We start from the raw sequence: 114,208 nt of genomic DNA on the forward strand, positions 1-114,208 counted from the left end.
GCGATCTCGCGGTAGGGCCGGTGGCTGCAGACGCGCCAGCGCCGGGTTTCCGCGTCACCATGCGGTTTCCGGTGTCGGCAGCGGCGGCGTGATCGCCCCAGAGCCTGACTGACATACGGGCAGGCGATTGCGTAAGCTATCCTAGGCGGTGCAAGCATGCTTGTTGCGTGCGCTCGCCAGAACTCCCGGGAGGAAAACGCATGAATCGCGCTGTCTGTCTCGTCAAGGACGCTGGCCAAGCCCGCAGGGCCGCCACCGTTGCCGCGTTTGCGCTGACGATGGGCTTGGCGGCTTGCTCGTCGCCGATGCCTCCGTGGCAGCCGCCGCGTACGATCATTCAGCCCGCACCCGCACCCGCACCCGCACCCGCACCCGCACCCGTTACCACGCTTCCACCTGCACCGGCCATGCAACCGATGCCGGCGCAGTCGCCGGCATACGCGCCGCCGCAGGCCGCCGGCAACGAACCCCCGCGTGCGACGCCGGGCATGGCAAATCCCGCATCGACTTACTGCCTGCAGCGTGGCGGTCAGCTTGAGTTTTCCACTCGCGCAAACGGCAGTGACGTGGGAACTTGCGTGAGCCCAGGCGGAGATGAATGTGAAGAATGGGCGTTTCTGCGCGGCAGTTGCACGTGGTAAATGCCGGCAGTTGTTACAGGTAGAAAAAAAGGGCCGCAGAATATTGCGGCCCTTTCGTTGGGGGATGCGATCAGCGCGCGATGCTTATCGGCGCGCGACCACCACCTTGTCGGCGGATTCGGCCACCAGCCGCATCGGCACGCCGGCTGTCTGCAGCTTCTGCCACGTCGTACGGCGCATGAACGCGTAGGCGGGCGGGCCGTCAGTCCAGCGTTTGATCCATTCTTCGGTGGTCGCCACCACTTTGCCGGGCTCCAGCCCTGCGCCCATTTCCAGTTCGTCAAAACCCGAGACCAACGTCATCGGGCGACCGAGGTAGTAGATGGCGGTCTGGTCCAGCCACTCAACGGAATAGAACGGCGTCTCGGCGGAAATCGGGCCGGTGGCACTCAGCGTCTTTTCGATGACACTGCGGGCGGAGAGTGCATCGCGGAAGATCTCGCTGGCATTGAGCACGCGGTCCCAGCAGAACAGGGCGGAGATCGACAGCACGATGACGGCCACTGTACGTTGGTGCCAGCGCAGGGCCACAAGCGCGGCCAGCGCGCCCGCGGCCAGCATGGCCATTACCCCGCGCAGTGCCGGCATGGCCAGGGCAACTTGTTCCGCGGGCATCTTCGCGCCGGCCTTGGCGCCGATCATCGGTACGGCAAACCATAGCCCGATCGCAATCAGCAGGTTGACGCCCAGCGACCACGCAACGGCACGCGTCGGCATCTTTTCCAGCGCCAGTGCCAGCACAATCGCCAGTGCAGGGAAGGCCGGCACGATATAGCCCGGCAACTTCGAGTTGGACACTGAAAAGAACAGGAAGATCATCCCCGCCCACGCAATCGACCAGCGCATCAGGTCAAATTGCCGCGAGCCGATGAAGAGATCGGCCACGCGACTCATGCGTCGGCCGATGGCCGCAAACAGCAGCGGCGTCCACGGCAGCAGCCCCGCCACGCCCACCGCAATGAAGTACCACCACTTGCCACTGCGATGGTGCTCGTTGGTCAGGAAGCGCTGGAAATGCTCGTGGATGAAGAAAAAGTTGAAAAATTCCGGGTTGCGCTGTTGCACGATCACGAACCACGGCACGGTGGCGATCAGGTACAGCGCCAGACCCGGCAGCCAGTGCATGCGGCGGATCAGTGCCCAGTCGCGCGTCATCAGCAGGTAGGCAACGCCGATGAGGCCCGGCACCACCAATCCGATCAGCCCCTTGGTGAGGGTGGCACCGGCCAGCGCCAGCCAGACCACGAGCATCCACGCGAGCCGCCCACCGCGCGATGCGCCTGGTCGCTGTGCCAGTGCAAAGCCGCACGCGCCTACCGTCAAAAAGAATCCCACGCCCATGTCGAGCGTGATGACCTGCCCGAACAGCAGATACAGCAGCGACGAAGCGAGAATCGCGGCACCCGTAGCCGCCGCGCGCCCACCGCGATAGACCGCCAGCGTCCACGCCGTCATCAGGATGCCGCCCAGCCCGAACAGGACGGGCCACAGACGTGCGCCCCAGGCGTTCACACCGAATGCCTGGAAGGTGGCAGCCGTTGTCCAGTACTGCAGGGGTGGCTTTTCGAAATACTTGAGATCGTTCAGGCGTGGGGTCACCCAATCGCCGGAGACCACCATCTCGCGCGGGATCTCCGCGTAGCGGCCTTCATCGGGGCGGAACAGGGTGGAGCGTTGAAACAGGTCGTCCGTCCACAGCGCAAGAAACACGGCGATGAGCGCAACGACAAGCAGCACCATCCACGGCGAGCGGTGGCGGGGGGAAACAATGCGGGATTCCATGCGGAGGGTAAACGTCGCGGCCATGGTCGGAAAGGCTAGGATTCTAGTCCATGCCGGATTAGCAGAGGGTTAGCCTGGCTGAATCGCTTCAAGCCTCGCTTATGCACCCGCAAGAGCAAGGCCAAGCTCGATACCTGCCTCAACGACCGCCTCGACCGGAACCTGCTGCGCACCTTTCTCGCCATTGCGCGTGAACGCAGCATCAGCCGCGCCGCCACGCGCCTGCACCTGCACCTGCACCTGACGCAGCCCGCCGCGAGCCAGGCGCTCAAGCGGCTTGAGGACCAACTCGCCGCCGCCTTGGTTTTTACAGTGAACCTGCGCCACCCCGAAGACACCCGCATTGCCGAGATGGAGGCGGCCCTGCGCGAATGCGTTGCCCAGATCGCCGCGCGTCGCGGCCTGACCATGCTGATCGGCCACCGCAGGCTTTGCCCGACCCGTCAGTAGGGTCGATACGTTGCAACTTGTTGCGGTAGCATGGCGGCTGCCGGCAATCCTGCCGGTTCAGTACGTCTTCAGGGCGGGGTGGAATTCCCCACCGGCGGTATGCGGGCAAGGTGTTTGCGCCCGTGAGCCCGCGAGCGCCTCGCATGCGCTGAGGGCCTGTTCACAGGCCCTGTGCGAGGGTCAGCAGATCCGGTGAGATGCCGGGGCCGACGGTCAGAGTCCGGATGGAAGAAGATGTGCGGAACAACACGCTCCCGCTGCCAGGGCGCGCCCGGGTTTTTGCCGGGCTGCGCCGCTGCATGGCCTGGGCGTGTTTGTCTGCTTGCCCTGGAACGTCTTGTCGCCAATCTTGCGAGGAGCGTTTCCATGTTGTCCACTCAGCAATCCCCTGCAATTCACCCGCCCGTATTGCCCACCGGCAATGCGATCCTTGACGCCATCGAAGCCCGCTTCGCTCCGGCCGACATGCCTGCGCGCATGGCTGCCGCGCTTGATGCGGTGCGGCTTGGCGTGCCTGTTGTCGTGCTTGACGACGCCGACCGTGAGAACGAGGCTGACCTCATCGTCGCCGCCGACAAGCTCACGCAGGCCAGCATGGCGATGATGATTCGAGAATGCAGCGGCATCGTCTGCCTGTGCCTGACGGCGCAGAAGAGCGCATCGCTCGGCCTGCGCCCGATGGTGGAAAACAACCGTAGCCAGTACGGCACGGCGTTCACCGTGTCGATCGAGGCGCGCACGGGCGTGAGCACCGGCGTGTCAGCAGCCGACCGCATCACGACGATCCGCGCGGCGATTGCGGCGGATGCCGATACGCAATCGGTCGTCAGCCCTGGGCACGTGTTTCCGTTGGTTGCGAAGGAGGGTGGGGTGCTTGCGCGGCGCGGCCACACCGAAGGCTCGGTCGACCTCGCACGCTTGGCGGGCCTGCCGCCGGCTGCGGTGCTATGCGAACTGATGCTGCCCGACGGCACCATGGCGCGCCGTGACGACGCAGTGCGCTTTGCCGATCAGCACAACCTGCCGGTGCTGACCATTGAGGACATCGTCCGGTATCGGGAGCAAATGGAGCGCGCGGTCAGCTTTAGCTGACACAAAGCCGGCCGCGCGCGAGAGGAGAAGTTGCTTTACCGCTTGAGCGCGGCAGCTTCCTTGGCAAGCGCCGTGATGCCCGCCCAGTCGCCAGCGGCGACCTTGTCCTTGGGCACCATCCACGAGCCGCCCACGCACACCACGTTAGGCAGTGCGAGGTAGTCGGGCGCGCTCTGGGGCGTGATGCCGCCCGTGGGGCAGAAGCGTACATCGCCGAACGGGCCATGGATCGACTTGAGCATCGGGATGCCGCCCGCCGCTTCGGCCGGGAAGAACTTCAGCGTGGTCAGGCCAAACTCAAGCGCCATGATCAATTCTGACGGCGTGATAATGCCCGGCAGCCAGTCGAGCCCGGCATCGGCCTGCGCCAGTGCCAGTGCGGGTGTGATGCCCGGCGACACGGCAAACACGGCGCCAGCATCTTTCGCCTGCATGAAGTGCTCCGGCAGCGTGAGCGTGCCGGCACCGACGATGGCATCTTTGCCCAGGTCTTTCACCACCGCGCGGATCACATCCAGCGCCACGGGCGTGCGCATCGTGATCTCGAACGTGCGGATACCGCCCTCGTACAGCGCGCGGCATACCTTGACGCCTTCATCGACAGATTGGAACTGCAGCACCGGGATGACCGGGCCGGCCTTGACGACGGAATCGATACCCACAACGTTCTCCTAAGTCAACTTCAACAGGACAAACTTAAACGACGGTCGACAGCGCCAGCGTGAGCAGCAGCGCCACGATCGAGATAATGGTCTCCAGCACCGTCCATGTCTTGAAGGTCTGCGGCACGGTCAGGTTGAAGTACTCCTTCACCAGCCAGAAGCCGCCGTCATTCACGTGCGACAGGATCAGCGAACCGGCGCCGGTGGCCAGCACCATCAGCTCCGGCTTGACAGCCGCGCCCGAGGCGGCAGCGATGGGAGCGACGATGCCGCAGGCGGTGGTCATGGCCACGGTGGCCGAACCCGTAGCGATACGGATCAGCACGGCAACCACCCAGCCCAGCAGCAGCGGCGACAGATGCGCATCGGTGGCGACAGCCACGATGGCCTTCGACACGCCCGAGTCACGCAGGATCTGGCCGAAGCCGCCGCCCGCGCCCACCACCAGCGTGATCGTGGCGATCGGCGCCAGGCACTCGTTGGTGAACTTGAGGATGGTTTCGCGGTTAAAGCCGCGGGCCTTGCCGAAGGTGTAGAAGCTGACGATGGCGGCAATCAGCAGCGCCATGACCGAGTTGCCGGCCAGCTTGAGGATGTCATTCGCCAGCGTCTTGGGTGCGGCGATCAGGTCAGCCCAACTGCCGATCAGCATCAGCACCACCGGCAGCAGGATCGTGAACAGCGTCACGCCAAAACCCGGCAGCTCGCGCTTCTGGTCGGCTTCAACAAATTGCGCGGCCAGCGGGTTGTTCTCGTCCGGCTTGACGTAGCGCGAAACCAGCATCGCCCACAGCGGACCGGCCAGGATGGCGGTCGGCAGGCCAACGATCAGCGCATACATGATGGTCTTGCCGATGTCCGCCTGGTAAGCCGTCACGGCCAGCAGTGCAGCCGGGTGCGGCGGGATCAGCCCGTGCACCACCGACAGCCCTGCCACCATCGGCAGGCCGACCATCAGGATCGGCGTGCCCGTGCGCTTGGCTACGTTGAAGGCAATCGGGATCAGCAGCACGAAACCGACTTCAAAGAACACCGGCAAGCCAATGATGAACGCCACCACCATCATGGCCCAGTGCGCGTTTTTCTCGCCAAAGGCACTGATGAGCGTTTTGGCGATGCGCTCGGCACCGCCGGATTCCGCCATCATCTTGCCGAGCATCGTCCCTAAGCCCACCACCAGCGCAATGTGGCCGAGCGTGCCGCCCACACCGGTTTCAAACGCCTTGACGATGTTGCCCATCGGCATGCCGACCACCACGCCCAGGGCGAGCGAGACGACGATCAGCGTGACGAACGGGTTCAGTTTCTGAACAGCAATCAGGTAAATCAGCGCGACTACCGCTAGCGCGGCGGTCAGCAATAGCGAGTTGCCTTGCATCGGGACCATCGGGTTTCCTCCTCAGGGATATTCACGGCTCTTGTTGTCGTAGGCGCCCCGTTGTGCAGGGCGCCCGTTTTGAACTGCGCTGTTGTATTGCGAGTTACGGCTTCTTGTACGCTACGCAATCGACTTCAACCTTGCAGTCGATCACCATGCTCGACACCACGCAGGCACGCGCCGGCGGGTTGGCACCGAAGTACTCCTTGAACACCTTGTTGAACGACTGGAAGTCGCGCGGATCATCCAGCCACACGCCGCAGCGCACGACGTGCTCAGGGCCGTAGCCGGCCTCGGCCAGAATGGCGAGCACGTTCTTGATGGTCTGGTGCGATTGCTCGACGATGCCGTTGCCGACCACCTCGCCGTTCACCATGGGCGTCTGGCCAGAAACAAACAGCCAGCCGTCTGCGCCGGCGGCGCGGGCAAAGGGCAGGTGCTGGCCCCCGGTGCCGGTGCCGCCTTCAACGCCAATTCGGGTAATCGTCATCGCTACGTTCCTTCTTTCAAACTTTCAAACCAAACTCAGATTCAGTGAACTTCAGCCGCGCCAAGTGTCTGGGCGCGCGGCCCGCGCTTAAGAAAGCGCCCCGCGCCGGATGTCTGTACAGCGGGCTGCACGGCGCCGCCCCGATACGACAGTTGGCCGTTGACCCACACCGCCGCAATGCCCGCCGCTGGTTGCTGTGGGTCGGTAAAGGTGGCGACATCGCGCACCGTTTCGGGGTCGAAGAGCACAAGGTCGGCCCAGTAGCCCTCGCGCACCAGGCCGCGTTCGGTCAGGCCGAAGCGTTCGGCGGACTGACCGGTCATCTTGCGAATGGCCGCCGACAGCGACAGCAGCTTGCGCTCGCGGCTGTAGTACCCGAGCACGCGCGGGAAAGCGCCCCACAGGCGCGGATGCGGTTTCGGGTCGTTCGGCAGGCCGTCAGAGCCGATGACGGTGGCGGGGTGCGTGATGATGCGATCCAGATCCTGCGCGGACATGTTGTGGTACACGGCGCCCGCCGGTTGCAGGCGGCGGGCGGCTTCCATCAGATCCGTGCCCCACGCGGCGGCAATCTCCTTGAGCGTCTGCCCCGCCATGCCCGGCTCGGGTTCCGACCACGTAATGAAGATGTCGAACTCGTCCGTCACTTGCTTCAAGTCCAGCGTGGATGAACTGGCGGTGTACGGATAGCAGTCGCAGCCAACCGGCTGATAGCGTTGTGCGTCCTCGATGGATTCCAGCACTTCGCCTGCGCGGCCCCAGTTGGCGGCGCCTGCGCACTTCAAATGCGAGATCACGATGGGCACGCGCGCATGTTTGCCGACGCGGTAGGCCTCATCCATCGCATCGAGGATCGCCGCAAACTCGGTGCGCAGGTGCGTGGTGTAGATGGCGCCGGCCTCGGCCAGCGGCTCGGCCAGGCCCATCACCTCTTCGGTGGTCGAGGCAAATGCGTTGGCATAAGCCAGCCCCGTGGACAGCCCCAGCGCGCCGTGGTCGAGCGCCTCGCGCAGTTGCGTGCGCATGCCCTCAACCTCATCGGCGGTGGCAGGGCGGTCGAGGCGGTCCAGATGGTTGTTGCGCAGCGCAGTGTGGCCGATCAGCGCGGCCACATTGACGACCGGCCGCGCACGTTCCACGGCTTGCACATACGAGGCGAAGGTCGGGTACGCAAACGCGCTGGCGGGGCCAAGCAGATTCATCGGGTCTGGCGGTTCACCCTTGAGCGTGACCGGCGATGCGCTGATCCCGCAATTGCCGACGATGACCGTGGTGATGCCCTGCGATACCTTGCACAGCATGTCGGGCGTGCGGATCACGTTGGTGTCGTCGTGCGTGTGCACGTCGATGAAGCCGGGGGCGAGCACGCGGCCAGCGCCTGCGATTTCCTCGTCGCCGAGCCACGCGGTGGAGTCCGACGTGGCGATGGCAGCGATGCGGCCGCCGGTGATGGCCACGTCGAACAGCGTGGCCTCCGGTTCGTGGCCGCTGCCGTCCACAATGCGGACCTGACGGATGACGGTGTCGTACTGCTGCATGTTCAGTCCCCAAGCGGCTGGCGATTGCCGCCGCCGCGATGCGCATCGAGCACGTACTTGATGCGACGTAAGAGCTCCTTGCTGCGATCGGCCTGCTGCAGCGCGACCTCGGTGGCCAGCAGGTCAATCATCATCATCATGGCGTAGCGCGATGACGATGGCTTGAAGATGAAATCGGTTTCCATGGCCTGGATCGGCAGCAAGACATCGGCCAGCGCTGCCAGCGGCGAGCCGATGGCTGTGATGGCGACGATCCTGGCGCCGTATTCGCGCGCGATGGTCACGCTGTCGATCACCTCCGGCACGTGGCCGGTCACGGAGAACACGACCACGACATCGTCGGGGCTGAGCGTGGCCGCAACCATCCGCTGCAGCATCGAATCATGATAGGTGGTGACCGGCCGTCCGAGACGCGCAAGGCGGTAGCGCATTTCGTCGGCCATGGTGGTCGAGCCGCCGCCCATGCCAAACACGGTGACCATGCGCGCTGCGGCCAGGGCGATTGCCGCATTGCGGAACGCCTCGGGCCGCACCAGCGCGCGGTTGGCCTCCAGCACGTTGCTGATGTCGGCCAGGATGCCGTCGGCGCTGGAGGGCGGGCGGTCGGCACCGCCATCTAGAAAGCGCTGGCCGACTGCGGCTGCCTGCGCTAGTTTGAGTTTGAGTTCACGTACATCACGGCAGCCCATCGCTTTGGCGAATCGGGTAACGCTGGCTTCGCTTACGCCTGCACGTTCGGCCAGCGTCTGGATGCTGCCTGCGGCGGCCTCGGCAATGTCGCTCAAGACGGTCTGCGCGACCTTCTGCTCGGCGGGGCGCAGCTCGGCGGCACGCTGAGAGATACGGGTCACGATGTCTATCGGTTCACGCATGGGGGCAGACGTAAATTCGCGCATTCTGGGCTCCCGGTAGTTGTCCGGATAGCAGTTTGCTGAGGGTTTTGGTACTTTGTAACAGGCAGGTCGGGAGCATAATTTCGCCGCTATCATTGTGTCAACCCGATGTTTACCCCCACAGGAACGCGAGTCGATTTCCATGAGTGATACAAAGTACCAAGGAGATGCCAACGCCGTCGTCAACCCATTCGACAAGGGTCTGGGTGCGTTGGAAACCGCTTGCCGGCCGGAGCAGATTGCTGCCCAGCGCTGGAACGTATTGAACGAAGATCTGAACCTGCCGGCGGCAGTGCTTTCGCAGTCGCGCATTGAGCACAACCTCGCCTGGATGCAGCGCTTTGTGGGCGAATATGGCGCCAAGCTCGCGCCGCACGGCAAGACGACGATGGCGCCGCGCCTGTTCCAGCGCCAACTGGCCGGCGGTGCATGGGGCATCACGTTGGCGACCGCGCATCAGACGCGCATTGCTTATGCGCACGGCGTACGCCGGGTGCTGATGGCGAACCAGTTGGTCGGCAAGCGCAACATGGCCATCTTGGCCGAACTGCTGGCCGATCCATCGTTCGAATTTTTCTGCCTGGTGGATGCGGCGGATCAGGTGGATCAGCTCGCTGCCTTTTTCGGCAAGGCTGGCCACCCGATCCAGGTGCTCATTGAGCTGGGCGTGCAGGGCGGCCGCACCGGCGTGCGCGATGACGCGCAACTGCAGTCGGTGCTCGATGCGCTCATGCGTGCCAATGGTGCTGTCAAGCTGGCCGGCGTGGAAGTTTACGAAGGCGTGATCAAGGAAGAGGCCGACATCCGCACGTTCCTGCAGCGCGCAGTGAAGACCATCGGCGATCTGGCCCGCGCCGGCCGCCTGCAACGCACGCCGGCCGTGCTGACCGGCGCAGGCTCCGCCTGGTACGACGTGGTGGCGGAAGAGTTCGCCAAGGCCGATATCGGCCAGCCGCTGGATGTGGTGCTGCGCCCGGGCTGCTACCTGACGCACGACGTGGGCATCTACCGTGCCGCGCAGGCCCGTATCGACGCCAACAACCCGATCGCGCACAAGATGCGCTCCAGCCTGCTGCCAGCGCTGCAGCTGTGGGCCTACGTGCAGTCGGTGCCAGAAGCCGAGCGCGCCATCATTGCGCTGGGCAAGCGCGACGCCGCATTCGATGCAGGCTTGCCGCTGCCGGTGCTGCATTTCCGCCCCGGCAGCAGTGACGCACGTGACGCACCACGAACGCCGTCCGCCACGCCAGCGCACTGGGAGGTGACCGGCATGATGGATCAGCACGCCTACCTGAAGATCGCCCCCGGCGACGACATCAAGGTCGGTGACATGATCGCCTTCGACATTTCGCACCCGTGCCTGACGTTCGACAAGTGGCGCCAGATCTCCGTGGTTGACGATGCGTACAACGTCGTCGACGTGGTACAGACGTATTTCTGAGCGAGGGCCCCATGGCAGACATCCTCGCTTACGGCGAAGCGCTGATCGAGTTCAACCAGGCGGATTCCGGCAGCACGTCGTGGAATTTCGGCTTCGGCGGCGATACGTCCAATTTCTGCATTGCCGCGGCACGGCAGGGCGCGCGCACCGGTTACATCAGTGCCGTGGGCGCAGACCGCTTTGGTCAGGCGCTGCGTGCACTGTGGCAGGACGAAGGTGTCGATCACACCTACGTGCATACCGATACGCAGGCGCCCACGGGCCTGTACTTCGTGTCGCACGATGCGCGCGGCCATCATTTCGATTACCTGCGCGCGGGCTCGGCGGCCAGCCGTTTTCAGACGATGCAATTGCCGTTGCAGGCGATTGCGGCCGCCAAGGCATTCCACCTGTCGGGTATCAGTCTGGCGATCAGCGAGGCAGCATGCGACGCGGGTTTGGCGGCGATGGCGCATGCACGGGCTGCGGGCGTGCTGGTGTCGTTCGATACCAACTTGCGTTTGCGCCTGTGGCCGCTGGCGCGTGCCCGTGCTGTCATGAAGGAAGCAATGCGTACGTGCGATCTCTGCCTGCCGAGTTGGGATGATGTGACTGCACTGCTTGATTGCCATGACCGGGATGGCATTGTCGATACGCTGCTTGGTTGGGGTGTAAAGCTTGTGGCGCTGAAAATGGGCGCGGAAGGCTGCTACGTGGCTACGCCGGAGGCACGCACGCTGGTGCCGCGCCATACCGTGAATGCGATTGATGCGACCGGGGCGGGGGATTGCTTTGGCGGGTCGTTTGTTGCGCGCATTGTGGCGGGGGATTCTCCGGTGGCCGCGGCGCGTTATGCCAACGTGGCTGCGGCCATCTCGACCACCGGCTACAGCGCCGTTGCGCCGATTCCGCGTGCTGGTGCTGTGCTTGCTGCGTTGGCTTCTGTGCGTGCTGCTTGAGTGGACGCTGTTGGTTGGCTGGGGTTTCCTCCCCTGCCGGGGCCGACGCACTTCGAAAAGAAAACGCCACCGCGTTGTATAGCGGTGGCGTTTTCTCGTTGGCGCGTTACTTGGCGGGCACCAAATGCACACGTGATTCCGTGGCGGCCTCCACTGCCTTGCGCGAGTACAGCAGCGGGAAGTATTTGCCCTTGAGCCACAGTGGCGCGAGGTCGCGGTAGTGCGGGCTTTCCGGGTCGCCCGACTGGCCGGGCAGATTGACGGCGCGCGAGTTGTCCCAGTTGCCGACATCGACGACCGTGCGGAACGACGGGCCGTTGGTCTGCAGGAAATCGCTGGCTCGATACGTCGACTGGTTGGGGGTGTACGGGCTGCCGCCTTCGGGTGTGGGGCCGACGTTGAGCTTGGCGCGCGTGGCCTCGTCGACGATGGCTGCGAACGGATGGGCGTTCAGGTTGTGGTGCAGCGCGCCCCAGTTCCAGGCCTGCGGGTTCTGGCCCTGGCGCTTGACCATGTCGGCCCAGGCGTCTTTCAGGCTGGCAAGCAGCACGGCGTCGCGCTTGGTGGCGGCCTGTAGCGGGTCTTCGCCAAACTTGCGCTCGCTGCCTTGTGGATGTTCCAACGTGTCGAGCATCACGGCGGTGTCCGGTGCGCCCATTGCATCGGCGGCGGCCTTGGGCAGCACGGCGTTCTTGAACGCACGGCCCAGGTGGTGCGTGAACCAGACCTCATGCAGTGCCGCCTGCGGAGAATCCGCCAGCATGGTCGCGTTCCATCCCTTGAACAGCGTGAGCGCGGCTTGTGTGTCCGCATCGTTGGACGACAGCGGCGCCAGCAGTGTCATCAGCCGCCGCGCCGGGATCGACACCATGTCGTTCTGCAAGCGCATCGAATCTTCAAGCGATACCTTGTCGAGTTTGGCCAGCACTTCGTCAATGCGTGCGTGGCGTGAGCCGTTGGTCCACTCGAAGCCGAGCTTGCGCTCGCGGTAAGGATAATCGGCCGGCAGGTTCATCTCGTTGGATGAGGTGAAGTAGCCCGACTTCGGGTTGTAGGTGCTGGGCAACTGATCGCCGTGCCAGAAGCCGGCCCATTCGTAGCGGCCATCACCGGGCACGGGCAGCAGGCCGTCCCAGTTGGGGCGGATGGGCGCGAGACCGCCCGGCACCCAGCCAATGTTGCCCTTCGTATCCGCATAGACCTGGTTTTCGGTGGGTGCGCCCCAGTTCATCATCGCTTGCTTGAACTGCGCGAAGGTGTGCGCTCGCATGTAGCCGACCGAACCGAAATACGGCGACATGCCCGGCGACAGCCATGCCGATCGCACGGCATACGCGCGGTGCTTTTCGGCATCGATATAGATGACGGGGCCATGGCGTGTGAAGGTCAGGTCCACCGGGCGGGATTCACCGCCGCGCACCTTCACGGTTTCGTGCAGCACCTTGAAAGGCTCCCAGCCGTCCTGGTAGCGGTACTCGCTGTTGTTGGCAGGGTTCAGCGCGTAGACGTAGAGGTCTTCCTGGTCGATGTTGAAGATGGTCAGGCCGAATGCCACATGCCCGTTGTGGCCGATCGACACGGCCGGCAGCGATGGTTCGCCCGCACCGATGATGTCGAGCGTGGGCGTGCTTACGTGGGCGATGTAGCGCAGGCTCGGGGCGGAGTAGGCGCGGTGCGGGTCGTTGGCCATGACGGCGCGGCCGGTGGTGGACTTGCCCGGCGCGATCACCCAGTTGTTGCTGCCCTCCATGGTTTCTTCGAGGTTGGCGAGGTGGCTTGCCGCAGCCACGTGCGTGCTGTCGATGTCGACGCCCTTGAGCGATTCAGGCGTGACACGCACGCCTTGCGTCGCCAGCGTAAAGACCTTCAGCAGATCCTTCGGCAGGCATGGGTCGAGGCCCTCGGGCAACTGGGTTTGCCAGGCGGGCTGCAGGCCAAAGCGGATGGTGTCGTCGGCCAGGCTCGCCTTGCAGGCCACGTTGGCGCGCGCCACTTCCGACTGCAGATTGCGTGTCAGGCCGTGGCTGCGGATGCGCACCACGTCTTCCGGCGCCCAGTGCGCGGGCGTGTAGTTGAGCTTGCGGAACTCGAGCGGCATGTGTTCCGGGTGCGTGGCCAGCCAATCGACGTACGCATTGATGCCGGCAACAAAGCGCGTGGCAATGCGCTGGGCATCGGTGCTGTAGTGGTTCCACTCAACCTGCATGTCACCGCGGTAGAGGAACAACCGCGTGGCGCGATCCTGTTCCACATAGGCGGGGCCGAACACTTCTGAAAGTTGCCCCAGGCCGCGGCGGCGCCACAGGTCAATCTGAAACAGGCGGTCGCGCGCGGCGTTGAAGCCTTGCGCAAAAAAGCCGTCGTCTTCGCTCTTGGCGTAGATGTGCGGGACGCCCCAGCGGTCGATCAGGATGTCGGCGGGTTTCGACAGGCCGGGTACGGCAATGGTCTGCGTGGCAGCGGCGTTGACCGGTTTGGGCGCGTCTTTGGCAACGGCCTGGGCGGACATGCTGAGCGCAATGGCGGACAACACGGCGCGAAGCGAACGGATGGGCATGGCGATGCAGTCTCCTCTCTGAGCCCGGAATGCCGGCGCCGCCCAAGGCGGGCGGCTGGATTCAGGCGTTCTTATGGATACAGCAGACAACCGCGAGCGCGGCTGATGGGACGGGCAAGCTGGCCGATCGGGTGAGCGGGTGCTGGCTACTGCAAGGGGAGAGATGCCCACCGATCGGCACAGACCAACGAGTATGCGGATGCGCAACCACCCGCGCCAATGACTTTTGTTCGGTCAACCATTCCGTCAAGGCATGGCTGACCGGTGTGTCACGCCGGCGTTTCAGGCCCCGTCTTGCGGTGCACATTGGCGGCCAGCACGTGGCCCAGCTCACCGGGGAAGATCGGTTTGGTGATGACGGATTGGTAGCCCGCGTCCTTGGCCGCCTTCAGGCGGATCGGGTCGGCAAATGCGGTGACGGCGATGGCCGGCAGGTCGGTCAAGCCACGTTCGCGTACGGCCCGCACTAGCTGCATGCCGTCCATACCGGGCATGGCCAGGTCACTGACCAGCGCGTCAAACGGATGCGCATTGGTGGCTGCGTGTTCCAGCGCATCGAGCGCGGCCGCGCCGCTGGATACGGTAATAACCTCAGCGCCGTAGCGCTCCAGCATCAGCGCAATCACGCCGAGCGACTCGGGGTTGTCATCCACTGCCAGCACGCGGAGGCCGTCCAGTGCCGGCATGCCCGTCCCGCCGACCAGGCCCGGCGTGCGGTTGGCCTGTTCGCCCGGTTGCGCGGCATGCAGCGGCAACGACACGGCCATGGTGGTGCCACGGTCCGCGCCGCTGCTGGCCGCGGTGATGCGGCCGTGGTGCAGCTCCACCAATTGCTTGGCAATCGCCAGCCCCAGCCCAAGCCCGCCGTGGCGGCGCGTGCTCGACAAATCCGCCTGCTGGAAGCGGTCAAAAATATGCGGCAGGAAGGCCGGCTCGATGCCGATGCCGGTGTCACGCACGGTGGCCACCACGCCTTCAGGCGCGGCATGCACGGAGAGCCGGATGTGCCCACCCTCGGGTGTGAACTTGACGGCGTTGGCCAGGAGGTTCCAGAACACCTGTTTCAGGCGCCCCGCATCGCCTTGCAGTATCGGCACCTGCAGGAATTCGGTATCGACGGTGATGTTCTTCAGGCGCGCCATCGGCTCGATCGTCTCGCGCGCGCGTTCCAGTACATCGGCCAGATCCACGGGGCCGATTTCCAGCGGCACCTTGCCCGAGAGGATGGCCGACATGTCGAGCAAGTCGTCGATCAGGTGGACCTGCGTGCGGGCACTGCGCTCGATGGCTTCAATGCCGCGCTTGAACAGCGCTTCGTCGTAAGCGCGCATGTTCAGCAATTGCGCCCAGCCCAGCACCGCGTTGAGCGGCGTGCGCAGTTCGTGGCTGACGGTCGCCAGGAAGTCGTCTTTCAGGCGGCTGGCCCGCTCGGCTTCTTCGCGCGCGCGGGATTCGGCTTCAAGCAACTGCGTGCGGCGTGCCTCGGCCTGGCGGCGTTCGCTGATGTCGATGACGGCGTTGGTCAGGCCGATGATCTGGCCGCCGTTTTCACTGCTGTCGCGCAGCGGCATGACCACCACGTCGTAGACCACGCGCTGCGTATGGCGCCGGCGGAAGGCGAACTCCACTCGCGTGGGCGTGCCGGAAGCAATGACGCGCTGGCCCGCTTCGGTCAGGCGCGATGCGGCGCGGCGGCCGAACACTTCACGCACCGTTCGTCCCAGCAGTTCATCGGGCTGCAGCCCGAACACGGGGTTGTGGACCCACGTGAAATGCATCGTGTTATCGACGTCGTAGAGCGAAATGGGCGAAGCCTGCAGCGCTGCCAGCAGACGTTGCTGAGACAGGCGTTGCTGGGCTTCCGCCAGCGCGCGGCGTTCGGCCCCGGCGCGGGCGCGGCGCAATTGCTCGCACAAGCCGCAGATGAGCAGCGCACCCACCCCAAACACCGTCATCTGGACGGGCGTGAGCGGCACTGCGGCCGGCCAGCTTTGCAGCGCGGCCAGCGCCATGAAAAGCCCTGCATAGGAAGCGATGGCCAGCATGCCCGGCCAGAAGCCGCCGTACCAGGCGGCAATCGTCACCACCGGAAAGGCCAGATAGAACGGCAGATGGATGCCCATCGCCGATTCGAGTAGCGTCCGCCCGATGGTGCCAACGGCGGCCGCGCCGATCGCCACCAGCCATGCCGATGGGCGGATGGCCGGCGCAACGTTGAACCCGCTGGCGCTGAATGGCCCAGGGTCCGCCAGCCGGGCAGGGCCGGCAGCGCGTGTGCCCCGTGGGCGGGGCGAAGAGGGCGGAATGGACGTCACAGTCGGGCGCAGCAATACCGGGCGTAAAACAAAGCGGGCGAGGGTGAGTCAGGATACGAAGTGACCGTCGCCGATGCCATCGGGGTTTCGCTGACACGCCTGCAAGACAGCGCCAGATTGTTGCTCAGGCCAGCAGCGGCGCGGGTTCGGGGGCTTATCCCCCTGACGGGGGGTGTCCGGCGTGCTCCGGATGCGGATCGCGCATGCGGTCGCGGTGCGTCAGGGCAGGGAACAGCCGCATCCAGATTGCCACCACCAACAGCGTGCCGATGCCACCAATCACCACCGAAGCCACCGGCCCCAGCAGCCCGGCCACCATCCCCGATTCGAATTCGCCTAACTGGTTGGACGCGCCGATGAACACCGAATTGACCGCGCTCACCCGCCCGCGCATGGCATCGGGCGTATCGAGCTGCACCAGCGAAGTCCGGATCACCACGCTGATCATGTCCGACGCACCCAGCAGCACCAGGGCCAGCATCGACAGCGGCAGCCAGCGTGAGACCCCGAACACCAGCGTGGCCAGCCCGAACACGGCTACGGCGCCAAACATCACACGGCCAACATGCCGATCCAGCGGACGGTGCGCCAGGAAGAGCGCCATGCCCAGCGCCCCCACCGCCGGCGCCGAGCGCAGCAGCCCCAACCCCCATGCGCCTGTGCCAAGGATGTCGCGCGCGTAGATCGGCAGCAGCGCCGTCGCGCCGCCCAGCAGCACGGCAAACAGGTCCAGCGAAATGGCGCCTAGCACCACCGGCCGCCCCTTGATGAACACGATGCCCGCGAACAGCGATTCGAGGCTCACTGGTGTGCTGCGCGGCACTGCGCGCTCCATGCGCACCAGCGCCAGCAATACATGCGCAAACAAAAACAGCCCGGCGGCTGTGGCATACACCACCGGCGCGCCGGCCACATACAGAAAGCCGCCCAGCGCCGGCCCCAGGATGACGCCGGTCTGCCCTGCTGAGCTGGACAGCGCCACCGCGCGCGGCAATGCCTGTGGAGGCACCAGCGATGGCAGCAGTGCCTGCAGCGTTGGTGTCTCGAACGCGCGCATCGCGCCGAGTATCACCACGCACAGGAAGATCGGCTGCACACCAGTGTGCCCATTGGCAGCCATCACGGCCAGCGCGACCGCCACCAGCGCTTCGATCGCCTGGCAGGCGCGCACTACGTACCGGCGGTCGTAGCGGTCGGCAACATGGCCGGAGGCCAGCACCAGCACGACTGACGGCAGGAACTGCGCCAGCCCGACCAGCCCGAGCACATAGGCGCTGCGCGTCAGCTCGTAGATCTGCCAGCCGACGGCCACCCCGAACATCTGATACGCGAAGGTGGTTGAGAGCCTTGCAAACCAGAACAGCCGGAAAGCGGGGTAGGAGAACGGCGCATGCGACAGCGTTTGCGTGGATGCGCAAGAAGCGGAGGAAAGACCAGCGTCGCCAGACACGTTGAATGCATGCCGGAGGCCGGCGGTAAATGAAGGGGGCGGAAAAGCGGGGTGAAGCGCTCGTCATCGTAACGGAAGTCCGCCCGCTGTAACCGCCCGCGCGGGTACGCGGCTTGCGAAATTGCTGATACCTCATTACAGGAGATTTCATCATGGCAACGTCCCATGCCAAGTCGAAACCGGGCCCGGCCAAGTCGAAGGGCCGTCGCTGGTCGCACCATGTGATGGAGACAAGCGACGCGCTGGATATCGAACCCGACATCTTCAAGTCGCGCAGCGCTGCGCGTATTGCGGCCTCGCTCAAGGCATCGGCCGAACACAGCCGGCGGCGCAAGGGGGCGGCATTCCAGTCGGCCATGTCAATGCTGACGTTCTATATCAATCGGGCGGGGCGCAACCTCAGCGCTGGCCGGCGCCAGATCCTGGAGCGAGCCAAGGACGCCTTGCGTGCCGAGTTTGGCCGCCCCGCGCACAGCACGGCAAAAGCCCGGCATTGACGGAGAAAGGGAGCAGCCGGTCAGATGGTCAGCATGACGGTGAGTAGTTGGCGCGCGACCGCCTTGTAGTCGGCCATGTCGCCCTGCGGCGAATACGTCGACAGCGTTTTGCCCCGGTATTTGACCGTCACGATGCCGTTGCGGGCCGAGTAGGTGGCCTCGATATTCAGGCCACCACGCTCAAGATTGAAGGGGATGGTTTCAGCCACCAGGCGTGCGGTTTCCGGCGTGGCAGGTGGCGCCGGCGGCACCGCTGACAGCGGCGAATATGAGGCGGGTGCTTGTTGTTCGGGGTGGCGCATGGCGCCTCCTCTTGGGGGAAACGGGTGCGCACCCCAATGCAGGTTTCGTACCAGCCCGGTTTGGCGGGCTGCGCTGAGCATCCGCCCGAAAAGTGGCACATCAACTGCGGCCCGGTCATGAATGCATGCGTGGGTTTGACGTCGCGCGTCGATGGGCTGACGAGATTTGTCAGATTTGTAAACGCAATTAACCGCCAAGCGCTTCTGCCGCATGCAAATTCGGGCTATCAGGGCGCGCGGACAGGTGCCATTCTGGTAAGTGCCATGGTGCGCGCACCGCATGCTCACCCCATGCTCAGCGCGTGCAGGCAGACACCCTGCCAACGTTCCAACCATGCCAACAAGGAGGCGATATGGGTTCCCATACTTACAAGATGATCGAGCTGGTCGGTTCTTCTCCCGACTCCAGTGACGCGGCTATCCGCAACGCCGTCGGGCGAGCGGGCGAGACGCTCAAACACCTCGACTGGTTTGAAGTGCTGGAAACGCGCGGGCACCTGGTCGACGGCAAGATCGCGCACTGGCAGGTGACGATCAAGGTGGGGATGCGGCTAGAGACGCTGGAGAGCGAAAAGCCCACCGGTAAGAAGAAGGGCAAATAGCGGGCAAAGAAAAAGACGGCCAGGATTGCTCCGGGCCGCCTTTTTTGTGAGGACTGCGCTGCTGCGTTATTGCATCTGCGAGAAGTCCAGCGCGTTGGTCAGGTCACCCATCGGCTTGTTGCCGTTGTTGACCAGGGCACGGTCGCGCTCCTTCAGGCCCGCCAGTTGCGGCAGGGCAAAGCGGTGCGTGATCAGGCGCAGGATCGAGGCCGTGTCGTACTGCGTATGGTCGACGAAGCCCTTCTTGGCGAACGGCGAGACGATGATCGCCGGGATACGCGTGCCCGGGCCCCAGCGGTCGGCCTTCGGCACTGCGGCGTGGTCGTAGAAGCCGCCGTTTTCGTCATACGTCACCACGATCACCATGTTCTTCCACTGCGGGCTCTTCTGCAGTTGGGCGATCACGTTGGCGATATGGGCGTCACCGTCAGCCACGCTGGCGTAACCCGGGTGCTGGTTCAGGTTGCCCTGCGGCTTGTAGAAGGCCACGGGCGGCAGCTTGCCGGCAGCAGCGTCCTGCAGGAACGAGGCGTCGTAGTCCTTCAGGTGAGCGGCACGCTCGGCTGCGCCGGTGGTGGTGGTCGGATCGAAGCGGGTGAAGTAGTTGAACGCCTGGTGATGCGGCTGGAACTGCGTCGTACCGCCGTAGATGACGGTGCGGTCCGTCTGGGCGGTACTCCAGGCGCCAGCGTACCAGGCCCAATCGATATGACGGGCGCTCAGCAGGTCACCGACGGTGGTCTGCGACTGCGCCGGCATGGTCGAGGGCTTGGACGCATCGGCAAGGGTGGCGTTGCCGCCGGTGGCAGCCGTGTTGCCGCTCGGCTGGTACGGCGGCTGCATCGTGTTGACGGCGTAGAACATGCCCGATGCATCCTTCGGCGTGATGGCGCCGTCGTTCAGGTACGTGGCGGGGCCGTTCAGCGCCGAGCTCGGGCTGGTGGCGGCCGGCGTCAGACGGACGAAGTTGCCGTTGGCATCGGTATCGATGGCCGCGATCTTGCCCTTGGCGACCGAAGTGTCAGCATTCGGGTACTTCGGAACGCAGGCGCAGACCAGGTACTGGTGGTTCAGGAACGAACCCCCGAACGCGCCCATGTAGAAGTTGTCAGCCAGCACGTATTGCTTGGCGATGTTCCACATGGACATCTTGCTGCCGTCGTAGTAGCCCATCGACAGGCCGCCGGCATCCGAGTAGGCGGGGAACTTGTCGTTCTTGCCGCCGTTGATCTGCATCTGGTTGTTGTAGAAGCGGTGCACCAGGTCGGTGGTGATCACGCTTTGCGGCACGACCACGCCGGTGCCGTTGACGCCCTTCGGATCGTCAATCTGGAACGGCTTGTTGGGCCAGTTGGCCGTCTGTGCCTGCGTGACGGTCACGCTCTGGCCGGGGGCGGTCAGGCCGCCCCAGGTCTGCGGCAGCACCGGCAGCACGGAGCCATCGAAGTCCTTCTGCGCAACGGCGGTGCCCGTGGAGGTCGGGTTCACGCCCGGCACGCCGTTAGCGCCCGGGAACAGGCCGTACAGGTTGTCGAAGCCGCGGTTTTCCGCGTAGATCACAACAATGTTCTTGACGTTCTTGGCCAGCAGTTGGTGGTTCCTGACGCGCTCGCGGAGCCCCTTGTTGAAATCGGCGTCATTGGCCTTCGCATCGGCGATCAGCTCGATGACATGGTCGATTTCCGACTTCAGTACATCCTTGACGGCCGGGTCGGTTTCCTTGTTGTGGTCGGCCAGCAGCTTGTCTTCAGCCACGTCCAGGCGCTGAGCGAGCGCGGTCTTGGCGGCCTTGAGGTCGCCGCCGTTATCGTCCATCAGGGTGGCCAGCTCGGTCGAGATGGCGCTGACGACGGCGTTGGCGCTGGCCGGTGCGCGGAACACCAGCGGCTGCGTGATGGCGTCGTGCGCGCCCGTGTCCGGATCGTTGCGGAAGGCATCGGTGCCGACTTCCACCACGACGTTACCCTGGCCGGTCAGCGAATAATTGCCCTTAGCATCGGTGTACGTGGCGGCTTCATTGGCGTCGCACTTGCCGTTGCTGTTGGCATCGATACAGACTTTGGCATGCTCGAAGTAGCTGCCGGTCACGACACCCGAGGTGGACCCGGTCGAGGCACTGTTGGAATCGCTGCCACCGCAGGCAGACACACTGGCCGCGACCAGCGCGGTCAGGGGCAAAAGACGGAAAACTCGGCTCATGATTTCCCTGGGTTGTTGTGTTGGGGACGAAAGCGAACCGGAGTCTGGACGTTTTGTATGACAAATCGGTGATGAAGCGTCACATGGGGCACCAATGCCGGCGTAAACCGCATCGATGGCCGCGGTCAGGGCAAGGGGCGGTGTGACCGAGCGTCTGAAGCCATGGGACAACATCGGGCACGCGCATGACAGCGGCTTGACGACATGAAAATGTCATGGTCGACGTGCTAGGTTCTGCAACCCTCATGGTTCCGTCCGTCTTCAATGCGTCATCGTCTCCTGCCCGTCGCCGCTGTCCGCGTAGTTGCCGTTTCGGTGCTCGCCCTTGCCGGGCTGGCCGCGTGCGGGCGAGGCGAACCGTTGGAGGCGCAGGCCGCGGCACCAGAGCCCGCAGCAGCGGCTGCGGCCAAGTCGCAGGCAGCCGCTGCGCCGGCCTACGAGAAGGCTTTCTACGCAATGCTGATGACGCGCCGGCCCGCAGTACCGGCCATGGCGGCGCTCGGCAAGGCACTGTTTCTGGATCCCGCGCTGTCAGCCTCCGGCAAGCTGGCTTGCGCGAGCTGCCACAGCCCGACGCACGCGTATGGCCCGTCCAACGACCTGGCTGTGCAGGTCGGTGGCCCCGGGATGGACAAGACTGGCGTACGCGCGGCACCGTCGCTGCGCTATCTCCAGAAGATGCCCCCGTTCACCGAGCACTTCTACGACAACGACGGCAACGACTCCGAAGACCAGGGCCCCACCGGCGGCTACACCTGGGACGGCCGCGTGTCCTCCACCCACGATCAGGCGCGCATTCCGTTGCTGTCTGGGCATGAGATGGCCAACGGCACGCCAGCCAGTGTGGTGGCCAAGCTGCGGACCGTACATGGGGGCCGCCACGCGCAGGCCTTCCGCCAGGTGTTCGGCGCCGACATTCTCGACAACGAAGACACGGCGTTCCGCGCTGCGCTCATGGCGTTGGAAGTCTTCCAGCAAACGCCGTCGGAGTTCTATCCGTACGACAGCAAGTACGACGCGTTTTTGCGCAAGCAGGTCAAGCTGTCGGCGCAGGAGATGCGCGGTCTTCAGGCGTTTGCCGATCCGGCCAAGGGCAACTGCGCTTCGTGCCATGTCAGCGCCATCAAGCAGGACGGCGCCTTCCCGGCCTTTACCGATTTCGGCCACATTGCAGTGGGCATTCCTCGTAATCGCGCGCTGGCCGGCAATGCAGACCCGAAGTTCTTCGATCTGGGCCTGTGCGGCCCCGACCGGACCGACCTGAAGGATCGTGCCGAGTATTGCGGCCGGTTCCGTACGCCATCACTGCGCAATGTGGCGCTGCGCAAGACCTTCTTCCACAACGGCGCCATCCACTCGCTGGAAGACGCGGTGCGCTTCTACGCCCAGCGCGATACGCAACCGCAAAAGTGGTATCCGCGCAAGGCGGACGGCACGGTCGACAAGTTTGACGACCTGCCGCCCCAGTACCGCGCCAACGTCAATATGGAGCCCCCGTTTGGCGGCAAGCCCGGTGACAAGCCCGTGCTGTCCGAGGCTGACGTGCGCGACATCGTTGCCTTCCTCAACACATTGACTGACGGCTACCGCCCTGCGCGGGCAGCATCGTCCGGCGCCAAAAACGGCAATCGGGTTGCGCAGCGCTGAACAGGCAGCCGAACCCGGCGGCCCGTTTGTTGCAACGCCTTACGCGGGATTCGCGTAAGGCCGTGGGTGTGCTGCGGTTATCATCGGCGGATTGCGTTTCTGCTGTCTTCTACTTCCCGCTATGACCTGGCTTGCTGACCCGTCCATCTGGATCGGCCTGTTCACCCTGGTGGTGCTCGAGATTGTTCTCGGCATCGACAACCTCGTTTTCATCGCCATCCTGGTCAACAAGCTGCCGCCGGCGCTGCGCGATCGCGCCCGGATGATCGGGCTGGGCCTGGCCTTGCTGATGCGCATGGTGCTGCTGGCGGCCATGTCGTGGCTGATCGGGCTTACCAAGCCGCTGCTCACACTGGGGCCGGTCGATCTGTCAGGCCGCTCCATCATCCTGCTGCTGGGTGGTTTCTTCCTGCTGTTCAAGGCCACGTCCGAACTGCATGAGCGCCTGGATGGTGAACCGCAGGACGAAAGCCATGGCACCGGCCACGGCAAGTTCTGGAATGTGATCGTGCAGGTGGTCATTCTGGATGCGGTGTTCTCCCTCGACTCTGTGATCACCGCGGTTGGCATGGTCAACGATCTGCCGGTGATGATGACGGCCGTGGTGATTGCCATGGGCGCCATGCTGTTTGCCTCGCGTCCGTTGACGGACTTTGTCAATGCGCATCGCACGGTGGTGGTGCTGTGCCTGAGCTTCCTGTTGATGATCGGCTTCTCGCTCGTTGCAGAGGGGCTGGGCTTTCATATTCCGAAGGGCTATTTGTATGCAGCCATCGGTTTCTCGATTCTGATCGAGTTCTTCAACCAGGTTGCGCAGCGCAATACCGTGCGCTACGAGCGCCGCCGCCCGCTGCGCGAGCGCACCGCCGATGCCGTGCTGAGCCTGCTGGGCGAGCGCCGTGGCGCGCCGGCAGATGCCGAATCGCATGAGGCGGCGTCGCACGAGGCTGGCCAGCCCGTGTCCGAAACCGTGTTCCGCCCCGAAGAGCGCAGCATGGTCAGCGGCGTGCTGGACCTGGCCGAGCGCTCTGTGCGCTCGATCATGACCCCGCGCCACGATATCTCGTGGGTGGATCTGGACGCTGATGTGGCCGTCACGCGCCAACTTCTGCTGGCCGTGCCGCACAACCAGTTTCCGGTGTGCCGAGGCGGGCTGGACGACCTGGTGGGCGTGGCGCGCGCCAAGGACTTGATGGGCGATCTCGACACGCGTGGCGCCATCGATGTGGAGCGCAGCGTGAAGCCCGCGCTCAAGGTGTCTGACAGCATCGGCATCCTGCGCCTGATGGATCAGCTCAAGCGTGCGCGGGGGCGCATGCTGGTGGTGACGGATCCGCTGGACGTGGTGCAGGGCGTGGTGACGCCCATCGACGTGCTCGAAGCCATTGCGGGTGAATTTCCCGATGAAGACGAGCGTCTGGGCGTGGTCGAAGTCAGCGATGGCTGTTGGGAAGTGGCCGGCGAGGCCGACCTGCGCCAGCTCGAAGACGTGCTGCACGTGGACTGGCTGCTGGACGAAGGCGGAGGCGCCACGAGCCTGGGCGGCTATCTCTTCAACCAATGGGATCGCCTCCCTGAAGTGGGCGACACGCTGGTGCGCCACGACCTGCGTTTTTTGATCCTCGAAGCCGCCAGCCGCCGCATCGTGCGGGTGCGCATCGAGCGCATGGAAGAGGTAACGGCGCCCGAGGCGGAAGCCTAAGACGCCGTTGACGCGGGTGTCGGCGTGCGCGCCAAGCCGAGGCTCAACACGGCGGCCAGCACGCACGCAATGCCGCCCACCTGGCGCGTGGTGATGGCCTCGCCGAGCAGCGCTGCCGCAAACACCACCGCTGCCACCGGCGCCAGCGCGGTGAAGAGCGATGCCTCTGCGCCGCTCACGCGCGCGGCCCCGGCATACCAGAGCACAAAACCACCGACTGTCGGCACGATGGCGTAGTACGCCACTGCGGCCAGCGCGTGCGTTGTCTGCGCAGAGGCATGCAACTGCCATGGCGCTTCCCACAGCGCGGGCAGCAGCGCCGTCATCAAGCCGAATGCGCTCATCAATGCCGACAGCGCCAGCGGCGGCACCGGCGTGCGTAGCCGCTTGTTGAGCAGGATGAACAGGCCCTCGCACAGCACCGCACCCATCACCAGCAGATTGCCCAACAACGCATGCGCTGCGTTGCCGCCCGGCTGGAACGCAATCGCCAGCACGCCCGCCGTGGCCAGCGCAATCGCGCCCAGCACCGCGCGCCCAGGCCGCTCACCCAGCAGCACGATGGCAATGAGCGCCGACACCACCGGCAGCGTCCCGATGATCACGCCCGCATTGGCCGCCGAGGTATGCCGCAACCCCGAAATCAGTAGCGTCGTGTAGCCCACGCTGCCGGCCGCCGCTTGCAGGAACAGCAACCCCCATGCGCCGGGTGAGAGCACCGGCCAGCGCGCGCCCGTTATGCGCATCGCGATGAGGAACAGGGGCAGCGCCAGTGCAAAGCGCAGCGCCGTCGCTGTGAATGGCGGCAAGCCTGCCGCGATGATCTTGCTGGCCGCTACTGTGCTGCCCACCAGCACCATCGCCAGGGCAAGGTAGAGACAACCTTCGCGTCGTTTGGACATATCGCATCCTGCATGTGTGGAAACCGCAGGATGGGCGCACACGGTGCGCGCGTCTTGAACGAAATTGCAGCGAGTGCGGTTTAGCTAGCGCGCCGCCGCCACCATGCCCGGCGATACGCCGTACTTGCGTACGAACTGGCGCGTCATGTGGCTCTGGTCGGCAAAGCCGCACGCGGCCGCCACTTCCGCCAACGGCTGGCCCTGCACGATCAGCCTGCGTGCAAGGGCCACGCGCCGTTGCACCTGATAAGCGTGCGGGGTGAGGCCGGTTGCGCGGGCAAAACCGCGCAACACCTGGAAGCGGCTCAAGCCGGTTTCGTGCGCGAGGTCGAGCAGGGAGATGGTGGCAGCCGGGTCGTCGTCGATGCGGGTGCGGGCGTGCCGGATGGCATCGGGGGCCTCGTCTGCGCGGTGGTTGGCGGCGTGCAGCGCGTCTGCCAGCACGCAGAGCAGCAGTTGCTCGCGCAGCAGCGCATCGCTTTGGGCGGCGGGCGCCGTCATCTGCGCAAACAGCAGGCGGACGCTGCGAGCGAGGTTCGCGTGGTGGATGACGGGATGGTCAAATTCGGCGTTGCCGTGGTGGCGCGGGCGCAAGTCCCTCGCCAAGCCGGCGACCACGCCGGGGTCGAGGTAAAGCATGCGCCACGCGCGGCCGGCATCGCCGATTGGTGTGCCATCGTGCACTTCAAGCGGGTTGACCGTGATGACGTCGCCCGCGCTGGCTTGCACCATGCCCCGTCCGCTGAATGACTTCTGCGCGCCGCGATCCACGATGCCAATGCCGAATTGCCCGTGTGTATGGCGGGGGAACGTGCGGCCGGAATCTGCGGCAACGGCCTGCACGCCGCCCATGGCACAGCGATGCATTGAGAACGCGGGCCGGCGGGGCAAGGGCGGCTCCTTGTGAGGGCGGAATGCGAGATGAGCGGGTGTGCGGCGTGGCAGCAGCATACGCCTTCTTCGCATTTCGCTCATTTTTCGCGCGCAAGCGGTTGGTATGCTGGCGTTTTTTCGGCAGCACGCCCGGTAAGATGAGGCCGCGCCTGCCTCGGGCAGTGCGAGCATCGCTCCCGCCGGCGGCGCCAGGCCGTCCTGACTGATCCATGCGCCCGTCTTTCGGTATCACCTCCAAGCTGTTCGTTGCGTTGTTCATGCTGAGCATCGTCGTTGCGCTCGCTATGGGCGCGGCGGTGCGCTGGCGCTTTGACGCCAACTTTCTCGACTACGTGAACGCGCGCGAAGCCGAGCGCATGGCTGCGCTCGCGCAGGGGGTCGAGGCGGCCTACGCGCAGCACGGCAACTGGGATTTCCTGCGCAACGATCGCGGGGCGTGGTTCCGCCTGTTGCGCCGCGAGAGCGCGCATGCCCGCGCCAACGGCATGGGGGGCGACCGCCCCGAGCCGCAAGCGGGCCGCCGCTTTGGCCCGTTCCCGCCCGGCATGGACCATGACATGCCAGCGCCATCCGGTCCGCCATCCGGTCCGCCACCGGGTCCGCCACCCGCTGGCACCCTGCCGCCGCATCCGCCCGGCGAGCCGCCGATGCCGCATTCGCCGATCTGGCTGCTCGATGCCGGGCGCAACGTCATCATCGGAGAGGGCCCGCCGCTCGGGCCCAACGCGCAGTGGCACGAACTGCACCATAACGGCCAGACCGTCGGCTGGCTGGCCATGCCGCCGCGCATGCGCGTGCCCGAAGGCGCAGACCAGGCCTTCCAGGCGCAGCAATTGCGCGCCACGTGGATCATTGCCGGGCTGTCGGTCCTGCTGGCGGCGTTGGTGGCCGTGCTGCTCGCGCGCGGTCTGCTGGCCCCGATGCGCCGGTTGACCGAGGCCGCGCGCCGCATGGCCGACGGCGACTACGCCACCCGCGTCGACGTGCATTCGCGCGACGAACTCGGTGGCCTCGCGGCCGACTTCAACCACCTCGCCACCTCGCTGGAAGCCAACCAGAAGATGCGCCGTCAGCTCACGGCGGACATCTCGCACGAGCTGCGCACGCCCCTGGCCGTGCTGCGTGGCGAGCTGGAGGCGCTGGAAGATGGCGTGCGGCCGCTGAGCGCCACCTCGCTTGCCTCCTTGCAGGCGGAGGTGGCGACGCTCAGCAAGCTCATCGATGATTTATACGAACTCTCGCTGGCTGACGTGGGCGCGCTCGCCTTTCACATGGAGCCGCTGGATCTGGCCGATACCGTATGCAGCGCTGTGCAGGGCTTTACACCGCGCCTGATGGAAAAGCGCATCGCGCTGCAACTGGATGTGCCGGCAGCGCCATCGCACGCAACGCTGATCAGTGGGGATCCGCAGCGCCTGCGCCAGGTCATGCAGAACCTGCTGGAGAACACGCTGCGCTATACCGACGCCGGCGGCACGCTGCGTGTGCACATCCACCAGGACGGTGACTGGCAGCAGATCGACGTGCAGGACAGCGCGCCGGGCGTGCCCGAGGCGATGCTCCCGCGCATCTTCGACCGCCTGTTCCGTGTCGATGCCTCGCGCAGCCGTGCGCAGGGCGGGGCTGGCCTGGGCCTGAGCCTGTGCCAGACCATCGTCGCCGCGCACGGCGGCACCATTGAAGCCAAACCTTCGCCGCTGGGCGGGCTTTGGATTGCTATCCGCCTGCCCATTCTTGATGTGCTTGACCCGCTAGCCGACCATGATTCTGATCATTGAAGACGAACCCAAGCTGGCCGCGTTGATGACTGACTATCTGCGCGCCGCTCACTACGAGACCGAGTGCCTGGCCGATGGCACGCACGCCGCGCAGCGCATTCGAGAGACCATGCCCGAACTCGTGCTGCTCGACCTGATGCTGCCCGGCAAGGACGGCCTGGAAATCTGCCGCGAGGTGCGCGCATTCAGCGAGGTGCCCATCGTCATGGTGACGGCGCGCGTGGAAGAGATCGACCGCCTGCTCGGCCTTGAGCTTGGCGCCGACGACTACGTCTGCAAGCCCTTCAGCCCGCGCGAACTGGTGGCGCGCATCAAGACCATCCTGCGCCGTGTGCAGCGCGCCGGCGGTTTGCCGGAAAGCGCCTTGCAGATTGACGGCGCTGCCTATGCCGCCACGCTGCGCGGCCAGCGCCTCGACCTCACGCCAGTGGAGTTTCGCCTGCTGGCCGCGCTGGCGGGGGCGCCGGGGCGGATTCTGTCGCGCTCGAACCTGCTTGAGCAGATCTACGACGACCACCGCATCGTGACCGATCGCACGATCGATACGCACATCAAGAACCTGCGCCGCAAGATGGAGCAGGTGAGCGCGGGCACCGACATGATCCACTCCGTCTACGGCGTGGGTTATCGACTCGACGCCTGAGGTTCAAGAAAACTCCTCTGTTTGCCCACCGTTGGTGCAGCGTCGATGGCTACAGTGGGCGTATGGCTGGTACGTCCGGTCGACGATCTCATCAGGAGCCTCATCATGATTGCTGTGACTTCTCGCCGCCTGGCTGGCGTTGCTGCCGGGCTTTTGCTTTCGTGCGCCGCACTGGCGCAGACTGCCGCGCCCGGTGCGGTGCCGCTATCACCCATGCCGCCCACGTCACCACACGGTCCGGGCATGATGGGCTGTGGCCCCGGCCCCGGTTTTGGCCCCGCTGGCCCCGGCGGCCCAAATGGACCCGCTGGCCCCGGTGGCCCGCGTGGCATGGGGCCGCATCATGGCGGCGCGTTCTTCCTGCACGGTCTGAAGCTGAGCGAAGCGCAACGCGACAAAGTGTTCGCCATTGAATATGCGCAGATGCCCGAAGCGCGCGAGCAGCACAAGGCCATCGAGCATGCCCGTCGCGATCTGCATCTGATGGTGGTGTCTGGCCAGTATGACGAGGCGCGTGCGCGCGCCTTGACTGAATCACTGGGCCGCGCCGTGGCCCGCGAAGCGCAATTGCGTGCGCAGGCCAGCGCCAGGATCATGCAGGTGCTCACGCCGGAACAGCGCAAGCAGGTCGGCGAGCGAGAAGCCCAGCGCGTGGCCGAACTTGAGCCCGGCGAAAGCGGGCTCGAACCGGTGCCGACGATGTAAGCAGCGGTCTGCCGCACCTAGCGGTAGACCACCACCGGCACGTGCGCGTAGGTCAGCACCTTGCGCGTCTCGTTGCCGATCAGCAGTCGCCCCATCAGGCTGCGGTGCCCGTGCGATGCCATGAAAATGACATCGCATGCGTGCCGCTTCGCCGCATCCAGGATGCCCAGATAGGGCTCGGGAAATTGCGATACATCGCTGTCGAACTGCACGCCTTCTTCCTGGGCACGCTCCGCGATGTGCTCGATACAGTCCTTCGCGTAGCCCTGCACCGTTTCCATGTAGTGCGCATGCGGACACTCGCCCACACCGGCCGAATAGGCCAGGTTGGGGAATTCTTCGATGCAGGTGTAGGCGGTCAGGCGGCAACCGGTGGCACGCGCCAGCTTGAGTGCGCCTTCGATGGACTTGCGGCACTGTTCGGAGCCATCGGTCGGCAAGAGGATATGGGTAAACATGGCAGTCTCCATGGGGAACCCAACTCCACGTTACTGCGCGCGCCAATGCACCTCTATCGTGGAAAACGCTAGTCCGGCGCAGCTTGCCGGCCGATTGGGGGTGATCGCGCGATGTACGGTCGTTCGGTTATTGACGTGGCAGATTGCGGCTTACGCGCGTTGCCAAGCCTGCCGGTAACGAGATGGCGACGCGCCCAGTTGCATGCCGAAGCGCCGGCTGAAATGGCTCGCGCTGGCAAAGCCGCAGCGCTCGGCAATCGTCGCCAGCGGCAGGGTGGTTGTGCGCAGCAGCGTTTGCGCACGCGCCATGCGCTGCTGCATTACCCACTCATGCGGCGCCACGCCGAACGACGCACGAAACATCCGCGCGAAATGGAATTCCGACAGGTTCGCTTCGGCCGCCAACTGTCCGAGCGATAGCGATAGCGGCAGATGCAGCTCGGCATCGATGCGGGCGGCAATGCGTCGGCACACATGCGGCGCGAGCCCGCCGCGCACGGCCAGCGCACGCGTGCGGCCCTGTGTCTGCACGAGATACGACAGCGTGTCGTTTGCCAGCGCGTTGGCGCGCATGCGGTCGTCCGGGTCGCTCCATTCGAGCTGGGCGATGTTCGCGCAGGCCTGTGCGAGATGTACGTCTTCGATGAAGGTGCGGTCGTGCAGCGTGAACAGGCGGGGCTCTGCATCGAGCAGGCGCACGGCGTGCCCGGCCAGCGCGTCGGGCGCGAAATACAGATGAACGAAGCGCATCGGCTGCTCGATGACCCAGCTCGATTGATGCTCGGCCGGCAGCATGCACACGCGCCCTGGCGCGCCGAACAGGTTGGGCAGATCCTGCCGGTGCGTGGTGTAACCGCCCTGCAGATAGACCGACAGCGTGTGGTGCCCAGGCTGGGTATAGCGCGCCTCGTCGTGTTCGTTGCGCCAGATGGCGGCCGTGACGCCGTCGCCCAGATTCGCAACGCGCTCGAGCGACGCGCGCGAGCCGCGTGCGAGCGTGCCGAAGACGCTTGCGTCTGCGGTGACGCGAGGGTCAGCAGCTTGAGACGAGGGAGAAGTGGGGGCGCGGCGCACGCGTCGATGTTACCAACGATGGCAGCGTGATGCGCGCGCAAAGGGTGGGGCAGAAACGCTATCCGCCGCAGAGCTGACGTGCAACTTCATTCGCTAGGCCGACGCTGTCCACGCGTTGCCAGCCGGCATCGTTGGCGTGCTGCTTTTCGCTGACGGTCAGCGCACCCTGATACAGCTTGGCTCGCGAGACCGAGAACTGCCGGGTGCGGCAGTCGACGGTATACAGAAAGTCGGCCATGTCGCCGCGAAATGCGCCGAACATGCGCTGCAATGAACGCATGCCCGCGCGGTTGGACGCTTCCACGCGCACCCAGGCGCTCACCGGGCCGCTGGGCATGCGCTGGATGCTGCCCACATCGAGCGAGGTATAGCTGTCTGGTTGGTCGGGGAGTGTGATCCAGCGTTCCGCGCCCGTGGCCTGAATGGACAACACAGGCAGTATCGCCGCCGCTGCCAGCATGCCGGCCATGACACGGCGGGCGAAGACGAAAAGCGTCATCGGGGCTTGCCACCCGGTACGGGGATGGCAATCGAGTCGGAATGGCTGCACGCCATCATTACGCCCGCTTTGTCGACGTCGATCATCACGGTGCCGGGCTTGTCGGCGGTGCTGGGCGTACCGGCCAGGCTGCCAGACAGACGCCGCATGATTGCCTGACAGGTCGGGGCGTTGGAGGCAACAGTCGTGGCCTTGGTGTTTTTGGGGGACGGAACCGGGGCGGGCGCGGCAACAGGCGCTCGGCCAGGAGCAGGCGCGGCGGCGGGCGGCGTGGAAGCCCTCGCACGCGGTAACGCAACCAGCGCAACCAGCGCGGCCAGCGCGCTCACGGCAATCAGCAACCGGGTGGTGCCCCGCCAGAGCGATCGATCGGGGGAAGACAGAGACGGCATGACAGTCCAGATACGGGCATCCAAATTGCGCCTGCAACGTCACGGGGCAGGCGCGCTCTTTCGAGCAATAACGGCACGCCACGCCCGAACTTGACGCGGCAATCTGCCTCATCAGTCACCCCGCGCGTGATTTTGTCTGCGCTAAATGTTTCATGTGATCGACATAATCGGGCGGCGGAACATTTTAATCAATGTGGCGACCAACCAATATGCCGGGGGGATTTTCTTATGACACCGTCGGCATCGTGAAACAGGCTGCATACAAGGCTCGTACGCGCGGATGGGACAAGTCGCAGTGGGGTTCGTGCAGTGCTAAAACAAATGGGTCGGCGGAAAATAAAAATAGGGGGAAAACCCCTGTCTTTTCCGTTGTTTGTTTCTTCGAGGGGCCACTATGATTTACACCATGGAAGCGATGCAACGTAACACCGCATCCATTCGCTTATGAGTCGGTTCTCCTCTCTGGAACAGATCGACACGGTCCAGAGATTTCAACCCGCGCCTCGTCAACTGAGCGCGGGTTTTTTCTTGCGCCATGCGCCCGTCGCGGATATTGCGCAGCGCCCTTCAGTTTTCTGCTGGCGCGCCGTTGTGGTTAGGATCGTGACGCGTGTAGTCTCGCATCACGCTTTCTCATCGCAGTCGCAGTCGCAGTTGCCGTTATCGCTCACGCTATCGCATTGCTCATGACCCAGTCTCTTCCGGCCCCGGCCGGAGCCTCTCCTGCAGACGTTGCGCCGGGCCCCCAGGCCGCGCCACGTCCGGCGGCGGCCACGGTTTGGGCGACGACAGGAGCGCGCGGTACCGATTTCGACGCGCTGTCGCGGCTCTCGTCCGACGCTGTCCTGCTGACGGTCGACGGGCGCGTGGTGCGAGCCAACCCGGCTGCCGCGCGCTTGTTGGGTGCCCAAAGTCCGGCGCAACTGACTGGGCTGCAACTCGCCGGTCTGATCCATCCCGATGACGTTACTCAGGTAGTCCCGCGCCTGGCCGGCATGGTGAGCAGTGGCGCCTCCGTTCAGCCGGTCGAACATCGGCTGGTGCGTGCTGACTACACCCACGTGCTGGTGGCCAGCGAAGCTGCCGCGTGCGAGCACGAAGGCCAGCCTGCCGTCATGCTTGTGCTGCGCGAGGCCGTATCGCGCCATTCGCTGGAGCGCCACGCCGTACAGGCCCGCGCCGAAGCCTTGCATGCGCGCCGCCTGCTTGCTTCGGAGAACGCCGTGCTTGCGCAACTCGCCTCCAACGCGACGCTGTCGACCGTGCTGCGCCACCTGTGCCTGTACGTCGAGCAGGTCTATCCGAATGCCATGTCGGCGTTGTTGTTGCTGGATACCGACTCCCAGACCCTGCGTGTGGCCGCCGCGCCCACGCTGCCAGCAGCCTATGCCGCCACGCTGGAAAACACACCCGTCGGCCCCGATGCCGGCGCATGCGGTTGCGCCGTCTACCTGGGCGACACCGTCCTCATCGACAACATTGCGACCGACCCGCGCTGGCAGCACGAGCGCACGGCGGCACTGGGTGCGGGCTTTGCTTCCGCATGGGCGTTGCCGATCCGCTCGTCGCGCGGGGACAAGCTTGGTGTGCTGGCGCTGTTTTATCGACAGCCGAGCATGCCCGTGGAAGAAGAGCAGCATTTCCTCGACGACGTTACGCATCTGGCAGGCGTCGCCATCCAGAAGGATTCCATCGAACGTGGTCTGGCCGAAAGCGAAGAGCGCTACCGGCTGGCTATTTCTCATTTGCATGAAGGCGTGCTGATCCAGTCGCTGGATGGCATGGTGCTGGCGGCCAATGCCAGCGCCGAGCGCATCCTGCGCGTACGGCCTGGCCGACTGGTCGGCGGCAACCGGCTGGACCCGCTGCAACGCGTGGTTGACGAAAACGGTGACGAGGTGCCGCTGAGCGCGCTGCCGTCATACACCGCGCAGCGCAGCGGCGAGCCGATTCTCGGCCGCATCTACGGCTTGCTGCTCAAGACCGGCGAACTGGTGTGGGTACGGCTGAACATCATTCCGATCCGTCGGCATACCGATCCGGTGGCGAGCAGCGTGATGCTGTCGTTTGCCGATATCACCGACATCAAACGCGCCGAGCAGCGCCTGCGCCATCTGGCCGCGCACGATGCGCTCACGGGGCTGACCAACCGCAGCTTCTTCATCGAGCATCTGGAAAGCGCCATTGAAAATGCGCGCGACGAGAGCCGCGAACTGGCGCTCTTCTTCCTCGACCTCGACCGCTTCAAGAGCGTGAACGATACCGCCGGCCATGCCTGCGGCGACACACTGCTGCAAAGCGCCGCCGCGCGCCTGACCGATAGCATCGGCCCCGGCGACGTGATCGCCCGCCTGGGCGGCGACGAATTCGTCATCCTGATCGACCAGCGCGTCGAGGGCAAACGCATTGCGCTGTTGGCTGAGCGGTTGCTTCAGGCCATGCGGGAGCCGTTTGATACCGTCAACGGCCGCTATTACCTGGGCGTGTCGATTGGCGTGGCGCTGTATCCGCATGACGGTATTTCGGGTTCCGACCTGCTGCGCTCGGCTGACGCCGCCATGTATCGCGCCAAGCAGAACGGCCGCAACCGCGCGCAGTTCTATACGGCTGAACTGAACGCCCGCCTGCAACGCCGCTACACGCTGGAAAATGCGCTGCGTGATGCGCGTGATAACAACGAGTTGCAACTCGTCTATCAGCCCAAGTACGACCTGGCCAGCCATCGGATCGTCGGTGCCGAGGCGCTGCTGCGCTGGAACAGCGCCAAGCTCGGCGCGATTTCGCCGGTGGAGTTCATCCCTGTGGCGGAAGAGACCGGCTTGATCGTGCCGATTGGCGCTTGGGTGTTGCGCCGCGCGTGTGAACAGGCTGTGACGTGGTACGAAGCGCTCGGCTACGACTTCCGCATGGCGGTCAACCTGTCGGCGCGCCAATTCCAGGCCGGCGATGTGGTGCCGATGATTGAGCAGACGCTGGCCGACACCGGCCTGCCGCCCACCGCGCTGGAGGTTGAAATTACCGAAAGCCTGCTGATGGGCGGGGCGGATGAAATCCGCCCGATGTTCGACGCGCTCACCGCGCGCGGCATTCGCATCTCCATCGACGACTTCGGTACGGGGTATTCATCGCTGTCGTATCTGCAGCGCTTCCCGATCAGCAACGTGAAGATCGACCGTTCGTTCATCACCGGCATACCGGGCGATCCGGATTCCGTGGCGCTGACCGAGGCCATCGTCGCCATGGCGCGTGCCCTGGGCATGACCGTTACCGCCGAAGGTGTGGAAGACGCTGATCAGGTGGAATTCCTGGCCAAGGCGGGTTGCCAGGAAATCCAGGGCTACTACATCGGCAAGCCCGTGACGGCCGAAGGGTTCGACCGCTTGCTGCGGGCGCATCTCTCGGTGGTGGATGCCGGCGTGCGCGCTGCACTCGGCTGACTGCGTGGGCTGACCGGGCGGTTCACGCCGGCGTTTCTGCCATTCGTCGCAATCCGCTCCCGCGTGCGGGGGCCGGCACCTAAGCTGGCGTCATTCCAACAGGGAGACCGCCATGCTCGAATCGATTACCTCCATCGTGTCGCATACGCCCGCCTGGGTATTCGTGGTGTTTGCCGTGCTGATTGCTATCGGCGCGCGCCAGATGCAGCCCCGCATCGTGTCGCGCCGCCGTTTGATCGTGCTGCCGCTGGTGGTGGCCGCGTACTCGCTCTACGGCGTGTTGATGGCAAGCCATGGCAGCCCGCTGGCGTTCACGATGTGGCTGGTTGCCGGTTTGGTGGCGTTCCTGTTGACGTATATGTCTGCGCCCAGCGGCGCCGTGCCGGAGACGGCCAGCACCGTGCGCGTGCCCGGCAGTTGGGTGCCGATGGTGGTGATCGTGGGCCTGTTCACCGCGCGTTATGCCTACAACGTGATGTTGGTGATGCATCCGGAAGTCTCGCACTCCGCCAGCTTCATGACGCTGTTCAGTGCGCTGTTCGGCTTCCTGGGCGGGTTGCTGCTCTCGCGCTCGGTGTTGCTGCATGTGCGTACGCCACGCTTGATGACGGCTTGAGTGCGTATCGGCCACGATTGCATCCCGATCAGCGTTAACATCCGCATGTTGCAATCTCCATCCAAAACGAGACGACATGCTGGAACTCGACGGCACCATCTGGCTGCGCGCCGGTGAAGACAACTGGGGTGGCCGCGGCCGGATCGAACTGCTGGCTGCCATCGGGAAGACCGGCTCCATCACCGCTGGCGCCAAGGCCGTGGGCTTGTCCTACAAAGCCGCGTGGGACGCCATCGACACCATGAATAACTTGGCCGGCGAGCCCCTGGTGGTACGTACCACGGGCGGCAGAGGCGGTGGCGGCAGCGTGCTGACGCCGCGCGCGCAACGGTTGATCGAGAGCTTTCGCGTGCTGGAAGCCGAGCACCGCCGCTTTGTCGAGCGCCTGGATGCCGCTGCACAAGCCGCCAGCGAAGACGTCAACCTGCTGCGCCGCCTGATGCTGCGCACGAGCGCGCGCAATACGCTGTTCGGCACGGTGGAATCCGTAGCATCAGGCGCCGTCACCGATGTGGTGACGTTGCGCTTGCCCGGCGGCCAGGCTGTTGCCGCCACCATCACGCAGGAAAGCACGCACGCCCTGGAGTTGGCGCCCGGCGTGCAGGCTGTGGCGCTCATCAAGGCGCCAGCCGTGATGCTGATGCGCGGGGACGGCGGATGGCGTGTCTCTGCAGAAAATCAGTTGCAGTGCGTGGTGACGGATATCCGCGTTGGCGCGGTGCAGGCAGAAGTCCGGCTGCGCCTGCTCGATACGAATGCCCCGCCGGCTGCGGAAACCGTGCTGGTGGCCATGCTCTCGCGCACGGCTGTGCAGACGCTGGCGCTGGCTGAAGGCGTGGAAGCCGTGGCCGTGTTCGAGGCGTCGAGCGTGATTCTGGGCTTGGCCTAAGCTTCCAATGACGCCCAAGACTCTGCTGATCGTCTATCACTCGATGACGGGCGGCACGCGCCAGATGGCCGAAGCCGCGAAGTCGGGCGCCGCTGAGGAGGGTGGCGTTACGGTGCGCTTGCTGCATGCGGCGCAAGCCGGCCCCGACGACGTGCTTGCGGCGGACGGCTACATCTTCGCCACGCCAGAAAACCTCGCGGCCATCAGCGGTCAGCTCAAGGATTTTTTTGACCGCTGCTATTACCCGGCACTCGACCGTATCAATGGCCGCCCATACGCGTGCCTGATCTGCGCGGGCAGTGACGGCCAGAACGCGGTGCGTCAGCTTGAACGCATTGCCACTGGCTGGCGGCTCAAGCCTGTGGCCGAGCCGATCATCGTCTGCACGCAGGCGCAAACGCCCGCGGCCATTCTGGCCCCCAAGCAGATCGGCGCAGACGATCTGGAATGCTGCCGGGCGCTCGGGCAGGCGATGGCGACAGGGCTTGCCTTGGGCGTGTTCTAGCGGTTCGCCACTGCCGTCAAATGCGAATATGGCGACAGTAGCGGCGCATCGGACGAGCGCACTGCATCGGCCACGACACGGCCATCGCGCAACTCAAATACGTGGTCACCGAAGATCTCTACATCAGCCGGGTCGTGCGTGATCATCAGCATCGGCACTTGCAGCCGCGCTTGCAGCGCAGACAGCTCCGAACGCATGCGCGTGCGCAGCGCCGGGTCGAGCGCGGCAAAAGGTTCATCGAGCAGCAGCATCGAAGGCGCGGCGATGAGCGCGCGGGCCAGGGCGACGCGCTGACGCTGGCCACCGGAAATCTGTACCGGGTAATTGGCGGCCACGGCGCCCAGCTCGAACATGTCGATCCACTGCTGTACGCGCGGGTCATGTGTACGGCGCGGTGGGTTGAACCACCCGCGCTTGAGCCCGAACGCGATGTTCTGCGCCACTGTCAGGTGGTTGAACAGCGCGTAGTCCTGAAAGAGATAGCCGACGCGGCGTTCCTGCACGTTGAGGTTGATGCCCTCGGCGTGGTCGAACAGCGTGCGGCCATTGAGCACGATGCGGCCACGCTCGGGCGTCATCAGGCCGGCGATGGCGCGCAGCGTGAGGCTTTTGCCGGCGCCGGACGGCCCGTACAGCACCACGCGATGACTCTCCGAACGTACGGCAATGTCGAGAGAGAACACGCGTGCCGCGCTCGTCAGCGTTTTCTGTACGACGAGATCAACCATGGCTGCGCTCATGCTGGCTGCTCCTGCAGGCTCGGCGCGTGCCCTTGCAGCAAGCGGCTGGCCACCACCAGCACGACGATGCAGGTGAGCGAGGTGATCAGCACGAGCGTATTGGCCGTGGCATCGTCGCCGGCTTGCACGGCTTCGTAGATGGCGACGGAGAGCGTCTGTGTGCGGCCGGGCAGGTTGCCGGCAATCATGAGCGTGGCACCGAATTCGCCCAGCGCACGCGCGAACGCCAGCAGCACACCCGCAGCGATGCCGCGTGCGGCCAGCGGCAGCGTGACGCGAAAGAACACCGCAGCTTCGGGCAGGCCAAGCACACGCGCTGCGTTTTCCAGTTGGTGATCCACACCTTCAAAGGCCGCGCGTGCCGATTTCATGACCAGCGGAAACGCCACCACGGTGGAGGCAATCACTGCCCCTTGCCATGTAAAGACGAGCTGGATGCCGATGCTGTCGAGCCACCCGCCGATCGTGCCGCGCCGGCCCAGCAGCACCAGCAGGTAATAGCCGAGCACCGTGGGTGGCAGCACCAGGGGCAGCGTCAAGATTGAATCGATGACGTCGCGCGCGCGGCTGCGCATGCGCGCCAGCGCGTAGGCGGCGGCCACGCCCAGAACGAGGTTGAGGGCGGTCGCCCAGCCCGCCACCTTGAGGGAGAGCAGCAGGGGCGTCCAGATGGAATCGGTCATGCGGATCGGTTGTGTGCCGGAGGCATCCCGCGGGCGGGCCGGCGTCAGGAGTCAGGAGTCAGGACATGTGCCTTTAGCGCAATATAGGGTGGGTGATAACGGGTGGTCAATGTGTTGCGCTTGATGCCGCACATCGCGTGCGGGAAATGCTTGGCCATCCGATGCTTTGGGTGGCCAATCGGTGCCGGACTGGTGTGGGAATACAGCGAAAAAAAGGCGCAGCCGAAGCCGCGCCGAGTCTCGCTTTCCAGAGAGAGATGGGGAGAGAAATCCTTCCGCCTACTGCCGCGCCACTGTGGCCGGCTTCGTCTGTTCTGCTGCCGGCAGGTCACCCCAGCCACCGCCCAGTGCCTTGATGAGCCCCACCGTGGAGTTCACGCGGCTGCCTGCCAGTTGCACGCCGATGCGCTCGGCGGAGAGCATGTTGCGCTCGGCATCGATCACATCCAGGTAGTTGACTGAACCCGCGTTGTAGCGCGTGCGCGAGAGCTGTGCAGCACGCGTGGAAGCACGCACGGCATCGTCCTGTGCCTTGGATTGATCCGCCAGCAGGCGCAGCTCCGACAGGTTGTCTTCCACCTCGCGGAAGGCGACCAGCACGCTTTCACGGTAGTTGGCGACGTTTTCTTCGTAGGCGGCACGGGCTTGCTTCACACCCGCGCTGCGCGCGCCACCGTCAAAGATCGGCAGTGACAGCGCGGTGCCAACCAGCGGGCCGAGAATCCACGTGCGGCTGCCCCACTTGAGCAGATCGCCAATGTCGTGCGACTCAAAGCCGAAGCCGCCGGTGAGCTGCAGTTGCGGGAAGAACGCCGCGCGTGCCACGCCGATGCGCGCGTTGGCCGCAGCCATGGAGCGTTCGGCAGCGGCCACATCCGGGCGGCGCTCCAGCAAGGCGGACGGCAAGCCCGCCGGCACGCGCACTTCAGCAGACTGCAGTGGGTCTGTGCCCATCGTGAAATCAGCCGGTGCCTTGCCCAGCAGCGTTGCCAATGCGTGCTCCAGAACGGCGCGACGGCGCTGCACGCCGATGCGGTCGGAGCGTGCCGTGGCCAGTTCAGCGTCTGCACGGGCAACATCCAGCTCGCCAATGTCACCGGTGTTGAAGCGACGTTGCACGAGCTTGAGCGCCTCTTCGCGGCCGACCAGCGTGCGGGCCAGCAGCGCCTCTTCTGCATCAAGCGTGCGCAGGCTGAAATACGTCTGCGCCACGTCAGCCTGCAACGACAGCCGGGCGGCACGGTACAGCGCTTCCACGCGCTCGGCATCTGCGCCGGCAGCGTCGATGTTGTTGCGCACGCGCCCGAACAGGTCAACTTCATACGCGACGGTGGACTGTGCACGCCAGTACGTCTGCGGCTGCACGGGCGCGCCGACCGGCAAGCCGGCCGATGCCGCAGAACCCCGCTGGCGCGTCGGGCCGAAGCCTGCATCCAGCTCCGGGAATAGCGAAGCACGGTTGGCTTGCACAAAGGCGCGTGCCTGGTTCACGCGGGCGGCGGCGGCGGCCAGCGTGGGGCTGGCTTCAGCGGCCTGCGTTTCGAGCTTGTCGAGCGCCGGGTCGTTGAAGATTTTCCACCAAGCGCCGTCAGCGGGCAGAGACGGTTCGGCCGTCTTCCACTTGCCTTGTTCACCGGCGGCCAGCGGCGCATCTGCGGGCGCTGAAGCCTCCTTGAAGGCATTGGGCGTGCCCACGTCCGGCTTCTCGTAGGTTGGTGCCAGCGAGCAGGCCGCGAGGAACAGCACGGCGGCCAGCGCCAGCGGTGTCCAGCGGCCAGGCCTGATCGCCTGGTCGGCCGAACCGGTTTGTTGTTTGAACACGTTCATAGCGATGTCCTGATTAATGTTGGGCCGACGGCACAGGCAGCGCGCCATCCAGGTCCAGATCGCCGGGGTTACGGTCGGGTGCATCTTCCGAGCGCTGGCCGCGGCGTGCCGCCAGCGTGCGCAGCAGCACGTAGAACACCGGCGTGAGGAACAGGCCGAACAGCGTCACGCCCAGCATCCCCGCGAACACGGCCACGCCCATGGCATGGCGCATTTCCGCGCCGGCACCGGTCGACATCACCAGGGGCACCACACCCATGATGAAGGCGATCGACGTCATCAGGATCGGGCGCAGACGCAGGCGGCACGCCTCGACGGCGGCTTCCACGATGGTGCGTCCTTGCAGTTCGAGCTCGCGCGCAAACTCCACGATCAGGATCGCGTTCTTGCACGCCAGCCCCACCAGCACCACCAGGCCGATCTGCGTGAAGATGTTGTTGTCTCCGTGCGAGGCCCATACGCCCAGCATGGCGGCAAACAGGCTCATCGGCACGATCAGGATCACCGCCAGCGGCAGCGTCAGGCTCTCGTACTGTGCGGCCAGCACCAGGAACACCAGCAACACGCAGATCGGGAAGATCCACACCGCAGAGTTGCCGGCCAGAATCTGCTGATACGTCAGGTCGGTCCACTCGAAGCGCACGCCCTTGGGCAGCGTTTCATGCGCAATGCGTTCGACAGCCGCCTGTGCCTGGCCCGACGAGAAGCCCGGCGCCGGACCACCGTTGATGTCCGCCGCGGTGTAGCCGTTGTAGCGCACCACCATATCCGGCCCAAAGCCTTGCGACACGCGCAGCAGAGACGAAAGCGGCACCATCTCGCCCGCCGTGTTGCGCGTCTTCAGCTGCAGGATGTCTTCTGCATGGGCGCGGAACGGCGCGTCTGCCTGCACCTTTACCTGATACGTGCGGCCGAAGCGGTTGAAGTCGTTCACGTACAGCGAGCCCAGATACACCTGCATGGTGTCGAACACGTCCGTGACGGGCACGCCAAGCTGCTTGGCCTTCACGCGGTCCAGATCGGCATTCAACTGCGGCACGTTGATCTGGTAGCTCGAGAACGACGGACCCAGCTCCGGCGTCTTGCGTGCCTTCGCCATGAACGCCTGCGTGGCGGCAAAGAGCTGTTCGTAACCGACCGAACCACGGTCTTCCAGTTGCAGCTTGAAACCGCCCACCGTGCCGAGACCTTGCACCGGCGGCGGCGGGAACACGGCAATGAACGCGTCCTTGATGGCGCTGTATTGCTGGTTCAGTTGCCCCGCAATCGCACCGCCCGAGAGGTTGGCTGTCTTGCGCTGGTCAAACGGCTTGAGCGTGACGAACACAATGCCGGCGCTCGGGCTGTTGGTAAAGCCGTTGATCGACAGACCCGGGAACGCCACGGCGCTTTCCACGCCGGGGTGCTTGAGTGCGATGTCCGACATGCGGCGGATCACGTCTTCGGTGCGGTCGAGCGAGGCGCCGTCGGGCAACTGCGCGAAGCTCACGAGATACTGCTTGTCCTGCATCGGCACAAAGCCGCCCGGCACCTTGTTGAACAGCAGCGCGGTGGCCCCGATCAGTGCCAGATAAATGCCCAGCATGACGGCCTTGCGACCGATCACGCGTGATGTGCTGCGGCCATACGACTCCGACGCGGCACCGAACACACGGTTGAACGGGCGGAAGATCCAGCCCAAGCCCTTGTCCATTGCACGGGCCAGCCAATCCTTGGGCGCGTCGTGGCTCTTGAGCAGCAGCGCAGCCAGCGCAGGCGACAACGTGAGCGAGTTGAAGGCCGAGATGACGGTCGAGATCGAGATCGTCAGCGCGAACTGCTTGTAGAACTGGCCGGTCAGGCCCGTCATGAAAGCCAGCGGCACGAACACGGCAATCAGCGTGAGAGCAATGGCGATGATCGGGCCGCTCACTTCACGCATGGCCTTGTATGTCGCCTCGCGCGGCGATAAGCCTTCGGCGATGTTCCGCTCGACGTTCTCCACCACCACAATCGCATCGTCCACCACGATCCCGATCGCCAGCACCAGCCCGAAGAGCGACAGCGCGTTGATCGAGAAGCCGAATATCAGCATCAGCCCAAACGTACCGATGATCGACACCGGCACCGCCAGCAGCGGAATGATCGACGCGCGCCACGTCTGCAGGAACAGGATCACCACCAGCACCACAAGCGCCACTGCTTCCAGCAGCGTATGCGTGACGGCTTCGATACTCGATCTGACGAACTGCGTCGGGTCATAGACGATGCGGTAATCCACGCCTTCGGGAAAATCTTCCTTCAGCTCGGCCATCGTCTTGCGCACGTCATCCGAAATCTGCAGCGCGTTGGAGCCCGGCGCCTGGAAGATCGGAATGGCCACCGCCTGCTTGTTGTCGAGCAGCGAGCGCAGGCCGTATTCCGATGCGGCCAGCTCAATGCGGGCCACGTCGCGCAGCGTGGTTACCGCGCCGTTGGGCGAGCTTTTCAGGATGATGTCGCCAAATTCCTGTTCGGTCTTCAGGCGGCCCTGCGCGTTGACGGACAGTTGCAGGTCCGTACCCGGCACCGACGGCGAACCGCCGATCACGCCCGCCGCCACCTGCACGTTCTGGTCACGGATGGCGCGCACGACTTCGTTGGCGGTCAGGCCGCGCTCGGCGACCTTGTTCGGGTCGAGCCACACGCGCATCGAGTAGTCACCCGAGCCGAACAATTGCACCTGGCCCACGCCGCTGATGCGCGCCAACCGATCCTTGACGTTGAGCACGGCATAGTTGCGCAGGTACGTCATGTCGTAGCGATCGTTGGGCGACAGCAAGTGCACCACCATCGTCAGGTCGGGGCTGCTCTTGACAGTGGTCACACCCAGGCGCTGCACCACGTCGGGCAGGCGCGGCAGCGCTTGCGAGACGCGGTTCTGCACGAGCTGCTGTGCCTTGTCCGGGTCGGTGCCCAGCTTGAACGTGACTGTCGTGGTCAGGTTGCCGTCGCTGTTGGCCTGTGACTGCATGTACAGCATGTTCTCGACGCCGTTGATCTGCTCTTCGAGCGGCGAGGCGACGGTCTCGGCAATCACCTTCGGGTTGGCGCCCGGAAACTGCGCGCGCACCACCACTGAAGGCGGCACGACCTCGGGGTATTCCGAGATCGGCAATCGCCAGATCGAGATGATCCCGATCAACAGGATCAGCGTGGAGAGCACGCCCGCAAAGATTGGGCGGTCCACGAAAAATTTAGAGAAGTTCATGGCCGAGTTTATGTATTTGGGCGATGAGGTTCAGTCGCAATCAGGCGCACTCAGTGCACTCAGGCGCGATCTGCCGGCAGGCGTTGTGCGTTGGCCGCGGTCTTGGCATCTGCGGGCTTTGCTTCGGCCTTCGCGGCCGGAGCGGTTGCGGGCGTTGATGCCGAGGCTTCGGCAGGCGTGGCGGGGGCTTCAGTGGGGGTTTCCGGTCGGGCACCCGGCAGCACCACGCGCTTGGTGACCAGGCTATCCATCGTCACCGCGTTGGGTGCCACGGCGTCGCCCGGGCGCACGCGCTGGATGCCGTTGACGACGATGCGGTCACCGGCCTTCAGGCCCGATTTCACCACGCGCAGGCCGTCGATGGAGGCGCCCAGCACAACCGGGCGGTAGCTCGTCTTGTTGCCGGCATCCACCACCAGGACGAACTTCTTGTCCTGGTCCGTACCGATGGCCTTGTCGCTGATGAGGATGGCATCGTGCGGGGCACCGGTGCTCATCCGCACGCGGGCGTAGAGGCCCGGCGTGAGGCGGCCGTCGGCGTTGTCCAGCGTGGCGCGCACGCGGATGGTGCCCGAGCGCACATCGAGCCGGTTGTCGACGGACTGGATCACGCCTTCGCGCGTGTAGCCCTCTTCATTGGCCAGCCCGATGTAGACCGGCGTCTTGGTACCTTGGGCCGCCTTGGCGGAGTAGCGCAGGTAGCTTTGCTCATCCGCATCGAACGCCACGTACATCGGCGATACGGACACTAGCGTCGTCAGCACCGGCGCAGCACCACCGGCAGACACCACGTTGCCCACGGTAATTTCTGCGCGCGACACGCGGCCCGCAACGGGCGCCACGATGTGTGTGTACTCCAGGTTCAGCCTGGCGGCATCCAGTGCGGCGGCGGCGCCTTGCAGGTTGGCTTGGGCCTCGCGTGCGGCGTTTTCCTTCTCTTCAAACTCGCGGCGCGCGATGGCGTTGTCGGCCACCAGTTTCTGGGCGCGATCGAGTTCTGACGTGGTGTAGGCCACGCGCGATTTGGCGGCCGTCAGCACGGCTTGCGTGCGTGCGACTTCTGCCGCGTAGGGGCGCGGGTCGATGGTGAACAGTGCGTCGCCCTTCTTGACGATGCTGCCGTCCTTGAAGTGGACCGCAGTGACGGTGCCGCTCACCAGTGGGCGGACTTCAACGCGTTGAACGGCTTCGATGCGGCCAGAAAACTCATCCCATTCCGCCACGTTGCGTGCGACGACGGGCGCCACATCCACCGGTGTCGCTGCGGGCGCGGCGGCCGGCTGCTGCGATGCGCCGGCGCTGGAAACAAGACCGTATGTGCCCACGGCTGCAACGCCGAGCACGGCGGCAACCGAAATGGCGATGGTGCGTTTGGACAGGCTCATGATGACTCTCGATTTCTGTTGGGTAAGCAAAGAGAAAAGACGCTGTAAAGCTCCGGAAGAGCACTTGGGCCGCAGCGTAGAAACACGCGCGCGGCCTCGCACTCCGTTTCTTGTGGTGTTGGGTCTCAGCCGGGCGTTTCTCCGGTCGCATCAGTGGAGGGGGGCGTCCGGTCCTTGCGGTCTGCACGTGCGCGGCGCTTGGCGCGAGCGGTTGCCTGCCGTGTCATGCCAAGGTGCCAGCGCAGGAAGCACGTCATCTCGTCTTGTGCGACCGCGCTCATGGCAATCGAGTCATGGCAGGCCTCGTTCACGCGCACGACTTGCGTAGCCACACCCGCTTCAATAAGGCATGCGGCGTAGCGTTCGGCTTCGGTGCGCAGCAGGTCTTGCGGCGCGGTGAGCAGCAGGGCGGGTGGCAAGCCTTGCAGGCGGCGGGATTCCACCGGCGCGGCGTAGGGGTGGACGCGCTCGGTTGGGCGGGGCAGGTACTGGCGGTAGCAATCTGCGCAGACTTCGGCCGAGTTGTCGGCATTGGCCAGATGATCGGGGCGCATGCGGGCCATGGTCGGGTCGAGCATGGGCGCGATCAGCACCTGCGCACGCAGGTTGGGGCCGCCACGGTCGCGCGCGATCATCGTCAATGCGGCGGACAGGTTGCCGCCCGCGTCATGCCCGGCCACTGCGATGCGGCGACGATCAATGCCCCAGGAGGCAGCATGGTCTGCAATACAGCACAGCGCGGCGTACACATCTTCGGGCGCGGCGGGAAAGGGCGCAGCGGGCGCCAGCGAATAGCCAACCGTCACCACCACGGCAGGCAGCGTGGCGGCCAGATGGCGTGCGGGCGCATTGGCATCGTCAATCGAGCCGCGCACAAAACCACCGCCATGCAGATACAGCACGCCGCAATGGCGCAGCGGCGCGGCAGCATCGTCGGCATGCATTTCGGGGCGGAACACACGCAGGCGGATGCGGCTGGCGTAGCCCTGCGTCCAATAATCCTCGGCAGTCACCTCGCGCGGCAGTGTTGCCGTGTCAGCCGTTTCCTTGCATGAAGAAGATTGCTCAGGCAGTTTGAATGCTGCGTCGCGCAAATTGTTATTCAGTGCAACATTTGTAGCGGCGGGCGTTGGGTACGGTCGCGCCGGACGAACAGCGGCTGATGCTGCATCGCTGGTGGGCGTGCGGTCCGAAATAACCAAGCGCGGTGGGGAAGAACCCATGATGTCAGGCGGGGCTTACCTTTGCGGATAACCCGGATATCGATGGGCTGAATGATGGTGATTAGACGAACGCGGATAAATGCCTATAATCAGACATCACTATTAGTTGCAACCGAACAATCAAAATTTACGGTTGTGCTACAAAGTGTCATTGCTCGAGGCCGATCTTGTTGCACTGCGAAAATTCGTAGTCCGCCGCCTTCCTGATCGCGCCAACCGGGTGCACCCCTTCAGATTTCACTTGTCTTGCGCATTGCCGTTTTGATCTCGGCAGTGCGCATGCTCCGTGGAGTCCGACCCTCAGGAGCCGCAGATGGATCGATTGCAGGCCATGCAGGTTTTCACACGTGTCGTGGAAGCCAGCAGTTTCACCAAGGCTGCCGACAGCCTTCAGTTACCCCGCGCCACAGTGACAAACCTGGTGCAAAGCCTTGAGGCGCATCTCGGCGTGCGCCTGCTCCATCGAACCACGCGCCGCGTGAATGTCACCGCAGATGGCGCTGCGTATTACGAACGCTGCGTGCGCTTGCTTGGTGATCTGGAAGAGACCGAGGCCGCTTTCTCGCAAAGTGCGTCGGGCGCACGTGGCACCCTGCGCATTGACGTGCCTGCCTCGATTGGCAAACGGTTGCTTGTGCCGCGCATCCGCGATTTTCATGATGCGTACCCCGATCTTCAGCTTGAGATCGGCATGAGCGACCGCACCGTCGATCTCGTGCAGGAAGGGGTGGATTGCGCCGTGCGCGTGGGCGAGCTGCAGGATTCCAGCCTCGTTGCGCGCCGCATCGGGCAGTTGTCGATGGTGAACTGCGCCGCCCCCGAGTATCTGGCGCGACACGGCACGCCCACGTCATTGGAGGATCTGCAGGATCACACGGCAGTGAATTACTTTTCGCCGCGCAACGGCCGCCGCATGGATTGGGATTTCGTCATCGACGGGCAAAAGCAGATTCACAAGGTGCGCGGCATGGTGTCCGTCAACGATGCGGAATCCGCCGTGGCGTGCGGGCTGCACGGCCTGGGCCTGATGCAGACTTCGCGCTTTCTCGTGTACGAGCATCTGATGGCGGGCACGCTGGTCGAGATCCTGCCGGACTACATCTCCGAGCCATTGCCGGTGTCGGTCATCTATCCGCACAACCGTCATCTGTCGCCCAAGGTGCGGGTGTTTGTGGATTGGGTGGCGACGCTGTTTGCTGACCATCCGTGCCTGCAACTGAAGGAAAATCCGCGACTGCACATTGTTAGTGCGGCCTGAACAGTTATTTCTTCAAAGCTGCATTTATCAGACGGGAGTAACGATTTATTCTGCCTTCCAAGCGCAACAACGAGCGCAATCGAACAAGGAACTGATCATGAACTCCCGTCTCTTCACCACTTTCTCCCGCCGTAACGTACTGGCCCTGGTGGCTTTGGTTTCGGCTTCTGCCGCACTGCTGTCGCAGCCGGCGGCCGCTTCCATCCAACCCAACTTTGACGCCCCGGCCGCTACGCAGGCTGGCCGCTTCGACCCGTACACGCAAGGCGCCGATCGCCAGGCCGATACGTATGGCTACCTGTCGTGGAACGGCGATGCGAGCTATCCGAAAGGCGGCGCTGCATCGCGCGCATAAATCGCGCACGGACTGAATTTCTCCTCCTCCGTATTTGCGGCGTGACTCTACCGGTCACGCCGCTTTTTATTGGCGCGAGAGCCTGAGTTCGCGGGCCGGGGCGCTGGAAAGACGCGCGCAGCGCTTTGAGTGAGGGCACGAGAACTGCGTGTCAGGGCGCCGATGTTGGGTTGGGAGTATCGTGGCAGGCATGCAGACCGTTGTCTTCACGTTCGATTCCAGTCTGACGCCGCTGATTCCACTGGCGTTGCGCGGGCACCCTGTTGTGCGCGCCTGGGCAGATGGCGCCACGCTCAAGCACGCCATCGAGGCGCTGGGCGTGCCGCACACCGAGGTGGGGCAAGTCCTTGTGAATGACGCGCCCACCCCAATGGAAGCCATGGTGCCGGCCAGTGGTCACATCGCGGTTTCATGCGCGCAGCCCGCCTTGCCCGTCGCGCCGCTGCACTTTCTGTGCGACGCGCACCTGGGCGCCACGGCGCGCCTGCTGCGCATGGCCGGCTTCAATACCGCCTATGACAACAATTACGCCGACGCCGCCATCGAAGCGTTGGCTCAGGCCGAAGATTGGATCGTGCTCTCGCGCGATCGTGAACTGCTCAAGCGGCGCGGCATCCTTCGTGGCGCGTTTATTCGCGCGCGTGAGCCGCAGGCGCAGATGCGCGAAATCGTGTCGCGGTTCAGGCTGGTCGATATGGCCAAGCCGTTCTCACGCTGCCTGGAATGCAACGTGCCGCTGCGCATGCTGAGCCCGGAAGAGGCTGGCGCCAGCGTGCCGCCCCGCGTGCGCGAGCGCCAACACCTGTTCAGCACCTGCGACGTTTGCAGACGTATCTACTGGCCCGGCTCGCACTGGGCGCGCATGAATGCCGTGTTGGCCGATATGTTGTCACCCCAGGCCCGTGCGGACGCATCCACAGACACAGACACAGCAGACCCGGCCGAACGCATCTTGCGCAGCGGCAGCGCAGGCGCTTGACTGCCTTCAACTACTGCGACGGCGCATTGCGCAAGTCGGCCACAAACCGCTCGCGCCAGATGGTGAGGTTGGCCGCGCGCAGCCGATCCATCATGTGGGCGTAACGCGCCTTGCGTTCTTCCAGCGGCATCGTCAACGCGCGGTTCAGTGCCTCGGCCATGCCGCGTGTGTCATATGGGTTGACGATGAGCGCGGCATCCAGCTCGCGCGCCGCGCCGGCAAAGCGCGAGAGCACCAGCACCCCTGGGTTTTCAGGGTCTTGCGCGGCCACGTATTCCTTGGCCACGAGGTTCATCCCATCGCGCAACGGCGTCACATAGCCGATTTGCGAGCTGCGGAACAGCGCCATCAGCACGCGCCGTTCGTACTGCTTGTTGATGTAGCGGATGGGCGTCCAGTCCAACTCCGAATGCTTGCCGTTGATGCGGCCCGACTCCGCTTCGAGCCGCTGGCGTATCTGCTGATAACTCTGCACGTCCTGACGCGACGTCGGCGCGATCTGGATGAAGGTCACGTGCCGGCGGTGGTCCGGAAAATCGTCCAGCAGTTGCTCGAACGCGCGGAAGCGCTCGGGCAGGCCTTTGGAATAGTCGAGCCGGTCCACGCTCATGATGAGCCGCGTCGGCTGCTGGCCTTGCCCCTGACCCTGACCGATGGCGCGCTCGCCGCGCGGGTTCGCATGCCGCGTGAACGGATTGCGCCGCGCCAGCGACGACTTTGCCTGCTGCGCGATCTCGTCCGGATGCACGCCGATCGGGTAGACCTCCGCGCGCAGCGTGTGGCCATAGGCGTGTACGGGGCCGTTCTGTTCTTTCTGTTCAATGTAGCCGCGTGCCTCGCGCTCGATGTAGTCGTAGAAGGCCACGCGGTCGGTCTCGGTCTGGAAACCGACCAGGTCATACGCACACAGCGCACGCATCAGGTCTTCATGCGGCGGAATCGTCGTCAGGATTTCCGGCGACGGAAACGGAATGTGCAGGAAGAACCCAATGCGGTTGGTCAGCCCCAGCGCGCGGCACTCCGCTGCAAACGGGATCAGGTGATAGTCATGCACCCACAGGATGTCGTCCGGCTGCACCAGCGCCTTGAGCTGATGCGCAAACTGCGCATTGACACGCCGGTAGCCGTGGTACTCCTGGCGCTCGTAGCGCGAGAGATCAACACGGTAATGGAAGATCGGCCATAACGTTGCGTTGGCAAAGCCGCGGTAGTACTGGTCGTAGTCTTTGCGGTTCAGGCCGACAGTGGCGTACGTGATGTTGCCCTTGGTGACGATGTTGGGCTCGTGCGCAACGGTGGCGGCGCTCTCGCCGCTCCAGCCGAACCAGATGCCGCCGGTTTCACGCAGGGCATCGAATACACCCACGGCCAGGCCGCCCGCCGTCCCCTGGCCTTCGGCAACGGGCGCAACGCGATTGGAAACAACGATGAGCCGGCTCATGCGGCACCTCGCTTGGCGGCCGTGAGCGCCGCCAGCCATTCGCGCAGTGCCGCCGGGTCTTGCACGCGCCAGTGCGCCTGACTCGGGCCCGCGCCCACCTTGATCGACCAGCCATCGAACGCGTTGACAGCATCGAAGGCGCTTTCATCGGTCAAGTCATCGCCCGCAAACAGCACGGTGCGGCCCGTAAAGGGCGGCTCGGTCATCAGCGTGCGCACCATGTCGCCCTTGCTGGCACCGCGCGGCTTGAGTTCGACAACCATCTTGCCGGCCTGCAGCCGCACGTGGTCGGCATAGCGGCGCGCAAGGCGGTCGGCCACATTCAGCACCGCGTTTTCGGCTTCAGGTGCATGGCGGTAGTGCAGCGCGAACGCGATGCCTTTGCTCTCCAGCACCACGCCGGAAAACTGCGTCGACAACTGCGTGAGTTCAGCGCGCAACTCGCGCTCCAGCCGCGCGAGTGCGTTGCTGTCGGCATTCAGGCGGACGAGGCCGCCGTCCGCATTGCGGCGCTCGGCCCCATGCACGCCCGCAATGACGAGCCCGGGCAGAGACAGGCGAGATTCCACGTCGTGCACCGTGCGGCCGCTGATGATGGCCAATGCGCCACCGCTTGCGGTGTGCAGCGCGGCCAGCGTTTCGCGCAGCGGTGCAGAGACATGCACGGCATCGGGTTGCGGCGCGATATCGACGAGCGTGCCGTCAAAGTCGAGCAGAAAGGCTGTTCGACCAAGGTCGAGCGAGGGCATGGGCGCCGCGTTGGCAGAAGACTTGGGAGAAACGTTTTTGGACAAACCGGCTCTTGTGAATGTGCTTGATACGCCTGTTCACGCAAGAACCGGGCCGACCGCGCCAGCCATTGTCATTTCGGCATTCGCGGCGGGTCGGGGAGGGGATGGGCTTGTAAAAACGGGCGCGTGGTGCAAAACCTTCACAGCACGCGTGCCTGAAGCGTCACAGCGATGCGGCCAGACGCGTGCCCTGATCGATGGCGCGTTTGGCGTCGAGTTCGAGCGCTTCATCGGCGCCGCCAATGATGTGCACCTTGGCGCCGCCCGCCTGCAGCGGCTCGACCAGCTCGCGCAGCGGTTCCTGGCCCGCGCACAGCACGATTGAGTCAACCGTCAGCCATTCGGCGGCTTCGCGTTTTTCTCCGTAGCTTACGAGCAGGCCTTCATCGCCGATTCGCTCGTAGTTGACGCCGCCCACCATGCGCACACCAAGGTTCTTCAGGCTCGTGCGATGAATCCAGCCCGTGGTCTTGCCCAGGCCGCCACCGAGTTTGCCGGCACGCCGCTGCAGCAGAGTGATCGCGCGCGCGGGCGCTTGCGGCTCAGGGCGGATGCCATCCACGCCGCCGCGCACTTGCGTCGGATCACCCACACCCCACTCGGCGCGCCATGTCTGCAGATCCAACGTGGGTGAATGACCGTCGAGCGCGAGAAACTCCGCCACATCAAAGCCAATGCCGCCCGCGCCGACAATCGCCACGCGCTTGCCCACCGGCTTGCGATGGCGCAGCACATCGATGTACGACAGCACGCTCGGATGCTCCTGCCCCGGAATCTTCGGATCGCGCGGCGACACGCCCGTCGCGATGATGATCTCGTCGTACCTGGCCGCAAGCAGTTGCTGCGCATCCACGCGCGTGCCCAGGCGCAGTGTCACACCCGTCGCTTCCACGCGGCGTGTGAAGTAGCGCAGCATCTCGTGAAACTCTTCCTTGCCCGGAATGCGCTTGGCCATGTTCAACTGGCCACCGAGTTCCGTTGCGGCGTCGTACAGATCCACCGCATGCCCGCGTTCGCCCAGCGTGATGGCTGCCGACAAACCCGCCGGTCCCGCGCCCACCACCGCAAAGCGCCGCTTGGCCGGCGTGGGGCGGATGACGAGTTCGGTCTCATGACACGCACGCGGGTTGACGAGGCAACTCGCGATCTTGGCCTTGAAGGCGTGATCCAGGCACGCCTGGTTGCAGGCGATGCAGGTGTTGATGTCCTGCGCGCGGTCCATGGCTGCTTTGCGTACGAAATCGGGATCGGCCAGCAGCGGGCGCGCCATCGACACCATATCGGCGCAGCCATCGGCCAGCACGGCCTCCGCCACTTCCGGCGTGTTGATGCGGTTGGACGTGACCAGCGGAATGCCGACCTCGCCTTTCATCTTCTTCGTGACCCACGCAAAGGCTGCGCGCGGCACGCTGGTCGCAATGGTGGGGATGCGCGCCTCGTGCCAGCCGATGCCTGTGTTGATGATGGTGGCGCCGGCGCGCTCCACGGCGCGGGCGAGCTGTACGACTTCTTCCCACGAGCTGCCGTCGGGGATCAGGTCGATCATCGACAGGCGGTAGATGATGATGAAGTCGCGGCCGACTGCCTCGCGCGTGCGCTGGACGATTTCCACAGGCAGGCGCATGCGGTTGGCATAGCTGCCGCCCCAGTCGTCGGTGCGCTTGTTGGTGTGCGTGACGAGGAACTGGTTGATGAAGTAGCCCTCGGAGCCCATGATCTCGACGCCGTCGTAGCCTGCCTCGCGGGCCAACTGGGCGCAGCGCACGAACGCGCGGATCTGCTGCTCGATACCGCGCGCTGACAACTCGCGCGGCGTGAACGGACTGATGGGCGAGCGCAGCGCCGTGGGCGCCACCGCAAGCGGGTGATAGCCGTAGCGGCCGGTATGCAGAATCTGCAGTGCGATCTTGCCGCCTTCCTCATGCACGGCGCGGGTGACCGCGCGGTGGCGGCGTGCTGCTCCGTGTGTGGCGAGGCGCCCGGCAAACGGCTTGGTCCAACCCGCAATGTTGGGTGCAAATCCGCCCGTGACCATCAGGCCGACGTCGCCGCGCGCACGCTCGGCAAAGTACGCGGCCAGGCGCTCAAGATGGTTGCCAAAACGGTTGCCATCTTCCAGCCCGGTGTGCATCGAACCCATCAGCACGCGGTTCTTGAGCGTGGTGAAGCCAAGGTCGAGCGGGGCCAACAGGTGGGGGTATGGCGAGGAGGGCGTGGAGGAAGACATGTCCGGCGCATCACATGATGTGGAAACGCGCCGGACGGTAGCACCCAAGCGCCCATTGGAACAACAGGGCGGGGCTCTAGATGTGTGAGGCGCGCGTCAGGATTTTCCCGACTTCTTCGGCTCGCCTTCTGCTGGCTTGCCGAGCAGCGCCTTCAGCAGCTTGTTCTGTGGAATTGCCTTGCCGCTGCCCTGGCCAGGCTTGCCGGTGCGCTGGGTGTCGCGTTTGAGGTTGTTGGCAATCTTGAGGCCCTTGAGTTTTTCGAGGTCGGTTTTCTTCACGATGGGGTCCGCAATGGGATACATGAGCTGCGTGTTACGCTCGGCAGGATACGCGAAACGTTCGCCCACGCCCGTTTTTCTGCATTTCCGCTGCCGCATTGACCCTGCATTGACCTTGTTTACGCCGCCCGCCACGCCTGTTCCTGATCTGTTTCAGCCCAGCCTGCAAGACTGGGCGGAGCGGCCTGCGCAAGCCTTCGAGCATTGGCTGGCCGCACGCGGCTATCGTGAATCATCGGCGACGGTGTATCGCGCGATGTGGCGCAAATGGCTGCGCTGGGCCGAATCGCACCAGCGCGCATTGGCTGATTGGAGCGCCGGTGATATCGCCGCCTTCCTTGACGATTCGGGCCTGACCAAGCTGCATCGCTACCGCTATGCGCGCCTGATCGAGCGCGTCTTTCATCAGATCGATCAACAACGTACTGGTACGCACAACCCTGCAAGCTCGGCTGTGCAGCAGAAGCTGGCCGAAGGCGAGAACGATCCGACCACATTCCTTTCATTGGCGGAGCGTGCGGCGATCGAGGCTTCGTTGGCGGTGGGCGCGCAGGCCAGCGAGGCTGCCGCCAACGCCAGCGCGTTCAAGCTCGCGCGCGACCGTGCACTCGTCGCGGTCTGCCATGGTGCGGGGCTGAAGGTCGCGCAGGTGCAATCGCTGCAGCTCCGTCAGGTGGATGAGGCCCTGCAGGCCATTACCGTCGAGCGGTCTCGCGGCCCGTCGTATCAGGCGCCCATGCTTGAAGCCGCGCGCCCCGCGCTGGCCGCCTGGCTGGCGGTGCGCGCCCATGCTGAGGTGCCCGGCGAGCGCGTGTTCGTGGCCGATGCTGGCGGGCGTGTCATGCATGCTGCCTCGGTGTACCGCCGGGTGGAGGCCTGGCTCACCGAGCTGCCGGCATTGCTGCACCGCAGCGAACGGTTGTCGCCGCAGACGCTGCGCAACGGATATACCGCCGCGCTGTTCGACGCAGGCGCAGACCCTGCTGAAGTGGGGTATGCGCTGGGCCTGCGCGATGCGACCTCGGCATGGCGGCTGCGCGCGGCCTATGCGCAGTGGCAGGCCGCCGCCCACCCCGATGGCCGGTCATAGTGCTGCTTTTGGCACTACACGGCCTGAAACCGCCCGCAAACCGTTGACGGGCTTTGCTATGATCGCGCTGTTTTACGCGCTGCCGAGCAAGTCGACGCGGCGCAAAACGACGATGCCGCGCTCAAACCGGCACGCTGACGCTCTCCTTCCTCGATACCTCGCACCCAATGACAGAAACCATTCTGCTGACCGGCGCTACCGGCTACATCGCCTCGCACACCTGGGTTGAACTGCTGGATGCGGGCTATCAGGTGATCGGCCTGGACAACCTCTGCAACAGCAGCTCGATGGTGCTCGCGCGCATCGAGCAGATCACCGCCAAGACGCCGAAGTTCGTGCAGGGCGATGTGCGTGACCGCCGCCTGCTCGATGATCTCTTTGCCAGCACCCGGATCTCGGGGGTCATCCACTTCGCGGCGCTCAAATCGGTGGGGGAATCGGTGCAGAAGCCGCTGGCCTATTACGACAACAACATGGGCGGGCTGGTGACGCTGTGCACGGCCATGGCGCATGCGAATGTGCGCCAGCTCGTGTTCAGCTCGTCGGCAACGGTGTATGGCAATCCGCATACGGTACCGATTACCGAGTCGTTTCCGCTGTCGTCCACCAACCCGTATGGTCAAACCAAGCTGATGGGCGAGCAGGTGCTGCGCGACCTGGAAATTTCCAGCGCCGCCTGGCAGATCGCCTACCTGCGCTACTTCAACCCGGTGGGCGCGCACCACAGCGGCCTGATTGGCGAAGACCCGCGCGGCATTCCCAACAACCTGATGCCGTACGTTGCCCAGGTAGCAGTAGGCAAGCGCGAGAAGCTCTCCGTGTATGGCGGTGACTGGCCCACGCCCGACGGCACTGGCGTACGCGATTACATCCACGTGGTGGATCTGGCGCGCGGGCATTTGTCGGCGCTCGACACGCTGCGCCGTGATCGCCGCGGGTTCACCGTCAACCTCGGTACGGGCCGTGGGTATTCGGTGCTGGAAGTTGTTGAGGCCTACAAGCGCGCCAGCGGTAAGCCGGTGCCGTATCAGATTGTGGACCGCCGCCCCGGCGACATTGCTGCATGCTATGCCGATCCGGCACTGGCCGCGTCGCTGTTGGGCTGGCGCGCGCAATACGGCATCGAGCGCATGTGCGAAGACTCGTGGCGTTGGCAGAGCATGAATCCGGATGGCTTCCAGACGCGTGGGTGATTTGCCAGATATCGCCAGACGTTCATTGAGCAGCGCGAACCAACAGGAGATGCTCGGTCGTGGATGACGCGTTTATCGCTCACCTGATTGGCACGCTTGCGCGTGCGTTGTTGCCTGCGTTGCTGCCCTTTGTTGTGGCATGCGGTGCGGGCAGTTTGCTGCTGCGTTTGCTCGATGACTTGCGCAGCGCCACGGCTTCGCGCACGCGTCTGCCGCTCGTCATGATGGCACTGTTCGCGGCCATTGCATTGTGGACGGTGCCGCTGCTGCCGTTGCTTGTGCATTGGCCGCTGCGTGAGGACACGGCAGTGCTTGTGATGACGCTGGCTTCGTTCTGCTGGAGCCTTGCGGTGGCTGCGCTGTGGTGCGTGCTCGGTGGGCGTGCGGGTGTGCTGCGCGCCATCTTGCTCGGCGTGTTGCTGAGCGTGAGTGGGCCGGTGGCGGTATTGCTGCTGGCGGGGGTGACGAGCTTTAGTGCCACCGCCTGGGAAGACGCCGGGCTGCTTGGCATCGTCATGGTGTTGTCGGCGGCCGCATGTGCGGCCGCACTGCAATTTGCGCTCTCGGCGCGGTCGGGCGCCACCGGGGTGGCGGTCCGTCGTCCGGGCGTGAGCTTGTTTGTGAGCGTGCTGTTCGGCACCGCCTTGACGGTGGATGCGGTGTACACGGCATCGTTGGCAGGTTCGTTTTCGACGCTTTCCACCGTGCCCGGCAACGCGCCGGCAGGGCTGCGGTTGTTGCCTGGGGTGGGCGCGGTCGCGACGGTGCTCGCCGCTTTTCTGCTGGGCTATCGGGATCGCGCTATGGGCGACACCGCAGCCGCCGTTGCCAGCCGCGAAATCCGTTTGCGTAAGGAAACCGTGCAGGCGCTCAACGACCTGGAGCAGAGTTACCGCAGCCGCGAGGCCGAACTGGTTGCGCGCCATCAACTGCTGCTCGACGGCGCGGACGTCGGCCTGTGGGAGTTCGATCTGATCACGCGCGCTGCGCAGTTTTCTACGCGTTTTGCCGCCATGCTCGGTTACACGCTCAAGGAGATCGGGCCGAGTACCAGCGAGTATCTGCGCCTCGTGTATCCGGACGATTTGCCGATGGTGCTCAATCGCATCCAGGCGCACGTTGATGGCAACACGCCGGCCTACGTGGCGGAGTTCCGCATGCGGCACAAGGATGGCAGCTATCGCCAGATTGCCGCGCACGGTGTGGCAGTGCGCGACGCTGGTGGCCATGCCGTGCGCATGGCAGGGTCGCATATCGAGGTGATCGCAAAGATGGCCCAGGCAGAGGTTGCGGTGTTGGACACGTCAATCGCTGCTGAAACACCCGAAACGCTGCGCCGCCATGGCTTGTGGGAGTCCTGGACGCCCACCGATCATCCGGCGGCAGAGGCCGTTGCACCTCAACCCGCATCGACAACCGCTGCCGCGCCCGCAGGCAGCGGCACGCTTCCGAGCATCAATCCCGACGCGTTGCGTTGAGGTTTTTCTTCCTTTTTCCGCCGACGGGCAGGTACTTGAGTATTTGCCCTACTCAAGTTTTCCCTGTGTGCGTTCGATAGCTCAGACAGAGCGCGTGTAATCGCGCCAGGGGAGCGCCGCGAACAGCACTTGTGCCATGTTCGCGGACAAAAAGAAACGCTTGGAGGGATGGAAAGATGAACCGACTCACGCTTCGTCAGAAGCTGTGGCTGCCGCTCGTCCTGAGTTGGCTGTGTCTGCTGTTGATCACGCTGTGGAGCACCTGGGAGACCCGCACCCTGCGCCTGGAAGAGCGCCAGCGCGATTTGCGGAACATCAGTGAATCCGTATTCAGCCTGATCAAGGATTATGGGCAGATGGCGCAAGACGGCAAGCTCACCGCCGACGAAGCACGCGCCCAGGCGCTCGCACGCATCAAGACAGTCCGCTACGGCAAAGACGGCTACTTCAGCATCAACCAGACCAACTCGGTCATGGTGATGCATCCGATCAAACCCGAAATGAACGGTAAAGACATGTCGGGCTTTACGGATCCGGCGGGGAATCACCTATTCGAGGAAATCTCTCGCACAGGCAAGAGCGGCGGCGGCTTCGTCGATTATCTGTGGCCCAAACCCGGCGCCGACGCGCCGCAGCCCAAGAAGAGCTACGTGTTGTATTACCAGCCGTGGGATTGGTGCCTGGTCACGGGCACGTATATGGATGACATCGAGACCGCATTCCATGCGTCGCTCGTCAAGGCGCTGGGGCTGTTGTTCACCATTGGTTTGTTGATGACGGTCGTGGTCGTGGCTGTCACACGCAGCCTGCAGCGCCAGTTGGGTGGCGAGCCGGCCTATGCCGCCAGCATTGCCGGGCGTATCGCCGCCGGTGACTTGGCCGTAAAGGTTGAAACCCGCTCGGGCGACCGCGACAGCATGCTCTACGCCATGGCGCAAATGCAGCGCGAGCTGACGGGCACGATCGGCAACATCAAGAACTCGGCCGATTCCATTGCCAGTGCCACCAAGCAGATCGCCGCCGGCAATGCTGATCTGTCGCAGCGTACGGAGCAGCAGGCATCATCGCTGGAGGAAACGGCATCGAGCATGGAAGAGTTGACGTCGATCGTGAAGCAGAACGCCGACAACGCGCGTCAGGCCAGCACCTTGGCCATTAACGCCTCGGATATTGCCGTCAAGGGCGGCGAGGTGGTCGGACGTGTGGTCCAGACCATGTCGGGCATCAACGACAGCAGCAAGAAGATTGCCGACATCATCGGCGTGATCGAGGGCATTGCTTTTCAGACCAACATCCTGGCGCTGAATGCTGCCGTAGAAGCCGCCCGTGCAGGCGAGCAGGGCCGCGGCTTTGCCGTGGTGGCCGGCGAGGTGCGCAGCCTTGCGCAGCGCTCAGCCAGCGCAGCCAAGGAGATCAAGGAGCTGATCGGCGATTCGGTGGGGCGCGTGCAGAACGGCTCGGCGTTGGTGGAAGAGGCCGGTGTGGTGATCCAGGACGTGGTGACTGCCGTGAAACGCGTGACAGACATCATGGGCGAGATTTCTGCGGCATCCGACGAGCAGAGTTCCGGCATCGAGCAGGTAAATCAGGCCGTCAACCAGATGGATGAAGTGACGCAGCAGAATGCCGCGCTCGTGGAGCAGGCGGCTGCGGCGGCGCTGTCGCTGGAAGAGCAGGCGCAATTACTGCGGACGGCGGTGGGGCGCTTCCAGGTGTAACTGCCCCGCGTATTTGCGGGCAGGAATGCAAAAGGCCGGCAAATTCGCCGGCCTTTCTCTTTTGTGGTCTCCGGCGCGCCTCTTTGTGCAGGCTCGGAATACTGCGCAGGTCAGGCGACCAGAAAATCCTCCATCTTCCGGCCCGACGACAGCTCCTTGACCAGCCAGCCCGGACGCTTGCCACGGCCCGTCCAGGTATTGCCGCTGTTGTCGCGGTAACGCACCGGGACCTTGCGGCCGGCCTTCTTCGAGGCCATGGCACCCTTGGCGCCAAAACCGAGGTCATCGGCGGTCAGGCCGTATTCCTCGATCTTGTGCTTGATTTCAGCGATTACCGTCGCTTGTTCATTTGCCCGGAGTTCATCGGCTTGGCGCTGCAGTTCAGAGATCTTCTGAACGATTTCTTTGTAAGTCGGCATTATGGATTCCTCAACTTTGCAATTGAAACAAGGGCACGCTCCCCGTAGCCCAGCGCATTATAACGACTTTGCAGGTGAGAAATGAATTTCGTTAAGACATCGTGTCAATCGCGTGGATTTTCTGCCGCACTGCGCGTTGGGAAAACGAGCATGGGAAGGACGTTTGCACGATGTGCTGAAGTCGTAAACATATGAACTAATGCAGAGCCATTGGGCTGTATTGCACTCGATGGAGTGAACGCGCTCCGCAATTCGTGCACAATTCTTTTCTTATGTGACCGCTTCATTGCTTCGGCAATCGCCTTGGGCCTTCATCCAATATTCCTGAATATGAGGTGAAAGGTCCTTGAAAGGTTGTGTTGAATGCATGCAAATAGCGCATTCTATGTGCCGTCTTATTCAATATCACGCGTTCAGGCGTACTGGACTCCAAGGAGACCTTGAAAATCCTTGGCTGGCAGCGGGCGTGCCAGCAGATAGCCCTGTACCTGATCGCATTGCAGATTTACCAGGGCCTGCATTTGCGCTTCGGTTTCTACGCCTTCGGCCACCACGGTCATGTCCAGCGAGTGCGCCATCGCGCAGATGGCGCGAATGATGGCGGCGGCCTCGGGCGGGTTGTCGTCGAGCGCAGAGACGAACGCGCGATCGATCTTGATCTGCTGGACGCGAAAACGCTGCAGATAACTCAGGCTGGAATAGCCGGTGCCAAAATCGTCGATGGCCACTTCAAAGCCGAGCGACTGGATCTGGCGGATCACCGCGGTGCTCTGGTCAGCATCGCGCATGGCCGCCGTCTCGGTAATCTCAAACATCAACCGATGCGCGGCCACCTGATAGCGATGCAGTATCTGTGACAGGCGCTGCACGAGATCGGGTTGCTGGAACTGTCGTGGTGAAAGATTAACGGCGATGCGTTGGGGCGGCATGCCCATGGCATCCCAATGCATGATCTGGCGACAGACCTCTTCGACCACCCAATCGCCCAGTTCGACGATGGTGCCGGTGCGCTCGGCCAGCGGGATGAACTCCGCAGGTGATACGGCGCCCAGTTCCGGATGATTCCAGCGCAGCAGCGCCTCGGCGCCGGTCATGGCCTGCGTGCGCGCATCGTACTTCGGCTGGTAGTGCACGGAGAGCTGTCCGTTGAGCGCCGCGTGCGAGAGCGCACGTTGAATCTGCAGCACGCGGTGCGCCGTGGTGTTCAGGCGTGGTTCAAAGAAACGGTAAGCGTTGCCGGTGGATTGCTTGCAGTCGAACATCGCCGTGTCGGCATGCTCAAGCAGCGTATCGGCCGTCGCACCGTTGTGCGGGTGGACGACCACGCCAATGCTCGCAGTAGCACGCAGGCGCCGGCCTTCCACCTCCACCGATTCGCGCAGGCGGAACAGCAGCTTGTCGCCGATGGTGGCGGCGGCCTCGGGCAGGGCCAATCCTTCAACCAGAATGCCGAATTCGTCGCCCCCCAGGCGGGCCACGGTGTCTTCGCCGCGAATGGTCTGGCGCAGGCGTTCGGCAATGATTTGCAGCACGCGGTCGCCGGCGTTGCGGCCGTATTGGTCGTTGATCTGGCCGAAGTTGTCGAGATCCAGATAGAAAAGGGCGAACGGACGTCCGCGTCGCGTGGACGACAGGATCGCCGCCTCCAGCGCTTCACGCAGATGCGGGCGGTTCGGCAGACCCGTGAGCGTGTCGTGGAACTGGGGCAGAGGCGTTTGGTTTGCCACGCGCGCCAGCGATGCTTCCAGATGCGCCTGTGCAGAGTCGACGCGGGTTTCGAGCATCATCAACACAGCATGCAGGCCCAGCGCGATCAGCACGCCGCCGGCGCTGAGCATGATGACCGGCACGATATGCATCGTCGACTCGTCGGCCGGCCATGGGGCCGTAGATGGCCACAGCGCGAGCGACAGCACAGCAGTTGTTGCCAGCACCGCTGCGGCGCGCGCGCGCAAGCCCACGACCGCGCGCCGTTGCGCCGGCGGCGTGTGAAATGCCATGGACATCGCCAGGCCTACGCCTGCGCCAAGAACGAGCATGCCGCCACCCCAGCCGAGCAAGGCGCGGCGCAGCGACAAGGCATCGTCATGCACCCAGGGGCGTGTCAGATACAGCTCCATCGTCAACAGCCCGATGCCAAGCGCTACGGCGCCCATTGCGATGGTGCGCCGTTGCGGGGCTTGGGCGCCGTTGGCGAGCGAGGTGTCCGGCAACACGATGGAGAAAGCTGCCAACGCCGCAGCCAGCGCTGTCATGAGTGTTGCCGCGATGGGCGCAGATATGAGTGTGCCGACCTGCCGATGCAGACCAAGCTGGCCAAGCCACAGCCCTGACCAAAGCCCAATGCCAAGAATGGCCGCGCAGGCCATGCGCCAGTTGCGGCGTTTTGCGACCGTCGAGCCCCCCGGCAGACGTGTCGCAGCGTCCAGTGCGGCAAACGTGGTCAGCCCAGTGCTGGCCCACGCAAACAGCAGCAGCGCAATATGGAAATCGTTATGCATGCGAGCGCATCCGGCGCGGGCCCCCCGATCTACGACCAGCGCCAAGTCTGTGTTTTGCGGCGAGGATAGCGCAAAAAGCTGTCGCTTCAGGCCGTGAAAAGGCGTGTTTGTTGCGCGCTATTCACAGAATGCGTCGGGATCATTCACCGCTATTGCACGGTATCAAACGAATATGACAGCGCCACGCCTGTCTTGATGCATCGGCATAAACCGCCGAAACGTGACCCGGGTATACGCGGATGGCTCGACGCCCGCTATTGGGCGTCGCAAATCAAACGAAGTCAGATGAGGTGTCAGTCAGGCATTCAGGCGGCCGCGCCGACGCGAAGCCGGGGTGGCGGCGCCAGCACGTTCCAGATCGACGCTGGGCAGAAGGTGCAGTAAGCGCACGAGTTCGGACTGGCGATGCGTGCCGGTCTTGCGCAGGATGTCGCGGATATGCACCCGCACCGTGTGCAGCGAGAGGAATTCGCGCTCGGCGATCTCCTGTAGCGTTTCGCCGGCAGCCAGCCGCGCAGCGACAATGCATTCCTTGTTGGTCAGCCCGAACAGCGATGCGAGCACGCCGGCGTCCATGACCGAGCGGGCTTCGGAGTTGCCGACCAGCACCAGCGCCAGCGGCGAAGCCCAGGCCGAGCGCATCGCATCGGAGGGTGCGAGCGGCGTCGCAATGAAGGGCACCGGACGGCCATCGCGCGCAAGATACATCCACGAACCGGCCGCGCCTTGCACACCGAGTGAGCCGGCGGCGTGTTCGATAAGGTTGCGCAGTGCTGCGTTGTGCGTGTGGTCTGCCGAATGCAGCCTGCCGCCATCGAGCGACAGGCGGTCATCTTCTGCTGTCATCGTGCGGGCCCAGGCGTTGGCGTACTTCACGCGCATGGTGCGCTCGATGACCATCACGCCGAAGTCCAGCGTATCCAGCCCGGCCATGCCGAGCGCAGCGAGTTCGTTGAGCTCCAGATTGCGCTGCTGCATGCGCGCGGCGCGCTGCAGATGCGGCAGCACGCGCTGCAGGCGGGTTTCGCGCTCCGAAGCACTGACTTCCGATGCATCGTCGTCGCGCGTGCGCAGGCGCATCGTGACGCACATGTCAGGCGTATCGATCAGGGTCATGGCCGCCGAAGGCATCTCTTCGGATACCTTGGCGCTGAACAATTGCGGGTCTTGGCAGAAGGCGTTGCAGTGGCCTGGCTGCGGGCAGTGCTGGCACCAGCCCGACGAGACGCCATGGCGCGGCGTTTCGGTGTGCTTGTCCCAGACGAAATAGTGGGCGCTTTCGGCGCCAGCGTAGACAGAGAGCAGTGCCAGGGCGATCGGCATCTGCGCAGGCTCAAGTACCGCCTCGTAGATGGTATCGACGAGTCGATGAAACTCTGCGTCATCCGATAGACGTTGCAGCATGATGGCCCCCGGTGCGTATTGCGACGGCTGAGGGTGCAGTCCCTTGCTGTCGGCGTGGCGCGGCGTGATGCCGCCGTCGCTGTGAGGATTGTTGTTTTTCTGCGCGACTTCAGTGGTAATCGGCAACTCTTTGGAAAAACTTAACATTCCGCTTCTGATGCTCCCAAATTCCGACGGTACTGTATCCCCCCCCTAAGAGGGGAGTATGGGCGACTTTCAGCGCTGAAAAAATAAAAAATATAAAAAACTCCTACACATGTTCACGATACAGGGCATGTGTCAGTTGAACCGGTACGTATATGCTGCGTTGAATCGCAGGCTGCGTGAGCTTGAATTGATCGGTTTGTCGCCCACAGGGCGCGCGATGGCGAGGTCCAGCGTGTAGTACTTCCGATCAGAGAAGCGCACGCCCAGCGCGATCGAGCCAAGCTGGTCATGCACCAGCGTGCCCGCATTCGAATACACCTTGGCCGTGTCATACAAGACGTAGGGCTGCACGGTTTTCAGGTAGTTCATTGACACCGGGAAAGCGCGATTGAGTTCAACCGACGCGCCCCAGCCCCGGTCGCCCGCCACTTCACCAGCCGGATAGGCGAGGCCGAAGAAGCGTCCGCCAAAGCTGATCTGCTCAGACGAGGGCAGCACGGCGCCGCTGTACTGCGCAGCTCCGGACACCACTACGCCAAAGCCCAGCGGCAAGTCGTGTGCTTCGCTGGCGGTGATGCGCGTGCGCAGGAAGCCCAGATCGACATTGTTGTTGGCATTGGCAGAGGCTGCTTTGCTGGCTCCCAGGCTATTGATCCCCTGGTACACGCCGAGCGATGCGCGGCGTGTCTCGCCCGGATTGACCTCCGTATAGAGGACCTCGGCGCCGGCGACGCGCACCTTGGTATCCAGCTCCGTTTGCGCCAGTGCAACGTCCTGAGGCGTGTAGCGTTGCTTGTCGTCGTTGCCATAGACGGTGCCCGTCACCGTCAGGTTGCGCGTGTTCGAGAGCAGCACCGGGTAGCTCAATGACAACCCGAGCCGCTGCGTATCCGTCAGGTAACGCGATTGATAGCCCAGTTGCTCCAGCGGCAGATTCTCGGGCATGCCGCGATAGTGCGACCACGTGAGCTTGGCCAACAGCCCATCCGTGCCGATCGGCTGCGCCCACGTGGCGGAGTAAAACGTTTCGTGATCTCGCCCGCGCGGTTGCAATGTCGACACGCTGATCTGTTCGCCCAGCGGCGTCAGGCTGTTGAGCGTGCCCGTGATGACCGCCCGCACCCCCGGCGATCGATATTCGACGCCCGCGCCGATCGTATACGGCTGGCGCTTGACGTTGAGCACCAGTTCACTCGCGCCATCGGTGGTCGTGGGCGGTTGCACGGTCGCGGTGATCTGCACGCCCGGCTGCTGCGCGAGCACGCCGGTCACGCGCTCAAAGGTCTCGCGGCGCAAGGGCTTTTCATTCATCAGGCGTTGCGAGATTTCACGCAGGCGGCCCTCCAGCGGGCCGGGTGTGCCTTCGATGCGCATGCGCGCCACGTAGCCTTCCACCACGGTGACGCGCACCACGCCGCCTTCGAACGTTTGTGCCGGCACAAAAGCAAACGAGAGCGGGAAGCCGCGATCGGCATACAGCTTGGTCACGTCGTTCGCGGCCTGCAGCAGTTGCGCGACGGTGATGTCGCGCCCCGCCAGCGGCGCGAAGTGCGCAGCGATCTCGGGAAACGGCAGTGTCTTCACGCCTTCGATCTGGAACTTGGTGGGCGTGAGGTGTGTGGCGAGCAGGTTTTCCAGCGCGGGGTTCGGCCGCTGCACTTCCACCTGAATCTTCTGCTGGGGCGGGCGGGAAGTATCGACGCGGGGCAGTGTGTCGATCGGGTTGCCTTGGGTCGGGCTGCTCTGGGCCCAGCTCAGTGCCGGGCCGGTCAGTGCTACGCCTGTGGCCAGGGCCAACCGCATGGTGGTGGTCCGCACGCGTGTCTCCTCCGTGGTTTTCGTTTGTGGTGCCGCGAGGCCGTGCAGCCGCGCGTTGCGTCAAACGATAACCGCGAGACATGGTGCTTTACAACAAGACACATAGAGGGAACGTTCACGCGACGCAACGGCTCAGGTAGATACCGATGGTGCCTAGCCGCGTGCCAGCAAGCCCAATGGTGATGCCGCATTGCGCGGCATCACTGCGTTTGAAACGCGACATCGGCGCACGGGCGTGATAGCCGGCCCGCCGATGCGTGGATCGCCAATCAGTGGTGCGCGCCGCTCAGTGCGCCGCCCACCGTGCCCAGCAGGCCGCCCACCGCGCCCGTGACTGGCGACAGTGGTGTTGCCCCGCCTGCCGAGGTCAGGCCGGTACCCACCCTGGTGACTACGCCGCCAACCGGAGCCGTGATCGCGCTGACCGGGCCCAGCGGGTTGCTGGTGCCGCCGGTTGCAGCGCCCAGGCTGCCGGGTGCGCCGGTGATTGGGGCGAGCGGGTTGCTGGCGCCCGTCGCGCCACCCAGGCTGCCCAGGGCACCGGTGAGCGCGCCCAACGGACTGCCGCCCGCGCCGCCGCTCAACCCGCCGAGTGCGCCGGTGATCGGTGCCAGCGGATTACCCGCCGCTGCCGTCGGCGAATACGCCACGCCTCCCAGCGCGGCAACGGTGTTGCCCGTGGCTGTCACCACACCGCCCAACCCGCTGACAACCGGAACATTGGCCGCAGTGAGCGTATTGCCGCCGTTGGCCACGGCACCGCCAATCGTGCCCAGCAGCGTGTTAGCCGGCGAACCCAGGCCTGAGGCTGCGCCCAGCGTTTGCGTGGCGCTGGTGAGTTGCGAAGTCAGCGGCACGATGGCCGTGCTCAGTTGCTGCGTGAGTTGTTCCACCGGACCGGTCGACAGGGCCGAGCCCAACGTGCCGCCGCCGTTGGCTACGGCTTGACCGGCTTGCGTGACCGCGCCTGCCAGCGGTGTCGTCACTGGAGCCAGCGGCGCCAGTGGGCCGGTGCCCAGGTTGTTGACCAGCGTGCCAGTGCTCGTGACCGTGTTACCGGCGCCCGTCACTACGTTACCGAGGCTGGCGACCGTGGTGCCAACCGGATTGCCGTTGCGGCCGATGCTGCCCAACCCGTCCTGCACGCCCGTGCCCAGCGCCGAAACCGTCGCGCCAGCGTTTCCAACCATACCGCCGAGGCCGCTTTGTGCACCACTCAACTGCGAGGGCAGCGGCGCGGTGGCGATGGTCTTGCCGAGGCCGCTCACAGTCGAACCAGCCGTTGTGACAATGCCGCCTGCGTTGTTAAGAACAGCGCCAGCCGGCGTCAGCGGCGCTGGTGCCGGAGCCGGGCTGGGAGACGGGGAGGGCGATGGCGACGGCGACGGGGAGGGCGATGGGGAAGGTGCGGGCGAAGGCGTCGGCGTTGAACCGCTGCCGTTGTTAGTCGCGCCGCCACCGTTGCTGGTCGACCCACCGCCGTTTGAACCGCCCAACGAGCCGCCGAGATCGCCGGAGCCTGAGCTTGCGCAACCGCCCAATACCAGCAGGCTTGCCATGGTGGCGGCCAGGCACTTGATGTTCTTATTCATGATGGATCTCCCGTTTTAAAAGTCCGCTTTAGTAAGCTGGAAAATGTCCCACTGTCGATGTGGGTGGCCGGACTCTGCAAACGGTGTGCCATGCCGCCATCATTACGCAATCCGTAATGAGATATCTTGATTTGCGTGGTTTGGTCCTTAGAAAATGGATGGATTGTGAAAATTAACCAGAATAAGGGATTTACTCACCCTACTTGAGTAGGGGTCGCCCATCCGTTTGCGGGGTTATGTTGGTGATGAATATGTTCCGTGTCACGTTACGTTGTAACGTCCGGAACGCGAACTTCGCAGGGGTAACGCGCTATCTTTGTATTGGGGTAACACCTGAGGCGTGGCCCGCAGAGTCAATATCTACGCTGTCCCTTGAAAACCGAGCACTGTTTCTAACGCGCTGGCATGCCATTTGCAAAATGTGGCCCGCAGTCCGCAGTACCGAGCTCAGACATCAAGACACATCATTCCAAGAAGGGGACGGACCATGACTCACATTCGACACTCCATGCGCGTTGCACCATTGGCCTGCGCTGTTGCCGCGCTCATGCTGGCGGCTTGTTCTTCGGGAGGCTCGGGCTCGGGAAGCTCGCCTACCGCGAATCCGAACGATGTGACGGGCGTGACGCCCGTTGGCAAGGTGGCCAACGGCGGCGGCAACACGGTGGTCGCTACGGGGCAGGCGGTCAGCAGCCTGGGTGCGACGCTGCAGAACGCCAATATTCCGGGCTTGTCTGACCAGTCCAAGGCCGGCCTTGGCGGCACGGTTGGCAATGCAGGCAAGGCCGTCAGCGACCTCGGCCTGGGTGTGCAGACCGGTCTTGGCAAGATGGGCCAGAACCCGAACCCGGTCGGTACGACGGTGGCCAGCACCGGCAACGTGGTGACCGATGTTGGTCAGGCTACGGTGAGCGCCGGTTCGCTCGTGCAAGGTCTGGGCCAAGGTTCGGGCGCACCGCTTGCGCCGGTCACCCAGCCGGTCGGCGGTGGCGTGCAGCAGGTCGGCCAGGCAGTGATTGGTGGCGGCACGATGCTGGGAAGCGCGCTGTCTTCGGGCGCGGTTCAGCAGGTGACGCAGCAACTCAGCACGGCCATCGTGCCGGTCACGACGCAACTGACCAGTGCCACGCAAACCGGCGGCGACGCAACCGGCCTGGGTGGCCCATTTAATTCGTTGCTGGGCACCGTTGGCGGTGGCGTGGCTGGCGCCGGCAACACCATCACCGGGACAGGTGTGCCGGTGGTGTCGAACCTGGGGCCCGTGGTCACCTCCGTCGGGGCGACTGTGGCGGCGATCGGCGGTGTTGCAACGGCTGGCGGCGCATCGGGCAGCAACCCCCTCAGCGGCCTGCCGGGCGGCGTTGGCGGTAGCGGTGGCAACCCGCTGGCGCCCCTGACCGGTCTCCTGGGCGGCGCGGCAGGCAGTTCCAACCCGCTGGCGCCCGTCACCGGCCTGCTGGGCGGCGCGACCGGCGCGGCCGGCGGCACATCAGGCAGCAGCCCTCTGGCTCCTGTCACCAACTTGCTGGGCGGCGTTGGCAGCCTGGCGCACTGAGCAGTACCTGTCTGTGCTCTTGAAGGTGCGCGGGCGTGTTCCCGTCGCTCGCGCATCCTTTTTTTGCCTAGACAGAAAATGGGGAGCGTTTGGACCAGCCCCGGGATTAATGGAAAACCCGCTCTTATAATGGATGCAACGTCCACGGAATTAAGGGATTTCCATTAGTTTTCAGGGGTCTGGCGAGTTTTTAATAAAAATTAATAGAGAGTTGACTCTAAATCTGGTCAAGTACCTAAATTGGGTTATTTTTTTTGCGGCGCTGCACGCCTATAAAGCTGTTACGGTGTTACGTGACGTGCGTGACATGCCAGAAAAAATAGATGGACTTGGGGGGCGTGCAGTGGTCGTTAGGCGATTTTGCGGTGCACAACCGTCTGGTGTGCGTCAATTTCGTTTCCTTGCCGAAACGAGGCAGGCAAAAAAATTTTTTAAGCCTGTGTCATTGCTCTAAATCCCATACGTTTAATTTTTTTATTAGCAATATGAACTGGCTATGGTCGGAGCGCCAAAAGCCGGTCGAGATCAATACATCCGCGGGCGAGTGCAAACAGGAGAGAATCATGAAAAACGCCGTTCTGAAGTTCCTTCGCGACGAACAAGGTGCCACTGCCGTTGAATACGGCATGATCGCGGGTCTGGTCGCGGCTGCGATCACACTCATCGTCGGCAAGTTGGGCTCCCAGCTCAACACTGTGTTCGTCAACATCTGCCAGGCCGTCAACAAAGGAACTGCATGCTAGAGCAGCGCCTTGTATAGCCACGCGGACACCGTTGGTTGGGCAAGTGTCGTAGTTCTCGCCGTTCTTGCAATCACGTGGGACATTCGCTCGCGGCGCGTGCCGAACTGGCTTGTCGCTGCAGGCGTGGTGCTGTCCATCGTGCTGATCAAGCTCGGCGGGGTCGAGGCACTTGCCTATGACTGGCAAGACTTCTGGCTTGGTGGAGTCATCGCATTCGTCGGTTTCCTGCCGCTCTACATGTTGGGCTGGATGGGCGCGGGCGACGTCAAGTTTTTCTCGGTAACCGGGTTGCTGGCCGGCTGGCACGGCCTGATCGCAGTGTGGCTGGTCTCGAGCCTGATCGCGGGACTGCATGGGCTTGCGATCGTGATGCTGCGCCACTTCGATGTGTCTTCACCTTCCGCATGGCTGGTGATGCGCATGTGCCCAGCGCTTGAGCGCTGGGACGTCGCGCAAGCCGGACGCCGCGGCATTCCGTATGCGGCCTATATGGCTATCGGATTGCTGTGCCTGCCGTGGGTGCCCTCCACGATGCGGATGCCCTGGTTGCCGGGCATGTAGCCAGAAGAATCAAGCATTGAAGAAGAGCCGCAAAGCGGCCCGCCTATAAAAAGGAGTCGGCCATGCCGACATTGCGACGGGAACGGGAGGGTGCATGCATGCACCCAAGTGCGCGCAGGCCTGTGGTTCGCCCGCTTGGGCGACGTGGGAGCCGCGGTGCGGCTTCTGTCGAATTTGCCGTAGTCGTGCCGGTGCTGCTGGCGCTGATGCTGAGCATCGTGTATTACGGCGTGATTCTGGCCATGCAGCAGGTTCTGACGCTGGCCGCTGAAGAAGGCGCCCGCGCTGCACTGCGCTATCAGTCTTCCAACACACAGCGCGTGGCGGCTGCCTACACGGCCGCCAACGCGGCGCTGCCATCTTTCATCAGTGCGCAGGTTGCGACCAACCAGAGCGCATCGCCGTTGGTGGCGTGTCCGACCGTCGCGAGCATGCAATGCCTGAGCGTCGTGCTCACGCTGCCGGTCACCGCGGGCGCAACGCCACTCCTGCCCGCTATCCCGCTGCTGCCCGTTCCGTCCACGCTGACGGGCTCTGCCGTCGTGCAGTTGGTGCCGGGTTCGTGACCTTTCTCAGTTCGCTGATTCAAGCCGCCCAGATGACCAGCAAACATCTCCAGATTTTCGCCGCCGCACTTTTGCTGCTTGCCGCCATTCTTGGCGCCGTGGCGTGGAAGAGCGCGCACCGCCCGCCGACGCCCGTGGCCGTACAGCAAGATGGCAAGACGGTGTATCCCGTTGTTGTCACCATAAAGCCGCTCGAGGCCGGCAAGGCCATCACCGCAGATCAGGTGGCCATCGAACGGTTGCCCATCAACCCGACGGATGCGTTTTCCGATGTGACCAAGGTGGTGGGACGTGAGCCTGTCTTGCCGATTGGCGTGGGTGTGCCGCTGATTGCGTCGCAACTCTCGTCGGGGTTGGCGCAGCAGGTGGAAGCCGGGCAGCGCGCGATCGCCATCACCGTTGACGAGGTGATCGGGGTGGGCAATCGCGTCATGCCGGGCGACTACGTGGACGTGTTTCTCGTGATGCGCAAGGACGGCCAGGAGATCGCAGACAGCCAGGCGCGCCTGCTGCTGCCGCACCTGCGCGTGCTGGCGTTTGGCCCGCTGGCCGTCAATGAAGGGCCGCAGAAGCAGCCGGACAACAACGCCGTGACGCGCAAGGTTGACCAAGCCAAAACGGCGGTGCTGGCCGTGCCGGTAGAGGCTGTCAGCCAGTTGGCGATGGCACATCAGAGCGGCCGATTGCTGCTGGCGCTGCGTAACCCCGCAGACGATGCTGAACCGACCATCAAGCCCCAGGACGCCGCGTTGCTGGCCGCCACCAACCGCAACCCGATGGACGTTGCACAGGCCGGCGTGTCGCTGGCCAGCCTGACTGGTTTGCCGCGCCGCCCGGCCGCTGTGCAGCCATCGCCGCTGCAGGCGATGGCTGCGGCGCGCACTACGGTGCGCAGCAGTGCCGCGAGCACCGCCAACACTGGCATCGAGATCATCCGCGCAGGAAAACGTGAGGAGCAACATGACTGATGCCGCCATGGTTCGCGGTTGGGTGGGTGCACTCGCGTTGGGTTGTGCTGCCTTTGTGTCGACCGCATTTGCTGAGACAGCGCCGGCTGGCCAGACGCTGCACCTGCTGGCCGGCAGCCAACGCGAAATCCGCCTGGGCAAACCGCTGGAGCGCATTGCCATCGGCAACCCCGAGATTGCCGATGCGCTGCTGCTCAAGGGGCGCAGCGCGGCCAGCAGCGTGTTGATCATCGCCAAAAAACCGGGCGCCGCCAGCGTGATGGTCTGGACACAAGGCGGCGTCGCGACGACTTACAACGTCCAGGTGGATGCCGCGGCTCCGCAGCCGGGTGACCCCAATGTCATCGCACAAGGTGATACCGCCGTGGTGTCCGGCTACGCCAAGGACGTCTATGCGCTGGCACGTTCCCGCCGCGCCGCCACCGCTGCCAGTGGAGGCGAGAAACCCAAGAGCGGCAACGTGATCGACAACACTTCGCTGAATGTGCCCGGCACAGTGCAGGTGGACGTGCGCGTGGTGGAGTTCAGCAAGACGGTGTTGAAGGAGGCAGGCTTCTCCTTCACGCGCCGAAGGGGGGGATTTGCTTTTGGCACGTTCTCGCCGACGTCGCTGACGCAGGCAACGTTTGATCCATCTTCCGGACTGAGCACGCAATCGACCTCGCCGATCAGCTCGGCGTTCAATCTGCTGGCGGGGTCCGTCAGCAAGGGCCTCTTCGCCAACCTGAGCCTGATCGAATCGAACGGCATGGCGCGCGTGCTGGCCGAGCCCAGCCTGGTTGCACTGTCAGGCCAGAGTGCCAACTTCCTGGCAGGCGGCGAGATCCCGATTCCCGTGCCGCAAGCGCTGGGAACCACCACCATCGAGTACAAGCCGTTCGGCATTGGGCTGACGGTGTCGCCAACGATCCTGTCGGAAAACCGCATCGCCCTGAAAGTAGCGCCGGAAGCGAGCGATCTGGACTTCAGCCGCGGCATCACGCTCAACGGCGCGACAGTGCCAGCCATCGTCACGCGCCGGGCTGATACCACTGTGGAACTGGGAGACGGCGAGAGCTTCGTCATCGGCGGGCTGGTCAGCCGGTCTACGCTGTCCAATGTCGACAAAGTGCCGTTCCTGGGCGACGTGCCGATCATCGGGACGTTCTTCAAGCGCCTGAACTACAACCAGGAAGAGCGTGAACTGGTGATCATCGTGACGCCACACCTCGTCAAGCCGATGGCACGCAATGCACCCATCGACAAGATGCTGCCGGGGCAGAGCGGCGGGCAGGATCGTGATACCGCTGGCGCCCCCGTCTGGCAGCCGTTTGCGCTGGGGGTGGCGGATCCGGCCATCATGCCTGGGTTCTCGAAGTAAGAAGGAGCAGGCATGGATTACTTCCTTCTGCACGGCGGCGTGCGTGCTGGCATGCAGGGCGATACCCAGTCGGCAGGTGTGCATCGTTGGCTGGCCGGGGCGATTCGCGAGCTGGGTGTGCTGGTGGCCGAAGCCATCGGCCACGATGCGTTTATCGAGCAGATCGGCGCAGTGAACCCCGAAGTGGTGTTCGTGCGCTTTGCGTCGTCCCCCACGCTGATTGATGTGCCTGATCAGGACCAGAAGCTGGGCGAGGGCACCGACGCGATCAACGAAGCCACGCAACTGGTCGCACAACTCACGCGGCTGTTTCCTGGCCTGCCGCTGGTGGCCGTGGGCTCCGCTGCCGATGGCCGCGCGATGCTGGCCGCGCTGCGTGCGGGGGTCAAGGATTTCGTTGACGTGGATGGCGCACCTGCCGAGGCCGTGCGCGTTGTGCGCCGCCTGCTGGCAGAGCGCGCGTCGGCCGAGCCGACCCGTCGCGGTCGCGTGCTGGCCATTCTGGGTGCACGCCCGGGTGTGGGCGCCACCACGTTGGCCACCAACCTTGCCACCCTGGTGCGCCGCACGTCTGCCAGCGATGTGATGCTGCTCGACCTTGGCCAGCCGTTGCGCGACGGCGCGCTGTATCTCAACGTGCCGGCCAACTTCCATTTTGTTGAGGCCGTGCGTAACCTGCGCCGCTTCGATCAAGTGTTCGTGCAGACCGCGCTGTCGCGGCACCCGAACGGGCTGGCCGTGCTGCCGCTGCCGATCTCGCTGGCGGAGATGCGTGACATCTCGTTCTCCGAGGCGCTCGGCCTGCTCAACCGCTTGCGCACGTTCTTTGACCTGCAGGTCGTGGACCTCGGCGGCTTTGGCAATATTGATTTCATCGCCCAGATCGTCAAGGCCGCTGATGATGTGATGCTGGTGACCGAGCAGAGCGTGGGCGCCATCGTCTCGGCTGCGGAGCTGATGCAGGAACTCAAAAAGCGCGAGATTGACCGCGACCACCTGCGCCTGACGATTTCGAAGTTCGACACGCGTCTGTCTTTGGACGCGGCGCAGATTGCCGAGCGGCTGGAGATTTCCTCTGTGCTGACCTTGCCGAACCGCCGTGCGCCGCTGGTGATTGCTTCCAACCAGGGCGCCATGCTGGCCGAAACCCACCCCGCCGACGCCTACGTGCGTGCGCTGGCCCAGATTGCCCAGACGCTTGGTTACGCCCAGCAGAGTGAACGCACTTTGGGCGTATCGGGCTGGGTGTCTGACCTCGGTGCCCGCCTGGGTGGGCGCTTTGGCGGAGGCTCAAAACGCAAGCCGGCAGACGCCGCTGAACTGGATATCGGTACCACCGAACGGAACGCGACATGACACAACCCATCGAGTTCTCCAACCAGGCGGACGCCGGCAACGGCGTGTTTGCCGTTTCACAGGCCTTCCAGGACATCAAAGAGGCCGCGCACGAACACCTGCTGACGCGCATCGAAGAGCTTGGTGCCGAGTTCGGCCGCTGGTCGCGCACGGCCATCCAGCGTTTTGTCGACCTGGAGGTGGAGGGCTTCACGCGCATGCGACGCATTCCCGTCAACGAGACGGAGATCCGCCAGATTGCCGAGGCGCTCACCAAAGAACTGGCCGGCTTCGGCCCGATTGAAGACCTGCTGGCCGATCCGGCAGTGGAGGACATTCTCGTCAACGGCCATTTGGACGTTTACGTATCGCGCCACGGCATTCTGGAGCGCATTCCGGTGCGCTTTGCCGACAACAACCACCTGCTGCGCATCGTGCGCCGCATCCTCGCACCAATCGGGCGCAGGCTGGATGAATCGAATCCGATGGTGGATGCGCGCCTGCCCGACGGCGGCCGCATCAACGTGGTCATTCCTCCGCTGGCGCTCGAAGGGCCGGTGGTGTCGATCCGCAAGTTTCGCAAAGACCCGCTCAAGCCCGAAGACCTGCTCGGTCTTGGCACCATGAACGAAGAGATCGGCGCACTGATCGAGGCCGCGGTGCGTGCCCGCTGCAACATCCTTGTGAGCGGGGGCACAAGCTCAGGCAAGACGTCGTTGCTTAACGCGATGGCGTATCACATCCCGGCGACCGAGCGCGTGATCACCATTGAAGACACGGCGGAGCTGTCGCTCAACCACCCGCATGTCGTGCGCTTGGAGAGCCGGCCGGGTGGCTTCGAGGGAACGGGCGTCGTGACGATTCGTGAGCTGCTGCGCAACAGCCTGCGCATGCGGCCAGACCGCATCATCGTGGGCGAAGTGCGCGGCGGCGAAGTGCTGGAAATGCTGCAGGCCATGAGCACCGGCCACGATGGCTCGATGGGCACCATCCACGCCAGCAGCCCACGCGAATGCTTGTATCGGTTGGAAATGCTGGCGGGCTTTGCCGGCTTCCAGGGCAGTGAGGTGAGCTTGCGCCGGCAGATCACCAACGCGATCGACTTCATCGTGCAGATCGGGCGGCTGTCCAACGGCAAGCGCCGCATCCTGTCGATCACCGAGGTCACCGGGCTGGGAGACAACATCGTTTCCACCCAGGAGCTGTACCGCTACGAGCCCTACATCGGCGCAGACGGTGAGGAGGTCGACCGCTGGACGGCACTCGGCCTGCAGCCGCATTCGCCCAAGTTGGCCCGCATGCGCAATAGCGAGGCTGGCGCAATGGACAGCGGCATGACCGGATTCGGCGGCGGAGGCCGTTTCCATGTCTAGCATGACGCTCTGGTTCGGTTGCCTTGCACTGCTGCTGATGGGCGCCTCGCTCATGCTGTGGGCGCAGGCCATGCGCCGCCGCGAGCGCGAGGCATCGCGCAGCTTCGTGCGCGCACAAACCGACCAGATCAACGCACGTTATCAGCCCAACGTGGAGGCGGCACCGGCCAGCGTGCCCGCTTCGCTCCACCGTGTCTGGATCGATGCACTGCGCCGCGCCGATATCGAACCGAGTCGCCGTTTCTACATGCTGCTGATCTTGCCCGCAGCCCTGATTACGCTGATGGTCTGGGCGCTGTCGAGCATGGTGTCGGCAATGATGGCGCTGGGGTTGTACGCGTTGATTGCCGTGTTCCTGTTCTGGAACCGCACGCGGAAGATGAATGAACGCCTGCTCCAACAGTTGCCGGGCTTTCTGGATGGCGTGGTGCGCCTGATGAGCATCGGCAGTGCCGTGCCCGCAGCGTTCCAGGCCGCGAGCGCCAATACCGAGCAACCGCTGCGTAACTGCCTGATTGCCATCACGCAGATGCAGCGTGCGGGCAAAGACCTCGATGCCGCTGTGCTGACGGTGGGCAAGCAGTACCACGTCAATGAACTGATTTTGCTCTCGTCGGTGCTGCGGCTGTCGCTGCGCTACGGCGGTCGGGCAGACATCGTGATGGAGCGCACCGCGGCGTTCATGCGTGATCGGCAGCAGGCACAGCGGGAGTTGCTGGCGTTGTCGGCTGAAACGCGGCTGTCGGCGTGGATCATCGGGTTGCTGCCGATTGTGGTGGGAGGCGTGATCATCATGTTCAACGCTGCATACATCATGTCGATGTGGCACGACCCGTTCGGCAAGACGCTGATCCTGACGGCATTCGGCATGGAAGTGATCGGTGCGGTTATGCTCGCCAGACTCGCTAAATCGGTCTAAGGAGGGCGCATGGACGATCCGCTCATCACGCTCAGTCTGACCGCCGCCGCAGCGGGTGTGCTGGTGTTCGGCGGCCTGGCGCTGCGGGCAACGCTCACGCGCTATCGCAGCGCGCGCAAACTCGATACGGCGTTGTCCGACATGCGGGCGACGGCAGCCAATCCGGCTGCGACCACGGCTGCGCATGCCGTGCCTCCGGCTGCCAAGGCGCGCCCACACGGCACGCGCGAAGCCCAGCAGCTTCAACGGCAGATTGCCAAGGTGGGGCAGCGCTGGATCGACACCAGCCTCGGGCAACGCATCGTCACGGAAGAAGATCGCAAGTTGCTGGAAGAGTGCGGCTACTACGGCGAGCACGCACGCACTGTCTTTGGTGGCACGCGCATCGTGCTGCCGCCGGTGCTGGCCGTGGTTGGCGCGTTGAATGCCACGTCGATCCTGTTGGTGTTCGTGTGGGGTTTTGTCGGCTTTGCGTTGGGTTACCTGGGGCCCAAGTGGCTGCTCGGCCGCCGCAAGGAGAGCCGCCGCCGCCGCTTGGACGACGAATTGGCCGTCATGGTGGACATGCTGCGCCTGCTGCAAGGGGTGGGCCTGTCGATCGACCAAAGCCTGCAGGTGATCGCCAATGAATTCCACAGCATGTTGCCTGTGCTGGCAGGCGAGTTCGGGCGTGCCAATCAGCAGTTCGCTTCGGGCCGCCCGCGCGAACAGACGCTGTTGCGCATCGCTCGCCTGTTCGACAACGAAGACCTGAAAGGCCTGATCACACTGCTCACGCAGGTCGACCGTTTTGGCGGTGCGGTGCAGGAACCGCTGCGCCAATTTGGTGGGCGTTTGCAGGAAAACCGTCGCGCTCGCCTGAAAGAGCGCGTGGGCCAGTTGACCGTCAAGATGACGATGGTCATGGTCATGACGCTGCTGCCGGCGCTGTTGATCATCACGGCCGGGCCGGGCTTCATGAACGTAATGCGCAGCCTGCAACATTCCGGGGGAAATTGAGATGGCACGGTTCCCGAAAACCAAACATGCATGGCTGGGGGCGCTGTCGATCCTGCCGGCGCTTTTGTCGGGCTGCGGCTCGATGGCCACGTCTGACATGGGCCTGCGCGCTGATGCCGATATTGAAATGGCACGTCAGCGCCAGAGCCAGGAGAAGGCGGAGATCGCCAGTCCGGCGACCTATCTCTCGTTGATTCGCAAGATGCAGGAACAGGGCCTGTACTACGCGTCGCTGGCGCATATCGATGCCTACCAGCAACGCTATGGCCGCGCACCCGAGATCATGCTGCTGCGCGCGGACGCGCTGCGCGAAACCGATCAGCTTGCCGCTGCCGATGCCGAATACCGCGCGGCGGTAGGGGCCACGTCTGCCATGGGCGCAGGCACGCAAGGCGGATTGCTCAATGCTGCGGCCTGGCGCGGCCTGGGCATCGTTGCGGGGCGCCAGGGCAATTTTGCTGAAGCGGCCCGCAGGCTGCAGGTGGCCGCTCAAGCCAACCCGACCGATGCCAGTACGGCCAGCGATCTCGGCTACGCGCTGATGCGCGCTGGCGAGGTCGAGCAAGCCCGTGTGCCGTTGATGCAGGCGCAGCAGATGGCCACCGCCAGCCCGAAGATCGCGGGCAACCTGGTGATCTGGCTGACTGTGAACGACCGCAAGGACGATGCTGCATCGCTGGCTTCGCACGCACAACTGACGGCATCCGCCCGCAAGGCCATCGACGAAGACGTGGCGCGCGTGCGTGGGGCGTGGCGCGATCGGCGTATGGCCCGCGACGCTGCGTCGGTGGCTCCGCGCGCCGTAGCGGCTGCGCCAACCACGGGTAACACTGTTGTGGCCGTTACCGCTGGTACCACCGCCAATACCCCGCCGCATCCGCTGGCGCTGCAGCGTGGCCGCTTGCTTGACACCTTGGAGACTGCGCAATGATTCACCGCATGCTGATGACTGCCGGCGTGGTGGCATGGTTGATGTGCAATCCGGCCAGTGCCCAAGGGTTGTCTGGCGGCAACCCGCAGAGCGCTACACAGGCCACGCCCAACCTGGGCGCGAATGTGAACGATGCCACCCGCGCCTTGCTCAAGGCGCAACGCGACGGAACGTATGCCGGCGAGTTCGTCCCGCTGCGCGGCGAACAGGCGGCGTTGGCGTACCAGCGTTATCTCGATACGTTCAGCCGGCCGATGCCGGGTCTTACCCAGCAGGGTTCTGGCGGGCGAGCCCCCACAAGCAACCTCGGCCAGCCGTCTGGGCGCTGAAAGCTGACGGACCCGCCGTGACACGCGCTGCTCCCCGCCTTCGTCGAGCCGACAAGCTCCACCGCCGCCTGCGCGGCGCGGTGAGCGTGATGACTGCCACCTTCATCGCCACGGTTGGTTTGGCGGTGCTCGTGTCCATCGACATCGGCAACCTGTTCTATACGCAGCGCGCGCTGCAGCGCTCGGCAGACCTCGCAGCCATGGCGGCGGCGCAGCGGTTGGATCTGCCTGCCGCAGCCCAGCAGTCTGCCGTGCAGAACGGACTAACGGTGGATGGCACCAACATCACGCTGGCGGTCGTGCCGGGCGTGTGGGATTCGAACGCGGGGACTGCGCCCACATACTTCACCGCGCAAGCGGCCGTTGACAACAACACGAACGCCGCGCAAGTGACGATCACGCAAAGCGTGCCGTACTTCTTCATGGTCGGGAATCGGCAGTTGCAGGCGACGGCGATTGCGAAGAACACGCCGGTCGCGTCGTTTTCGCTGGGGTCTGGCTTGGCATCGGTGGACGCTGGCCTGCTCAACCAGCTTCTGGGCAGCCTGCTTGGCAATACCAACCCCTTGAGCTTGAGTCTCGTTTCCTATCAAGGTCTGGCGAACACCAACATCCGCATCGCTGACTTGATGGCCGCGGTGGGCGTGGGCACCGTGCAGCAATTGCTGTCGACGCAGCTGACGTTGACGCAGTTTTTCAACGCTGTCATTTCGGCGGGGGCACAGAACGGGTTGGCCGGAGTATCGGCCGGTACCGTGGCCGCACCAAATACATTGGTCCTTGGTCCTCTGTTGAGTGGCACGACCATCAATATGGGCAACAGCGTTGGCGCACCGGGTGTTCTGCAATTGCTTGCGGCCGTGGGCAATGACCAAGCGGCGGCAGACGCCACATTGAATGTTCTGGATCTGCTAATGACGGCAGCGCAGATTGCGAATGCGCAGAACGGCGCGACAATCTCGACCAATCTGGGGTTGCCGGGCGTGGCGGGCCTGCCCGGTTTGGTCAACGTCGGGCTGTCGCTCAAGATCATCCAGCCGCCAGTGATTGCCGTGGGGCCGCCCGGCACCGATGCGTCGGGGAACTGGCGTACCGTGGCACGCACCGGACAAGTCAGTCTCGGCTTGAATGTTTCCGCTTCGGTACTTGGTCTGGCCAACTTGAACGTTCCGATGGGGTTGATTGTGGCCGGTGCGAGCGCGCATTTCGAAGCCGCCCATTGCCCAGTGCCCCGTAGCGGCATGTCGGCAGACTTCGGGGGGCAGATTGCGCCCGTATCGCTGTGCATTGCAAATGGGGCCGCCACCGCGGCAGGCAGTATCAGCGGCTATTCGTGTCCCGCTACGCCCGCGGTCGTACTGCAGGCATTGGGTGTGGACGCAGTATCGTTGCAAGCAAGCGTTGCTCCTGCGGCAAGCACGGGGTGGACGCCCGACCCCACCACGCTGACGGTTGGGCAGACCGTGCGGGCATCGGGCACCGGTACTTTTTTTGCCTCGGTCCTGAACGATACGAATCAGGTCAAGCTGAAAGTTCTGAGCTTGAATGCATTGAACCTCCTGGGGCTTTCCGATGTGATCGTCCGGGCGACGCTCGGCCTTGTAGGCCAGACGCTGGATACCCTGTTGTCGCCCTTGCTCGAAGTCCTCGGTATCCAACTCGGCTATGCCGACATCAAACTCCTTTCGCTCGACTGCGATGCTGTTGAGCTGGTTTTCTGACATGGAAGCGACGACATGAAAACCGATCGCTGGGCGTACGAAACGCTTGAGATTTTCGTCTGGGAAGGCCGTCACGACATCGCTGATCGTGTGGCACGGTTCATGGCGCCGTTCGGGGCAGAGGTGATCCGTGCGGGCGGTATCGACTTTCAGCCCGCGGAGCCTCGGCTGAAGCCGGCGGTCGCCGTTATCAGCGCGTCGGTGGTGGAGAGCGGTGGTTTTACCGTGCTCGACTGGCAGGCCGCGCAAGGCATGCCGGTGATCTGGGTCGCCGCAGATACGCAGCATGATTCGAGCCGTTTTCCGCCCGAATACACGCATGTGCTGGGGCCGGACTTCGGCGCCACCGAGCTGCGCGCGCAGATCACCAAGGTCTTGCCGTCGATGTCGTCTGCGCAAGCGCAAGCGCAGGATCAGAGTGCCCTCGTGGCTGCGTCCCCCGCCATGCATGGGCTGCTGGAACAGGTCGATACCTTTGCCGATTGCGACAGCAACGTCATGCTCTACGGCGAAACCGGTGCGGGCAAGGAGCGCATTGCCCGCCTGCTGCACGACAAGAACAGCGTCTATGGCAAGGGGCCGTTCGTGGCGGTCAACTGCGGCGCGATTCCCGATGGGCTGTTCGAATCGCAGTTCTTCGGTCATGCCAAGGGCGCATTCACCGGTGCCATGTATGCGCACCGCGGCTACTTTGAGCAGGCCAACGGCGGCACGCTGTTCCTCGATGAGTTGGGCGACTTGCCGCTCTACCAGCAAGTGAAGCTGCTGCGCGTGCTGGAAGACAGTGAATGCACGCGGTTGGGCTCAACGGTGCCGGTCAAGCTCGATTTCCGCCTGGTGGCCGCCACGAATAAGAACCTGCGTGAGATGGTCGCCACGGGCAAATTTCGCGCCGATTTGTACTTTCGCCTGGCCGTGATCGAGCTGCGCATTCCCAGCCTGGAGCAGCGCGGCGCAGACGACAAGATCGCGCTGTTGTTGTCCTTCCTGCGGCATTTGCTGGGCGATAAGACCTGCGAAAGCATGCCACCGGTGCCCGAATGGGTGCGGGCGTCGGTCGGTCGGGCCTACTTTGCCGGCAATGTGCGCGAGCTGCGCAACCTGGCCGAGCGTATCGGCATCACCCTGCGGCAGTTTGGTCGCTGGGACGAGGCCCGCATCCTGCCGCTGTTCGCCGGGCTGCAGCGTGATGCTTTTGAGCGCGAAGGCGGCAACGGCGAGCGCAGCAACGGCGGCAATGGCGGGGAGGAGGAGCGCCGCCGTATCCTGGCTGCGCTCGACGCCAATAACTGGCGCCGTCAGGACAGCGCCGCCACGCTGGGCATCAGCCGCAAGGTGCTGTGGGAAAAGATGCGCAAATACCAGATTGCCGACGGGGAAACCGAGCTGCGCGAGCTGGAGTGAGGCCATACAACACCCTACTGTGCGGCGGGTGCCCGGCGTGCCACTTGGGCGGCGGATCGCGTATAGTTTTCAGCTGCAACACCTGCGCAGAATCCACAGGGTCGAGATGAGAACAAAAAAACAGTCAGGGAAAGCGTCATACCAGGCGTTTCAGAGGGGATTGGCCATTGCGGCCGCGATGGCAACTTTGGTTGGCACGGCCGCCTGCACATCGGCCGTGGCGCAGAGCCCAGCCGCACCTTCCACCGCCATCGCGCCGATGGCCGCTACGCCCGTGCCGGCGTTGACGGCTACAGTCGGGCAGCCAGCCGCCGAAGCACCTGCCGCCCGCGCGCCCGCTGCATCGGCCGGCACAGCGCGTCCGGCACCAACCAGCACCGTATTCGAGCTGCAGCAACGCATGCAGGCGCATGAGCTGTCTGAACTGCGCACCACCTACAACGGGGCGTATGGCGCCAGCCTGCTGTTTGCCCAGAGTGACCTGACGTACTACGTGACACTGTTCCAGAAAAAGGACCTCTGGCGCGTCATCAAGACCACCAACGAAGGCTATGCCGAGCGGCTGTACAACGACTTTGCCAAGCAGACGCGCACGATGGCCGATCTGGAGCTGCAGCGCATCCGCTTGGAAGCCCAGAAGGAGCGCTCCGAGCGCCAGATCGCAGCGCAGGAAGAAAAACTGCGCGGGCTGCAGACTGATCTGAGCATCCAGCGTCAACAGCAAGCCCAGGCGCTGGAGCATCAGAAGGTTGCCCGCTCCGAGGCCGATACGCTGGACGCCGAGCGCCGTGCCGCCCGCGCCCGCGTGGACGAGCTGCAGCGCCAGATCCGCGCGCTGGAAGCGCAGGTCAACGCACCGTTCGCGCCATCGCAGCGCAAGCGCTGATCCGGCACCCTGCATCACCCCAGAACGGGCGGCCTACGGGTCGCCCGGTTCACTTTTAGGGGCTTGCATTCAAACATGGCGACTTTGTTTGATGCCGGGCAAGGCGGCGCGTACATTGGCGGACAACCCATTTTCGCAGTCGACCGCGCATGCGTTCCGCCTCCGAGTTGCCCGCCAACGCCTCATCCGCAGCGGCGGAGCCCATCCCGCAGCCCAAAGGTCTGCCGTGGCTGGGCAACCTGCTTCAACTGCCCAAAGACCGCCTGGCCCAGACGCTGCTGGAAACCAGCCGGCAGTTTCCCCAAGGCCTCTACCAGCTCGACTTTGCCGGCCGGCGCGTGCCGTTTGTCTATTCCGCCGATCTGGTGGGCGAGCTGTGCGACGAAACGCGCTTTCGCAAGCTGATCGGCCCGCCACTGTCGTTCCTGCGGGCGGGGGCGGGCGATGGCCTTTTTACCGCGCATCAGGACGAACCCAACTGGGGCAAGGCCCACCGCATCCTGCTGCCGGCCTTTAGTCAACGCGCCATGAAGGGCTACTTCGACGTGATGCTCGACGTTGCCAATGCGCTGGCTGACAAATGGGCGCGTCAGGGCCCCGATGCCGACATTCCCGTGGCCGACGACATGACGCGGCTCACGCTCGACACCATCTCGCTGGCCGGTTTCGGATACCGTTTCGATTCGTTCAACACGCCTGATCTGCATCCGTTTCTGGCGGCCATGGTGGGCGTGCTGTCCGAAGCCATGGGCAAGCTCACGCGCCTGCCGCTCAAAGACCGGTTCATGCGTGAGCACCATCGCCGGTTCGAGCACGACGTGGCCGCCATGCATCAGTTGGTGGATGAGGTGATCCGTGCACGCCGTCAGGCAAAAGATGGCGGCATCGGCGCGAGCGACTTGCTGGGTCTGATGCTCAACGCGCGCGATCCGGTGTCGGACCAGCCTTTGGATGACACCAACATCCGCTTCCAGGTCATCACCTTCCTGATTGCCGGGCACGAAACCACCAGCGGGCTGCTGACCTTCGCGCTCTATATGCTGCTGCGCCACCCGGCCGTGCTCGCGCAAGCCTATGCCGAGGTCGACCGTGTGTTGCCGGGCGATACTGTGCCGCAGTACGCGCACCTCGCGCAGCTTGACGTGATCGAACGCGTGCTCAAGGAAACGCTGCGCCTGTGGCCAACTGCGCCGAGCTTTGGTGTGGCGCCGTATGAAGACACGCGCATCGGCGGCCGCTACGCTGTGGCAAAGGATCAGCGCGTCGTGACCGTGCTGCTGGCGCTGCACCGCGACCCCGCCGTGTGGGACCGCCCCGAGGTGTTCGACATCGACCGCTTCCTGCCCGAGAACGAAGCCCGCATCCACCCGCACGCCTACAAGCCCTTCGGTAATGGCGAACGCGCCTGCATTGGCCGCCAGTTCGCGCTGACCGAAGCCAAGCTGGCGCTGGCAGTGATCCTGCAGCGCTTTGCGTTGTCCGACCCGTACGACTACGGTTTTCACATCAAGGAAACGCTGACGCTCAAGCCGGACGGTTTCCGCCTGCGCGCGCGGCTGCGCAATGCGCGCGAACGGCTGTGGGCGGCCACGCCCTTGCGCACCGATGTGCCCACGCAAACCGGTGCCGAAGCCGCGCCCGCTGGCGGCGGTGAGCCCATGTACGTGTTGTACGGCGGCAGCCTGGGCACCTGTCAGGACATTGCCGAGCAGCTTGCCGCTACCGCATCGGGTGCTGGCTTCGATGCCACGGTGGCGCCGCTCGACACCATTGCCGACGCGCTACCGCAGCAGGGCACGCTGGTCGTGGTGGCCGCCACCTACAACGGCCGCGCGCCAGATAGCGCCCGCATGCTCGAGGGGCGGCTGGATGCCGCTGACGCGCTCTCGCGCCGGGCGACCGGATTACTTTATGCGGTGCTTGGCTGCGGCAACTCGCAATGGCCGGCGTTCCAGGCGTTTCCAAAACGGGTGGAAGCGATGCTCGCGGCATCCGGCGCACAAGCCATCGTGCCGCGCGGCGAGGCCGACGGCAACGCCGGTTTCGACGCCGCCGTCGATGCCTGGACGCGCAGTCTGTGGAGCGCCCTGGGCGCACGCCAGACACCAGCCGATGGCCCATCCGTCCGGGTCGACTATCTTGCGCCCGACGCCGTGCGTGCCGCCACGTTGCCGCCCACCGCCCGCGCAATGACGGTGCTCGGCAACGAAGAACTCGTGCGCGACCCGGCCGGCCTATGGGACTTCGCACAAGAGGCGCCGCGCGGCCCCACGCGCCATCTCACCGTGCGGCTGCCCGATGACGTGAGCTACGCCACCGGCGACCACCTTGCCGTCTACCCGCGCAATGCAGATGACCGTGTCGATGCCGCCATCGAGCGGCTCGCGCTGGAGGGCGATGCGCTCGTCACGCTTACCGCACGCCATGCGCACGTGCGGCACTTGCCGCTCAATCAGCCCGTGTCCGTGCGGCAGTTGCTGCGTGATTTCGTCGAGCTGCAGGACACCGCCACGGTGCGCGATATCACCGCGCTGCGTGCGCTCACGCGCTGTCCGTTCACGCGCGGCCAGCTTGCGGTTTGGCTGGAGGGTGACCAAGCCACGCAGCGCTTCGATCAGGACATTCATGCCGCACACGTGAGCGTGCTGGATCTGCTGATCCGCTTTCCCGCGATCGAATTGACGCTGGAAGCGTTCCTCGCGCGGCTTGGGGCGATGCGGCCGCGGTTCTACTCCATCGCATCATCGGCGCGTGTGTCGCCAGGCGTCGCCGCGCTGACGGTGGGCACGGTGTCGGGACCCGCATGGTCTGGGGTTGGCATGTATCGCGGCACGGCGTCGAACTACCTGATGACATTGCCGCCCGGTGCGGAGATTGCCGCCGCCGTGCGCACACCCAACCCGCCGTTCGCGCCCGACGCCGATGTCTGCAAACCGATGGTATTGATTGGCGCTGGAACAGGCATCGCGCCGTTCCGTGGTTTTCTGGAAGAGCGCGCCACACAGCAGGCTGCAGGTGAGGCGGTGGCAACGTCGCTGTTGTGCTTCGGCTGCCGTCACCCGGAACACGATTTCCTGTACGCCGACACCTTGCGCGCCTGGGAAAACGCAGGCGTGGTGCGCATCTTCCCGGCGTATTCCTGCGCGAGCGGCCATCCGCACCGCTTTGTGCAGCATGCCCTGTGGGACGCGCGCGAAACCGTGTGGGCGGCGTTCGATGCAGGCGCCACGTTGTATGTGTGTGGAGACGGTCGCGCCATGGCGCCGGCGGTGCGCGACACGCTCATCCGCATGCATCAGGCTCGCTACGGTAGCGATTTGGCCACGGCATCGGACTGGTTGACGGCGCAGATGCAATCCGGCCGTTACCGGCAGGACGTCTTTAATTGATGCTGCACATATCGCCGTTGGTGTTGCGGCTGCCGCATCGGCGGGGCGGCTTGAGCGGGGGCGCGTGGGTGCCGCATGTTACGATTTGTCCCTTGGAGCACCGCGCTTTTGGCCTGGTGACGCACTGTCTGACGCGTCCGGCGCAGCGGCTCCGCGAGGAGAAATGAGAATGTGGCGCCGAATCAAAGCGTCCTGGATGGCGATCTTTCTGGTCACCCTGTTGGGTGTCGGGTACTTGTGGATGTACCGTTTTGAGCCGCTGCTCTCCGGCGAGGCGGGCAGCGATGTGTTCGTGTGGGACCGCTGGACCCACCGCGTCTGCGCGCTGACCGACAACGGTGAAGCCACCGAATGGCGCTGCGATAACGCCATGGAAACCGACGGCTCCAGCAGCAACACCAACTCCGATGTCTCGATACGCAAGCGCATGCGCGACGCCGTGCAGCGTATCAAGCTGTAAGCCCCCACGCCCGCCGTTCGTTGCGGGCGTTTTTCCTTGTTGGTTTTACCCCTTGCTGGGCTCGGCCGCATCCACCAGTTCCGGTGAGGACACGGGCGGCAGCCTGCGCACTTGCGTGGTTTCCATGCGGCCTTGACGCTGAAATGGTCCGAGGTTTTGCGGTTGCCCCGATTCCAGCGCGCGTTCAATGGCAGCCAGTACGCGCACGTCTGCCAGGCCCTCTTCGCCGTTGGGTTCGGGCTCACGGTTGTGGAGGATGCAGTCGGAGAAATACTGCAGCTCGCCACCGAACTGATCGGTGGCATCAAAAGCCTGTTCCTGCGTTTTGCCGTCGAGCGTGAGTTGGTACTTCAAGCCCACCCCAAACATAAAGCCCGGTGACACCTCCAAGTCTCCCTTCGTGCCAAGGATGCGGTACTGATCGATACTTGCGCCGCTGTAGCTGACCACAAACTGTGCAACGCGGTGATCGGCAAAGCGCAGCGTCACGCTGACGGTGTCATCGAAGTTGAAGGGCAGATCGGGATCGCGCACGCCGCAGGCCGACACCTCCACCGGCTCTTCGCCAAAGAGATTGCGCACCGCGTTAATGGGGTACACGCCCATGTCCGATACCGGCCCGGCCCAATAGCCATGGTTGGCGCGGTGGTTGGACGGCGCCACCGATTGGCTGAACATGGCCGAGAACGCGCGAATTCGCCCCAGCTTGCCTGCGCGCACGAGTTCGATGGCGGCCAGCGTGGCGGGCTCAAAATGCAGCCGGTAAGCGATCATCAATTTCGCGTTGCCGTTGCGGGCGGCTTCGATCATCGCTTCGCAATCGGCTTCGCTGGTCGCCATGGGCTTTTCAAGCAGAACGTGGATACCGCGTTGCAGTGCCGGCAGGGCGTACTGCCGGTGCATGTCGTTGGGCAGCGCGAGGTAGATCGCATCGATGTCGCCGGAGTTGAGCAACTGATCGTAGTCGGCATAGCCGTGGACGTGCTCGATGCCATAGCGATCGGCCAGTACGGTGGCCTTGGCCTCATCGCCGGTGACCAGCGCGGTAACGATGGAGTTGCCGCTCTGCGCCACACCCGGCAGAAACGCGGCCTGCGAGATCCAGCCGGCGCCGACCACGGCATAGCGTACCGGGCTCCGAACAGTGCGGGCAGGAGCGACTTGCGGCTCACGTTCAGCCTCATGAAAAGCGGTAGACATGACAATTCCTTTGCAATCGTTGCGCATGCAGGCATGCCGATGCCGTGGTGCGGCGTGCTTGGCCGTGCGGGTTCTCTCGGATTAAGCAAAGGTGGTGCCCGGTGAGCGTAAAAAGCGCCACATCGGGCCCGCAGAGGCGCCGTGGCGTGTGCTCAGACGTGCTCGGCGCGGCTGTCGGCAGGGGCCTCGTTGCGCTCGGTCATGCCGTAGTCGCGCACCACGTGGGCAATGCGCAGGCGGTAGTCGGCAAATGCGTGCTCGCGGCCAACATGCTGGGCGCCGCGGTGCTGCTCGAGGTTGCGCCACGCCTTGACGGCCTCTTCATCGCGAAAGAACGACAGCGAGAGCATTTTGTCGGGGTTGGTGATGCTCTGGAATCGCTCCACCGAGATGAAGCCATCGACCTGCTCCAGCAGCGGTTTGAGCCGCGCAGCCAGATTGAGGTAGGTGTCACGCTGGCCTGGTGCGGGTTCGACTTCAAAGATGACGGCGATCATGGCAAGTCTCCTGTGGGTGTTTTCGCGGTGTTTTCGTTCTTGCAGATTCAGGCGTGAAAGCTGGGAATGCGCGCATTGGGCGATGGGCGATACCTGACCTCGGCGACTTCAACCAACTTGCCAAGGCCAGTGAGCCACCGGTCGACATCCGGCAGGCTCAGCAGATGCCGCACCGTTTCGCGCGCGATGATGGTTGCCAATGCATCGGCGGGGCAGCGGTGCGCGCCGCCACCAAATGTCCACAGGCGTGGTTTTGCGCGGTCGATGTCGAAGCGTAGTGGGTCCGGGTTGGTTGTGCCATCCACATTGGCGGCGGCCAGCAGCACGAGAACCTTGTCGCCCGCGCGCAGTGGCTGGCCAAGCAAGGCGACATCGTGTGTGACGAAGCGGCGTGTGTTCTGCACCGGCGCATCGCGTCGCAAGACTTCGTGTACGAAGGGTTCGACGGCTTGCGGTTGTGCGCGCAGCCGGGTGCGCAAGCCGGCGTGCCGCGACAGCGCGACGATGCAGTTGCCGAGCAGCCCGGCGCAGGCGTCGTAGGTTTGTGCGAGCAGGGCGGCGAGGTTGGTGATCTCGGCGTCGTCGTCACCGCTGACGAACGAGGAGCCGGTAAAGCGTTTGCGCAGACGATCGACGGCAGTGTCGGCCTGTGCGACGACTGCCGCGCTGGCACCGGGGCCGAGCGCGGCAAGGTAGGCGGCAATGTCAGTCTGGCAGGCGGGCGTATCGGCATGATCGCCCAGCAGCGTTTGCGCGATCGTGGCGAGCGGCACGCGGAAGTGAGCGTCAGTACCCAGCGCAGCATCCAGGCTCGCTGCGTCGGGCAGCGCAGCATTGGCTTGCCGATGTGCACGCCCAGCCAGTGCGGCCACATCCAACCGGCCCAGCGCGGCCATGACCTTGGCCTTGCGCGCGCTGTGATCCGGCCCGTCGATCTGGCGCACGAGGCTGCCGAAGAAAGCGCCCGTGGATGATGCGGTCACAGCCTTGGGAACGGGTTCATCGGCGGGGCGTACGCGGCAGGCGGTACTACCGAGCACGGTGTCCACCGCATCGGCGCTGGCGGCCACCCACCAGCCGAGGGCGGCATCAAAGGCGAATGGGCGCGTGGCGGCAAGTTCTGCGTAATACAGTGCGGGGTCGGCATGCACGACGGCTTGCAGTGCGTCAGCGGGCGGAGGGATGTCCATGGCAGTCATCAGCGCGGGGTGCGGGAGTAAGATGGCTGCCATTGTCTGGACTGGCCGCTCGCCTGTCACGCGCCAACAGTTTGGTCTCCATCGAACCATGACCGCATCTTCTACCGCCACGCAACCGGATATCGGCCGCGTGGCCGCCACCATTGGTGACCCGACCCGCATCCGCATGCTGTTGCTGTTGATGGAGGGCCGCTCGCTCACTGCAAAGGAGCTTGCGTATGGCGCTGGCGTGGAGCCCGCGACGGCCAGCGCGCATTTGCGCCGCCTTGAGGCCGATGCGCTGATCACCTCTCTGTCGAGCGGGCGCTACAAGTACTTCGGGCTGCGCTCACCGGCGGTAGCGGAGATGATCGAATCGCTGATGGTGGTTGCGCCGGAAAAACCGGCTGACCCGCGCCGTTCGACTGTGCCCGAGAACCTGCGTGCGGCGCGCCTGTGCTACGACCATCTGGCCGGTCAACTCGGGACGGAGGTGTCAGAGAAGCTGCTATCGCGCGGCTGGCTGACGCAGCTCGATGGCACGCACGGCGCCTATGACGTCACGCCCGAGGGGGAGCATGCGCTGGCCGCAATCGGCGTCGACGTGAATGCGCTGCGCAACGGCCGGCGCCGCTTTGCCTACGGTTGCATGGACTGGAGTGAACGCCGCCCGCATTTGGCCGGCGCGCTCGGGGCGGCCGTGGCGGAGCGTTGCATTGCGCTGGGGTGGCTGACGCGGCAGAAGCATTCACGCGCGCTGGAAATGCCCGAAGCCGGGCAGCGTGAACTGTACGCGTGGCTGCACACAGCCTAGGGGCTCGCCGTCGTTAGCCCGCGCCGCGAACCGTCTTCACGTAGTCGCGTTGGTCGTGCACGTGGCGGTCGTCGCGTTGCGAGCGTTCGGTGAAGGTCTCGTAGGGTTCTTCGAACCAGCAGCGCATGATCTTCGCGTCGTTGTTCAACGCGTGCACGAAGCGCAGGTCAGTGCGCTCCAGCGGACGCAGGGAAAGGTCGCGGCTTTTTCAATCACCATGGTGCTGTCCTTGTTGTGTCGAGGGCGCTCGACATCGCGTCGACGCACTGCGTTGTCAGCAAGGACGTGTCGCGGCAGATGCGTGTTTGCGCAACGGTTGTGAGCGTCGGCGCCGGTCGAGATACAGCCACCATCCCGTTGCTGCAAATACCGGCAGCATCAACGCGCCGATCAACACCAGCACAACGCCGATGGGCCCGAAGTAACGTCCATTGTGGAGCGGCAGCATGCCGGCCAGCAACTGCTGCGCTGGTGATTTGCTGGCGAAGGATTCACTGCGGATGACCGCGCCGGTGGCGCTGTCGAGCGTCAAATGGTTGAACGCGCGATCGTGCGGTGCGTCGAGCGCAAGCCAGTTGATGTCGACCTTGCCGGTGCGGGCATCGTCGATGCGCAGAGTGGCTGTTCCGTAGGTCGATGCGTTGGCCAGGAAAGCGTTCCAGGTGCGCTCCAATGCCGCATCGCCAAGCGGCTGTCGCGCGCCCGCCATGGGTTTTGCCTTGGCGACAACCGGCATGCCAGCCAGGCGCTGCAGGCCATCGCGATACCAGTCGTACGCCCAATACAGCCCGCTGAAAGCGGCCAGCAAGTACAGCGGCAGCACCAGCGTGCCGAGTACGGTATGCACGTCCCACCAACGGATGCGGCTGGCACGGCTCCAGCGGATAACCAGCCAGCTACGCCAGTTCGTCACGCGCCGCGGCCAACGAAGATACAGGCCCGACAACGTCATCACCACCAAGCCGATCGTGCTGGCGCCGACGATCTGCTTGCCGACCTCATCAGCCAGCAATGTGCGGTGTAACAGCTTGACGGTGGCAAAGAAACGTTGCGCGCGCGCTTCGGGCAGCAACGTGCCCGTGGCGGGGTCGATGTAGCGCAGCTCCCCGCGGCTGCTGCCATCGTGCTTGGCGGGCGGCCAGGCATACCAGACGCGCCACGGCTTGGTAGGTTCGGATACGGCGGCGATGAAGGTGACGGGGCGCTCGGGCACGGCAGCGCGTGCTCGCGCTGCGACTTGCGGCAGTGTTGGCGGGGGGCCGGTGCGCGCGGGCAGGTTGAGCACGCCGGGGTTGAGCCACCGCAGCAGCTCGTCCTCGTACGCCATCAGCGCGCCGGTGGCGCCAACGACGGCCAGCACCACGCTGGCTGACAATCCGATCAGCCAATGCAGGCGGAAGAGCACCCGTCGCAGCATCGCAGTGCGGCCTTTACATCTTGTAGCGCACGCCCAGCAGCGCCATGCGCGGGGCACCCGGCATGTTGTAGTTATCGGCGCCGCCGTGGGCCGACACGTAGTACACGCGGTTGAACAGGTTCTGCAGGTTCAGCGTGACATCAACGTGCTTGCTGCGATAACCGGCGCCCAGATCCACAGTCATGTACCCCGGCAGCGTTGTCAGGTTGTACTGCGATGCGTAACGCGCGGCCTCCGCACGCACGCCCCCTGCAACGTAGAAGCCGTTCGGCAGATCGTGCTTGAGCCATACCGAACCGCTATGACGCGGCGTAAGCGACGGCTGATTGCCATTGACGGCCACGCCGCCGCTCCTGTCGTTGGGGTTCTCCAGGCGGCCATTCAGATAGGCGTAGCTCGCCATCAGGGACCACGTCTTCACAATCTCGCCCGTGAATGACAGCTCCAGCCCGCGCGTGCGTTGCGTGCCGATGGGCACCCCCAGCAGCGTGACTGGATCGGCGGCCGTCAGGTTGGTCTGCTTCATGTCGAACAGCGCGGCCGTCACGCTGGCACCGGCCGACAGGTCGTACTTGGCGCCGATCTCGTAGTTGGTGGTTGATTGCGGAGCGAGCGCGCTGCTGTTCGGGAAGAACGTAAAGCTATCCGCCAGGGGCTGGAACGAGCGGCTGTACGACGCATACAGCGAGAGCGGCTCGATCGGGTGGTACACAACCCCCAAGCGCGGGCTGACCGGCTTGTCGGTGCGCGACAGATCCACATTGCGCGGGGTCAGGTCGTCACGGCTCTGCTTGAGGACTTCGTAGCGCAGGCCGGCGAGTACCGTCCATTGCGGCGAAAACTTGATCAAGTCCTGCACGTATGCGGCGTACGTCTCGTTGTGCGAGAGACCGTAGTTGGTCGGTACCGCGTTGTCGGGCACGGTCGGCAGTACTCGCAGCGTCGGGTTGAACAGGTTGTAGGTCGTGCTGCCCGACGCGCCGGCCACGCGGTCGCTCTTGTCCTGATAGCCCAGCTCAATGCCGTACAGCAGCGTGTGCTGGATACCCCAGGTCTCGGCCTTCTGCGTCAGCTCGTTCTGCCACAGCGTGCCGCGGTCGCTGCGGTTGCGCTGGTTGACGGCGAGCGTGACGGTCGGGATCGGGCCATCGGTGACGCGGCTGACGGTCGGGTAGTTGTTGCGGCCAAGCGAGTATTCGTAGTTGCGCACCACGCTGTGGAATGACCATTTGTCATTGATGCGGTGGTCCAGCGTGCCCGTCACGCTCTTGACAGTGGATTCGACATTGCCTGCGCCCGCATCGGCCGAGCCGTAGCGCGTGTCGATCGGAACATTCACGGGGCGGCCGCGGTACGACGGCACGCCTTGGTCGGCAATGCGCTTGTCGTGCAGGTAGTCGAACTGCACCGTCAGCTTGGTGTCGGGCGACAGGTTGAACAGGAACGACGGCGAGATCGCCTGGCGGCGCAGAAAATAGTCGTTGCGGAAGCCGCCCGAGTCTTCCACCGCGCCGGTGATGCGCGCACGGATGGCGTCGTCGTTGATGGAGGTGTTCAGGTCAAACTCGGCGCGCTTCTGGCGCTCGGTGCCGACCACCACGCCCACTTCGGCCAGCGGCGTGGCCAACGGCTTCTTGGTCACGCGGTTGATGATGCCGCCCGACGAGCCGCGCCCATACAGCACCGCCGCGGGGCCCTTCAGCACTTCAATGCGGTCGATATTTGACAGGTCACGGAAGTACAGCGAGTCATCGCGCAAGCCGTCGACGTACTGATCGTTGATCGATGAGAAGCCGCGAATGGTCACCTGATCGCGCTGTGCATCCCCCAGCGATGCCGAGACACCCGGCACATTGCGTAGCGTGTCGTTGATCGACAGCGCGCCCTGGTCCTGGATCACTGCGCGCGGCACAACGTTTACCGACTGCGGAATCTCGCGCAGCGGCACGGGAATCTTGGTGGCCGTGTTCGCGATGGGCGTGTCGTAGCTCGTGCTGCTGCGCGTGCCGTTGACGGTGGCGGTGGGCAGCGTGCCGGCATCCGCTGCCGCAAGCGTGTCGGCGGCAGTGGCCACGTGGGCGAACGGCAGCGTTCCAAGGACGGCCAGAGACAGGCACAAACCCTCTCGTCGAAAATTCGGCGGCATTGCAGTTCCCGTAAAGTGAAGAGTTAAACGCCGGTCCTCGCCCTGAGGCCGGCGCTTTCAAAATGTGAAGTCGCAGATAGTAATGAGAACAATTCCCATTTACAAGTGAGTTAGATTGTATTTTTGACGGCAGGCAACGTTTGCTTGCCTGATGCGTCGCAACTTTTCATGGCGTGCTGCAAGATTTTGGGCACAAGATTGCGCATTGAGCGTCACATTCACCTGCTTTCCGCCATTTTTCACACATGTCGCATTCATCACATCAGACGCCGTTGCGGGCCTCTTTGGTGGGCTACGGCTATGCCGGCAAGCTCTTTCACGCCGCCTTGATCGACGCCACGCCGGGCCTGCATCTGCAGGTCATCGGTTCCAACCGGCCCGACGCTGTGCACGCGGATCGGCCAAACGCCGTGGTTTGCGCGCCGGAAGCGGCGGCAACGCACGCGGATGTCGACCTGGTCGTCATTGCCGCCCCCAATGAGCGCCACGCGCCGTTGGCTGAAGCCGCGCTGCGTGCCGGCAAGCACGTTGTCGTCGATAAGCCGTTCACGGTTACGCTGGCGCAGGCGCGGCATCTGGCGCGGGTGGCGCGTGAGACGGGGCGCATGCTGTCGGTCTTCCAAAACCGCCGCTGGGACAGCGATTTCCTCGCCGTGCAAGCGGCAATTGCCAGCGGCGCCATCGGTGACGCCATGCACGTCGAATCGCATTTCGACCGTTACCGCCCGCAGGTGCGTGCGCGCTGGCGCGAGCAAGCCGGGAAGGGCACGGGCATCTGGTTTGATCTCGGCCCGCATCTGGTGGATCAGACGCTGCAACTGCTCGGGCTGCCCGACGCTGTGAGCGCGTCGTTTGCACGCCAGCGCCCTGGGGCCGAGACGCCCGACTGGGCCCATGTCGTCCTGCACAGCGGTGAGCGCCGCGCCATCCTCCACGCGAGCATGCTGGTGGCGGGCGGTGCGCCGCGCTGGATCGTCCACGGCACGCGCGGCTCATTTATCAAGCGCCGGATGGATCCGCAGGAAGCGCAACTGCTGGCCGGCATAACGCCCGGCGCGCAAGGCTGGGGCGCGGATGACGATGCCGGGTTGCTGATCGACGGTGCAACCTCCGCTGAAACCCTTATTGCGGCGCCCGCAGGCGATCAGCGCGCCTACTACGCCGCCGTGTGCGATGCCATCCTTGGCCAGCGCGCGAACCCCGTTCCACCCGTACAGGCCGTGGCGGTGATGGCCGTGCTCGAAGCCGCCGTGGCCGCTGCCGAAACCGGCACCGCTGTCGTGCCAGACCTGACCGACACTGAACGCGCTGATTGGCTGGCCGTGCGGGAGTGCGCCTCGTGAACGGCGTTGTCATCCTGTTGCTGGTGGCGGGCGGTTTGCTCGCTGTGGTGGCGCTGGTGCAGATGCTGGCCTCGCGGCTGACGTTGCCGGAGTCGACATTGCTGGCGCTGGCGGGCATTGGCATCGGCGGCGCGTATGTGGTCGTGCAAAACAGTGCTCCGGCCTTCGCGACCGCGTTCTTCGCGCCGCTGGTTGACCCAAGTTGGCCGGCGGAGGCGTATCTGTGGCTGTTTCTGCCGCCGCTGCTGTTTCAGGCCGCGCTGTCGGTGGATGTGCGCAGCATGGCGCCAGATGCCGCGCCAATCTTGATGCTGGCCATCGTGGCGGTGGCCGTGGCCACGGGGGTGATCGGCCTTGCTGCGGCCGCCGTCACGCCGTTTGGCGTCGTCACGTGCCTGCTGCTCGGCGCGATGATTGCCACGACCGATCCATCCGCAGTGATTGCGGTGTTTCGTGATGTGGGCGCCCCGGCGCGCCTGATCCGGTTGGTAGAAGGCGAGGCGCTGCTCAACGACGCGGCGGCCATCGCCATCATGGGTGTGCTGCTCGCCATGCTGACGGGGCACGGCGGTGATGCGACGGTCGGCACCGGCCTGCGGGAACTGGCCAATGCGTTCGGCGGCGGCGTGGTGTTCGGGCTGTTAGCCGGGCGCATTGCTGCATTCCTGTTGCCGGCGCTGCGCGGCATTGCCCAGGCGGAAGCCGCTTGGACGCTGGCGTTGCCATATCCGCTGTATCTCGGGGCCGAGAACGTGCTTGGCGTGTCGGGCGTGGTATCGGTGGTGTGCGCGGGTCTGGTCATTGGCGCGCTGGGGCGCACGCGGCTGAGCCCTCGCAACTGGTCACATCTGCAACTGATCTGGGAGCAGATTGCTGCGCTGGCGGGGGCCGTGGTCTTTCTGCTTGCCGCGGTGCGCGTGCCGGAGCTGTTGCACGGCGTGGTGTGGAAAGACGCGCTGTGGCTGGCAGTGATCGTGGTGGCCGCGCTTGCCGCGCGCCTCGCGGTGCTGTTCGGGCTGCTGCCTGCGCTGGCATGGTTCAAGCTCTCCGCGCCGGTCAGCCACGCTTACAAGCTGGCGATCGCATGGGGTGGCCTGCGGGGCGCCGTCACGCTGGTGCTGGCGCTGGGGGTGGCCGAAAACCAGGCCGTGCACGAGGTTGACCGCCATTTTGTCACCATTCTCGCCACCGGCTTTGTGCTGGTGAGCGTGCTCTTCAATGGCGCGACGCTGCGTTGGGTGATGCGCCAGCTCGGGCTCGATCAGTTGTCGCCGCAAGAGCAGGCTCTGCAAGGGCAGGCGCTGAACATGTCGACTGAGGAAGTGGAATCGACCATGCGCCGCATCGGCGGGCAGTTCCACTTCACCTCGGGTGCGACGGATCAGGCAGCGCAGGTGTATCGGCGCGAGGTGGCCGCCGGTGCCGTCGGGCTGAACCTTGAAGAAGCGCTGTCCGAACGCGAACGCCTGACCATCGGCCTGGTTGCGCTTGCCACCCGCGAGCGCGAGCTGATTCCTGAGTATGGCAATGGCCTGGTTTCCATCCGCAACCTTGACGCGATGATGCGCAACACCGCTGACATGATCGATGCGGCGCGCACGGAGGGGCGCCTGGGCTACAAGCGCGCATCGCGGCGCATCCTGGCCAAGCATGTGGGTTATCGGGTCGCGGTCCGGCTGCACTATGTGGCGCATATCAGCCGGCCATTGGCCAACGCGCTGGCCGACCGCTTTGAACTGCTGATCTGCCGCCAGACGGTGCTGGAGCGCTTGCGCGCGTACAACCGCGCATCGCTGCAGCCGGTGCTGGGTGAGCGTATGGCGGACGTGCTCGACGGCGTGCTCATCGCCCGGATCGAGGCCGCCGAAGAAGGTCTGGCCGAGCTGCGTGAAAAATTTGGTGATTACAGCGCGGCGCTGGAGCGGCGCCTGCTGGTGCTGTTTGCGCTCTACATTGGCCAGAACAAGATAGACACGATGCTGGCCGAAACGGTGATCTCGAAAGAGGTCTACAAGCAAATCAGCGTGGTAATCCGTCGTGCCTGGACGGCTGCGCTGCCGCGGCCGCCGCTGTCGACTGCACCGCGCGCGCCGGCCGCACCGCAATAGTGAGACTCAGAGCCGCTTGTCTTCCCGCTCCGCGTTTGGATTGCGGTGAATGTCGTGCGTGACGAAGCCTGTGTCGTTGTCCGGCATCTCCAGCCACTCGGGGTGCGAGAGCGATTCGCGAATGTCCGCCAGACCCGAAGCCCAATGGTCGCGCATGGTGGACGGCCCGAACTGGATGTCTTTGCCTGGGCCTTCGTGCTCCTTGGCCGCGTAGATGAGGTGGAAGACGTTGTAGCGCTTGGTGCAGGACAGCTCTTGCGCGTGCTTGTACCACTGCGTGCGCGCAAACTCCTTTTCCGGCAGATGCTCGAGCATCTTGCGAACCAGGCGTCGCGTCGATTGGGAGCGTTCCATCCAGTCCGTCACAAGCCGCGTTCTGCTGGAATACTGCAGATCCTTCTGCCGGCTTGCCACGCCAATCATGGTGTCGGGCACGGGGCCCAGCGCACTCCACAAGTCCACCTGAAACACCAGCGTGTCGCGGCGCGGCTTGGCGCCCAGCACGTACGACAGCGGCGTGTTGGAGACGACACCGCCATCCCAGTAATACTCGCCGTCGATCAGCACGGGCGGAAAGCCCGGCGGCAGCGCGCCCGATGCCATGAAGTGCTCGGCGCGCAGGCGGCGCTCGGTGTTGTCGAACGCCTCCAGGTTGCCGGTGCGCACGTTCACGGCCCCCACTGACACGCGGATACCGCCATCGTTGATGCGATCGAAATCGCACAGGCGTTCCAGTGTGGCTTTGAGCGGCGTGGTGTCGTAGTAGCTGGCATCGAGCGGATCGACCTCGTTGGCAGGCAGCGGCGGCGGAATGCGCGGCGTGAAAAAGCCACGCTGGCCTTCGAGCAACGTGTCGGCGGCCTGCATGGCGGTCAGCCATTTGCGCAGGTGCATGTGGCCGTCAAACCAGGCGTTTTCCAGGATGTCGGGCAGCGGCGGCGAGAAACTCGGCTGCGTAATCGTCTGCCAGAACTCGCGCAGCTTTGCTTGTCGATGCTCGGGCGCATTGCCCGCGATGATGGCCGTGTTGAGCGCCCCGATGGAGATGCCCGCAATCCAGTTCGGCACGATGCCGGCCTCGTCCAGCCCCTCGAACACGCCGGCCTGGTACGAGCCAAGCGCGCCGCCGCCTTGCAGCACCAGTGCGATGTTCTCGTACGCCGGCAGCACGATGCGCTGTGCCGTGGTGAGCGGTGCATCTGCCGGGCGCGACGATTCTGCCGGGGTGGGCCGCTTGCTTGCGGCCACGCGTAGTTTGGGTGCGGGCATATCTCCTCTAACCTCCTTGCGTGTGCAGATAGTTACTGCATGAACCAGCCGTGGCTGACCACGAACGATTGGCCCGTCAGTGCCGCGCTTGGGAACGCGGCCAGGAAGCGCACCGTCTCGGCCACGTCTTCCACCGTGGTGAATACGCCGTCCACGGTATCACCGAGCATGACCTTTTTCACGACCTCTTCTTCGCTGATGCCGAGCGCCTTCGCTTGCTCGGGAATCTGCTTTTCGACCAGCGGCGTGCGCACAAAGCCCGGGCACACCACGTGCGAGCGCACGTTATGCGCCGCGCCTTCCTTGGCCAGCACCTTGTTCAGGCCCAGCAGCGCGTGCTTGGCCGCCACATAGGCCGACTTGAGCGGCGAGCCCTCGTGCGAGTGCACCGAGCCCATGTAGATGACCACACCGCCGCGGTCATCCTTGTACATGTGGCGCAGCGCTGCACGTGTGGTCAGAAACGCGCCGTCGACATGGATGGCCTGCATCTTCTTCCAGTCGGCAAACGAATAGTTCACGAACGGGTTGACGATCTGGATGCCTGCGTTCGATACCAGGATGTCGATCGAGCCGAGTTCTTCGGCCACGCGGTCGATGCCGCTGTCGACGGCTTGCTCGTCGGTCACATCCATGCGCAAGCCGATGGCGCGTCCGCCGGCATCGGTGATCTCTTGGGCGACAGCCTTGGCGCCGTCTTCGTTCAAGTCAACGATGGCGATGGCTGCGCCCGAATTGGCGAGCGTGAGGGCGATCTGCTTGCCGATGCCGCTGGCGGCACCGGTGACGACGGCGACTTTGCCTTTCAAATCAGACATGTGTGTACTCCGAGGGTGGACGGAAAAAGCGTGGCGTTGGGCGGGCATTACTGCGCGAGGTAATCGAACACGACCTCGCCCATGCCAAGGGTCAGGTCTGCAATGATGTGCCGGGCTTCGACAATTTCCAGCACCGGCAGTTCGGCCACCGGCGCCAGCGCGTGGTGTGCCAGCTCCAGCGAGGCCGGGCCCGTCCAGGCGCCTTTTATGTCGATATCGACCATGTAGTTGCGCGACAGCTCGCAGATACGGGCGGTTTTGCCGTCTACATGCGGGATGATCTTGAGCAGGAAATTGGGGCGCTCCAGACGACGCTTCTGTTCGGCCAAGTCCAGCTCGCGGTGCTTGTAGCCCATGGTGCCCGTGGCCACACGCACGGGGCCGTAGTCGAGCGTGCCGATCAACGTGTCCTTGTCGGTCTCCAGCCTGGGCGAGGCGAGCTTCTTGGGAAAACCCCACATCTCGCGGCCACCGGCCAGGGGCGGGTGGTCGTCCAGGTACATCGCCAGCGTGTAGGTGCCGGGCTTGCCTTCGTAGGTGACCGGGATCACCTGCCCGCTCTCGGTGTAGTCGCCAAAGCCGGTGGAGTCGGCCATGCGGATGAACTCATAGGCGACCAGCGGTTCGGGCACTTCCAGCGGCTCGGGCACCATGGCGCGCAGCTTGGCCGGGTCAGTGCGGTACGTGATGATGAAGAACTCGCGGTGGATAAAGCGGTACGGGCCGGGCGGGTAGGCAGGGCTCGTGAGCGGCATCGCGAAGGCGGTTTCGCGGACGGTCTTGATGTCCATGGCACTCCTTGTGCAGAGGATAGGCTGCAGGTGGCGTTGAGGATGGGGGCGCGGCGCAAGAGAACGGTAGGCGACAGCGCATCGTGTCGCGCGTTTGTGACGCTGCAACCTTCCGTTCATGCAAATTTCACGTTTGCGTGCCGGTCACGTGACTGATTGCATGCAAATACGTCATTGCGGCGTATGCGCAGCAACCCCGATCAGGCTTGCGAGAGGAACTCCCACAGCGCCGGTTCAGCCGAGTAAGCCACGTTAAAGCGCAGCCACGGACTGGCCTCGTCCTGCGGCCGGAAATACTGCCCCGGCGCGAGCCAGATGTTGTGCGCAATGGCCTTGTCGGCCAGAGCGGCGGCATCCGCATGGCCCGGCAGCCGCGCCCAGAGAAAGAGTCCGCGCCCCGGCGTGTCGAATGGCTCGGCACCGTGTTGGCGCATGAGGGCTTCGGCGTGTGTGTGGGCCTCGGCCAGCCGCGCAATCAGCCGCGCCACGTGTTCTGCATAGATGGGGCGCGTGACGAACGCGTGCACGATACGCTCGGTGATCTCTGATGAGGTGAGCGCCACGGCCATCTTGGTGCGCGCCAGCTCGCGCGTGATGGCGGCATCGGCCACCACGTAGCCCGCACGCAATGATGGCGAGATCGTCTTCGAGAAACCGCTCACGTACAGCGTGCGGCGCAAGCCGTCGAGCGCAGCCAGCATGGGTGCGGCGGGGTCGGCGAGTTCGCGGTGCAGATCGTCTTCAACGATCCACAGGCCGTGCTGTTCGGCCAGTTGCAGCACGCGGTAGGCGTTCTGCGCGGTCATCGAAGAGCCGGTGGGGTTCTGCAGCACCGAGCTCGTGAAAAGGGCGCGCGGCCGATCGGCATCATCGGCGCGCAGGATGGCTTCCAGTGCCACAGTGTCGAGTCCGTCCGGCGTGCGCGGCACCCCGACCACGCGCAGACCGGCCAGCTTGAGCACCTGGAGCACGTTGCAATAGCCCGGATCATCCACTGCTACGACGTCACCGGCCTTGAATAAGGTGCGCACGATCAGATCCAGTGCCTGCGTGGCCCCGCTGGTCAACAACACTTGCGAGCGCTCCACCGGCAGCCCCCGCAGTGCAAGCGACTGCGCCACGTATTCACCCAGCGGCGCGTACCCCCACGGATGTCCGTAGCCCGCCACGCGAAGCGCGGAAACGCGGCTCACCGCACGCATCGCCTCCTGCACACCGCGCTCGTCCAGCCAGTCGTTCGGCAGCCAGCCGCAGCCCGGCTTGATGGCGATGGAGCGATCGGCAAACACATCCGACAGCAGCCACGCGGCGTTGAGCGTGGGCGGCTCCCAGCGCGGGGCCACCGGCGCGGGCTGGGTGGATGCGCGCGCCGACACCAGATAGCCCGAGCGCGGCCGCGCCACGATGGCGCCCAGTGCCGCCAGCCGTGTATAGGCCTCTGCCACCGTGAAGGTGCTTACGTCGTGCGCCTGGGCCAGCTTGCGCACGGACGGCAGCCGCATGCCTGGCAACAGGGTGTGGTTGTCGACCGCCGCACGAATGCCTTGGATGATCTGGTCGACCAACGTACGCTGGGGATGAGAAGGATCGAGTTCGAGTTGCATGTTGCGATGCGGCAAGAAAGCGCGCGAAAGGTGCGCGCCTATACAGTTTCTTATAGAACCGTCATCTGTGCATGTCCGTGTGACATTCGACTCTGTACAGTTTGCCTCAACCGCTGGCTTGCCAGTTCGTTCCATTTCCGCTGTTTTTTCGGAGCTGCCGATGAAACCCGCACCGCACCCGCTGGAAACCACTGATCTGTCCCATTTCTGGATGCCGTTCACAGCCAACCGCCAGTACAAGGCCGCGCCGCGCCTGCTGACGTCGGCCCAGGGCATGTACTACCGCGACGGCGACGGTCGCGAAGTGCTGGATGGCACCGCGGGCCTCTGGTGCGTCAACGCCGGCCACTGCCGCAAGGAAATCGTCGACGCCATCGCCACCCAGGCTGCCACGCTGGATTTCGCACCCACTTTTCAGATGGGCCACCCCTTGGCTTTCCGGGCGGCTGAGAAAGTGGCCGAGATCATGCCGGAAGGGCTGAATCGCATTTTCTTTGTCAACTCGGGTTCGGAAGCGGTGGATACGGCGCTCAAGATTGCGCTGGCGTATCACCGTGCGCGCGGCGAAGGGCAGCGCACGCGGCTGATTGGCCGTGAGCGTGGCTACCATGGCGTGGGTTTCGGCGGCATTTCAGTGGGCGGTATCTCGCCGAACCGGAAGGCGTTTTCTGCCAACCTCGTCCCCGGTGTGGACCACCTGCCGCACACGCATGCGCCTGAGCACAACGCGTTCTCCAGAGGGCAGCCGGCTTGGGGCGAGCACTTGGCCGACGAGCTGGAGCGCCTCGTTACGCTGCACGATGCATCGACGATCGCTGCTGTCATTGTCGAGCCGCTGGCCGGCTCCACGGGCGTGCTGGTGCCGCCCAAAGGTTACCTGCAGCGTCTGCGCGCGCTGTGCGATAAGCACGGCATCCTGCTGATCTTCGATGAGGTCATCACCGGTTTTGGCCGCCTGGGCGCGGCAACTGCGGCGGAGTTCTTTGGCGTAACACCGGATCTGCTGACGATGGCCAAGGGCATCAACAACGCTGCCGTGCCGATGGGTGCCGTGGCGGTGCGTCAGTCGCTGCACGACACGGTTATCGATGCGGGGGCGCCTGGTGCGATCGAGCTGTTCCACGGCTATACGTATTCTGCGCATCCGCTGGCTGCCGCTGCCGCTGTTGCCGCCATCGACCTGTATCGCAGCGAAGGTCTGTTCGAGCGTGCCCGCGCGCTGTCGCCGGCATTCGAAGCGGCCGCGCATTCAGTCAAGGGTGCGCCGCATGTGAAGGACATCCGCAACCTGGGGCTGGTTGCCGGCATCGAGCTGGAATCGCGCCCCGGCGCCGTGGGCGCACGCGCTTACGAAGTCTTCCTGAAATGCCTGGAGCGTGGCGTGCTGGTGCGCTACACCGGCGACATCCTGGCGTTTTCGCCGCCACTCATCATCGAAGAGGCGCAGATCGCGCGCATTTTCGAAACCGTCCGTGCCGTTCTGCAAGAGGTAGCTTGAAATGAATCGACCGATTGATCCCGCAGTGACTGAATCTGTGGTCAGCCACTACATCGGCGGCCAGCGCCAGGGCAGCGCAAGCGCGCGCAGCGCCGATGTGTTCAACCCCGCCACCGGCGCCGTGAGCGCCCAGGTGCTGCTGGGCGGCAAGAACGAAGTGGCTGCCGCCGTGGCCGCCGCGCACGCTGCCGCACCGGCCTGGGCCGAGACCTCGCCGCTCAAGCGCTCGCGCGTTCTGTTCAAGTTCAAGGAGCTGCTCGACCAGAACCAGGACGCCCTGGCCGCCGCCATCACGCGCGAGCACGGCAAGGTGTTCTCCGATGCCAAGGGCGAAGTCACGCGCGGCATCGAGGTGGTGGAATTCGCGTGCGGCATCCCGAACCTGCTCAAGACCGAGTTCACCGATAACATCGGCGGCGGCATCGACAACTGGAACCTGCGCCAGCCGCTGGGCGTGGTGGCTGGCATCACGCCGTTCAATTTCCCGTTCATGGTGCCGATGTGGATGGCGCCCGTGGCACTCGCCTGCGGCAACACGTTCATCCTCAAGCCGAGCGAGCGTGACCCGAGCCCCAGCCTGATGATCGCCGACCTGCTCAAGCAGGCTGGCCTGCCCGACGGCGTGTTCAACGTTGTACAAGGCGGTAAGGATGCCGTCGATGCTCTGCTCGAGCATCCGGACGTCCAGGCTGTCTCGTTCGTCGGCAGCACGCCCATCGCCGAATACATTTACGCCGAGGGCACCAAACGCGGCAAACGCGTGCAGGCCCTGGGCGGCGCGAAGAACCACCTCGTGGTCATGCCGGATGCGGATCTCGACCAGGCTGTTGACGCCCTGATCGGTGCCGGCTACGGTTCGGCCGGCGAACGCTGCATGGCGATTTCCGTGGCCGTGGCTGTGGGCGACGTGGCTGACAAGCTCGTCCCGCGCCTTGCCGAGCGCGCCCGCGCGCTCAAGATCGGCAACGGCATGGAATCTGACAGCGAAATGGGCCCGCTCGTTACGGCCGCGCACAAGGCCAAGGTGGAAGGCTACATCGCCAAGGGGGTGGAAGAGGGCGCCAAGCTGGTAGTGGATGGCCGCGGCCACACGGTCGATGGCCATGCTGAGGGCTTCTTCACCGGCGGCACGTTGTTCGACCACGTCAAGCCTGGGATGACGATCTACAAGGAAGAGATCTTCGGCCCGGTGCTCTCCGTGGTGCGCGTGCATGACCTTGCCGAGGCGGTGAACCTGATCAACGCACACGAGTTCGGCAACGGCGTGTCGTGCTACACCAGCGATGGCGGTGTGGCCCGTGCGTTTGCGCGGCAAATCCAGGTCGGCATGGTCGGCATCAACGTGCCGATTCCAGTACCGATGGCCTGGCACAGCTTTGGCGGCTGGAAGCGCTCGCTGTTCGGTGACCACCATGCCTATGGCGAGGAGGGCGTGCGTTTCTACACGCGGTACAAGAGCGTGATGCAACGCTGGCCGGATTCGATCGCCAAGGGTGCCGAGTTCGTCATGCCGACGGCCAAATAAGCCGGCACGTCACCAATGAGAAAGGGAGGCATTGCCTCCCTTTTTCTGTTGAGCATGCCGAGTTGAAACCGGCACGTCATATTGGTTTGATGTTGACGGCGATGAGATCGCCATCGGGCCCAATCTCTACATCAAAGCTGACGCGCTGGCCTTCATGGAATGTCTGCGAGCGCGAAAACTGGATCTCCGAGTCCCGAATAAAACTCGGGGCAGCATGCATTTCTGCAGCTGCCCCGGCGGGCGGATCATATTGAACGGCGTTCTCTTCAATTCGGCTGGCCATTGCATGCTCCCAATAGGGGTTCGTCAAACCAGGCCACCGTTTCCGGCGGCCATCCGACTGCTTGATGGCAAACACGTACTGAACAACCTGCCTGGCGGAATATCCCGGCCAATACACGCGCGAGGAAAACCTCGCGCGGCAAGCCAAAACCGGGCTACCGCGCCCGCGTGCTCCTTGTTACTGAGACTGAGGCACGATGTTCGAAGCTTGCTTGCCCTTCGGGCCTTGCGTCACGTCGAACGTCACCTTCTGACCTTCCTTCAGGCTTTTGAAGCCTGCGGAGTTGATAGCGGAGAAATGTGCGAAAAGATCTTCGCCGCCATCATCCGGGGTAATGAAGCCGAAACCCTTTGCGTCGTTGAACCACTTGACGGTACCAGTAGCCATGATTTTGAGTCGTGAAGTTGAGAAATCGATCGGCCGCCGGCCAAAACAAACGCAGCAGGCAGACCCGGCCAAACCGGCCAAACGATCGTTTGGTGAATATATGCTTGGCGCGTCGCCCCGTCAAAGTCTGTTTTTTAATCCTTTCGGTTTGGAATGGGCCGGGCCGTTGTTTTTGGGAGCGCAGCAGGGTTGGCGTGCGGTTGCCATCCGTGCAAACACCCGCGCAAAGCCGAGCGTTTTCACCTAAGCTTTAGTGGCTTTTGCCGCACTCGGTTCGGTCTACCAAGCCGGTGCCGCAGGCGGTGCACGAAAATTGCGTGTGCCCCCGTCGTTCCAGTCGCAGCCTACCCATGACGACAGCCGCAGCCAGTAAAACCAAGAAAAATCCCGCGTTGATGGCCACCATGGTGGGCGCAATCGGCGTGGTCTTCGGGGACATCGGCACCAGTCCCCTGTATGCGTTAAAAGAGTGCTTCAACCCCGAGCACGGGGTTCCGTTTTCCGACCAGACCGTCTTCGGCATCCTGTCGATGCTCTTCTGGGCGATGACGCTGGTGGTGTCCATCAAGTATGTGGTGTTCGTCATGCGCGCGGATAACAACGGCGAAGGCGGCATCCTCGCGCTCACGGCATTGGCCATGCGCGCCAGCAGCGGCAGCGCCCGGTTCACGCGCACACTGATGCTGCTTGGCCTGCTGGGCGCCGCCATGTTCTACGGCGATGCCGTCATCACACCGGCCATTTCAGTGCTCTCCGCCATCGAAGGCATGGAGATCATGGCCCCCGCGCTGCAGACGTGGGTGTTGCCGCTGGCGCTGATCGTGCTGATCGGCCTGTTCCTGATTCAAAGACAGGGCACGCATGTGGTTGGGCGCCTGTTCGGGCCGATTATGGTGATCTGGTTCGTGCTGTTGGGATTGATCGGGCTGGCTTCGGTGGTGAAGTCGCCGGAGATATTGGTGGCGCTGAGCCCCGTGTATGCCATCGAGTTCGGGTTCCGGCACACCGTACTGGCGTTTGTGGTGTTCGGCTCGGTGTTTCTGGCGTTGACTGGCGCAGAGGCGCTGTATGCCGATATGGGCCACTTTGGCGCGCGCCCCATCCGCTATGCGTGGTTCTACATTGCCATGCCGTGCCTGCTGCTGAACTACTTTGGCCAGGGCGCCTTGCTGCTGCGCGAGCCGAGCGCCGTGCAGAACCCGTTCTTTCTGTTGATGCCGAACTGGGCCGTGGGCCCGATGGTGGTGCTGGCCACGGCCGCCACGGTCATTGCGTCGCAGGCCGTTATCTCTGGTGCATTCTCGATGACGGCGCAGGCGGTGCATCTGGGCTATGCCCCGCGCATGAAGATTCTCTATACGTCGGATGTCGAGATCGGCCAAATTTACGTGCCGGTGGTCAACTACATACTTTTGGTGCTGGTGGTGGCGGTGGTGCTGGCCTTTGGCAAGTCCGACAACCTGGCTGCGGCCTATGGCATTGCGGTGACGACAACCATGGTGCTGACGACAGGCCTGGTCACGGTGGTCATGCACAACGCCTGGAAATGGCGCCTGTCGCTGGTGGTCTGCATCGGCGCGGTGTTCCTGGCAGTGGATCTGTCGTTCTTCGCCGCCAACCTGCTCAAGATTGCGGCGGGCGGTTGGTTCCCGCTGCTGCTGGGCGGCCTGATCTTCTTCCTGATGGTGACGTGGCATACCGGCACGCAACTGTTGAAGGCGCGCAACGTGGAGGGCGGCATTCCGCTCGAGCCGTTCATGGAAGGTCTGCTGCGTCATCCGCCATATCGTGTGGACGGCACGGCCGTGTATCTCACGCCCAGCATCGATTTCGTGCCGCTGGCGCTGCTGCACAACCTCAAGCACAACCACGTGCTGCACAAGCGCGTGCTGTTCATCCACTTCCGCACGCTGGCTGTGCCATATGTGGAGCCTGCCAAGCGCCTGGTCATCAAGACCATTGGCGACGACATCCACGCGGCCGTGGTGGATTTTGGCTTTAAGGAAACACCAGCCGTGGACGAGATCGTCCGCAGCGTAGGTGAGCGGCTCGGGACCATTTTTGAAGATATGGAAACCTCGTTCTTCATTACGCGGGCCACGGTGGTGCCATCGCCGTTGCCGGGTATGGCGATGTGGCGCGAGTCGCTGTTCGCCTGGATGCAGCACAACAGCGCCAAGCCGTCGGACTTCTTCCGGATTCCCGCCAACCGCCTGGTTGAGCTGGGTAGCAAGGTGGAGATTTAAGCAGGGCAGCACGCATTGCCAAAAAAACAGCCCTCACTGTGGAGGGCTCAACAGTGCTCTGCCAGGAGGGGCAGCACTGCAATACACGGTAATGCATGCCGGGCCGCGCTCAGAACAGGTGATGAATTCCGGTCAGCACCACGGTCTGCCGGTCGTGTGTCTGGGCCGCCAGCCGGGCAATGACGACGGTATCCGGGCAAGAAGCTGTCAGCCGCCGTTGACGGCCGTGGATCTTCACCTGGATGACATGGCTTCGCAGGCGGTCGCCTTGTTGTTTGATCACTTGGGCGGAGGCACAGATGCCCGCCGCTGCGTTGTTCCGGCCCTACCGAAGCTGGTGATTCGCGAGTCTTCAGGCTGATGCGCGGCGATGGCGTGATACGCGGGCCACTCAGGCAAACCGCGTCACGCTATCGCCCCGGCAGAATGCCAGCAGCGTGAGGTTGCCTGCCTTGGCATGCTGGATCGCCAGCGAAGAGGGCGCGGAGATCGTCGCCAACAGCGGTACCTGCATATGCACGCACTTGCGCGCCAACTCGAAGCTCGCACGGCTGGTCATGACGATGAAGCCGTCTGCCGGGCGAATGCCGAGCCGGGCCAACCGGCCGATCAGCTTGTCCAGCGCGTTGTGGCGTCCCACGTCTTCCAGCACATGCAGCGGCGCGTTGCCGTCTGCGGGCGCCCAGCCCGCGGCATGCACACCGCCCGTCAGCGCGTTCGCTGGCTGATGCGAGGCCATTGCCTGCATTGCGTCCAGCACTTGTGCGTCGGCAAGTGATGCCCTCCACGCAGGCGGCACAAGCGGCGTCGGCGCGTCTTCAAAAGTTTGCAGGCTCTCAATGCCGCACAGGCCGCAGCCGGTCGGGCCAGCCAATGCGCGGCGGTGTTCCTTCAGCCGCACGAAGCAATGCGAAGCGATTTCCGCATGCACTTCGAGCCCATGCGGATGCGCTTGCACATCTGCGCCGCGCCAATCGGCACGGCTGTCGATGATGCCTTCGGACAGTGCGAAGCCCAGCGCAAAGTCCTCCAGATCGGCAGGCGAAGCCATCATTACCGCATGCGTGATGCCGTTGAAGACGAGCGCGACCGGGGCTTCGTCGGCGACAGCAGTGGTGGTGTCTTCTTGCGTGCCGGCGCGTGTGCGTCGCGCTGCGGTGGTGGAGGCGACGGGTAATCCGGCGGGGTGACGGGTGAGGAATGTCATGCAGTGAAATCAGGCAAAACGCGGCCGGCGTCGAGCAATACGACAAGCCAGCGCGCATCATCCATGGTGATGCGCAGCAGGCCGGCATCCGCCAGCGGATGCAATGCGCGCAGCACGGTGCTGGCGCGCTCGCCCACACGCTTGGTCAACCAGGGTAGTGAGACCGGCTTGCCGGCCTCGGTTTCGCGCAATGCTGCCAGCAGCGCCAGTTGCAGCGCAGACCATGCCGGCTCTGTTGGCATCAGGCTTGGGCCGCGGTGGCCGTCTGGGTCTGGGTCGGGGTCGGGGTCTGGGCCGGCCGTTCAACCTGGCTGGGTACCAGCATCACCGGAATCGACTTGGATGTCGGCGTGCGCGCCTGATCGGCGAACGATGTCAACGGCACCAGCGGATTGGTCTCGGGGTAATACGCCGCGAGGCAGCCGCGCGGAATGTCATACGCCACCAGGCGGAAGCCATCGGCGCGGCGTGTGGTGCCGTCTTCGGACAGCGTGATCATGTCGATCCACTCACCGTCTTTCATGCGGATCGTGTGCAAGTCTTCCTTGTTGATGAAGACCACGCGGCGCTGGCCGAACACACCGCGGTAGCGGTCATCCATGCCATAGATGGTGGTGTTGTACTGGTCGTGCGAGCGCACCGTGGCGAGCGTGAAGACCGTGGCGTCGGCGTGGCGCTCGCGAGCACGGTGAACCGGTGTATCGGTCGGCACGGCGTGTGTATGGAATTCCGCCTTGCCCGACGGCGTGCTCCAGACGCGTTCCGATGCAGTGTTGCGCAGGCGGAAGCCGCCCGGCACGCGAATCTTCTCGTTGAAGCCGGCAAAGTCGTCAAACACGGCTTCGATGCGTTCGCGGATGCGGTCGTAGTCTTCAACCAGCCAGCCCCAGGGGATGTTGCTCTCGGGCAGCGTGGCTTCAGCCAGCCGAGCCACGATGGCGGGCTCGGACAGCAAGTGCGGCGACGCCGGCGGATTGATCCCCGCCGACATGTGCACCATGCTCATCGAATCTTCTACGGTCACGCCTTGCGTGCCGCCGGCTTGTTGGTCAACTTCGGTGCGGCCCAGGCAAGGCAGGATCAGCGCGGCCTTGCCGTGCACGATGTGGCTGCGGTTGAGCTTGGTGGTCACGTGCACGGTCAGGTCGCACTGGCGCAGGCCTGCCCACGTGGCGGCGGTATCCGGCGTGGCCGCGGCAAAGTTGCCGCCCATCGCAAAGAACACGCGTGCGGCACCGTGTTGCATGGCTTCGATTGCGCCGACGGTGTCGTAACCGTGCTCGCGCGGCACCTGAATGCCGAACACGTTCTCCAATCGATCAAGAAACGCGGGTGCGGGCTTTTCGTAGATGCCCATCGTCCGGTCGCCCTGCACATTGCTATGGCCGCGCACCGGGCACGCACCGGCGCCCGGGCGGCCGATGTTGCCGCGCAGGAGCAGCAGGTTGACGATCATCTGGATGGTCGCCACGGAATGCTTGTGTTGGGTGATGCCCATGCCCCAGCACGCGATCACGCTGCCGGCCTTGATGTAGGTATCGCCGGCTTGGCGGATTTCGTTTTCGGGCAGGCCCGATTCGGCCTCGATGGTGGCCCACGATTCGGCGCGCACGTCAGCGGCAAAGGCGTCGAAGCCACCGGTGTGCTGCGCGATGAACGCGTGGTCAACGATGGCGGGTTCGCCGCGGCTGCGTGCCACATCATCGCGCTCGATCACGTGTTTGATGATGCCCTTGACGGTTGCAAGGTCACCGCCAATACGCACCTGGTGGTACTCGGTGCTGATGCGCGTGGAGCCGAGCGTGAGCATCTCGATCTTGCTTTGCGGATCGGCAAAGCGCTCAAGCCCGCGCTCGCGCAGCGGGTTGAACGAGACGATGTTCGCGCCGCGCTTGGACGCCTCGCGCAGCTCGCCGAGCATGCGCGGGTGGTTCGTGCCCGGGTTCTGGCCGAAGATGAAGATGGCATCGGCGCGGGTGAAATCGTCGAGAGTGACGGTGCCCTTGCCAACGCCGATGCTGCCCCGCATGCCCGTGCCGGAGGGCTCGTGGCACATGTTGGAACAGTCGGGGAAATTGTTCGTGCCATACGCGCGCACGAACAACTGGTAGAGGAAGGCCGCTTCATTGCTGGTGCGGCCGGAGGTGTAGAAGATCGCCTGATTCGGATCGGGCAGCGCACGCAGGTGCTGCGCGATCAGCGCGAAGGCGGCGTCCCATTCGATCGGGACGTATTTGTCGCTGGCCGTGTCGTACACCATCGGGTGCGTCAGGCGCCCCTGGTCTTCGAGTGCGTAGTCGGACCAGTCCGCCAGTTCGCGCACAGTGTGCTGCGCGAAGAACGCCGGCGTGGTGCGGCGGGATGTGGCCTCGGCGGCCACGGCCTTCACGCCGTTTTCGCAAAACTCGAAGGTGGAGGCGTGATCCCGATCGGGCCACGCGCAGCCGGGGCAGTCGAAGCCGTCGGGCTGGTTGGCCGACAGCATCGTCTTGGCGCCCTTGGCCGCGATGCCTTGCGACAGCAGTTGATGTGCAACGCTCTTGAGTGCGCCCCAGCCGCCGGCCGGATGACGGTAAAACTCGATCTTCTGGTGCTTCATGGCTGGGGGGCGGCTTTAAATCACGTGTTAGGAGAACAGAACTGCGGCTTTTTGGAGTGTAATCCAAACCCCCCAGCCCAACGGCAGGCCCACGGCCGCCCAGGCCAGCACCACAGCCACGGCGGAACCCGGGTGTGCCTTCCATTCCAGCGACGTTTCCGGCGAAGCGGCCGCCGGCGTCGGGCTTTTGGTTGCCGCAGCGTGACGTTGCTCGTCGAGTTGCTCTTCGGTCATGAAATGCTTTGCGTTGACCGGGCGCACCAACAGGTTGCAGATGAAGCCCAGGATCAGCAGGCCAGCCAGAATCATCATCGTGATGTCGTACACGGCTGCGCGTTCCACACCGTGAGCGATCTGGTATTCGCGCAGGTAGTTCACCAGCACCGGGCCCAAAATGCCGGCCGTCGACCACGCGGTCAGCAGGCGGCCGTGGATGGCGCCCACCATTTGCGTGCCGAACATGTCAGCCAGATACGCTGGCACGGTCGAGAAGCCGCCGCCGTACATCGACAGAATCACGCAGAAGGCCAGCGCGAACAGCGCGATATTGCCGGTGTGCGACGTCCACGGAATCGATGCATACAGCACGAAACCGAGCACGAAGAAGACGGCGTACGTCATCTTGCGGCCCAAGCGGTCCGACAGCGATGCCCAGAAGAAGCGCCCGCCGATATTGAACAGGCTCAGCAGACCCGTGAAGCCCGCAGCAATGGCCGCGATCTGGCCCTTTTGCGCCGCAGTCAGATCCATGAACGATGTCGTCACGCCCAGCAGCTTGCCGCCAAATACTTCCTGCAGCAGCGGCGAAGCCATGCCGAGCACGCCAATGCCGGCCGACACGTTCAGGCACAGCACGGCCCAGATCAGCCAGAACTGCGGCGTCTTCAGGGCTTCGTTGGCGTGGACATGACGTTGCGTGACCATCGTGTCTTTTGCCTTGGCGAGCGAGGGCATCCAGCCGGCAGGTTTCCAGCCCACGGGCGGTACGCGGTAGCCCAGCGCGCCGGCCATCATGAACACGAAGTAAATGCCAGCCAGCACGATAAAGGTTTGCGATACGCCCACCGATTCCGGCGTGGCAAACAGCTTCATCAGGCGGTCAGCCAGCGGAGCACCGATCATTGCGCCGCCGCCAAAGCCCATGATGGCCATGCCGGTGGCCATGCCGCGCTTGTCCGGAAACCACTTGATGAGCGTCGACACTGGCGAGATGTAGCCAAGCCCCAAGCCGACACCGCCGATCACGCCCGAGCCGATCCACAGCAGCCACAACTGGTGCACCTGGATCCCGAGCGCCGAGATCAACAACCCGCCGCACCAGCACACCGCCGACACCACGCCGGCCTTGCGCGGGCCGACCCGTTCCAGCCAGCCGCCCCACAACGCAGCCGAGGCGCCAAGGAACACGAAGAACAGCGTGAACATCCAGCCCAGACTGGAGACACGCCAGTCGCAGGCGGTGGTGAAGAGTTCGGCAAGCAGCGAGACATCAGCGCCGCAGACAAGCGGCTTGGTAATGCCCAGCGCGCGGCCAAGCGGCAACCAGAACACGGAGAAACCATAAGCCATGCCGATGCACAGATGGATGGCCAGTGCGGCAGGCGGAACCAGCCAGCGGTTGAAACCAACCGCAGCGACGGTGCGCTCCCGTGAAAAAAATGGATGAAGAACGGCTTCGGACATCGAATCCCCCCGGATAAGTTGAGCCCGCGTTTTGACGTACGTACTGAAATGGTGCGGCCGCCCGGTTCATGGCCTGGGCGTGCCAACCGGCTGCAGTTGGAATGCGCCGACGTTGCCCGCGAAAGATAGTGGGGCATCGTGTTCTAGATCAATAGTTGTAGTTACCCGTTGTATTGCGAATTGCGCAAAATGCAGCCTAATTGATTAAATTATGTAAATAAAAACATAAGAAACGCCGATGAGGGATCGCCGCAATTGGTGTTCCGCCTGCAAGCGCCAATACTGAAGAACCGAAGAAAAAGGGGCGCGCACCACTTGGGCGGCGAGGAATCGTGGAGGTGACCGATGGCAGTCGATACGCAACTCGAAGCCCACGCACTGGGTGTGAGCGAATCCGTCGTCATGGGTGTGGCGGGCACTGCGCCTGCGTTCAGCATTGCCGCCACCACGGCCACGCTGATCGGCGCGGTAGGCGCGCTCACGCCGGCCAGCCTGCTGTATTGCGGGTTGATTATGTTTGGCGTGACGTTTGCATACCTGCATCTGAACCGCGTCAACCCGCATGCCGGCGCGGCGTACGCCTGGGTGGGGGCCATCTTCAACCGTACGCTGGGTTTCTTGGCGGGTTGGGCCCTGCTGGTGGCATCGGGTGTGTTCATGGTATCGGGCACGATTCCGGCTGCAACGGCCACGCTCACATTGGTGGCGCCGTCACTGGCCGCGCAGCCTGCCGTGGTGGCGCTGGTGGCTGCAGCGTGGCTGCTCGTGGTAAGCGCCGTCATCATCAAGGGCATCAAGCTGACGAGCTATTCGCAGATCGCCATGACCGCGACGGAGACAGTCATTCTGGGTGGCTTGATCGTGCTGGCAGTGGTGAAGTTTGGCGCGCACCCAGCGCATGCGCTGTCGTGGGCGTGGTTGTCGCCAACGGCATTTACGCCGCGGTTGTTT

97 protein-coding genes, 2 pseudogenes and 1 riboswitch (2 of these 100 cut by a window edge) are annotated in these 114,208 nt (G+C 64.3%); of the genes and pseudogenes, 50 read left to right on the forward strand and 49 right to left on the reverse strand.

Annotation, left to right across the window (positions count from 1 at the left end):
• Together PSUB009319_RS09550 and PSUB009319_RS09555 are read left to right on the forward strand one after the other, a co-directional pair.
• On the forward strand, nt 1–92 hold the 3' portion of the coding sequence (locus PSUB009319_RS09550) for an ATP-binding protein (protein WP_124381994.1). The gene continues 1,195 nt to the left of window position 1, outside the view; only the last 92 of its 1,287 coding nucleotides appear in the window; its start codon lies beyond the left edge, outside the window; its stop codon occupies nt 90–92.
• 108 nt (nt 93–200) lie between these two features.
• Nucleotides 201–641: a DUF333 domain-containing protein gene (locus PSUB009319_RS09555; RefSeq protein WP_124381995.1), complete on the forward strand. Its 441-nt coding sequence runs from the start codon at nt 201–203 to the stop codon at nt 639–641.
• Nucleotides 642–725: 84 nt separating this feature from the next.
• Here PSUB009319_RS09555 and PSUB009319_RS09560 read toward each other — a convergent pair whose 3' ends face one another.
• Entirely contained in the window at nt 726–2,381 is a 1,656-nt protein-coding gene (locus PSUB009319_RS09560; RefSeq protein WP_124382177.1) for a glycosyltransferase family 39 protein, read from the reverse strand.
• Between the two features lie 204 nt (nt 2,382–2,585).
• Here PSUB009319_RS09560 and PSUB009319_RS23220 point away from each other — a divergent pair.
• Nucleotides 2,586–2,729, forward strand: a pseudogene (locus PSUB009319_RS23220) (LysR family transcriptional regulator); the annotation flags it as partial.
• Nucleotides 2,730–2,933: 204 nt separating this feature from the next.
• A riboswitch (FMN riboswitch) is annotated at nt 2,934–3,113 on the forward strand.
• A 126-nt stretch (nt 3,114–3,239) separates the two neighbouring features.
• Nucleotides 3,240–3,965, forward strand: coding sequence for a 3,4-dihydroxy-2-butanone-4-phosphate synthase (gene ribB, locus PSUB009319_RS09570; RefSeq protein ID WP_124381996.1), 726 nt, complete (start codon nt 3,240–3,242; stop codon nt 3,963–3,965).
• 35 nt (nt 3,966–4,000) lie between these two features.
• Here ribB and PSUB009319_RS09575 read toward each other — a convergent pair whose 3' ends face one another.
• From PSUB009319_RS09575 to PSUB009319_RS09595, 5 genes are all read right to left on the reverse strand, one after another.
• Nucleotides 4,001–4,627, reverse strand: a complete 627-nt coding sequence (locus tag PSUB009319_RS09575) for a bifunctional 4-hydroxy-2-oxoglutarate aldolase/2-dehydro-3-deoxy-phosphogluconate aldolase (protein ID WP_124381997.1) — start codon at nt 4,625–4,627, stop codon at nt 4,001–4,003.
• Nucleotides 4,628–4,661: 34 nt separating this feature from the next.
• Nucleotides 4,662–6,014 (reverse strand): gluconate:H+ symporter, encoded by a 1,353-nt coding sequence (locus PSUB009319_RS09580; protein ID WP_124381998.1) that lies wholly within the window; start codon nt 6,012–6,014, stop codon nt 4,662–4,664.
• 94 nt (nt 6,015–6,108) lie between these two features.
• Nucleotides 6,109–6,495 (reverse strand): RidA family protein, encoded by a 387-nt coding sequence (locus tag PSUB009319_RS09585; RefSeq protein ID WP_009240594.1) that lies wholly within the window; start codon nt 6,493–6,495, stop codon nt 6,109–6,111.
• Nucleotides 6,496–6,536: 41 nt separating this feature from the next.
• Nucleotides 6,537–8,033, reverse strand: a complete 1,497-nt coding sequence (locus PSUB009319_RS09590) for a D-aminoacylase (protein WP_124381999.1) — start codon at nt 8,031–8,033, stop codon at nt 6,537–6,539.
• Between the two features lie 2 nt (nt 8,034–8,035).
• Complete coding sequence (locus PSUB009319_RS09595) at nt 8,036–8,905, reverse strand: MurR/RpiR family transcriptional regulator (RefSeq protein WP_124382178.1); 870 nt, start codon at nt 8,903–8,905, stop codon at nt 8,036–8,038.
• A gap of 163 nt (nt 8,906–9,068) precedes the next feature.
• On the opposite strand from PSUB009319_RS09595, the gene PSUB009319_RS09600 reads away from it, so the two are divergent.
• Complete coding sequence (locus tag PSUB009319_RS09600) at nt 9,069–10,367, forward strand: amino acid deaminase (RefSeq protein WP_124382000.1); 1,299 nt, start codon at nt 9,069–9,071, stop codon at nt 10,365–10,367.
• 11 nt (nt 10,368–10,378) lie between these two features.
• Nucleotides 10,379–11,305: a sugar kinase gene (locus PSUB009319_RS09605; protein WP_124382001.1), complete on the forward strand. Its 927-nt coding sequence runs from the start codon at nt 10,379–10,381 to the stop codon at nt 11,303–11,305.
• A gap of 106 nt (nt 11,306–11,411) precedes the next feature.
• Here the strand turns inward: PSUB009319_RS09605 and PSUB009319_RS09610 are convergent, their stop codons facing one another.
• The 3 genes from PSUB009319_RS09610 to PSUB009319_RS09620 all read right to left on the reverse strand — a co-directional run bounded on the left by PSUB009319_RS09610 (nt 11,412) and on the right by PSUB009319_RS09620 (nt 17,627).
• A complete protein-coding gene (locus PSUB009319_RS09610) occupies nt 11,412–13,862 on the reverse strand; it encodes a penicillin acylase family protein (RefSeq protein ID WP_124382002.1) in 2,451 nt (816 codons plus the stop codon).
• Between the two features lie 269 nt (nt 13,863–14,131).
• On the reverse strand, nt 14,132–16,036 hold the full coding sequence (locus PSUB009319_RS09615) for a PAS domain-containing sensor histidine kinase (RefSeq protein ID WP_124382179.1): 1,905 nt from the start codon (nt 16,034–16,036) through the stop codon (nt 14,132–14,134).
• 295 nt (nt 16,037–16,331) lie between these two features.
• Nucleotides 16,332–17,627 (reverse strand): MFS transporter, encoded by a 1,296-nt coding sequence (locus PSUB009319_RS09620; RefSeq protein ID WP_124382003.1) that lies wholly within the window; start codon nt 17,625–17,627, stop codon nt 16,332–16,334.
• Nucleotides 17,628–17,779: 152 nt separating this feature from the next.
• Here PSUB009319_RS09620 and PSUB009319_RS09625 point away from each other — a divergent pair, with 152 nt between their 5' ends.
• On the forward strand, nt 17,780–18,124 hold the full coding sequence (locus PSUB009319_RS09625) for a DUF3175 domain-containing protein (RefSeq protein ID WP_124382004.1): 345 nt from the start codon (nt 17,780–17,782) through the stop codon (nt 18,122–18,124).
• A gap of 20 nt (nt 18,125–18,144) precedes the next feature.
• Here the strand turns inward: PSUB009319_RS09625 and PSUB009319_RS09630 are convergent, their stop codons facing one another.
• Entirely contained in the window at nt 18,145–18,426 is a 282-nt protein-coding gene (locus PSUB009319_RS09630) for a hypothetical protein (RefSeq protein ID WP_124382005.1), read from the reverse strand.
• Nucleotides 18,427–18,779: 353 nt separating this feature from the next.
• Between PSUB009319_RS09630 and PSUB009319_RS09635 the strand changes: the two genes are divergently transcribed.
• Nucleotides 18,780–19,028, forward strand: coding sequence for a dodecin (locus tag PSUB009319_RS09635; RefSeq protein ID WP_124382006.1), 249 nt, complete (start codon nt 18,780–18,782; stop codon nt 19,026–19,028).
• Between the two features lie 66 nt (nt 19,029–19,094).
• On the opposite strand, the gene PSUB009319_RS09640 is transcribed toward PSUB009319_RS09635, so the two are convergent.
• Entirely contained in the window at nt 19,095–21,227 is a 2,133-nt protein-coding gene (locus PSUB009319_RS09640) for an acid phosphatase (protein WP_124382007.1), read from the reverse strand.
• Nucleotides 21,228–21,491: 264 nt separating this feature from the next.
• Here PSUB009319_RS09640 and PSUB009319_RS09645 point away from each other — a divergent pair, with 264 nt between their 5' ends.
• Together PSUB009319_RS09645 and PSUB009319_RS09650 are read left to right on the forward strand one after the other, a co-directional pair.
• Entirely contained in the window at nt 21,492–22,874 is a 1,383-nt protein-coding gene (locus PSUB009319_RS09645; RefSeq protein WP_124382008.1) for a cytochrome-c peroxidase, read from the forward strand.
• 121 nt (nt 22,875–22,995) lie between these two features.
• Nucleotides 22,996–24,576 (forward strand): TerC family protein, encoded by a 1,581-nt coding sequence (locus PSUB009319_RS09650; RefSeq protein ID WP_124382009.1) that lies wholly within the window; start codon nt 22,996–22,998, stop codon nt 24,574–24,576.
• Here the strand turns inward: PSUB009319_RS09650 and PSUB009319_RS09655 are convergent.
• The gene (locus PSUB009319_RS09655; protein WP_124382010.1) at nt 24,573–25,478 is read right to left on the reverse strand and encodes a DMT family transporter; all 906 of its coding nucleotides are present in this window, start codon (nt 25,476–25,478) and stop codon (nt 24,573–24,575) included. The genes PSUB009319_RS09650 and PSUB009319_RS09655 overlap by 4 nt on opposite strands.
• An 84-nt stretch (nt 25,479–25,562) precedes the next feature.
• A complete protein-coding gene (locus PSUB009319_RS09660) occupies nt 25,563–26,345 on the reverse strand; it encodes an AraC family transcriptional regulator (RefSeq protein WP_260392929.1) in 783 nt (260 codons plus the stop codon).
• Nucleotides 26,346–26,581: 236 nt separating this feature from the next.
• Here PSUB009319_RS09660 and PSUB009319_RS09665 point away from each other — a divergent pair, with 236 nt between their 5' ends.
• The 3 genes from PSUB009319_RS09665 to PSUB009319_RS09675 all read left to right on the forward strand — a co-directional run bounded on the left by PSUB009319_RS09665 (nt 26,582) and on the right by PSUB009319_RS09675 (nt 29,498).
• On the forward strand, nt 26,582–28,150 hold the full coding sequence (locus PSUB009319_RS09665) for an ATP-binding protein (protein ID WP_124382011.1): 1,569 nt from the start codon (nt 26,582–26,584) through the stop codon (nt 28,148–28,150).
• Complete coding sequence (locus tag PSUB009319_RS09670; protein WP_124382012.1) at nt 28,134–28,793, forward strand: response regulator; 660 nt, start codon at nt 28,134–28,136, stop codon at nt 28,791–28,793. Before PSUB009319_RS09665 ends, PSUB009319_RS09670 begins: the two co-directional genes overlap by 17 nt.
• 105 nt (nt 28,794–28,898) lie before the next feature.
• Nucleotides 28,899–29,498: a periplasmic heavy metal sensor gene (locus PSUB009319_RS09675; protein WP_124382013.1), complete on the forward strand. Its 600-nt coding sequence runs from the start codon at nt 28,899–28,901 to the stop codon at nt 29,496–29,498.
• A 17-nt stretch (nt 29,499–29,515) separates the two neighbouring features.
• Here the strand turns inward: PSUB009319_RS09675 and PSUB009319_RS09680 are convergent, their stop codons facing one another.
• The 4 genes from PSUB009319_RS09680 to PSUB009319_RS09695 form a co-directional block, all read right to left on the reverse strand.
• Nucleotides 29,516–29,956, reverse strand: a complete 441-nt coding sequence (locus tag PSUB009319_RS09680) for a universal stress protein (RefSeq protein ID WP_124382014.1) — start codon at nt 29,954–29,956, stop codon at nt 29,516–29,518.
• A 150-nt stretch (nt 29,957–30,106) separates the two neighbouring features.
• The gene (locus PSUB009319_RS09685; protein ID WP_124382015.1) at nt 30,107–31,030 is read right to left on the reverse strand and encodes a helix-turn-helix domain-containing protein; all 924 of its coding nucleotides are present in this window, start codon (nt 31,028–31,030) and stop codon (nt 30,107–30,109) included.
• 58 nt (nt 31,031–31,088) lie between these two features.
• Nucleotides 31,089–31,529 carry a hypothetical protein gene (locus tag PSUB009319_RS09690; protein ID WP_124382016.1) on the reverse strand — a complete coding sequence of 147 codons (441 nt, stop codon included), beginning with the start codon at nt 31,527–31,529 and terminating at the stop codon, nt 31,089–31,091.
• Nucleotides 31,526–31,921, reverse strand: a complete 396-nt coding sequence (locus PSUB009319_RS09695; protein WP_124382017.1) for a glycoprotein — start codon at nt 31,919–31,921, stop codon at nt 31,526–31,528. Before PSUB009319_RS09695 ends, PSUB009319_RS09690 begins: the two co-directional genes overlap by 4 nt.
• A 686-nt stretch (nt 31,922–32,607) precedes the next feature.
• On the opposite strand from PSUB009319_RS09695, the gene PSUB009319_RS09705 reads away from it, so the two are divergent.
• The 4 genes from PSUB009319_RS09705 (at nt 32,608) to PSUB009319_RS09720 (ending at nt 37,368) form a co-directional block, all read left to right on the forward strand.
• Nucleotides 32,608–35,358, forward strand: coding sequence for an EAL domain-containing protein (locus PSUB009319_RS09705; RefSeq protein ID WP_124382019.1), 2,751 nt, complete (start codon nt 32,608–32,610; stop codon nt 35,356–35,358).
• Between the two features lie 112 nt (nt 35,359–35,470).
• Nucleotides 35,471–35,974, forward strand: coding sequence for a DUF6622 family protein (locus tag PSUB009319_RS09710; RefSeq protein WP_124382020.1), 504 nt, complete (start codon nt 35,471–35,473; stop codon nt 35,972–35,974).
• Between the two features lie 76 nt (nt 35,975–36,050).
• Nucleotides 36,051–36,863 (forward strand): TOBE domain-containing protein, encoded by an 813-nt coding sequence (locus PSUB009319_RS09715; RefSeq protein WP_124382021.1) that lies wholly within the window; start codon nt 36,051–36,053, stop codon nt 36,861–36,863.
• 7 nt (nt 36,864–36,870) lie between these two features.
• Nucleotides 36,871–37,368, forward strand: coding sequence for a flavodoxin family protein (locus PSUB009319_RS09720; protein ID WP_124382022.1), 498 nt, complete (start codon nt 36,871–36,873; stop codon nt 37,366–37,368).
• On the opposite strand, the gene PSUB009319_RS09725 is transcribed toward PSUB009319_RS09720, so the two are convergent.
• The 6 genes from PSUB009319_RS09725 to PSUB009319_RS09750 all read right to left on the reverse strand — a co-directional run bounded on the left by PSUB009319_RS09725 (nt 37,365) and on the right by PSUB009319_RS09750 (nt 46,455).
• On the reverse strand, nt 37,365–38,108 hold the full coding sequence (locus tag PSUB009319_RS09725) for an ABC transporter ATP-binding protein (protein WP_124382023.1): 744 nt from the start codon (nt 38,106–38,108) through the stop codon (nt 37,365–37,367). The genes PSUB009319_RS09720 and PSUB009319_RS09725 overlap by 4 nt on opposite strands.
• Complete coding sequence (gene modB, locus PSUB009319_RS09730) at nt 38,105–38,791, reverse strand: molybdate ABC transporter permease subunit (RefSeq protein WP_124382024.1); 687 nt, start codon at nt 38,789–38,791, stop codon at nt 38,105–38,107. The genes PSUB009319_RS09725 and modB overlap by 4 nt, the downstream gene beginning before the upstream one ends.
• 279 nt (nt 38,792–39,070) lie before the next feature.
• Nucleotides 39,071–40,618 (reverse strand): efflux transporter outer membrane subunit, encoded by a 1,548-nt coding sequence (locus PSUB009319_RS09735; protein ID WP_185453438.1) that lies wholly within the window; start codon nt 40,616–40,618, stop codon nt 39,071–39,073.
• Nucleotides 40,619–40,631: 13 nt separating this feature from the next.
• Complete coding sequence (locus tag PSUB009319_RS09740; protein ID WP_124382025.1) at nt 40,632–43,847, reverse strand: efflux RND transporter permease subunit; 3,216 nt, start codon at nt 43,845–43,847, stop codon at nt 40,632–40,634.
• A 59-nt stretch (nt 43,848–43,906) separates the two neighbouring features.
• Complete coding sequence (locus PSUB009319_RS09745) at nt 43,907–45,232, reverse strand: efflux RND transporter periplasmic adaptor subunit (protein WP_124382026.1); 1,326 nt, start codon at nt 45,230–45,232, stop codon at nt 43,907–43,909.
• Nucleotides 45,233–45,357: 125 nt separating this feature from the next.
• The gene (locus PSUB009319_RS09750) at nt 45,358–46,455 is read right to left on the reverse strand and encodes an alpha/beta hydrolase (RefSeq protein WP_124382027.1); all 1,098 of its coding nucleotides are present in this window, start codon (nt 46,453–46,455) and stop codon (nt 45,358–45,360) included.
• 313 nt (nt 46,456–46,768) lie between these two features.
• Here PSUB009319_RS09750 and PSUB009319_RS09755 point away from each other — a divergent pair, with 313 nt between their 5' ends.
• From PSUB009319_RS09755 to PSUB009319_RS09765, 3 genes are all read left to right on the forward strand, one after another.
• Nucleotides 46,769–47,713, forward strand: coding sequence for a LysR family transcriptional regulator (locus PSUB009319_RS09755; protein WP_124382028.1), 945 nt, complete (start codon nt 46,769–46,771; stop codon nt 47,711–47,713).
• A gap of 97 nt (nt 47,714–47,810) precedes the next feature.
• Nucleotides 47,811–48,068, forward strand: a complete 258-nt coding sequence (locus PSUB009319_RS09760) for a hypothetical protein (RefSeq protein ID WP_124382029.1) — start codon at nt 47,811–47,813, stop codon at nt 48,066–48,068.
• A 190-nt stretch (nt 48,069–48,258) separates the two neighbouring features.
• Nucleotides 48,259–49,047, forward strand: a complete 789-nt coding sequence (locus PSUB009319_RS09765) for a Mut7-C RNAse domain-containing protein (RefSeq protein WP_124382030.1) — start codon at nt 48,259–48,261, stop codon at nt 49,045–49,047.
• Nucleotides 49,048–49,057: 10 nt separating this feature from the next.
• On the opposite strand, the gene otsA is transcribed toward PSUB009319_RS09765, so the two are convergent.
• The 4 genes from otsA to PSUB009319_RS09785 all read right to left on the reverse strand — a co-directional run bounded on the left by otsA (nt 49,058) and on the right by PSUB009319_RS09785 (nt 53,809).
• On the reverse strand, nt 49,058–50,488 hold the full coding sequence (gene otsA, locus PSUB009319_RS09770) for an alpha,alpha-trehalose-phosphate synthase (UDP-forming) (protein ID WP_124382031.1): 1,431 nt from the start codon (nt 50,486–50,488) through the stop codon (nt 49,058–49,060).
• Complete coding sequence (otsB, locus tag PSUB009319_RS09775) at nt 50,485–51,282, reverse strand: trehalose-phosphatase (RefSeq protein ID WP_124382032.1); 798 nt, start codon at nt 51,280–51,282, stop codon at nt 50,485–50,487. The genes otsA and otsB overlap by 4 nt, the downstream gene beginning before the upstream one ends.
• A 160-nt stretch (nt 51,283–51,442) precedes the next feature.
• Nucleotides 51,443–53,506: an NADPH-dependent 2,4-dienoyl-CoA reductase gene (locus tag PSUB009319_RS09780; protein WP_124382033.1), complete on the reverse strand. Its 2,064-nt coding sequence runs from the start codon at nt 53,504–53,506 to the stop codon at nt 51,443–51,445.
• Between the two features lie 96 nt (nt 53,507–53,602).
• Nucleotides 53,603–53,809 (reverse strand): hypothetical protein, encoded by a 207-nt coding sequence (locus tag PSUB009319_RS09785; RefSeq protein WP_124382182.1) that lies wholly within the window; start codon nt 53,807–53,809, stop codon nt 53,603–53,605.
• Nucleotides 53,810–53,894: 85 nt separating this feature from the next.
• Here PSUB009319_RS09785 and PSUB009319_RS09790 point away from each other — a divergent pair, with 85 nt between their 5' ends.
• From PSUB009319_RS09790 to PSUB009319_RS09805, 4 genes are all read left to right on the forward strand, one after another.
• A complete protein-coding gene (locus PSUB009319_RS09790) occupies nt 53,895–54,875 on the forward strand; it encodes a tyrosine-type recombinase/integrase (RefSeq protein ID WP_124382034.1) in 981 nt (326 codons plus the stop codon).
• 167 nt (nt 54,876–55,042) lie between these two features.
• Nucleotides 55,043–56,068, forward strand: coding sequence for a UDP-glucose 4-epimerase GalE (galE, locus tag PSUB009319_RS09795; RefSeq protein ID WP_124382035.1), 1,026 nt, complete (start codon nt 55,043–55,045; stop codon nt 56,066–56,068).
• A gap of 59 nt (nt 56,069–56,127) precedes the next feature.
• Nucleotides 56,128–57,546, forward strand: a complete 1,419-nt coding sequence (locus PSUB009319_RS09800; protein ID WP_124382036.1) for a PAS domain-containing protein — start codon at nt 56,128–56,130, stop codon at nt 57,544–57,546.
• Between the two features lie 176 nt (nt 57,547–57,722).
• Nucleotides 57,723–59,264, forward strand: a complete 1,542-nt coding sequence (locus PSUB009319_RS09805; protein WP_124382037.1) for a methyl-accepting chemotaxis protein — start codon at nt 57,723–57,725, stop codon at nt 59,262–59,264.
• A gap of 110 nt (nt 59,265–59,374) precedes the next feature.
• Here the strand turns inward: PSUB009319_RS09805 and PSUB009319_RS09810 are convergent, their stop codons facing one another.
• The 5 genes from PSUB009319_RS09810 to PSUB009319_RS09830 form a co-directional block, all read right to left on the reverse strand.
• Complete coding sequence (locus PSUB009319_RS09810) at nt 59,375–59,683, reverse strand: H-NS family nucleoid-associated regulatory protein (RefSeq protein ID WP_124382038.1); 309 nt, start codon at nt 59,681–59,683, stop codon at nt 59,375–59,377.
• A gap of 413 nt (nt 59,684–60,096) precedes the next feature.
• Nucleotides 60,097–62,184: a bifunctional diguanylate cyclase/phosphodiesterase gene (locus tag PSUB009319_RS09815; RefSeq protein WP_124382039.1), complete on the reverse strand. Its 2,088-nt coding sequence runs from the start codon at nt 62,182–62,184 to the stop codon at nt 60,097–60,099.
• A 297-nt stretch (nt 62,185–62,481) separates the two neighbouring features.
• Nucleotides 62,482–63,735: a helix-turn-helix transcriptional regulator gene (locus tag PSUB009319_RS09820; protein WP_124382040.1), complete on the reverse strand. Its 1,254-nt coding sequence runs from the start codon at nt 63,733–63,735 to the stop codon at nt 62,482–62,484.
• Between the two features lie 132 nt (nt 63,736–63,867).
• Nucleotides 63,868–65,553, reverse strand: a complete 1,686-nt coding sequence (locus PSUB009319_RS09825) for a ShlB/FhaC/HecB family hemolysin secretion/activation protein (RefSeq protein WP_124382041.1) — start codon at nt 65,551–65,553, stop codon at nt 63,868–63,870.
• Nucleotides 65,554–65,822: 269 nt separating this feature from the next.
• The gene (locus PSUB009319_RS09830) at nt 65,823–67,145 is read right to left on the reverse strand and encodes a collagen-like triple helix repeat-containing protein (protein WP_124382042.1); all 1,323 of its coding nucleotides are present in this window, start codon (nt 67,143–67,145) and stop codon (nt 65,823–65,825) included.
• 487 nt (nt 67,146–67,632) lie between these two features.
• Between PSUB009319_RS09830 and PSUB009319_RS09835 the strand changes: the two genes are divergently transcribed.
• The 17 genes from PSUB009319_RS09835 to PSUB009319_RS09915 all read left to right on the forward strand — a co-directional run bounded on the left by PSUB009319_RS09835 (nt 67,633) and on the right by PSUB009319_RS09915 (nt 86,644).
• Nucleotides 67,633–68,700 (forward strand): collagen-like triple helix repeat-containing protein, encoded by a 1,068-nt coding sequence (locus PSUB009319_RS09835; protein WP_124382043.1) that lies wholly within the window; start codon nt 67,633–67,635, stop codon nt 68,698–68,700.
• 563 nt (nt 68,701–69,263) lie between these two features.
• Nucleotides 69,264–69,443, forward strand: a complete 180-nt coding sequence (locus PSUB009319_RS09840) for a Flp family type IVb pilin (RefSeq protein WP_124382183.1) — start codon at nt 69,264–69,266, stop codon at nt 69,441–69,443.
• Between the two features lie 96 nt (nt 69,444–69,539).
• Nucleotides 69,540–70,004 carry a prepilin peptidase gene (locus PSUB009319_RS09845; protein WP_260392931.1) on the forward strand — a complete coding sequence of 155 codons (465 nt, stop codon included), beginning with the start codon at nt 69,540–69,542 and terminating at the stop codon, nt 70,002–70,004.
• 62 nt (nt 70,005–70,066) lie between these two features.
• Nucleotides 70,067–70,570 carry a TadE/TadG family type IV pilus assembly protein gene (locus tag PSUB009319_RS09850; protein ID WP_124382045.1) on the forward strand — a complete coding sequence of 168 codons (504 nt, stop codon included), beginning with the start codon at nt 70,067–70,069 and terminating at the stop codon, nt 70,568–70,570.
• A 32-nt stretch (nt 70,571–70,602) separates the two neighbouring features.
• A complete protein-coding gene (gene cpaB / locus PSUB009319_RS09855; RefSeq protein ID WP_124382046.1) occupies nt 70,603–71,538 on the forward strand; it encodes a Flp pilus assembly protein CpaB in 936 nt (311 codons plus the stop codon).
• The gene (locus tag PSUB009319_RS09860; RefSeq protein WP_124382047.1) at nt 71,531–72,898 is read left to right on the forward strand and encodes a type II and III secretion system protein family protein; all 1,368 of its coding nucleotides are present in this window, start codon (nt 71,531–71,533) and stop codon (nt 72,896–72,898) included. Before cpaB ends, PSUB009319_RS09860 begins: the two co-directional genes overlap by 8 nt.
• 12 nt (nt 72,899–72,910) lie before the next feature.
• The gene (locus PSUB009319_RS09865; RefSeq protein WP_124382048.1) at nt 72,911–74,254 is read left to right on the forward strand and encodes a CpaE family protein; all 1,344 of its coding nucleotides are present in this window, start codon (nt 72,911–72,913) and stop codon (nt 74,252–74,254) included.
• On the forward strand, nt 74,251–75,606 hold the full coding sequence (locus PSUB009319_RS09870; RefSeq protein WP_124382049.1) for a CpaF family protein: 1,356 nt from the start codon (nt 74,251–74,253) through the stop codon (nt 75,604–75,606). Before PSUB009319_RS09865 ends, PSUB009319_RS09870 begins: the two co-directional genes overlap by 4 nt.
• Nucleotides 75,599–76,525 (forward strand): type II secretion system F family protein, encoded by a 927-nt coding sequence (locus PSUB009319_RS09875; protein ID WP_124382050.1) that lies wholly within the window; start codon nt 75,599–75,601, stop codon nt 76,523–76,525. Before PSUB009319_RS09870 ends, PSUB009319_RS09875 begins: the two co-directional genes overlap by 8 nt.
• Before the next feature lie 9 nt (nt 76,526–76,534).
• Nucleotides 76,535–77,524, forward strand: coding sequence for a type II secretion system F family protein (locus PSUB009319_RS09880; protein WP_124382051.1), 990 nt, complete (start codon nt 76,535–76,537; stop codon nt 77,522–77,524).
• 1 nt (nt 77,525) lies between these two features.
• Nucleotides 77,526–78,455 carry a tetratricopeptide repeat protein gene (locus PSUB009319_RS09885; RefSeq protein WP_124382052.1) on the forward strand — a complete coding sequence of 310 codons (930 nt, stop codon included), beginning with the start codon at nt 77,526–77,528 and terminating at the stop codon, nt 78,453–78,455.
• Entirely contained in the window at nt 78,452–78,784 is a 333-nt protein-coding gene (locus PSUB009319_RS09890; protein WP_124382053.1) for a DUF3613 domain-containing protein, read from the forward strand. Before PSUB009319_RS09885 ends, PSUB009319_RS09890 begins: the two co-directional genes overlap by 4 nt.
• Nucleotides 78,785–78,801: 17 nt before the next feature.
• Nucleotides 78,802–80,505 carry a TadG family pilus assembly protein gene (locus PSUB009319_RS09895; protein WP_306308030.1) on the forward strand — a complete coding sequence of 568 codons (1,704 nt, stop codon included), beginning with the start codon at nt 78,802–78,804 and terminating at the stop codon, nt 80,503–80,505.
• 15 nt (nt 80,506–80,520) lie between these two features.
• A complete protein-coding gene (locus PSUB009319_RS09900; protein ID WP_124382055.1) occupies nt 80,521–81,909 on the forward strand; it encodes a sigma 54-interacting transcriptional regulator in 1,389 nt (462 codons plus the stop codon).
• Between the two features lie 106 nt (nt 81,910–82,015).
• A complete protein-coding gene (locus PSUB009319_RS09905; RefSeq protein ID WP_124382056.1) occupies nt 82,016–82,795 on the forward strand; it encodes a DUF2968 domain-containing protein in 780 nt (259 codons plus the stop codon).
• A gap of 149 nt (nt 82,796–82,944) precedes the next feature.
• Nucleotides 82,945–86,184, forward strand: coding sequence for a cytochrome P450 (locus PSUB009319_RS09910; RefSeq protein ID WP_124382057.1), 3,240 nt, complete (start codon nt 82,945–82,947; stop codon nt 86,182–86,184).
• 169 nt (nt 86,185–86,353) lie between these two features.
• Nucleotides 86,354–86,644, forward strand: coding sequence for a hypothetical protein (locus PSUB009319_RS09915; RefSeq protein ID WP_004627354.1), 291 nt, complete (start codon nt 86,354–86,356; stop codon nt 86,642–86,644).
• A gap of 45 nt (nt 86,645–86,689) precedes the next feature.
• On the opposite strand, the gene PSUB009319_RS09920 is transcribed toward PSUB009319_RS09915, so the two are convergent.
• From PSUB009319_RS09920 to PSUB009319_RS09930, 3 genes are all read right to left on the reverse strand, one after another.
• Nucleotides 86,690–87,844, reverse strand: coding sequence for a Gfo/Idh/MocA family protein (locus PSUB009319_RS09920; protein WP_124382058.1), 1,155 nt, complete (start codon nt 87,842–87,844; stop codon nt 86,690–86,692).
• Between the two features lie 152 nt (nt 87,845–87,996).
• Nucleotides 87,997–88,341 (reverse strand): antibiotic biosynthesis monooxygenase, encoded by a 345-nt coding sequence (locus tag PSUB009319_RS09925; RefSeq protein ID WP_124382059.1) that lies wholly within the window; start codon nt 88,339–88,341, stop codon nt 87,997–87,999.
• A 47-nt stretch (nt 88,342–88,388) separates the two neighbouring features.
• A complete protein-coding gene (locus PSUB009319_RS09930) occupies nt 88,389–89,540 on the reverse strand; it encodes a cytochrome P450 (RefSeq protein ID WP_124382060.1) in 1,152 nt (383 codons plus the stop codon).
• Between the two features lie 88 nt (nt 89,541–89,628).
• Here PSUB009319_RS09930 and PSUB009319_RS09935 point away from each other — a divergent pair, with 88 nt between their 5' ends.
• Complete coding sequence (locus PSUB009319_RS09935) at nt 89,629–90,333, forward strand: helix-turn-helix transcriptional regulator (protein WP_124382061.1); 705 nt, start codon at nt 89,629–89,631, stop codon at nt 90,331–90,333.
• Nucleotides 90,334–90,376: 43 nt separating this feature from the next.
• Here PSUB009319_RS09935 and PSUB009319_RS22875 read toward each other — a convergent pair.
• From PSUB009319_RS22875 to PSUB009319_RS09945, 3 genes and pseudogenes are all read right to left on the reverse strand, one after another.
• Nucleotides 90,377–90,523: pseudogene (locus PSUB009319_RS22875) on the reverse strand (spermidine acetyltransferase); the annotation flags it as partial.
• Between the two features lie 84 nt (nt 90,524–90,607).
• The gene (locus tag PSUB009319_RS09940) at nt 90,608–91,750 is read right to left on the reverse strand and encodes a PepSY domain-containing protein (protein ID WP_124382062.1); all 1,143 of its coding nucleotides are present in this window, start codon (nt 91,748–91,750) and stop codon (nt 90,608–90,610) included.
• Nucleotides 91,751–91,763: 13 nt separating this feature from the next.
• Nucleotides 91,764–93,896: a TonB-dependent siderophore receptor gene (locus PSUB009319_RS09945; RefSeq protein ID WP_124382063.1), complete on the reverse strand. Its 2,133-nt coding sequence runs from the start codon at nt 93,894–93,896 to the stop codon at nt 91,764–91,766.
• Nucleotides 93,897–94,141: 245 nt separating this feature from the next.
• On the opposite strand from PSUB009319_RS09945, the gene PSUB009319_RS09950 reads away from it, so the two are divergent.
• Both PSUB009319_RS09950 and PSUB009319_RS09955 read left to right on the forward strand, forming a co-directional pair.
• Nucleotides 94,142–95,239: an oxidoreductase gene (locus PSUB009319_RS09950; protein WP_124382064.1), complete on the forward strand. Its 1,098-nt coding sequence runs from the start codon at nt 94,142–94,144 to the stop codon at nt 95,237–95,239.
• Nucleotides 95,236–97,347, forward strand: coding sequence for a sodium:proton antiporter (locus PSUB009319_RS09955; RefSeq protein WP_124382065.1), 2,112 nt, complete (start codon nt 95,236–95,238; stop codon nt 97,345–97,347). Before PSUB009319_RS09950 ends, PSUB009319_RS09955 begins: the two co-directional genes overlap by 4 nt.
• Nucleotides 97,348–97,353: 6 nt before the next feature.
• Here PSUB009319_RS09955 and PSUB009319_RS09960 read toward each other — a convergent pair whose 3' ends face one another.
• From PSUB009319_RS09960 to PSUB009319_RS09975, 4 genes are all read right to left on the reverse strand, one after another.
• Entirely contained in the window at nt 97,354–98,616 is a 1,263-nt protein-coding gene (locus tag PSUB009319_RS09960; RefSeq protein WP_124382066.1) for a patatin-like phospholipase family protein, read from the reverse strand.
• Nucleotides 98,617–98,648: 32 nt separating this feature from the next.
• Entirely contained in the window at nt 98,649–99,434 is a 786-nt protein-coding gene (locus tag PSUB009319_RS09965; protein WP_124382067.1) for a 3-hydroxybutyrate dehydrogenase, read from the reverse strand.
• A 47-nt stretch (nt 99,435–99,481) separates the two neighbouring features.
• The gene (locus PSUB009319_RS09970) at nt 99,482–100,225 is read right to left on the reverse strand and encodes an acetoacetate decarboxylase (protein WP_124382068.1); all 744 of its coding nucleotides are present in this window, start codon (nt 100,223–100,225) and stop codon (nt 99,482–99,484) included.
• 200 nt (nt 100,226–100,425) lie between these two features.
• Nucleotides 100,426–101,829, reverse strand: coding sequence for a PLP-dependent aminotransferase family protein (locus PSUB009319_RS09975; RefSeq protein ID WP_124382069.1), 1,404 nt, complete (start codon nt 101,827–101,829; stop codon nt 100,426–100,428).
• A gap of 160 nt (nt 101,830–101,989) precedes the next feature.
• Between PSUB009319_RS09975 and PSUB009319_RS09980 the strand changes: the two genes are divergently transcribed.
• Together PSUB009319_RS09980 and PSUB009319_RS09985 are read left to right on the forward strand one after the other, a co-directional pair.
• A complete protein-coding gene (locus PSUB009319_RS09980; protein WP_124382070.1) occupies nt 101,990–103,327 on the forward strand; it encodes an aspartate aminotransferase family protein in 1,338 nt (445 codons plus the stop codon).
• A 1-nt stretch (nt 103,328) separates the two neighbouring features.
• A complete protein-coding gene (locus tag PSUB009319_RS09985) occupies nt 103,329–104,852 on the forward strand; it encodes a CoA-acylating methylmalonate-semialdehyde dehydrogenase (protein WP_124382071.1) in 1,524 nt (507 codons plus the stop codon).
• 76 nt (nt 104,853–104,928) lie between these two features.
• Here PSUB009319_RS09985 and PSUB009319_RS09990 read toward each other — a convergent pair whose 3' ends face one another.
• Both PSUB009319_RS09990 and PSUB009319_RS09995 read right to left on the reverse strand, forming a co-directional pair.
• A complete protein-coding gene (locus PSUB009319_RS09990) occupies nt 104,929–105,135 on the reverse strand; it encodes a cold-shock protein (protein WP_124382072.1) in 207 nt (68 codons plus the stop codon).
• A gap of 177 nt (nt 105,136–105,312) precedes the next feature.
• Nucleotides 105,313–105,522, reverse strand: a complete 210-nt coding sequence (locus PSUB009319_RS09995) for a cold-shock protein (RefSeq protein WP_124382073.1) — start codon at nt 105,520–105,522, stop codon at nt 105,313–105,315.
• Here PSUB009319_RS09995 and PSUB009319_RS10000 point away from each other — a divergent pair.
• Together PSUB009319_RS10000 and PSUB009319_RS10005 are read left to right on the forward strand one after the other, a co-directional pair.
• Nucleotides 105,521–105,769, forward strand: coding sequence for a hypothetical protein (locus PSUB009319_RS10000; protein ID WP_124382074.1), 249 nt, complete (start codon nt 105,521–105,523; stop codon nt 105,767–105,769). The two genes, PSUB009319_RS09995 and PSUB009319_RS10000, sit on opposite strands and share 2 nt — an antisense overlap.
• Before the next feature lie 103 nt (nt 105,770–105,872).
• Nucleotides 105,873–107,768 (forward strand): potassium transporter Kup, encoded by a 1,896-nt coding sequence (locus PSUB009319_RS10005; protein ID WP_124382075.1) that lies wholly within the window; start codon nt 105,873–105,875, stop codon nt 107,766–107,768.
• A gap of 109 nt (nt 107,769–107,877) precedes the next feature.
• On the opposite strand, the gene PSUB009319_RS23225 is transcribed toward PSUB009319_RS10005, so the two are convergent.
• Nucleotides 107,878–108,051: a hypothetical protein gene (locus PSUB009319_RS23225; RefSeq protein ID WP_260392945.1), complete on the reverse strand. Its 174-nt coding sequence runs from the start codon at nt 108,049–108,051 to the stop codon at nt 107,878–107,880.
• On the opposite strand from PSUB009319_RS23225, the gene PSUB009319_RS23230 reads away from it, so the two are divergent.
• Nucleotides 107,995–108,129, forward strand: a complete 135-nt coding sequence (locus PSUB009319_RS23230; protein WP_260392941.1) for a hypothetical protein — start codon at nt 107,995–107,997, stop codon at nt 108,127–108,129. The genes PSUB009319_RS23225 and PSUB009319_RS23230 overlap by 57 nt on opposite strands.
• A gap of 30 nt (nt 108,130–108,159) precedes the next feature.
• Here PSUB009319_RS23230 and fdhD read toward each other — a convergent pair whose 3' ends face one another.
• From fdhD to PSUB009319_RS10030, 4 genes are read right to left on the reverse strand one after another with little or no spacing between them, the layout of a single operon-like run.
• Nucleotides 108,160–108,975 (reverse strand): formate dehydrogenase accessory sulfurtransferase FdhD, encoded by an 816-nt coding sequence (gene fdhD, locus PSUB009319_RS10015; protein WP_124382077.1) that lies wholly within the window; start codon nt 108,973–108,975, stop codon nt 108,160–108,162.
• Nucleotides 108,972–109,217 carry a MarR family transcriptional regulator gene (locus PSUB009319_RS10020; protein ID WP_124382078.1) on the reverse strand — a complete coding sequence of 82 codons (246 nt, stop codon included), beginning with the start codon at nt 109,215–109,217 and terminating at the stop codon, nt 108,972–108,974. Before PSUB009319_RS10020 ends, fdhD begins: the two co-directional genes overlap by 4 nt.
• On the reverse strand, nt 109,217–111,574 hold the full coding sequence (locus tag PSUB009319_RS10025; RefSeq protein ID WP_124382079.1) for an FdhF/YdeP family oxidoreductase: 2,358 nt from the start codon (nt 111,572–111,574) through the stop codon (nt 109,217–109,219). Before PSUB009319_RS10025 ends, PSUB009319_RS10020 begins: the two co-directional genes overlap by 1 nt.
• Before the next feature lie 27 nt (nt 111,575–111,601).
• Nucleotides 111,602–113,257 (reverse strand): OFA family MFS transporter, encoded by a 1,656-nt coding sequence (locus PSUB009319_RS10030; RefSeq protein ID WP_124382080.1) that lies wholly within the window; start codon nt 113,255–113,257, stop codon nt 111,602–111,604.
• Nucleotides 113,258–113,602: 345 nt separating this feature from the next.
• Here PSUB009319_RS10030 and PSUB009319_RS10035 point away from each other — a divergent pair, with 345 nt between their 5' ends.
• Nucleotides 113,603–114,208, forward strand: the beginning of a protein-coding gene (locus PSUB009319_RS10035) for an APC family permease (RefSeq protein WP_124382081.1). Its footprint extends 777 nt past the window's final position; 606 of the gene's 1,383 nt are visible here — the first part of the coding sequence; its start codon is at nt 113,603–113,605; the stop codon falls past the right edge of the window.

It is taken from the genome of Ralstonia sp. SET104, assembly GCF_003851545.1.
Lineage (GTDB): Bacteria > Pseudomonadota > Gammaproteobacteria > Burkholderiales > Burkholderiaceae > Ralstonia.

What these genes read in the sequence shown, in the direction of transcription:
- PSUB009319_RS09555 (WP_124381995.1), top strand. Translation starts at nt 201, where the DNA reads ATGAATCGCGCTGTCTGTCTCGTCAAGGACGCTGGCCAAGCCCGCAGG.
- PSUB009319_RS09560 (WP_124382177.1), bottom strand. Translation starts at nt 2,381, where the DNA reads ATGGTGCTGCTTGTCGTTGCGCTCATCGCCGTGTTTCTTGCGCTGTGG.
- ribB (WP_124381996.1), top strand. Translation starts at nt 3,240, where the DNA reads ATGTTGTCCACTCAGCAATCCCCTGCAATTCACCCGCCCGTATTGCCC.
- PSUB009319_RS09580 (WP_124381998.1), bottom strand. Translation starts at nt 6,014, where the DNA reads ATGGTCCCGATGCAAGGCAACTCGCTATTGCTGACCGCCGCGCTAGCG.
- PSUB009319_RS09585 (WP_009240594.1), bottom strand. Translation starts at nt 6,495, where the DNA reads ATGACGATTACCCGAATTGGCGTTGAAGGCGGCACCGGCACCGGGGGC.
- PSUB009319_RS09590 (WP_124381999.1), bottom strand. Translation starts at nt 8,033, where the DNA reads ATGCAGCAGTACGACACCGTCATCCGTCAGGTCCGCATTGTGGACGGC.
- PSUB009319_RS09595 (WP_124382178.1), bottom strand. Translation starts at nt 8,905, where the DNA reads ATGCGTGAACCGATAGACATCGTGACCCGTATCTCTCAGCGTGCCGCC.
- PSUB009319_RS09600 (WP_124382000.1), top strand. Translation starts at nt 9,069, where the DNA reads ATGAGTGATACAAAGTACCAAGGAGATGCCAACGCCGTCGTCAACCCA.
- PSUB009319_RS09605 (WP_124382001.1), top strand. Translation starts at nt 10,379, where the DNA reads ATGGCAGACATCCTCGCTTACGGCGAAGCGCTGATCGAGTTCAACCAG.
- PSUB009319_RS09610 (WP_124382002.1), bottom strand. Translation starts at nt 13,862, where the DNA reads ATGCCCATCCGTTCGCTTCGCGCCGTGTTGTCCGCCATTGCGCTCAGC.
- PSUB009319_RS09625 (WP_124382004.1), top strand. Translation starts at nt 17,780, where the DNA reads ATGGCAACGTCCCATGCCAAGTCGAAACCGGGCCCGGCCAAGTCGAAG.
- PSUB009319_RS09630 (WP_124382005.1), bottom strand. Translation starts at nt 18,426, where the DNA reads ATGCGCCACCCCGAACAACAAGCACCCGCCTCATATTCGCCGCTGTCA.
- PSUB009319_RS09635 (WP_124382006.1), top strand. Translation starts at nt 18,780, where the DNA reads ATGGGTTCCCATACTTACAAGATGATCGAGCTGGTCGGTTCTTCTCCC.
- PSUB009319_RS09640 (WP_124382007.1), bottom strand. Translation starts at nt 21,227, where the DNA reads ATGAGCCGAGTTTTCCGTCTTTTGCCCCTGACCGCGCTGGTCGCGGCC.
- PSUB009319_RS09645 (WP_124382008.1), top strand. Translation starts at nt 21,492, where the DNA reads ATGCGTCATCGTCTCCTGCCCGTCGCCGCTGTCCGCGTAGTTGCCGTT.
- PSUB009319_RS09650 (WP_124382009.1), top strand. Translation starts at nt 22,996, where the DNA reads ATGACCTGGCTTGCTGACCCGTCCATCTGGATCGGCCTGTTCACCCTG.
- PSUB009319_RS09655 (WP_124382010.1), bottom strand. Translation starts at nt 25,478, where the DNA reads ATGTCCAAACGACGCGAAGGTTGTCTCTACCTTGCCCTGGCGATGGTG.
- PSUB009319_RS09660 (WP_260392929.1), bottom strand. Translation starts at nt 26,345, where the DNA reads ATGCATCGCTGTGCCATGGGCGGCGTGCAGGCCGTTGCCGCAGATTCC.
- PSUB009319_RS09665 (WP_124382011.1), top strand. Translation starts at nt 26,582, where the DNA reads ATGCGCCCGTCTTTCGGTATCACCTCCAAGCTGTTCGTTGCGTTGTTC.
- PSUB009319_RS09670 (WP_124382012.1), top strand. Translation starts at nt 28,134, where the DNA reads ATGATTCTGATCATTGAAGACGAACCCAAGCTGGCCGCGTTGATGACT.
- PSUB009319_RS09675 (WP_124382013.1), top strand. Translation starts at nt 28,899, where the DNA reads ATGATTGCTGTGACTTCTCGCCGCCTGGCTGGCGTTGCTGCCGGGCTT.
- PSUB009319_RS09680 (WP_124382014.1), bottom strand. Translation starts at nt 29,956, where the DNA reads ATGTTTACCCATATCCTCTTGCCGACCGATGGCTCCGAACAGTGCCGC.
- PSUB009319_RS09690 (WP_124382016.1), bottom strand. Translation starts at nt 31,529, where the DNA reads ATGACGCTTTTCGTCTTCGCCCGCCGTGTCATGGCCGGCATGCTGGCA.
- PSUB009319_RS09695 (WP_124382017.1), bottom strand. Translation starts at nt 31,921, where the DNA reads ATGCCGTCTCTGTCTTCCCCCGATCGATCGCTCTGGCGGGGCACCACC.
- PSUB009319_RS09705 (WP_124382019.1), top strand. Translation starts at nt 32,608, where the DNA reads ATGACCCAGTCTCTTCCGGCCCCGGCCGGAGCCTCTCCTGCAGACGTT.
- PSUB009319_RS09710 (WP_124382020.1), top strand. Translation starts at nt 35,471, where the DNA reads ATGCTCGAATCGATTACCTCCATCGTGTCGCATACGCCCGCCTGGGTA.
- PSUB009319_RS09715 (WP_124382021.1), top strand. Translation starts at nt 36,051, where the DNA reads ATGCTGGAACTCGACGGCACCATCTGGCTGCGCGCCGGTGAAGACAAC.
- PSUB009319_RS09720 (WP_124382022.1), top strand. Translation starts at nt 36,871, where the DNA reads ATGACGCCCAAGACTCTGCTGATCGTCTATCACTCGATGACGGGCGGC.
- PSUB009319_RS09725 (WP_124382023.1), bottom strand. Translation starts at nt 38,108, where the DNA reads ATGAGCGCAGCCATGGTTGATCTCGTCGTACAGAAAACGCTGACGAGC.
- modB (WP_124382024.1), bottom strand. Translation starts at nt 38,791, where the DNA reads ATGACCGATTCCATCTGGACGCCCCTGCTGCTCTCCCTCAAGGTGGCG.
- PSUB009319_RS09735 (WP_185453438.1), bottom strand. Translation starts at nt 40,618, where the DNA reads ATGAACGTGTTCAAACAACAAACCGGTTCGGCCGACCAGGCGATCAGG.
- PSUB009319_RS09740 (WP_124382025.1), bottom strand. Translation starts at nt 43,847, where the DNA reads ATGAACTTCTCTAAATTTTTCGTGGACCGCCCAATCTTTGCGGGCGTG.
- PSUB009319_RS09745 (WP_124382026.1), bottom strand. Translation starts at nt 45,232, where the DNA reads ATGAGCCTGTCCAAACGCACCATCGCCATTTCGGTTGCCGCCGTGCTC.
- PSUB009319_RS09750 (WP_124382027.1), bottom strand. Translation starts at nt 46,455, where the DNA reads ATGGGTTCTTCCCCACCGCGCTTGGTTATTTCGGACCGCACGCCCACC.
- PSUB009319_RS09755 (WP_124382028.1), top strand. Translation starts at nt 46,769, where the DNA reads ATGGATCGATTGCAGGCCATGCAGGTTTTCACACGTGTCGTGGAAGCC.
- PSUB009319_RS09760 (WP_124382029.1), top strand. Translation starts at nt 47,811, where the DNA reads ATGAACTCCCGTCTCTTCACCACTTTCTCCCGCCGTAACGTACTGGCC.
- PSUB009319_RS09765 (WP_124382030.1), top strand. Translation starts at nt 48,259, where the DNA reads ATGCAGACCGTTGTCTTCACGTTCGATTCCAGTCTGACGCCGCTGATT.
- otsA (WP_124382031.1), bottom strand. Translation starts at nt 50,488, where the DNA reads ATGAGCCGGCTCATCGTTGTTTCCAATCGCGTTGCGCCCGTTGCCGAA.
- PSUB009319_RS09780 (WP_124382033.1), bottom strand. Translation starts at nt 53,506, where the DNA reads ATGTCTTCCTCCACGCCCTCCTCGCCATACCCCCACCTGTTGGCCCCG.
- PSUB009319_RS09785 (WP_124382182.1), bottom strand. Translation starts at nt 53,809, where the DNA reads ATGTATCCCATTGCGGACCCCATCGTGAAGAAAACCGACCTCGAAAAA.
- galE (WP_124382035.1), top strand. Translation starts at nt 55,043, where the DNA reads ATGACAGAAACCATTCTGCTGACCGGCGCTACCGGCTACATCGCCTCG.
- PSUB009319_RS09805 (WP_124382037.1), top strand. Translation starts at nt 57,723, where the DNA reads ATGAACCGACTCACGCTTCGTCAGAAGCTGTGGCTGCCGCTCGTCCTG.
- PSUB009319_RS09810 (WP_124382038.1), bottom strand. Translation starts at nt 59,683, where the DNA reads ATGCCGACTTACAAAGAAATCGTTCAGAAGATCTCTGAACTGCAGCGC.
- PSUB009319_RS09815 (WP_124382039.1), bottom strand. Translation starts at nt 62,184, where the DNA reads ATGCATAACGATTTCCATATTGCGCTGCTGCTGTTTGCGTGGGCCAGC.
- PSUB009319_RS09820 (WP_124382040.1), bottom strand. Translation starts at nt 63,735, where the DNA reads ATGTTAAGTTTTTCCAAAGAGTTGCCGATTACCACTGAAGTCGCGCAG.
- PSUB009319_RS09830 (WP_124382042.1), bottom strand. Translation starts at nt 67,145, where the DNA reads ATGAATAAGAACATCAAGTGCCTGGCCGCCACCATGGCAAGCCTGCTG.
- PSUB009319_RS09835 (WP_124382043.1), top strand. Translation starts at nt 67,633, where the DNA reads ATGACTCACATTCGACACTCCATGCGCGTTGCACCATTGGCCTGCGCT.
- PSUB009319_RS09840 (WP_124382183.1), top strand. Translation starts at nt 69,264, where the DNA reads ATGAAAAACGCCGTTCTGAAGTTCCTTCGCGACGAACAAGGTGCCACT.
- PSUB009319_RS09850 (WP_124382045.1), top strand. Translation starts at nt 70,067, where the DNA reads ATGCCGACATTGCGACGGGAACGGGAGGGTGCATGCATGCACCCAAGT.
- cpaB (WP_124382046.1), top strand. Translation starts at nt 70,603, where the DNA reads ATGACCAGCAAACATCTCCAGATTTTCGCCGCCGCACTTTTGCTGCTT.
- PSUB009319_RS09860 (WP_124382047.1), top strand. Translation starts at nt 71,531, where the DNA reads ATGACTGATGCCGCCATGGTTCGCGGTTGGGTGGGTGCACTCGCGTTG.
- PSUB009319_RS09865 (WP_124382048.1), top strand. Translation starts at nt 72,911, where the DNA reads ATGGATTACTTCCTTCTGCACGGCGGCGTGCGTGCTGGCATGCAGGGC.
- PSUB009319_RS09870 (WP_124382049.1), top strand. Translation starts at nt 74,251, where the DNA reads ATGACACAACCCATCGAGTTCTCCAACCAGGCGGACGCCGGCAACGGC.
- PSUB009319_RS09875 (WP_124382050.1), top strand. Translation starts at nt 75,599, where the DNA reads ATGTCTAGCATGACGCTCTGGTTCGGTTGCCTTGCACTGCTGCTGATG.
- PSUB009319_RS09880 (WP_124382051.1), top strand. Translation starts at nt 76,535, where the DNA reads ATGGACGATCCGCTCATCACGCTCAGTCTGACCGCCGCCGCAGCGGGT.
- PSUB009319_RS09885 (WP_124382052.1), top strand. Translation starts at nt 77,526, where the DNA reads ATGGCACGGTTCCCGAAAACCAAACATGCATGGCTGGGGGCGCTGTCG.
- PSUB009319_RS09890 (WP_124382053.1), top strand. Translation starts at nt 78,452, where the DNA reads ATGATTCACCGCATGCTGATGACTGCCGGCGTGGTGGCATGGTTGATG.
- PSUB009319_RS09900 (WP_124382055.1), top strand. Translation starts at nt 80,521, where the DNA reads ATGAAAACCGATCGCTGGGCGTACGAAACGCTTGAGATTTTCGTCTGG.
- PSUB009319_RS09905 (WP_124382056.1), top strand. Translation starts at nt 82,016, where the DNA reads ATGAGAACAAAAAAACAGTCAGGGAAAGCGTCATACCAGGCGTTTCAG.
- PSUB009319_RS09910 (WP_124382057.1), top strand. Translation starts at nt 82,945, where the DNA reads ATGCGTTCCGCCTCCGAGTTGCCCGCCAACGCCTCATCCGCAGCGGCG.
- PSUB009319_RS09915 (WP_004627354.1), top strand. Translation starts at nt 86,354, where the DNA reads ATGTGGCGCCGAATCAAAGCGTCCTGGATGGCGATCTTTCTGGTCACC.
- PSUB009319_RS09920 (WP_124382058.1), bottom strand. Translation starts at nt 87,844, where the DNA reads ATGTCTACCGCTTTTCATGAGGCTGAACGTGAGCCGCAAGTCGCTCCT.
- PSUB009319_RS09925 (WP_124382059.1), bottom strand. Translation starts at nt 88,341, where the DNA reads ATGATCGCCGTCATCTTTGAAGTCGAACCCGCACCAGGCCAGCGTGAC.
- PSUB009319_RS09930 (WP_124382060.1), bottom strand. Translation starts at nt 89,540, where the DNA reads ATGACTGCCATGGACATCCCTCCGCCCGCTGACGCACTGCAAGCCGTC.
- PSUB009319_RS09935 (WP_124382061.1), top strand. Translation starts at nt 89,629, where the DNA reads ATGACCGCATCTTCTACCGCCACGCAACCGGATATCGGCCGCGTGGCC.
- PSUB009319_RS09940 (WP_124382062.1), bottom strand. Translation starts at nt 91,750, where the DNA reads ATGCTGCGACGGGTGCTCTTCCGCCTGCATTGGCTGATCGGATTGTCA.
- PSUB009319_RS09945 (WP_124382063.1), bottom strand. Translation starts at nt 93,896, where the DNA reads ATGCCGCCGAATTTTCGACGAGAGGGTTTGTGCCTGTCTCTGGCCGTC.
- PSUB009319_RS09950 (WP_124382064.1), top strand. Translation starts at nt 94,142, where the DNA reads ATGTCGCATTCATCACATCAGACGCCGTTGCGGGCCTCTTTGGTGGGC.
- PSUB009319_RS09960 (WP_124382066.1), bottom strand. Translation starts at nt 98,616, where the DNA reads ATGCCCGCACCCAAACTACGCGTGGCCGCAAGCAAGCGGCCCACCCCG.
- PSUB009319_RS09965 (WP_124382067.1), bottom strand. Translation starts at nt 99,434, where the DNA reads ATGTCTGATTTGAAAGGCAAAGTCGCCGTCGTCACCGGTGCCGCCAGC.
- PSUB009319_RS09970 (WP_124382068.1), bottom strand. Translation starts at nt 100,225, where the DNA reads ATGGACATCAAGACCGTCCGCGAAACCGCCTTCGCGATGCCGCTCACG.
- PSUB009319_RS09975 (WP_124382069.1), bottom strand. Translation starts at nt 101,829, where the DNA reads ATGCAACTCGAACTCGATCCTTCTCATCCCCAGCGTACGTTGGTCGAC.
- PSUB009319_RS09980 (WP_124382070.1), top strand. Translation starts at nt 101,990, where the DNA reads ATGAAACCCGCACCGCACCCGCTGGAAACCACTGATCTGTCCCATTTC.
- PSUB009319_RS09985 (WP_124382071.1), top strand. Translation starts at nt 103,329, where the DNA reads ATGAATCGACCGATTGATCCCGCAGTGACTGAATCTGTGGTCAGCCAC.
- PSUB009319_RS09990 (WP_124382072.1), bottom strand. Translation starts at nt 105,135, where the DNA reads ATGGCCAGCCGAATTGAAGAGAACGCCGTTCAATATGATCCGCCCGCC.
- PSUB009319_RS10000 (WP_124382074.1), top strand. Translation starts at nt 105,521, where the DNA reads ATGATTTTGAGTCGTGAAGTTGAGAAATCGATCGGCCGCCGGCCAAAA.
- PSUB009319_RS09995 (WP_124382073.1), bottom strand. Translation starts at nt 105,522, where the DNA reads ATGGCTACTGGTACCGTCAAGTGGTTCAACGACGCAAAGGGTTTCGGC.
- PSUB009319_RS10005 (WP_124382075.1), top strand. Translation starts at nt 105,873, where the DNA reads ATGACGACAGCCGCAGCCAGTAAAACCAAGAAAAATCCCGCGTTGATG.
- fdhD (WP_124382077.1), bottom strand. Translation starts at nt 108,975, where the DNA reads ATGACATTCCTCACCCGTCACCCCGCCGGATTACCCGTCGCCTCCACC.
- PSUB009319_RS10020 (WP_124382078.1), bottom strand. Translation starts at nt 109,217, where the DNA reads ATGCCAACAGAGCCGGCATGGTCTGCGCTGCAACTGGCGCTGCTGGCA.
- PSUB009319_RS10025 (WP_124382079.1), bottom strand. Translation starts at nt 111,574, where the DNA reads ATGAAGCACCAGAAGATCGAGTTTTACCGTCATCCGGCCGGCGGCTGG.
- PSUB009319_RS10030 (WP_124382080.1), bottom strand. Translation starts at nt 113,257, where the DNA reads ATGTCCGAAGCCGTTCTTCATCCATTTTTTTCACGGGAGCGCACCGTC.